Source organism: Phytobacter cepae (assembly GCF_054165735.1).
This window is the reverse complement of record NZ_CM135107.1, coordinates 1,839,210-1,954,552: the sequence shown is the minus strand read 5'-3', so window position 1 is coordinate 1,954,552 and position 115,343 is coordinate 1,839,210. Positions and strand designations below refer to the sequence as shown.

105 protein-coding genes, 1 pseudogene, 1 riboswitch and 1 other annotated feature (2 of these 108 cut by a window edge) are annotated in these 115,343 nt (G+C 52.9%); of the genes and pseudogenes, 52 read left to right on the top strand and 54 right to left on the bottom strand.

Annotated features, from left to right (window positions below):
- The 8 genes from ACUY4Q_RS09040 to ACUY4Q_RS09005 all read right to left on the bottom strand — a co-directional run.
- Positions 1–29, bottom strand: partial view of a decarboxylating cobalt-precorrin-6B (C(15))-methyltransferase gene (locus ACUY4Q_RS09040; RefSeq protein WP_458046699.1) — the start only. 541 nt of this gene lie to the left of the window's left edge; only the first 29 of its 570 coding nucleotides appear in the window; the start codon lies at positions 27–29; its stop codon lies beyond the left edge, outside the window.
- Complete coding sequence (cbiE, locus tag ACUY4Q_RS09035) at positions 19–624, bottom strand: precorrin-6y C5,15-methyltransferase (decarboxylating) subunit CbiE (RefSeq protein WP_458046698.1); 606 nt, start codon at positions 622–624, stop codon at positions 19–21. The genes ACUY4Q_RS09040 and cbiE overlap by 11 nt, the downstream gene beginning before the upstream one ends.
- Entirely contained in the window at positions 618–1,757 is a 1,140-nt protein-coding gene (gene cbiD, locus ACUY4Q_RS09030) for a cobalt-precorrin-5B (C(1))-methyltransferase CbiD (protein WP_458046697.1), read from the bottom strand. The genes cbiE and cbiD overlap by 7 nt, the downstream gene beginning before the upstream one ends.
- Positions 1,757–2,386 (bottom strand): cobalt-precorrin-8 methylmutase, encoded by a 630-nt coding sequence (locus ACUY4Q_RS09025; protein WP_458047300.1) that lies wholly within the window; start codon positions 2,384–2,386, stop codon positions 1,757–1,759. Before ACUY4Q_RS09025 ends, cbiD begins: the two co-directional genes overlap by 1 nt.
- Before the next feature lie 5 nt (positions 2,387–2,391).
- The gene (cbiB, locus tag ACUY4Q_RS09020; protein ID WP_458046696.1) at positions 2,392–3,357 is read right to left on the bottom strand and encodes an adenosylcobinamide-phosphate synthase CbiB; all 966 of its coding nucleotides are present in this window, start codon (positions 3,355–3,357) and stop codon (positions 2,392–2,394) included.
- On the bottom strand, positions 3,354–4,733 hold the full coding sequence (locus ACUY4Q_RS09015; RefSeq protein WP_458046695.1) for a cobyrinic acid a,c-diamide synthase CobB: 1,380 nt from the start codon (positions 4,731–4,733) through the stop codon (positions 3,354–3,356). Before ACUY4Q_RS09015 ends, cbiB begins: the two co-directional genes overlap by 4 nt.
- 101 nt (positions 4,734–4,834) lie before the next feature.
- A riboswitch (cobalamin riboswitch) is annotated at positions 4,835–5,013 on the bottom strand.
- Between the two features lie 226 nt (positions 5,014–5,239).
- The gene (pocR, locus tag ACUY4Q_RS09010) at positions 5,240–6,151 is read right to left on the bottom strand and encodes a transcriptional regulator PocR (protein WP_458046694.1); all 912 of its coding nucleotides are present in this window, start codon (positions 6,149–6,151) and stop codon (positions 5,240–5,242) included.
- Between the two features lie 220 nt (positions 6,152–6,371).
- Positions 6,372–7,181, bottom strand: a complete 810-nt coding sequence (locus ACUY4Q_RS09005) for an MIP/aquaporin family protein (RefSeq protein WP_458046693.1) — start codon at positions 7,179–7,181, stop codon at positions 6,372–6,374.
- Between the two features lie 524 nt (positions 7,182–7,705).
- Here ACUY4Q_RS09005 and pduA point away from each other — a divergent pair.
- From pduA to ACUY4Q_RS08895, 22 genes are read left to right on the top strand one after another with little or no spacing between them, the layout of a single operon-like run.
- Complete coding sequence (gene pduA, locus ACUY4Q_RS09000; protein ID WP_041851904.1) at positions 7,706–7,990, top strand: propanediol utilization microcompartment protein PduA; 285 nt, start codon at positions 7,706–7,708, stop codon at positions 7,988–7,990.
- On the top strand, positions 7,987–8,799 hold the full coding sequence (pduB, locus tag ACUY4Q_RS08995) for a propanediol utilization microcompartment protein PduB (protein WP_458046692.1): 813 nt from the start codon (positions 7,987–7,989) through the stop codon (positions 8,797–8,799). The genes pduA and pduB overlap by 4 nt, the downstream gene beginning before the upstream one ends.
- A gap of 18 nt (positions 8,800–8,817) precedes the next feature.
- Complete coding sequence (gene pduC / locus ACUY4Q_RS08990) at positions 8,818–10,482, top strand: propanediol dehydratase large subunit PduC (protein WP_458046691.1); 1,665 nt, start codon at positions 8,818–8,820, stop codon at positions 10,480–10,482.
- Between the two features lie 10 nt (positions 10,483–10,492).
- Positions 10,493–11,164: a propanediol dehydratase medium subunit PduD gene (pduD, locus tag ACUY4Q_RS08985; protein WP_458046690.1), complete on the top strand. Its 672-nt coding sequence runs from the start codon at positions 10,493–10,495 to the stop codon at positions 11,162–11,164.
- A gap of 12 nt (positions 11,165–11,176) precedes the next feature.
- Positions 11,177–11,704, top strand: coding sequence for a propanediol dehydratase small subunit PduE (gene pduE, locus ACUY4Q_RS08980; protein ID WP_458046689.1), 528 nt, complete (start codon positions 11,177–11,179; stop codon positions 11,702–11,704).
- 15 nt (positions 11,705–11,719) lie between these two features.
- Entirely contained in the window at positions 11,720–13,552 is a 1,833-nt protein-coding gene (locus ACUY4Q_RS08975; protein ID WP_458046688.1) for a diol dehydratase reactivase subunit alpha, read from the top strand.
- Positions 13,542–13,880, top strand: coding sequence for a glycerol dehydratase reactivase beta/small subunit family protein (locus tag ACUY4Q_RS08970; protein WP_458046687.1), 339 nt, complete (start codon positions 13,542–13,544; stop codon positions 13,878–13,880). Before ACUY4Q_RS08975 ends, ACUY4Q_RS08970 begins: the two co-directional genes overlap by 11 nt.
- Before the next feature lie 32 nt (positions 13,881–13,912).
- Positions 13,913–14,188, top strand: a complete 276-nt coding sequence (gene pduJ, locus ACUY4Q_RS08965; protein WP_458046686.1) for a propanediol utilization microcompartment protein PduJ — start codon at positions 13,913–13,915, stop codon at positions 14,186–14,188.
- Between the two features lie 22 nt (positions 14,189–14,210).
- Positions 14,211–14,711 (top strand): BMC domain-containing protein, encoded by a 501-nt coding sequence (locus ACUY4Q_RS08960; protein ID WP_458046685.1) that lies wholly within the window; start codon positions 14,211–14,213, stop codon positions 14,709–14,711.
- Between the two features lie 2 nt (positions 14,712–14,713).
- On the top strand, positions 14,714–15,346 hold the full coding sequence (locus tag ACUY4Q_RS08955) for a phosphate propanoyltransferase (RefSeq protein WP_458046684.1): 633 nt from the start codon (positions 14,714–14,716) through the stop codon (positions 15,344–15,346).
- Complete coding sequence (gene pduM, locus ACUY4Q_RS08950) at positions 15,343–15,834, top strand: PduM family microcompartment protein (protein ID WP_458046683.1); 492 nt, start codon at positions 15,343–15,345, stop codon at positions 15,832–15,834. The genes ACUY4Q_RS08955 and pduM overlap by 4 nt, the downstream gene beginning before the upstream one ends.
- A 3-nt stretch (positions 15,835–15,837) precedes the next feature.
- Positions 15,838–16,113 (top strand): EutN/CcmL family microcompartment protein, encoded by a 276-nt coding sequence (locus ACUY4Q_RS08945; protein ID WP_458046682.1) that lies wholly within the window; start codon positions 15,838–15,840, stop codon positions 16,111–16,113.
- Positions 16,114–16,122: 9 nt separating this feature from the next.
- Positions 16,123–17,130, top strand: a complete 1,008-nt coding sequence (gene pduO, locus ACUY4Q_RS08940; RefSeq protein WP_458047299.1) for a two-domain cob(I)yrinic acid a,c-diamide adenosyltransferase PduO — start codon at positions 16,123–16,125, stop codon at positions 17,128–17,130.
- Positions 17,127–18,518 carry a CoA-acylating propionaldehyde dehydrogenase PduP gene (gene pduP / locus ACUY4Q_RS08935; protein ID WP_458046681.1) on the top strand — a complete coding sequence of 464 codons (1,392 nt, stop codon included), beginning with the start codon at positions 17,127–17,129 and terminating at the stop codon, positions 18,516–18,518. Before pduO ends, pduP begins: the two co-directional genes overlap by 4 nt.
- Positions 18,519–18,529: 11 nt before the next feature.
- On the top strand, positions 18,530–19,642 hold the full coding sequence (locus tag ACUY4Q_RS08930) for a 1-propanol dehydrogenase PduQ (protein ID WP_458046680.1): 1,113 nt from the start codon (positions 18,530–18,532) through the stop codon (positions 19,640–19,642).
- An 11-nt stretch (positions 19,643–19,653) separates the two neighbouring features.
- A complete protein-coding gene (locus ACUY4Q_RS08925; RefSeq protein ID WP_458047298.1) occupies positions 19,654–21,009 on the top strand; it encodes a 4Fe-4S dicluster domain-containing protein in 1,356 nt (451 codons plus the stop codon).
- A gap of 2 nt (positions 21,010–21,011) precedes the next feature.
- Positions 21,012–21,566: a propanediol utilization microcompartment protein PduT gene (pduT, locus tag ACUY4Q_RS08920; protein ID WP_458046679.1), complete on the top strand. Its 555-nt coding sequence runs from the start codon at positions 21,012–21,014 to the stop codon at positions 21,564–21,566.
- On the top strand, positions 21,566–21,916 hold the full coding sequence (pduU, locus tag ACUY4Q_RS08915; protein WP_458046678.1) for a propanediol utilization microcompartment protein PduU: 351 nt from the start codon (positions 21,566–21,568) through the stop codon (positions 21,914–21,916). Before pduT ends, pduU begins: the two co-directional genes overlap by 1 nt.
- Positions 21,917–21,920: 4 nt before the next feature.
- The gene (pduV, locus tag ACUY4Q_RS08910) at positions 21,921–22,373 is read left to right on the top strand and encodes a propanediol utilization protein PduV (RefSeq protein ID WP_458046677.1); all 453 of its coding nucleotides are present in this window, start codon (positions 21,921–21,923) and stop codon (positions 22,371–22,373) included.
- Positions 22,358–23,566, top strand: a complete 1,209-nt coding sequence (locus ACUY4Q_RS08905; RefSeq protein ID WP_458046676.1) for an acetate/propionate family kinase — start codon at positions 22,358–22,360, stop codon at positions 23,564–23,566. The genes pduV and ACUY4Q_RS08905 overlap by 16 nt, the downstream gene beginning before the upstream one ends.
- Positions 23,563–24,306: a uroporphyrinogen-III C-methyltransferase gene (gene cobA / locus ACUY4Q_RS08900; protein ID WP_458046675.1), complete on the top strand. Its 744-nt coding sequence runs from the start codon at positions 23,563–23,565 to the stop codon at positions 24,304–24,306. Before ACUY4Q_RS08905 ends, cobA begins: the two co-directional genes overlap by 4 nt.
- Before the next feature lie 39 nt (positions 24,307–24,345).
- On the top strand, positions 24,346–25,212 hold the full coding sequence (locus ACUY4Q_RS08895) for an L-threonine kinase (protein WP_458046674.1): 867 nt from the start codon (positions 24,346–24,348) through the stop codon (positions 25,210–25,212).
- A gap of 38 nt (positions 25,213–25,250) precedes the next feature.
- Here ACUY4Q_RS08895 and ACUY4Q_RS08890 read toward each other — a convergent pair whose 3' ends face one another.
- The 4 genes from ACUY4Q_RS08890 to dacD form a co-directional block, all read right to left on the bottom strand.
- Complete coding sequence (locus tag ACUY4Q_RS08890) at positions 25,251–25,586, bottom strand: DUF496 family protein (RefSeq protein WP_458046673.1); 336 nt, start codon at positions 25,584–25,586, stop codon at positions 25,251–25,253.
- Between the two features lie 167 nt (positions 25,587–25,753).
- Positions 25,754–26,812 (bottom strand): FUSC family protein, encoded by a 1,059-nt coding sequence (locus tag ACUY4Q_RS08885; RefSeq protein ID WP_458046672.1) that lies wholly within the window; start codon positions 26,810–26,812, stop codon positions 25,754–25,756.
- Between the two features lie 133 nt (positions 26,813–26,945).
- Entirely contained in the window at positions 26,946–27,416 is a 471-nt protein-coding gene (gene sbmC / locus ACUY4Q_RS08880; protein WP_458046671.1) for a DNA gyrase inhibitor SbmC, read from the bottom strand.
- 120 nt (positions 27,417–27,536) lie between these two features.
- Positions 27,537–28,706, bottom strand: coding sequence for a serine-type D-Ala-D-Ala carboxypeptidase DacD (dacD, locus tag ACUY4Q_RS08875; RefSeq protein WP_458047297.1), 1,170 nt, complete (start codon positions 28,704–28,706; stop codon positions 27,537–27,539).
- Between the two features lie 201 nt (positions 28,707–28,907).
- Between dacD and sbcB the strand changes: the two genes are divergently transcribed.
- Positions 28,908–30,332, top strand: coding sequence for an exodeoxyribonuclease I (gene sbcB / locus ACUY4Q_RS08870; RefSeq protein ID WP_458046670.1), 1,425 nt, complete (start codon positions 28,908–28,910; stop codon positions 30,330–30,332).
- Between the two features lie 52 nt (positions 30,333–30,384).
- Here the strand turns inward: sbcB and ACUY4Q_RS08865 are convergent, their stop codons facing one another.
- Together ACUY4Q_RS08865 and ACUY4Q_RS08860 are read right to left on the bottom strand one after the other, a co-directional pair.
- Positions 30,385–31,746, bottom strand: a complete 1,362-nt coding sequence (locus ACUY4Q_RS08865) for an APC family permease (RefSeq protein ID WP_458046669.1) — start codon at positions 31,744–31,746, stop codon at positions 30,385–30,387.
- Between the two features lie 396 nt (positions 31,747–32,142).
- A complete protein-coding gene (locus ACUY4Q_RS08860; RefSeq protein WP_458046668.1) occupies positions 32,143–32,967 on the bottom strand; it encodes an SDR family oxidoreductase in 825 nt (274 codons plus the stop codon).
- 176 nt (positions 32,968–33,143) lie between these two features.
- On the opposite strand from ACUY4Q_RS08860, the gene hisL reads away from it, so the two are divergent.
- The 10 genes from hisL to ACUY4Q_RS08810 all read left to right on the top strand — a co-directional run bounded on the left by hisL (position 33,144) and on the right by ACUY4Q_RS08810 (position 41,585).
- The gene (gene hisL, locus ACUY4Q_RS08855; RefSeq protein WP_437431529.1) at positions 33,144–33,194 is read left to right on the top strand and encodes a his operon leader peptide; all 51 of its coding nucleotides are present in this window, start codon (positions 33,144–33,146) and stop codon (positions 33,192–33,194) included.
- Positions 33,170–33,293 (top strand) — a sequence feature (His leader region). (Overlaps the previous gene by 25 nt.)
- A gap of 35 nt (positions 33,294–33,328) precedes the next feature.
- Complete coding sequence (hisG, locus tag ACUY4Q_RS08850; RefSeq protein WP_458046667.1) at positions 33,329–34,228, top strand: ATP phosphoribosyltransferase; 900 nt, start codon at positions 33,329–33,331, stop codon at positions 34,226–34,228.
- Positions 34,229–34,319: 91 nt separating this feature from the next.
- Complete coding sequence (gene hisD, locus ACUY4Q_RS08845; RefSeq protein ID WP_458046666.1) at positions 34,320–35,624, top strand: histidinol dehydrogenase; 1,305 nt, start codon at positions 34,320–34,322, stop codon at positions 35,622–35,624.
- Complete coding sequence (gene hisC / locus ACUY4Q_RS08840; protein WP_458046665.1) at positions 35,621–36,682, top strand: histidinol-phosphate transaminase; 1,062 nt, start codon at positions 35,621–35,623, stop codon at positions 36,680–36,682. The genes hisD and hisC overlap by 4 nt, the downstream gene beginning before the upstream one ends.
- Positions 36,679–37,746, top strand: coding sequence for a bifunctional histidinol-phosphatase/imidazoleglycerol-phosphate dehydratase HisB (hisB, locus tag ACUY4Q_RS08835; RefSeq protein ID WP_458046664.1), 1,068 nt, complete (start codon positions 36,679–36,681; stop codon positions 37,744–37,746). The genes hisC and hisB overlap by 4 nt, the downstream gene beginning before the upstream one ends.
- Positions 37,746–38,336 carry an imidazole glycerol phosphate synthase subunit HisH gene (gene hisH / locus ACUY4Q_RS08830; RefSeq protein ID WP_458046663.1) on the top strand — a complete coding sequence of 197 codons (591 nt, stop codon included), beginning with the start codon at positions 37,746–37,748 and terminating at the stop codon, positions 38,334–38,336. Before hisB ends, hisH begins: the two co-directional genes overlap by 1 nt.
- The gene (gene hisA / locus ACUY4Q_RS08825; RefSeq protein ID WP_458046662.1) at positions 38,336–39,073 is read left to right on the top strand and encodes a 1-(5-phosphoribosyl)-5-[(5-phosphoribosylamino)methylideneamino]imidazole-4-carboxamide isomerase; all 738 of its coding nucleotides are present in this window, start codon (positions 38,336–38,338) and stop codon (positions 39,071–39,073) included. Before hisH ends, hisA begins: the two co-directional genes overlap by 1 nt.
- On the top strand, positions 39,055–39,831 hold the full coding sequence (hisF, locus tag ACUY4Q_RS08820) for an imidazole glycerol phosphate synthase subunit HisF (protein ID WP_458046661.1): 777 nt from the start codon (positions 39,055–39,057) through the stop codon (positions 39,829–39,831). Before hisA ends, hisF begins: the two co-directional genes overlap by 19 nt.
- On the top strand, positions 39,825–40,436 hold the full coding sequence (gene hisIE, locus ACUY4Q_RS08815) for a bifunctional phosphoribosyl-AMP cyclohydrolase/phosphoribosyl-ATP diphosphatase HisIE (protein WP_458046660.1): 612 nt from the start codon (positions 39,825–39,827) through the stop codon (positions 40,434–40,436). Before hisF ends, hisIE begins: the two co-directional genes overlap by 7 nt.
- A 144-nt stretch (positions 40,437–40,580) precedes the next feature.
- The gene (locus ACUY4Q_RS08810) at positions 40,581–41,585 is read left to right on the top strand and encodes an NAD-dependent epimerase (protein ID WP_458046659.1); all 1,005 of its coding nucleotides are present in this window, start codon (positions 40,581–40,583) and stop codon (positions 41,583–41,585) included.
- A gap of 44 nt (positions 41,586–41,629) precedes the next feature.
- On the opposite strand, the gene ugd is transcribed toward ACUY4Q_RS08810, so the two are convergent.
- The 34 genes from ugd to ACUY4Q_RS08640 all read right to left on the bottom strand — a co-directional run bounded on the left by ugd (position 41,630) and on the right by ACUY4Q_RS08640 (position 82,575).
- Positions 41,630–42,796 (bottom strand): UDP-glucose 6-dehydrogenase, encoded by a 1,167-nt coding sequence (gene ugd / locus ACUY4Q_RS08805; protein ID WP_458046658.1) that lies wholly within the window; start codon positions 42,794–42,796, stop codon positions 41,630–41,632.
- 263 nt (positions 42,797–43,059) lie between these two features.
- Complete coding sequence (gnd, locus tag ACUY4Q_RS08800; RefSeq protein WP_458046657.1) at positions 43,060–44,466, bottom strand: NADP-dependent phosphogluconate dehydrogenase; 1,407 nt, start codon at positions 44,464–44,466, stop codon at positions 43,060–43,062.
- A gap of 114 nt (positions 44,467–44,580) precedes the next feature.
- On the bottom strand, positions 44,581–45,567 hold the full coding sequence (locus ACUY4Q_RS08795; RefSeq protein ID WP_458046656.1) for a glycosyltransferase family 2 protein: 987 nt from the start codon (positions 45,565–45,567) through the stop codon (positions 44,581–44,583).
- 8 nt (positions 45,568–45,575) lie between these two features.
- A complete protein-coding gene (locus ACUY4Q_RS08790) occupies positions 45,576–45,953 on the bottom strand; it encodes a GtrA family protein (RefSeq protein ID WP_458046655.1) in 378 nt (125 codons plus the stop codon).
- Positions 45,954–45,958: 5 nt separating this feature from the next.
- The gene (locus ACUY4Q_RS08785; RefSeq protein ID WP_458046654.1) at positions 45,959–47,740 is read right to left on the bottom strand and encodes a DUF7657 domain-containing protein; all 1,782 of its coding nucleotides are present in this window, start codon (positions 47,738–47,740) and stop codon (positions 45,959–45,961) included.
- 65 nt (positions 47,741–47,805) lie between these two features.
- The gene (locus ACUY4Q_RS08780) at positions 47,806–51,729 is read right to left on the bottom strand and encodes a glycosyltransferase (protein ID WP_458047296.1); all 3,924 of its coding nucleotides are present in this window, start codon (positions 51,727–51,729) and stop codon (positions 47,806–47,808) included.
- On the bottom strand, positions 51,719–53,065 hold the full coding sequence (locus ACUY4Q_RS08775) for an ABC transporter ATP-binding protein (RefSeq protein WP_458046653.1): 1,347 nt from the start codon (positions 53,063–53,065) through the stop codon (positions 51,719–51,721). The genes ACUY4Q_RS08780 and ACUY4Q_RS08775 overlap by 11 nt, the downstream gene beginning before the upstream one ends.
- Positions 53,055–53,807: an ABC transporter permease gene (locus ACUY4Q_RS08770; RefSeq protein WP_458047295.1), complete on the bottom strand. Its 753-nt coding sequence runs from the start codon at positions 53,805–53,807 to the stop codon at positions 53,055–53,057. Before ACUY4Q_RS08770 ends, ACUY4Q_RS08775 begins: the two co-directional genes overlap by 11 nt.
- A gap of 115 nt (positions 53,808–53,922) precedes the next feature.
- Positions 53,923–54,861: a glycosyltransferase family 2 protein gene (locus ACUY4Q_RS08765; RefSeq protein WP_458046652.1), complete on the bottom strand. Its 939-nt coding sequence runs from the start codon at positions 54,859–54,861 to the stop codon at positions 53,923–53,925.
- A gap of 4 nt (positions 54,862–54,865) precedes the next feature.
- The gene (rfbC, locus tag ACUY4Q_RS08760; protein ID WP_312297348.1) at positions 54,866–55,414 is read right to left on the bottom strand and encodes a dTDP-4-dehydrorhamnose 3,5-epimerase; all 549 of its coding nucleotides are present in this window, start codon (positions 55,412–55,414) and stop codon (positions 54,866–54,868) included.
- A gap of 15 nt (positions 55,415–55,429) precedes the next feature.
- Positions 55,430–56,320, bottom strand: coding sequence for a dTDP-4-dehydrorhamnose reductase (gene rfbD, locus ACUY4Q_RS08755; protein WP_312154783.1), 891 nt, complete (start codon positions 56,318–56,320; stop codon positions 55,430–55,432).
- Between the two features lie 27 nt (positions 56,321–56,347).
- Positions 56,348–57,214, bottom strand: a complete 867-nt coding sequence (gene rfbA, locus ACUY4Q_RS08750; RefSeq protein ID WP_312154780.1) for a glucose-1-phosphate thymidylyltransferase RfbA — start codon at positions 57,212–57,214, stop codon at positions 56,348–56,350.
- 15 nt (positions 57,215–57,229) lie between these two features.
- On the bottom strand, positions 57,230–58,318 hold the full coding sequence (gene rfbB, locus ACUY4Q_RS08745) for a dTDP-glucose 4,6-dehydratase (RefSeq protein ID WP_458046651.1): 1,089 nt from the start codon (positions 58,316–58,318) through the stop codon (positions 57,230–57,232).
- Between the two features lie 413 nt (positions 58,319–58,731).
- Positions 58,732–59,625, bottom strand: a complete 894-nt coding sequence (galF, locus tag ACUY4Q_RS08740) for a UTP--glucose-1-phosphate uridylyltransferase GalF (protein WP_458046650.1) — start codon at positions 59,623–59,625, stop codon at positions 58,732–58,734.
- 177 nt (positions 59,626–59,802) lie between these two features.
- Complete coding sequence (gene wcaM, locus ACUY4Q_RS08735; protein ID WP_458046649.1) at positions 59,803–61,218, bottom strand: colanic acid biosynthesis protein WcaM; 1,416 nt, start codon at positions 61,216–61,218, stop codon at positions 59,803–59,805.
- A 12-nt stretch (positions 61,219–61,230) separates the two neighbouring features.
- On the bottom strand, positions 61,231–62,451 hold the full coding sequence (gene wcaL / locus ACUY4Q_RS08730) for a colanic acid biosynthesis glycosyltransferase WcaL (RefSeq protein WP_458046648.1): 1,221 nt from the start codon (positions 62,449–62,451) through the stop codon (positions 61,231–61,233).
- A complete protein-coding gene (wcaK, locus tag ACUY4Q_RS08725) occupies positions 62,448–63,725 on the bottom strand; it encodes a colanic acid biosynthesis pyruvyl transferase WcaK (RefSeq protein WP_458046647.1) in 1,278 nt (425 codons plus the stop codon). Before wcaK ends, wcaL begins: the two co-directional genes overlap by 4 nt.
- Positions 63,726–63,809: 84 nt before the next feature.
- Complete coding sequence (gene wzxC / locus ACUY4Q_RS08720) at positions 63,810–65,288, bottom strand: colanic acid undecaprenyl disphosphate flippase WzxC (RefSeq protein ID WP_458046646.1); 1,479 nt, start codon at positions 65,286–65,288, stop codon at positions 63,810–63,812.
- Between the two features lie 62 nt (positions 65,289–65,350).
- Positions 65,351–66,745 carry an undecaprenyl-phosphate glucose phosphotransferase gene (gene wcaJ, locus ACUY4Q_RS08715; RefSeq protein WP_458046645.1) on the bottom strand — a complete coding sequence of 465 codons (1,395 nt, stop codon included), beginning with the start codon at positions 66,743–66,745 and terminating at the stop codon, positions 65,351–65,353.
- Positions 66,746–66,831: 86 nt separating this feature from the next.
- Positions 66,832–68,202: a colanic acid biosynthesis phosphomannomutase CpsG gene (gene cpsG, locus ACUY4Q_RS08710; RefSeq protein ID WP_458047294.1), complete on the bottom strand. Its 1,371-nt coding sequence runs from the start codon at positions 68,200–68,202 to the stop codon at positions 66,832–66,834.
- A gap of 119 nt (positions 68,203–68,321) precedes the next feature.
- Positions 68,322–69,758 carry a mannose-1-phosphate guanyltransferase gene (gene cpsB, locus ACUY4Q_RS08705; RefSeq protein ID WP_458046644.1) on the bottom strand — a complete coding sequence of 479 codons (1,437 nt, stop codon included), beginning with the start codon at positions 69,756–69,758 and terminating at the stop codon, positions 68,322–68,324.
- Complete coding sequence (gene wcaI / locus ACUY4Q_RS08700; RefSeq protein ID WP_458046643.1) at positions 69,755–71,059, bottom strand: colanic acid biosynthesis fucosyltransferase WcaI; 1,305 nt, start codon at positions 71,057–71,059, stop codon at positions 69,755–69,757. The genes cpsB and wcaI overlap by 4 nt, the downstream gene beginning before the upstream one ends.
- Positions 71,056–71,529 carry a GDP-mannose mannosyl hydrolase gene (locus ACUY4Q_RS08695; RefSeq protein WP_458046642.1) on the bottom strand — a complete coding sequence of 158 codons (474 nt, stop codon included), beginning with the start codon at positions 71,527–71,529 and terminating at the stop codon, positions 71,056–71,058. The genes wcaI and ACUY4Q_RS08695 overlap by 4 nt, the downstream gene beginning before the upstream one ends.
- Before the next feature lie 2 nt (positions 71,530–71,531).
- Entirely contained in the window at positions 71,532–72,497 is a 966-nt protein-coding gene (fcl, locus tag ACUY4Q_RS08690; RefSeq protein WP_458046641.1) for a GDP-L-fucose synthase, read from the bottom strand.
- 2 nt (positions 72,498–72,499) lie between these two features.
- Positions 72,500–73,621, bottom strand: coding sequence for a GDP-mannose 4,6-dehydratase (gene gmd / locus ACUY4Q_RS08685; RefSeq protein WP_458046640.1), 1,122 nt, complete (start codon positions 73,619–73,621; stop codon positions 72,500–72,502).
- A 27-nt stretch (positions 73,622–73,648) separates the two neighbouring features.
- Positions 73,649–74,197, bottom strand: coding sequence for a colanic acid biosynthesis acetyltransferase WcaF (gene wcaF / locus ACUY4Q_RS08680; protein WP_458046639.1), 549 nt, complete (start codon positions 74,195–74,197; stop codon positions 73,649–73,651).
- Between the two features lie 35 nt (positions 74,198–74,232).
- Positions 74,233–74,979, bottom strand: a complete 747-nt coding sequence (gene wcaE, locus ACUY4Q_RS08675) for a colanic acid biosynthesis glycosyltransferase WcaE (RefSeq protein WP_458046638.1) — start codon at positions 74,977–74,979, stop codon at positions 74,233–74,235.
- Positions 74,980–74,992: 13 nt separating this feature from the next.
- Positions 74,993–76,213 carry a colanic acid polymerase WcaD gene (wcaD, locus tag ACUY4Q_RS08670; RefSeq protein WP_458046637.1) on the bottom strand — a complete coding sequence of 407 codons (1,221 nt, stop codon included), beginning with the start codon at positions 76,211–76,213 and terminating at the stop codon, positions 74,993–74,995.
- Entirely contained in the window at positions 76,188–77,405 is a 1,218-nt protein-coding gene (gene wcaC / locus ACUY4Q_RS08665) for a colanic acid biosynthesis glycosyltransferase WcaC (RefSeq protein WP_458046636.1), read from the bottom strand. Before wcaC ends, wcaD begins: the two co-directional genes overlap by 26 nt.
- Positions 77,402–77,893, bottom strand: a complete 492-nt coding sequence (wcaB, locus tag ACUY4Q_RS08660) for a colanic acid biosynthesis acetyltransferase WcaB (protein WP_458047293.1) — start codon at positions 77,891–77,893, stop codon at positions 77,402–77,404. Before wcaB ends, wcaC begins: the two co-directional genes overlap by 4 nt.
- The gene (wcaA, locus tag ACUY4Q_RS08655; protein ID WP_458046635.1) at positions 77,893–78,735 is read right to left on the bottom strand and encodes a colanic acid biosynthesis glycosyltransferase WcaA; all 843 of its coding nucleotides are present in this window, start codon (positions 78,733–78,735) and stop codon (positions 77,893–77,895) included. The genes wcaB and wcaA overlap by 1 nt, the downstream gene beginning before the upstream one ends.
- 85 nt (positions 78,736–78,820) lie before the next feature.
- A complete protein-coding gene (gene wzc, locus ACUY4Q_RS08650; protein WP_458046634.1) occupies positions 78,821–80,983 on the bottom strand; it encodes a tyrosine-protein kinase Wzc in 2,163 nt (720 codons plus the stop codon).
- A 2-nt stretch (positions 80,984–80,985) separates the two neighbouring features.
- Positions 80,986–81,429, bottom strand: a complete 444-nt coding sequence (gene wzb / locus ACUY4Q_RS08645; protein ID WP_458046633.1) for a low molecular weight protein-tyrosine-phosphatase Wzb — start codon at positions 81,427–81,429, stop codon at positions 80,986–80,988.
- 6 nt (positions 81,430–81,435) lie between these two features.
- Complete coding sequence (locus ACUY4Q_RS08640) at positions 81,436–82,575, bottom strand: polysaccharide export protein (protein WP_458046632.1); 1,140 nt, start codon at positions 82,573–82,575, stop codon at positions 81,436–81,438.
- A gap of 695 nt (positions 82,576–83,270) precedes the next feature.
- Here ACUY4Q_RS08640 and ACUY4Q_RS08635 point away from each other — a divergent pair.
- Positions 83,271–84,854, top strand: a complete 1,584-nt coding sequence (locus tag ACUY4Q_RS08635; RefSeq protein ID WP_458046631.1) for a TerC family protein — start codon at positions 83,271–83,273, stop codon at positions 84,852–84,854.
- A gap of 109 nt (positions 84,855–84,963) precedes the next feature.
- Here the strand turns inward: ACUY4Q_RS08635 and asmA are convergent, their stop codons facing one another.
- From asmA to udk, 3 genes are all read right to left on the bottom strand, one after another.
- Positions 84,964–86,817: an outer membrane assembly protein AsmA gene (asmA, locus tag ACUY4Q_RS08630; RefSeq protein WP_458046630.1), complete on the bottom strand. Its 1,854-nt coding sequence runs from the start codon at positions 86,815–86,817 to the stop codon at positions 84,964–84,966.
- Positions 86,818–86,842: 25 nt separating this feature from the next.
- Entirely contained in the window at positions 86,843–87,424 is a 582-nt protein-coding gene (gene dcd / locus ACUY4Q_RS08625; RefSeq protein ID WP_458046629.1) for a dCTP deaminase, read from the bottom strand.
- 81 nt (positions 87,425–87,505) lie between these two features.
- Positions 87,506–88,147 carry a uridine kinase gene (gene udk / locus ACUY4Q_RS08620; protein WP_458046628.1) on the bottom strand — a complete coding sequence of 214 codons (642 nt, stop codon included), beginning with the start codon at positions 88,145–88,147 and terminating at the stop codon, positions 87,506–87,508.
- 354 nt (positions 88,148–88,501) lie between these two features.
- Here udk and ACUY4Q_RS08615 point away from each other — a divergent pair, with 354 nt between their 5' ends.
- Positions 88,502–91,831: a diguanylate cyclase gene (locus tag ACUY4Q_RS08615; RefSeq protein ID WP_458046627.1), complete on the top strand. Its 3,330-nt coding sequence runs from the start codon at positions 88,502–88,504 to the stop codon at positions 91,829–91,831.
- On the opposite strand, the gene alkA is transcribed toward ACUY4Q_RS08615, so the two are convergent.
- Positions 91,824–92,669, bottom strand: coding sequence for a DNA-3-methyladenine glycosylase 2 (gene alkA, locus ACUY4Q_RS08610; protein ID WP_458046626.1), 846 nt, complete (start codon positions 92,667–92,669; stop codon positions 91,824–91,826). The two genes, ACUY4Q_RS08615 and alkA, sit on opposite strands and share 8 nt — an antisense overlap.
- A gap of 133 nt (positions 92,670–92,802) precedes the next feature.
- On the opposite strand from alkA, the gene yegD reads away from it, so the two are divergent.
- The 3 genes from yegD to ACUY4Q_RS08595 all read left to right on the top strand — a co-directional run bounded on the left by yegD (position 92,803) and on the right by ACUY4Q_RS08595 (position 96,998).
- Positions 92,803–94,155: a molecular chaperone gene (gene yegD / locus ACUY4Q_RS08605; protein ID WP_458046625.1), complete on the top strand. Its 1,353-nt coding sequence runs from the start codon at positions 92,803–92,805 to the stop codon at positions 94,153–94,155.
- 322 nt (positions 94,156–94,477) lie between these two features.
- Entirely contained in the window at positions 94,478–95,593 is a 1,116-nt protein-coding gene (locus ACUY4Q_RS08600) for a fimbrial protein (protein WP_458046624.1), read from the top strand.
- A 295-nt stretch (positions 95,594–95,888) separates the two neighbouring features.
- Entirely contained in the window at positions 95,889–96,998 is a 1,110-nt protein-coding gene (locus tag ACUY4Q_RS08595) for a fimbrial protein (protein WP_458046623.1), read from the top strand.
- 50 nt (positions 96,999–97,048) lie between these two features.
- On the opposite strand, the gene ACUY4Q_RS08590 is transcribed toward ACUY4Q_RS08595, so the two are convergent.
- Positions 97,049–97,162: a type I toxin-antitoxin system Ibs family toxin gene (locus tag ACUY4Q_RS08590; protein WP_458046622.1), complete on the bottom strand. Its 114-nt coding sequence runs from the start codon at positions 97,160–97,162 to the stop codon at positions 97,049–97,051.
- Positions 97,163–97,279: 117 nt separating this feature from the next.
- Here ACUY4Q_RS08590 and ACUY4Q_RS08585 point away from each other — a divergent pair.
- A pseudogene (locus tag ACUY4Q_RS08585) lies at positions 97,280–98,164 on the top strand (IS3 family transposase); the annotation flags it as partial.
- Positions 98,165–98,200: 36 nt separating this feature from the next.
- Here ACUY4Q_RS08585 and arsH read toward each other — a convergent pair.
- A complete protein-coding gene (arsH, locus tag ACUY4Q_RS08580) occupies positions 98,201–98,899 on the bottom strand; it encodes an arsenical resistance protein ArsH (RefSeq protein ID WP_458046621.1) in 699 nt (232 codons plus the stop codon).
- Between the two features lie 87 nt (positions 98,900–98,986).
- Between arsH and ACUY4Q_RS08575 the strand changes: the two genes are divergently transcribed.
- The 13 genes from ACUY4Q_RS08575 to trhP all read left to right on the top strand — a co-directional run.
- On the top strand, positions 98,987–99,307 hold the full coding sequence (locus ACUY4Q_RS08575) for a transcriptional regulator (protein WP_458046620.1): 321 nt from the start codon (positions 98,987–98,989) through the stop codon (positions 99,305–99,307).
- A 43-nt stretch (positions 99,308–99,350) separates the two neighbouring features.
- Positions 99,351–100,640, top strand: coding sequence for an arsenic transporter (locus ACUY4Q_RS08570; protein ID WP_458046619.1), 1,290 nt, complete (start codon positions 99,351–99,353; stop codon positions 100,638–100,640).
- 13 nt (positions 100,641–100,653) lie between these two features.
- On the top strand, positions 100,654–101,085 hold the full coding sequence (gene arsC, locus ACUY4Q_RS08565) for a glutaredoxin-dependent arsenate reductase (RefSeq protein ID WP_458046618.1): 432 nt from the start codon (positions 100,654–100,656) through the stop codon (positions 101,083–101,085).
- A gap of 299 nt (positions 101,086–101,384) precedes the next feature.
- Entirely contained in the window at positions 101,385–102,629 is a 1,245-nt protein-coding gene (locus ACUY4Q_RS08560) for an MdtA/MuxA family multidrug efflux RND transporter periplasmic adaptor subunit (RefSeq protein WP_458046617.1), read from the top strand.
- The gene (locus ACUY4Q_RS08555; protein ID WP_458046616.1) at positions 102,629–105,751 is read left to right on the top strand and encodes an MdtB/MuxB family multidrug efflux RND transporter permease subunit; all 3,123 of its coding nucleotides are present in this window, start codon (positions 102,629–102,631) and stop codon (positions 105,749–105,751) included. The genes ACUY4Q_RS08560 and ACUY4Q_RS08555 overlap by 1 nt, the downstream gene beginning before the upstream one ends.
- Complete coding sequence (gene mdtC, locus ACUY4Q_RS08550) at positions 105,752–108,829, top strand: multidrug efflux RND transporter permease subunit MdtC (RefSeq protein ID WP_458046615.1); 3,078 nt, start codon at positions 105,752–105,754, stop codon at positions 108,827–108,829. It begins immediately after the preceding gene.
- Positions 108,826–110,241, top strand: a complete 1,416-nt coding sequence (locus tag ACUY4Q_RS08545; RefSeq protein WP_458046614.1) for an MFS transporter — start codon at positions 108,826–108,828, stop codon at positions 110,239–110,241. Before mdtC ends, ACUY4Q_RS08545 begins: the two co-directional genes overlap by 4 nt.
- Positions 110,238–111,692 (top strand): envelope stress sensor histidine kinase BaeS, encoded by a 1,455-nt coding sequence (baeS, locus tag ACUY4Q_RS08540; RefSeq protein WP_458046613.1) that lies wholly within the window; start codon positions 110,238–110,240, stop codon positions 111,690–111,692. Before ACUY4Q_RS08545 ends, baeS begins: the two co-directional genes overlap by 4 nt.
- Positions 111,689–112,411, top strand: a complete 723-nt coding sequence (gene baeR, locus ACUY4Q_RS08535; RefSeq protein ID WP_458046612.1) for an envelope stress response regulator BaeR — start codon at positions 111,689–111,691, stop codon at positions 112,409–112,411. Before baeS ends, baeR begins: the two co-directional genes overlap by 4 nt.
- An 80-nt stretch (positions 112,412–112,491) precedes the next feature.
- Complete coding sequence (locus ACUY4Q_RS08530; protein ID WP_458046611.1) at positions 112,492–113,871, top strand: HEAT repeat domain-containing protein; 1,380 nt, start codon at positions 112,492–112,494, stop codon at positions 113,869–113,871.
- 122 nt (positions 113,872–113,993) lie between these two features.
- A complete protein-coding gene (locus ACUY4Q_RS08525) occupies positions 113,994–114,260 on the top strand; it encodes a type II toxin-antitoxin system TacA family antitoxin (RefSeq protein ID WP_458046610.1) in 267 nt (88 codons plus the stop codon).
- Positions 114,248–114,739 carry a GNAT family N-acetyltransferase gene (locus ACUY4Q_RS08520; RefSeq protein ID WP_458046609.1) on the top strand — a complete coding sequence of 164 codons (492 nt, stop codon included), beginning with the start codon at positions 114,248–114,250 and terminating at the stop codon, positions 114,737–114,739. The genes ACUY4Q_RS08525 and ACUY4Q_RS08520 overlap by 13 nt, the downstream gene beginning before the upstream one ends.
- Positions 114,740–114,925: 186 nt before the next feature.
- Positions 114,926–115,343 carry the start of a prephenate-dependent tRNA uridine(34) hydroxylase TrhP gene (trhP, locus tag ACUY4Q_RS08515; protein WP_458046608.1) on the top strand. 944 nt of this gene lie beyond the right edge of the window, so only the first 418 of its 1,362 coding nucleotides appear in the window; the start codon lies at positions 114,926–114,928; the stop codon falls past the right edge of the window.

Sequence of the window (115,343 nt, the reverse complement as noted above, 5' to 3'; positions counted from 1 at the left end):
TCACCGCGTAAAAAAAGTTCATCTTTCATTGAGGATCACCACGACGTTCATTGCATACTGAGCACTGACTTCATGGGCTTTGAGCCAGTGAATACGTTCGTTTTCCATTGCCAGGTTTTCACCGACCACTATCCAGCGGTTCCCGGCACCACGGGCCACCAGCGCGGCGGCGATTTCTCGCGGCCCGCAGTGGGCATCCGTGACCATTGCCGTTTTTGGGGAATGAACCAGCGCATCGAAATCGACCGCTCTCCCGTGGGAACTGGTGAGCCAGATATCGTTCATATCGATGCCGGTTTTCGAACAGAGGTACTGCACGGCGCTAATGCCTGGAATGATGCGCACCTTTTCGATACCAAACTCCGCCACCAGCCGTTTGCCAATGCCATAAAAAAGCGGGTCGCCTGAAGCCAGTACCACCACCCGCCGGTTTTGCTGGGCGGCTATCCAGCACATCAGACCGGGAATGTCCGCGTCGAGCGCATGAAGCTCACCCGCGAAATCCGGGAACTGGGCAAGGTGCCGTTTGCCGCCCACCAGCACGTCGGCGTGAGACACAGCCTCCAGCGCCATCGGCGTCATCAATGCCAGTGAGGCTGGCCCCATTCCGACTACCGTCAGCATCTAAGATCCTCCACAATCGCCTCAAACGGACGGCTGGCCCCGAGGATCTGGTTATCAAACGAGAACATGATGGCATCGCACTGCGGGGGATTTTTAGTGAAGCGCAGGTTGAGCATGACGCGCTGGCAGATACGCTGGGCCAGATGGTGATAAAGGTGGCTAAACCCAGCGGCGTCGATGTGTTCCATTGCCGCTTCGGTGGTATCGCACTCGCTCACCTGCAATAAGAGTTCATGTGGTGCGCCCAGCAGCGCCAGGTGCGCGACCAGCGTTTCCATGCGTGCATCGGCAATATGGCTATGCGTGTGGAAGATGCCGGCGGCGATTTTCACCAGTTTCCCAGGGTGGCCGATGAGCACAATTTGTTTGTAGCCCATGCGCACCGCCTCTTCGATCATAAAACCGACGAAGTTGCTCATGGTGACGACGATGTCGCCCGGTAAACCCATCTGCTCGCGGACAAAACGCTCGCCGTGATTACCCGGCACCAGTACCACGCGCTCCAGCCCGGCTGCACGTTTGATTTCCATTTCCAGCGACAACGAGCGCTTCCAGCTCTCTTCAGACATCGGCGTAACAATACCGGTGGTGCCAATAATCGATATCCCACCAAGGATACCGAGTCGGCTGTTATAGGTTTTTTTCGCCCGCTCGTCCCCTTCCGGGGCGAAGATTTCCACCTCTGCACCGCGCGATGGACCGATGACTTCACGGACCGCGGCTTCGATGGTCTGGCGCGGCGTACGGTTAATGGCGGCACTGCCGACAGGCAAGCCAATGCCTTTGCGGGTCACCGTTCCCACACCTTCGCCGCCAGAGAGCACAATCTCTCCACTGTCGTTCAGGCTGACGCGGGCAAAAATCAGCATGCCGTGAGTAGCGTCGACGTCGTCACCACCGTCTTTACGAATAGCGGCAATGGCCTGCTGGCCTTCAATGTGGGGAGATTCCACGTTCAGGCGCAGGGTGACGCCCGACGGGGTGACAATCGACACCTGATGGATGATGTGCTGACGCAGCACCATCAGTGCGGCAACTTTTGCCGCTGCGGTCGCACAGGAACCGGTGGTATACCCTTTACGCAGCGCTTTGCCGTTGTGCCACACCGGGGCGTCGAAAGCCTCTTCGCCCATCACGCCTCCCGCATGTGATAAAGGAACGCGTTAATGATCGCCGCCGCAACGTTGCTACCGCCTTTGCGACCGAGTGCGGCAATCCCCGGCAGGCCGCTTTCTACCAATGCATCCTTTGATTCAGCCGCGCCGACAAAACCGACCGGTACACCGACCACGCCGCGCACCTGGACATTTTTTTCCAGTAAGCGGAACAGCGCGGTGGGAGCATTGCCAAAGACAAAGACCTTCTCGCCTTCATCAGTGAGCGCCAGGTCTACGGCTGCCATCGAACGTGTGATGCTGTTTTCTTTCGCGGCCCGCACAACGCGCGGATCACTGATGTAGCACTTCACTTCTCCGCCAAACTTCGCCAGCAGCGTTTTGTTGATTCCCGACAGCGCCATGGTGGTATCGGTGTAGAGGGTACAGCCGCTGCGCAGCGCGCTGCCGAGGGTTGCCAGCGCATCGGGAGAGAACCACAGGATATCAAGCCAGTCGAAATCGGCAGTGGTATGAATGACACGTTTGATGATGGCTTCGTGCAGCGGGCTGGCGAAACGGTAGTCAGGCCGTGTCTCGCGAATAATGTCGCCAATGATGACAAAGCTCTTGTCCTCAATGGCCTGAGGTTGTTGTAAATAATCCATCGTTTTCATAAGAGTGCTGCTCCTGCCAGCGTAACCTGCATAAGCGCAAACAAGCCCAGCGCCAGAGTGGACGCCACCCACATCAACCGGATTGTGTGCGAAATATCCTCAACGGTGATGGCGCGAGTATCATCGCCAATCCAGGGCTTATCTACGCGCTCACCAAAATAGTCATTTGGGCCACCCAAACGCACACCCAGCGCGCCGGCCACGGTTCCTTCCGGCCATGCGCAGTTGGGACTGCTGTGGTTGCGGCGATCGCGCCAGCCTACGCGCAGCGCATCTCTGGCGTTTAGTCTGCAGAACACCGCAGCGAAGCTCAGTAACAACCAACTCAGACGCGCAGGAATAAAGTTGGCAACGTCATCGAGACGCGCGCTGACCATCCCGATGGCACGGTATTTTTCATGTTTATAGCCGACCATCGAATCCAGGGTGTTAACGGCTTTGTATGCCATCGCCAGCGGCGCACCGCCGATTAACAAGAAGAACAAGGGGGCAATAACGCCATCTACCGTGTTTTCGGCGACGGTTTCGACCACCGCACGGGCGATCTGTGGCGGTTGCAGTTGTGTGGTATCGCGACCCACAATCCACGAGAGTTTTTCCCGACTTTCACTCAGGGTGCCGTGGCGTAGCGCCCGCTCCACTTCACGCGCCGCGTCGTCCAGGCAACGGGCCGCCAGCAGGGTATAAATCATCCATACTTCAACGCACCAGCCGAACCAGGGGTGAACCCAGTTAGCAAGGGTTAACACTCCCCATGCCGTAGCCCAGGTGACACCCACCACCACCAGCCACATCACCCCGCCCCCCATGCACAGGGCACTCCCGGAATGAAAAACCCGGCGAATGGCGGCTTGCGTGAGGTTGATTAAAGCGCCAATCCAGCGCACCGGATGCGGCCAGTGAGGCGGGTCACCCAACCAGCGGTCCAGTAGCCATGCCACGCACCAGGCCAGGATAGTCATGCCACACCCCTTGCGGCCTGGATCCAGCGGTTAAGCATCTGCGGGCGCTGGGCAAAATGAATATGCAGGTAACTGGCGTAAGTGTTGCCCACCTGCCATCCGCCCTGCCATTGCGACAAGATTTTGTTATCCCGTGTCTTCTGGCAATCCATCACGGCGTTCAGTTCAGAGGTAAAGTCGGAGTAATGGAACTCATGCCCGCGTAGCGTTTCGCCTGCATCCGCAAGCAGCGTTGGCTGGCGTGCGGTGGCTTCGCAGTAGCCAAAGCGGGTCAGCCGTTTGCCCATCTCGCTGTGACCCGGGATCACCCCGGCAAAGGCATGCACATGACCGTCGGTGTCGCGCAAGGTAGACCCCAGATACATAAGGCCACCGCATTCTGCGTAGATCGCCACACCACGATGATGTGCCGCGCGAATGGCTTCCAGCATAGGGATGTTAGCCGCAAGCGCACGGGCGTGGAGCTCCGGGTAACCGCCGCCAAGCCACAGCATCTGGCATGCCGGCAGTTCGGTGTCGTGAAGCGGGCTGAAGCGGATGATTTTTACACCTGCCCTTTCCAGCAGCTGCAGGTTATCCGGGTAGTAAAAATTGAAGGCTTCATCATCGGCCAGGGCCAGGGTTAACCCCGCGCCCGCGTCTGTAGCAGGCAGCGGAGGCCACTTCCCTTCGGGTAATGCAGCAAGCTTGCTGAGGGAAAGGAGTTTGTCGATATCCAGCGTTTGTTCGATCCGCGCGGCAAAGTCATGCCAGGGTTGAGCGTCGATAAGGGATTCACGCGCGGTGACCAGTCCGAGGTGACGCTCAGGCAGTTTCACGCCTGGCGTGACGGGCACATACCCCAGCGCCGGAATACCGCAGTAATGTTCAATCGCATGTTTGAGAAGCTGATAGTGGTTATCGCTGTTGACGCGATTAACGATGACGCCAGCAATGTTCAGTTCGGGATCGAATTGCTGGAATCCCATCACGGTTGCCGCAATGGAGGTGGAGACCGCTTTGCCATCTACCAGCAGAATAACCGGTACGCCAAGCTGCCTGGCAAGGGCGGCACTGCTGCAATAATTCGGATCGGTGCCGAAGCCATCATAAAGGCCCATCACGCCTTCAATTACCGCCACATCGGCGTATGGCATCTGCTGATTAAACAGGGCATTAAGCGTGGCTTCCGGCAGCATAAAGCTGTCCAGGTTACGAGAGGAGACGCCCGTAATGGCAGTGTGCCAGGCGGTATCGAGGTAATCCGGGCCGACTTTAAAAGGCTGCACCCGCATACCTTGCTGCTGTAACACATGCAGCAGACCGAGCGTGACGGTGGTTTTCCCACAGCCACTTCCGGTACCGGCAAGAATAAAGGCACAATGCCCGTCAGACATACCTTAAAACCCTATTCAGGGTGGAAAGGCTGAGTCAGGATGCGCGTGGTCCCAGTGCGATGACTGTACGCTTCTCTGCAACCGACTTCCCACCGAAGTTGTTGTGTGTCACCTGTCAGGTCGGTCTTCTGGCTTAGCGTCATCCTCACCCGTCCTTCCCGACCGTTGGTCAGTGGCGTTTACGGGGTTGTCAGCATCACAGCAGCGGGGGCTGCGGGGGATTCACACCCCCTTCCCTGCCACAAAATTTTTGTGGCGAACCTGATGGCTTCATGGGAGACCTTTCACCCAAGACCATGACCTCTGGTTGGGCTAAACAGTCATTTTCCCTGACTGCAATCTATCGCATCAGGGAAATAAAAACTGGTTCAGTTTATCCGCCTGCAGACAATAATTTGTTGCGCTATAACAATTTATTGCCAGGCATTACTGCTGAGATGTTATCAGAACAGCCATTAAGACGAATAAACTGTATTCCCGAACAACAAAATATTGTTCTCGAAAATTTAATCACCGTCATAATTTGCATTATTTTGCAGGCGAAAAACTTGTGGCGTGACCTGATATGTCTGACGGAAAACTTTGCAAAAATAGCTGGTTTGAGAAAATCCTAAATTGCGCGCAATACTGGCTATACTCCAGTCGCTATGGCACAGCATTTCTTTTGCACTGGCCATTCGCTGACGGTTTACCCACGCGTTAAAACCAATACCCTGATATTTTTTAAACAATTTACTGAAGTAGTAAGGACTAAGGTAAACATGCGCTGCCACGTCTTCAAGGCGAAGTTCGTCAGAGAGATGTGCATCAATATAGCGCAATGCCTTCTTCATTTTGCTGTCATGTGGCCCCTGAATGCGACTGGTTTTGCTTTGCTCCTGCGACTGCTGCTGATCTTTGATAACAACAAAATTGAGCTGTTTTTTCAGGCAGTTTTCAACGATAAGTTTCAGCAAATCGGCGGAGGCGATAACTCTGGAATAATCCATTTCAGGCACGTTGAGAAACTCATCCATCAGTTTCTGATCGGCCTGCCAGCGATCGTCAATATTCAAAATATTAATTAAATCAACGCTTTCACCTTCACGCAAACGTACCTGCCCGCAGAGTACAAAACCAACCAGGTGTCCGGCGATGACCAGGGGGATAGAAAAGTCTGTTAACCCAGCGTGGCAACGATAGATGCAGGGCTGGTTTGATTTCGATGCTTCAAAACCGCCGCAGCGGTCGCTCATGCGACAGCGGGCGCTATGCTGGGCGTTCTGCCGCATCATCTGGCAAAAAGGGGTAAAATTAAAAAGCTCGGAAATTTCTTCGCCGTGGATATTAACGACAACAACGGCCAGACCGGTGGCTTGTGCAAAATCCTGGGCGATTTTATTAATGAGTTCCGAGTTGAGGGCACTCGCAGAAATCATGATAAAACCTCTCAGTTAATTTTAATTTATTGTTATAAAAAACCGATTCGTTTACATATCATTAAACTTGCAGCTTAATTGCTGGCAAGATGAGGAGTAAACTTTTGCAAGATAACAAAAGTCTCCCATCTCTGGGAGACGATTTCGTGCTTTCGTGAAAGCAGATCACGAAATACTTTTCGCGTTACCGCGTCTTTCAGTCGCTTATTCCGATAATTTCTTAATTTTCGCTCTCATCAAGCTTACATGTATTACAGGGGAGATTTTTACCGATCAGGTATCGATAGCAGGCAGCACCTATACACCCGCCAATAATCGGTGCAAATATAGGCACCAGAAAATAAGGGATGTTGCGACCTCCCGTGAATGCTATTTCATCCCAGCCAGCAAAAAAGAGAAACAGCTTTGGACCAAAATCGCGAGCCGGGTTCATCGCAAACCCGGTTAAAGGCCCTATTGAAGCCCCAATGACCGCAACAAGTATGCCAATAAGCAGCGGGGCCAGAGGCCCACGAGGGACGCCATTACCGTCATCCGTCAATGCCATAATCATGCATAAAAAAATTGAAGTGATGACAATTTCAACCAATGCGGCTTGCCAGACACTGATGGCAGCTGCGGGGTAGGTGGTGAACAACCCAGCCAGTTGCAAACTTTCCGCGCTACCTCTGACCAGATGGTGGGCTGTTTCAAACTCAATAAACAGATTATGGTAGAGCAGATAGGCCATCGCCGCTCCGCCAAAAGCGCCCGCAATTTGCACAACAATGTAGGGAACGACTTTCCTTACGGGGAAACAAGCAAACAGCCATAGTGCCAGGGTAACCGCCGGATTCAGATGCGCACCTGAAACCCCCGCCGTCAGATAAACAGCCAGCGATATACCCAGCCCCCAGATAATACAGATTTCCCACCAACCCAGCGTGACGCCGGCAACCTTCATTGCGCACAAGCAGCCAATGCCAAAAAACATGAAAAGCCCTGTGCCTAAAAACTCGGCGATGCATTGCGCCTTAAGTGAATCATTCATTTGTCACCTTCCAGGTAGAATCACGATCTCACCAGCACGCCTGTAGCTGGCAGCAGAGTACAACGCCGCACACTATAAAAACGCCCGGATAAAAAGTGTTGGCAACCTCGCGAGTTAAGTACCAAAAAAATCGCCTCTTAATAACACTATATTGCGATCTAAATAAACGAAAATTGAAGGCTAACCCTTTATTCACGGTGCATTCTGGCGTATTGCAAATAACAAATAATTGCTTTTATTGATGTGCGGATTTATAGCCCTGCTCACAAATCACTCTCGCGTGCGCAATTAGCACAACACATTAAACCTGTCACGAATAAAAATACAAAACTGATATTTAAATAGCAATAATTTACCATACCATAAAATAATTTAAATCATTAAAATCAATAGATTAGATAAAAATAATGCAATTATTTTGCCTGATTAAGCCAGGAAGTTTTGAATGTAATTCCAAGAGAGCCATTCTTTTTCCTCGCGAATTTGTATATTCGAAAAATCAGGGCAACCTTATCGAGGTCATTATGCAACAAGAAGCATTAGGAATGGTGGAAACCAAAGGTTTGACGGCCGCTATTGAAGCAGCCGATGCGATGGTTAAATCCGCCAATGTCATGTTAGTGGGCTACGAAAAAATAGGTTCTGGCCTGGTAACAGTGATTGTTCGCGGTGACGTTGGCGCCGTGAAAGCAGCGACGGATGCAGGTGCTGCCGCAGCCGCGCAGGTGGGTGAAGTGAAAGCCGTACACGTCATCCCGCGTCCGCACACTGATGTTGAAAAAATCTTACCCAAGGGAATTAGCCAATGAGTAGCAATGACCTGGTCGAACAGATCATGGCGAAGGTGATTGCCAAAGTATCCTCACCGGCATCACCGGCCTCCCCCCCTGTAACCCATCCCACACGAGAGACAGCTATGGCTGAAAAAAGCTGCAGTTTAACGGAATTTGTCGGCACAGCGATCGGCGACACGGTTGGTCTGGTTATCGCCAATGTCGACAGCGCACTTCTTGATGCAATGAAGCTTGAAAAACGTTATCGCTCAATTGGCATTCTTGGGGCACGCACCGGTGCGGGCCCGCACATCATGGCGGCGGATGAAGCCGTCAAAGCCACCAACACGGAAGTGATCAGTATTGAATTACCCCGTGACACCAAAGGCGGTGCGGGCCACGGCTCACTGATTCTGCTTGGTGGCAATGACGTCTCCGACGTTAAGCGCGCCATTGAAGTGGCACTCAAAGAATTGGATCGCACCTTTGGCGATGTGTACGCCAACGAAGCGGGCCATATCGAGTTGCAATACACCGCCCGCGCAAGCTATGCGCTGGAAAAAGCCTTTGGCGCCCCCGTGGGGCGTGCCTGCGGCGTGATTGTCGGCGCACCAGCCTCGGTTGGGGTTCTGATGGCTGATACCGCACTGAAATCAGCGAATGTCGAAGTGGTCGCCTATAGCTCGCCGGCCAATGGCACCAGCTTCAGTAACGAAGCCATTCTGGTCATCTCCGGGGATTCCGGAGCCGTTCGCCAGTCCGTCATTTCTGCCCGTGAAATCGGGAAAACCGTGCTGGGCACCCTGGGCGCTGAACCGAAAAACGACCGCCCGTCCTACATCTGATAACAGAGAGGCTGTTTCATGAGATCGAAAAGATTTGAAGCGCTGGCGAAACGCCCTGTTAACCAGGACGGTTTTGTGAAGGAGTGGATTGAAGAAGGCTTTATCGCAATGGAAAGCCCGAACGATCCTAAGCCCTCAATTCGCATCGTCGACGGCGTGGTCACTGAATTAGACGGTAAACCCGTCAGTCAGTTTGACCTGATTGACCACTTTATTGCCCGCTACGGCATTAACCTGCAGCGCGCAGAAGAAGTCATGAAAATGGATTCCGTAAAGCTCGCCAATATGCTTTGCGATCCCAATGTAAAACGCAGCGACATCGTACCGCTGACCACCGCCATGACACCCGCGAAGATTGTGGAAGTGGTTTCGCACATGAACGTGGTCGAGATGATGATGTCCATGCAAAAAATGCGTGCACGTCGTACCCCTTCTCAACAGGCGCACGTCACTAACGTCAAAGACAATCCGGTACAAATCGCCGCCGACGCGGCCGAGGGAGCTTATCGCGGATTTGACGAGCAGGAAACGACCGTTGCCGTCGCACGCTATGCCCCCTTCAACGCTATCGCCCTGCTGGTGGGCTCTCAGGTTGGACGCCCAGGGGTACTGACCCAGTGTTCACTGGAAGAAGCGACCGAATTGAAACTCGGTATGCTTGGCCACACCTGTTATGCAGAAACCATTTCGGTTTATGGTACCGAACCTGTCTTCACCGATGGTGACGATACCCCGTGGTCGAAGGGTTTTCTCGCCTCTTCATACGCCTCTCGCGGCCTGAAAATGCGTTTTACTTCCGGCTCGGGTTCAGAAGTACAGATGGGTTATGCCGAAGGCAAATCCATGCTTTATCTCGAAGCTCGCTGCATTTACATCACGAAAGCTGCGGGGGTTCAGGGGCTGCAAAATGGTTCCGTCAGCTGCGTCGGCGTTCCTTCCGCTGTGCCGTCAGGGATCCGCGCCATTCTGGCAGAAAACCTGATTTGTGCCGCGCTGGACCTGGAATGTGCGTCCAGTAACGACCAGACCTTTACCCACTCGGATATGCGCCGTACGGCTCGTCTTCTGATGCAGTTCCTGCCGGGTACTGACTTTATCTCCTCCGGTTACTCCGCTGTACCGAACTACGACAACATGTTCGCCGGTTCAAACGAAGACGCCGAAGACTTTGATGATTACAACGTCCTGCAACGTGACCTGAAAGTCGACGGTGGGCTGCGTCCGGTGCGTGAAGAAGACGTTATCGCCATCCGTAACAAAGCCGCCCGTGCGCTGCAAGCTGTCTTTGCCGGGATGGGGCTGCCACCGATCACGGATGAAGAAGTCGAAGCTGCAACCTATGCCCACGGCTCGAAAGATATGCCGGAACGCAACATTGTCGAAGACATTAAGTTTGCGCAGGAAATCATCACCAAAAACCGTAACGGTCTGGAAGTAGTGAAAGCCCTGGCTGACGGTGGATATCAGGATGTTGCACAGGACATGCTCAACATTCAGAAAGCGAAGCTGACCGGCGACTACCTCCATACCTCCGCCATTATCGTTGGCGAGGGTCTGGTGCTCTCCGCAGTTAACGACGTGAATGATTATGCCGGTCCGGCAACGGGCTATCGCCTGCAAGGTGAACGCTGGGAAGAGATCAAGAACATCCCGGGCGCACTCGATCCGAACGAAATGGGCTAAGGGGTGAAAGATGGAAATTAATGAAAAATTGCTGCGCCAGATCATCGAAGGCGTGCTGTCGGAAATGCAAACCAGCGACAAGCCCGTCTCGTTTAATGCCACCTCAGCAAGCCCGGCAAAACCTGCCACAAGCGCCGAGGATGGTTTTTTGACCGAAATCGGTGAAGCGAAGCCAGGCACCTTGCAGGACGAAGTGATTATTGCTGTCGGCCCGGCATTTGGGCTTTCGCAAACGGTGAATATCGTCGGTCTGTCGCACAAAAGCATTCTGCGCGAAGTCATTGCAGGTATTGAAGAAGAAGGTGTTAAGGCACGCGTCATTCGCTGCTTTAAATCTTCTGATGTGGCGTTCGTAGCCGTTGAAGGCAACCGCCTGAGCGGCTCTGGTATCTCTGTTGGCATTCAGTCCAAAGGCACAACGGTCATTCATCAGCAGGGGCTGCCTCCACTCTCTAACCTTGAGCTCTTCCCGCAGGCACCGCTGCTGACGCTGGAAACGTACCGCCAGATTGGCAAAAACGCGGCGCGTTACGCCAAGCGTGAGTCTCCGCAACCCGTCCCAACCCTTAATGACCAGATGGCACGGCCGAAGTATCAGGCCAAGTCAGCCATTCTGCACATTAAAGAAACCAAATACGTCGTGACGGGTAAAAACCCGCAAGAGCTGCGCGTTGCGCTTTAAAAGGATAACACCATGAATGCTGATGCAATTGAATCAATGGTTCGTGATGTGCTTAGCCGAATGAACAGTCTGCAAGAGGCAGCCCCTTCTGCAGCAGTGGCAATGCCCGTAAACGGAGCCGCACATCAGGCTAAAGTTAGCGATTACCCACTGGCGAATAAGCACCCTGAGTGGGTCAAAACCTCGACCAATAAAACGCTGGATGAACTGACACTCGAAAACGTACTGAGCGGGAAAATCACTGCTCAGGATATGCGTATCACCCCGGAAACGCTGCGTATCCAGGCCTCTATTGCCAAGGATGCCGGTCGCGATCGCCTGGCGATGAATTTTGAGCGCGCGGCGGAACTGACGGCGGTGCCCGATGACCGCATCCTCGAAATTTATAATGCCCTGCGTCCTTATCGTTCATCGAAGCAAGAGTTACTGGAAATCGCTGAAGATCTGGAAAGCCGTTACAAAGCCAAAATCTGTGCCGCGTTCGTTCGTGAAGCCGCAGCGCTGTATGTCGAGCGTAAAAAGCTCAAAGGCGACGATTAACTACAGGGATGACTTATGCGTTATATAGCTGGCATTGATATCGGAAACTCATCAACCGAAGTGGCGCTTGCCGTGATGGATGATGCGGGTGCGCTCAACATTATAAGTAGCTCACTGGCAGAGACCACTGGCGTTAAGGGCACATTACGTAATGTGTTTGGCATCAAAGAGGCGCTCAACAGGGTAGTTGAGGGCGTCGGCATCTCTGTCAGCGATATTTCGCTTATTCGCATCAACGAAGCAACGCCGGTGATTGGGGACGTGGCGATGGAAACCATTACGGAAACCATCATCACGGAGTCCACCATGATTGGCCATAACCCGAAGACACCAGGCGGGCTTGGTCTGGGGGTGGGCATCACGATCACGCCGGCTGAGCTGCTCACGCACCCGGCGGAACAGCCTTATATTCTGGTGGTTTCCGCCGATTTTAGCTTTACCGACGTGGCGCAGATGATTAACGCTGCTACCCAGGTCGGCTACCAGATCAATGGGGTTATCCTGCAACGTGACGATGGCGTGCTGGTCAATAATCGCCTCGACAGGCAGGTGCCTATTGTTGATGAAGTCTTATATATAGAACGCATTCCGCTGGGCATGCTGGCCGCTATTGAAGTCGCCATGCCAGGCAAAGTCATTGAAAGTCTCTCCAACCCCTATGGCATCGCCACCGTCTTTTCGCTTAGTGCAGAAGAGACGCGCAACATCGTGCCTGTTGCACGCGCACTGATTGGCAACCGCTCCGCCGTGGTCGTAAAGACGCCGTCAGGTGATGTGAAAGCGCGCGCCATTCCAGCAGGCAACATTGAGCTAATCGCTAACGGCAGAACCCTGCGCGTAGACGTTGCCGCTGGCGCTGACGCCATCATGAAAGCGGTAAATGAGTGCCCAGCTCTCGATAATGTCACCGGCGAACCCGGCACCAATATTGGTGGCATGCTCGAACACGTGCGCCAGACCATGGCAGAGCTGACCAACAAACCCAGCAGTGATGTCTTTATTCAGGACTTGCTGGCCGTGGATACCGCCGTGCCCGTCAATGTGACCGGAGGGCTGGCCGGTGAGTTTTCGCTTGAGCAGGCGGTGGGCATCGCCTCGATGGTGAAGTCAGATCGTTTGCAGATGGCCATGATCGCGCGCGAGATCGAACAACAGTTGCATGTGGATGTCCAGGTCGGCGGCGCGGAGGCTGAAGCTGCCATTTTTGGCGCACTCACCACGCCCGGCACCACCAGACCGCTGGCAATCCTTGATTTAGGGGCAGGCTCAACCGATGCCTCAATCATAAACCCGCAGGGGCAGATTACCGCTACCCATCTGGCGGGGGCAGGCGATATGGTCACCATGATCATCGCCCGCGAACTGGGCCTTGACGATCGTTATCTGGCCGAAGAGATCAAAAAGTACCCGCTGGCGAAGGTCGAAAGCCTGTTCCATTTGCGTCATGAAGATGGCAGCGTGCAGTTCTTCCCTACCCCTCTGCCCCCGGCAGTGTTTGCCCGCGTTTGCGTCGTCAAACCGGATGAACTGGTACCGCTACCCGGCGAACTTGTGCTGGAAAAAGTCCGTTCGATTCGCCGCAGTGCGAAAGAGCGCGTCTTCGTCACCAACGCCCTGCGCGCATTACGCCAGGTCAGCCCCACCGGTAATATTCGCGATATCCCGTTCGTTGTACTGGTGGGCGGCTCCTCGCTCGATTTCGAAGTGCCCCAACTGGTGACCGATGCTCTGGCCCATTATCGGCTGGTCGCCGGGCGGGGCAATATTCGTGGCGTTGAAGGCCCGCGTAACGCAGTGGCCACCGGCCTCATCCTCTCATGGCAGAAGGCGTTCGCCCATGGACATTAATCAGGATAGCCCGGTGATTGTCATTACTGCCCTTACCGACTGCCAACCGCTGTGGCAGGAGGTCTTGTGGGGGATTGAAGAAGAAGGCATTCCCTGGCGCTGGCAACAGTGCTCTGGTGCGGACGTTGTGGCCCATGCCTGGCAGGCGGCCAATCAGTCCGCCTTGTTGGTTGGAGTGGCCTGCGACAGTGAAAAACTGGTGATTCACTACCGAAATTTACCCGCCTCAGCACCGCTTTTTTCGCTGATGCATCATGAAGACTGCCAGTCCCGGCGAGCCGCGGGTAACAACGCCGCCAGACTGGTTAAAGGGATACCGTTCAGGTAACCACATTTATTCATAAACAGAGGAACCGCAGTATGAACAACGCATTGGGACTGGTTGAAACAAAGGGTCTGGTGGGTGCAATTGAGGCCGCCGACGCCATGGTGAAATCCGCCAACGTGCAGTTAATCGGATACGAAAAAATTGGTTCTGGACTGATCACCGTCATGGTTCGCGGAGATGTGGGAGCAGTAAAAGCAGCGGTGGATGCCGGTGCCGCCGCAGCCAGCGCAGTGGGTGAAGTGAAATCGTGCCATGTGATCCCACGTCCACATAGCGATGTCGAAGCCATTTTACCTAAATCAGTCTGACAGCCAGCCAGAGGAGCACAGCGTGAAGCAGTCACTGGGATTACTCGAAGTTAGCGGTCTGGCACTGGCCATCAGTTGCGCGGATGTTATGGCGAAAGCCGCTTCCATCACGCTGATTGGTATGGAAAAAACCAATGGTTCCGGCTGGACCGTCATTAAAGTTGCCGGTGATGTGGCGTCCGTACAGTCGGCCATCATCACCGGCGCACATTTTGCCGAGTCGCGTGACGGACTGGTGGCGCAGAAAGTGATTGCTCGTCCTGCCGACGGTCTTCTGGGGCCGGTGCCAAAAGCGATAGTCACCGTTCGTGAACCGTCAGACACACATAAAGAACCTGCAGTAGCAGCAGAAGAGACCGCCATGCATGAGGCACCCTTAGCTCACGAATCGACAGTCTCTGCTCATGCTGACGTGACGGAAAGTCATCTGGTCACCTGCAATCTTTGTCTGGATCCGGTCTGCCCGCGCCAAAAGGGGGAGCCACGCACGCTGTGCATTCATAGCGGACTGCGAGGGGAATAACTATGGATAAGCAAGTCGTTGAAAATGCTGTCACTCAGGTGTTGGATGAGATGCGCGCGCGTCCGATCCCACTGGGTATATCTAACCGACACATCCATTTGTCACAAACGGATTTCGACCGCCTGTTTCCAGGGCAATCCGTCACGATTAAAAAACCGTTGCTGCAACCAGGCTATTTTGCCGCTGAACAGACGGTAACGTTAGTGGGTCCGAAAGGCCAATTGAAAAATGTACGTCTGCTTGGACCGTTACGCGGTGCCAGCCAGGTTGAAATTTCACGGACGGATGCGCGCGCGCTTGGCGTGGCGGCCCAACTACGTATGTCCGGCAATCTGGCTGGCACCTCGGGGATCAAAGTCGTTAGCCCCTATGCCGAAATTGAGCTGCCGAATGGGGTGATTGTGGCGCAGCGACATATTCATATGTCCCCCCTGGATGCTCTGATATTGCGGGTGTCGCACGGTGATAACGTGCGTGTCGCCATAGAAGGGACAGGGCGTCGGGTTATTTTCGACGATGTCGCTATCCGCGTTTCGCCAGGACTCCTGCTTGAAATGCATATTGATACTGATGAAGCCAATGCCTCGGGTGCCGATGAACCCGGTGCCTTCGCCCGTCTGGTGCTACGCGCATGAACAGCGAACAGATGCAGCACATCGTCGAGCTGATCGCTGCGCGTCTGCTTGCCCGCGTCAACCATGTCATCACCTTAAGCCAGCAGGAGTTACGGCACGCCTCTGCGATGGCTCATTTTCTCACCCATGACGCACTGCTTGTGCAGCAAACGGACCTCTGTTTTTTACGTCAACTGGCGGATGGCGATCAGGACAATACTGCCGTCGCCCATCTGTTCGAAGCACTGAGTCTGGGGATGCAGGTGACACTCAGCATTAACAGCAGATTTCTGCCCTTTCTGCCCCTTTTCAGTCTGGCGAAGCTGCCTCTGACCCTGCGTGATGAAAACGGAAATAGCATCACCTGTTGCAAAACTAAGGTACTGAGCTACCGGGATATTGTCGGTTTGAAAGGGGGCTGGCTGGTGACCTCACGTAAAACCATTATCACTGCACTGGCACGTGAGGCGCTGACAGCGCAGCACATCCGGCTCGTGAAGCAGGAGTAAATCATGCATCTCGCAAAGGTAACGGGTTCCGTCGTTTCGACGCAAAAATCAGTGTCGCTGGTCGGCAAAAAATTGCTGCTCGTGCGTCGGATCTCTGCCGACGGCGAACTGCCTCCCCATCCCACACAAGGCGATGAGGTGGCCGTCGACTCGGTGGGCGCAGGTATTGGTGAACTGGTGCTTTTAAGCAGCGGTTCCAGTGCACGGCATGTGTTTTCTGGCCCTAATGAAGCCATTGATCTGGCCATTGTGGGCATTGTTGACACCTTGTCACGGTAAGGAGAAATGATGGCTATTTACACCCGTACTGGGGATGCCGGCACCACTGCCCTTTTCAGCGGCCAGCGCGTGAGCAAAACCCATCCACGCGTGGAAACCTACGGTACCCTGGACGAACTGAATTCAGCCTTAAGTCTGTGCGCCTGCGCTTCACGTTCAACCGAGAGTCGCACGCTTCTGGAAGCGATTGAGCTACAGATTTTCTGGTTCAGCGCGGAGCTTGCCAGTGAAAGCGAGACGCCCTCCCCTAAGCAGCGCTATATCAGCACGGAAGAGATAGAAGCGCTGGAACTGGCTATCGACCAGGCCATGTCAAGGGTCGATAGCGTACACAGCTTTATTCTCCCCGGCCGATGTGAAGCAGCTGCCAGGCTGCACTTTGCCCGTACGCTTGCCCGCAGAGCTGAAAGACGGCTGGTGGAGTTGAATGAACAGATGAATGTCCGCCAGGTATTGATGCGTTACATCAACCGCCTGTCCGACTGCCTGTTTGCCCTCGCGCGTCTTGAAGATCATCTTGCCCATCAGGAAAAGGTGATTCATGAGGTGGCAGTTCGCTACCGTGCCGCCACGCAAAGTCTGCACATAAATAATGCCCCCCAGGGCCTTTCGTTTCATGAATTACATCAACTGGCAAAAGCCGCACTGACGCGGGCCAGCGAGATTGGTGTCCCGGTGGTGGTTAGCGTCGTCGATGCGCAAGGAATTGTCATGCTCACCTGGCGTATGCCCGACGCGCTGTTAGTTAGCAGCGATCTGGCGCCAAAAAAAGCCTGGACTGCCGTCGCCATGAAGTCGGCAACACATGAACTCTCTGATGCAGTGCAACCTGGATCCGCGCTGTATGGATTAGAAGCCCACATGGAAGGCAAAGTCGTCACCTTCGGAGGCGGATTTCCGCTCTGGCGCGACGGCAACATAATTGGTGGTCTTGGCATCAGCGGAGGTTCCGTTGAACAGGACATGGATATTGCTCAGACCGCACTTGCGGCGATAAACATGGGAAAAAAACAATGAATTCGTCAGATCTTGAAACCCTCATTCGCACTATTCTGAGCGAACAACTTGCACCGGTTGAAGAGAACAAAGAGAGTGCCGTCCACGGTGTGTTCGCGACGCCTGCTGAAGCCATTGATGCCGCTCACCACGCTTTTTTGCGTTACCAGCAATGTCCGTTAAAGACCCGCAGCGCCATCATCAGCGGCATTCGTGAGGAACTGGCATCGCACCTGGCGTCGCTTGCTGAAGAAAGCGCCATTGAAACTGGCATGGGTAATAAAGAAGATAAATTCCTCAAAAATAAAGCGGCGTTGGAAAACACCCCTGGCATTGAGGACCTCACGACGACCGCATTGACCGGCGACGGAGGCATGGTCCTGTTTGAGTATTCCCCCTTTGGCGTGATTGGTTCGGTGGCCCCCAGCACCAACCCGACCGAAACCATTATCAACAACAGCATCAGCATGCTGGCGGCAGGCAATACCGTCTATTTCAGCCCGCATCCAGGCGCCAAAAAAGTGTCGCTCAAGCTGATTCGTATGCTGGAGGATATTGCTTTTCGCAATACGGGTATTCGTAACCTGGTAGTAACGGTTGCTGAACCGACGTTTGAAGCAACACAACAGATGATGACGCACCCCAAAATTGCCCTGCTGGCCATCACTGGTGGGCCTGGCATTGTGTTGATGGGGCTCAAAAGCGGTAAAAAAGTCGTGGGCGCAGGCGCTGGTAACCCACCTTGCATTGTCGATGAAACCGCCGAACTGGTGAAAGCAGCAGAAGACATCATCAACGGTGCCTCTTTTGATTACAACCTCCCCTGCATTGCAGAAAAGAGCCTGATTGTCGTCGACTGCGTTGCTGACCGCCTCATACAGCATATGCAAGCCTTTGGCGCACTGTGCGTCACCGGTAGCGACATCGATAAGCTGCGTGCTGCCTGCATCATCGACGGCGTGGCGAATAAAAAACTGGTTGGCAAAAGTCCATCGACCATCCTGCAAGCGGCCGGGCTGAGCGTACCGCCTAAAGCGCCGCGTCTGCTCATCGCCGAAGTGGCGGCAGACGATCCGCTGGTGACCGCTGAGCAACTGATGCCAGTGCTACCGGTGGTGCGAGTGAATGACTTCGAAGCCGCTCTGGCACTGGCGCTGGTTGTCGAAGAAGGCCTACACCACACGGCGGTCATGCATTCACAAAACGTTTCCCGTCTGAATCTGGCTGCCCGCAGCCTGCAAACCTCCATTTTCGTGAAAAACGGTCCGTCCTACGCAGGCATCGGCGTTGGTGGCGAAGGCTTTACCACCTTTACCATTGCGACGCCGACGGGGGAAGGCACGACCTCGGCAAAAACCTTTGCCCGTTCTCGTCGTTGTGTGCTGACAAACGGTTTTTCGATTCGCTAACCGGAGTTGATATGAACAGATTTTCGCTACAAACGCGACTCTACAGCGGCGTGGGCAGCCTCAGCGTGCTGAAGCGCTTTCACGAAAAGCACATTTGGGTCATATGCGACGGTTTTCTGGCCCATTCGCCATTGATCGATATGTTAAAGCAGGCGATTCCGGCTGATAACCGCATCAGCATCTTTAGCGATATCACGCCAGACCCTACGATAGCCACGGTTGTCGAAGGTATTGCGCAAATGCAGTCGCTCAAGCCGAATGTGGTTGTTGGGTTTGGTGGCGGTTCTGCTTTAGATGCCGCCAAAGCGATTGTCTGGTTCAGTAAACAACTGGGGATCGACATCGAAACCTGCGTTGCTATTCCTACCACCAGCGGCACCGGGTCTGAGGTCACCAGCGCATGCGTGATCAGCGATCCGCAAAAAGGGATTAAATATCCTCTTTTCGACAATGCGCTCTACCCGGATATCGCTATTCTCGACCCGGAACTGGTAGTGAGCGTACCGCCTGCGATTACGGCAAACACCGGGCTTGATGTGCTGACCCATGCACTTGAAGCTTATGTGTCGCCCAAAGCCAGCGATTTTACCGATGCTCTGGCAGAAAAAGCAGCTCAACTGGTATTTCAGTATTTGCCGGTAGCAGTCAGTAACGGCGAGTGTCTGGCGACGCGCGGCAAGATGCACAACGCCGCCACTCTGGCGGGCATGGCATTTAGCCAGTCCGGCTTAGGAATTAACCATGCCATTGCCCACCAGCTTGGTGGGCAGTTTCATCTTCCGCATGGCCTCGCGAATGCCCTGCTGCTGACCGCCGTTATTCAGTTTAATGCCAAAGACAAACGCGCAGCGCGACGCTATGCGCGGCTGGCAAAAGCCTGTCACTTTTGCCCGTCGACGGCTAATGAACAAGTGGCAGTCAATGCGCTTGTTCGCCAGATTGAGCAACTGAAAAAGCAGTGTCACGTTCCGTCGTTTTCAAGTGCGCTAAAAACGACAGCGCAATGTTTCCGTGAGCGTATTCCGGTCATGGTGGAAGCCGCGCTGGCAGACGTCACTATCAAGACAACACCACGCCCTGCTGATGCCAGCGAAATCCGTCATCTGCTGGAGGAAATGCTGTGAGTGAAGTCGCCATCTTATCCCCTTCGTGGGGAGTCGTTAGTCCCGCCTCTGCGGAGGAGATTCGTGAGAGCGTCCTCGCCGCTGGCGTCGTCGGTGCAGGCGGCGCCGGTTTCCCGACACATGTGAAACTGCAGGCGCAGGTGGAGATTTTCCTTATCAACGCCGCCGAATGCGAACCCATGCTGAAAGTTGATCAGCAACTGATGCCACAGCAGGCGGAGCGTCTGGTGCGGGGTGTGTTGTACGGCATGCGCGCGACCGGCGCAACGCAGGGCATTATTGCGCTGAAAGAGAAATATCACGCCGCTATCGATGCACTCACACCAATCTTGCCGCCGCAAATACGCCTGCATATTTTGCCGGATGTCTATCCGGCGGGTGATGAAGTGATCACCATCTGGCTCGCCACCGGCCGACGCGTACCGCCCGCGGCATTACCCACAAGTGTAGGGGTTGTGGTGAACAACGTGCAGACGGTACTGAACATCGCCCGCGCTGTGGAACAGCACTATCCCGTCACCCGCCGTACGCTCACTATCAACGGTGCAGTTCGGCAACCGTTGACGGTCACCGTACCGTTAGGCATATCGCTGCGGGAAGTGCTTGCGCTTGCGGGCGGGGCGACAGTCGACGATCCCGGCTTCATCAACGGCGGTCCGATGATGGGGGGACTTATCGCCTCTCTGGACACGCCCGTGACCAAAACCACTGGTGGATTGCTGGTCCTGCCTAAATCACACCCCTTGATTGCGCGTAGAATGCAGGACGACAAAACGGTACTGACCATTGCCCGTACCGTTTGTGAGCACTGTCGGTTATGCACCGATCTCTGCCCACGCCACATTATTGGTCACGAACTCTCGCCTCATCTGTTGGTGAGAGCGGTCAATTATCAGAATGTCGCCACGCCTTTAACCCTGCTGAGCGCCCTGACCTGCTCTGAATGCAATGTCTGTGAGAGCGTCGCCTGCCCGGTGGGCATATCCCCCATGCGCGTTAACCGCCTGCTCAAAGCCGAACTGCGCGCCAGCGGTGCACGCTACGAAGGCCCGCTGCGCGAGGCCGATGAAATGGCCCGCTACCGCCTGATTCCGGTGAAACGGCTGATAACCAAACTCGGATTAAACGACTGGTATCAGAACGCCCCACTGAAAGTACTTGATGTCGAGCCGTCTCAGGTGGTGCTCCCGCTGCGTCAGCATATAGGTGCTACCGCGGTGCCCTCAGTGAAACAAGGCGAGCGTGTCACCCGGGGGCAGTGTATTGCCGATGTCCCGCAAGGCGCACTCGGTGTGCCGCTGCATGCCAGCATCGACGGCGTGATTTCGTCGGTGACAGATCATGCCATTACCGTTGTACGAGGATAAACATGTCACAAGCCATTGGAATACTTGAACTGACCAGCATTGCAAAGGGCATGGAGCTTGGCGATGTCATGCTGAAAAGCGCCAACGTCTCGCTACTGGTCAGTAAAACGCTCTGCCCTGGCAAATTCCTGCTGATGATTGGCGGAGATGTCGGTGCCGTGCAACAAGCCATAGCCGCTGGCGACAGCAAGGCAGGTGAAATGCTGGTCGACAGCATTGTGCTGCCCAATATACATGCGGCGGTCTTGCCCGCCATTAGCGGGCTGAATGCCGTCGAGAACCGCCAGGCCGTGGGTGTGGTGGAGACCTGGAGTGTGGCCGCCTGCGTCTACGCGGCAGACCGCGCGGTGAAAGCCGCAAACGTCACCCTGGTGCGGGTGCATATGGCGTTCGGCATCGGTGGCAAATGCTACATGGTTGTCGCGGGCGATATATCTGACGTTGAAAATGCAGTCACCGTGGCCAGTGAGAGTGCCGGAGAGAAAGGACTCTTAGTTTATCGCTCCGTTATTCCTCGCCCGCATGAAGCCATGTGGCGACAGATTGTGGAGGGGTGATGGAAACGCAACACACAACAGAACGCATGATTCAGGAATACGTGCCGGGGAAACAGGTCACGCTGGCCCACCTTATCGCTAACCCCGGTAAAGAGCTCTACAAAAAGCTCGGGCTGAGCGAGACGGCGTCAGCGATCGGGATTCTGACCATTACGCCAAGTGAAGCCTCGATTATTGCCTGCGACATCGCCACCAAATCGGGCGCGGTTGAGATTGGCTTTATCGACCGTTTTACCGGCGCGGTGGTCCTTACCGGGGATGTCTCTTCAGTGGAATATGCCCTACGCCAGGTCACGCGCTCACTGGGAGAAATGCTGCATTTTACCACCTGCCAGGTTACCCGGACCTGATGCCATGAAACGAATGATGTTAATTGGCCCAAGCCAGTGCGGTAAAACCTCCCTCACCCAGCGGTTGCGGGGAGAGGCCGTTCGTTACCAGAAAACTCAGGCCATTGTCTGGTCTCCGGAAACAATTGATACACCGGGTGAATACCTCGAAAACCGCTGCCTTTACAGCGCCCTGCTTACCAGCGCCTGCGAGGCGGATGTGATTGCGCTGGTGCTGAATGCCGACGCGCAGTGGTGTCCGTTTTCGCCCGGCTTCACCCTACCGATGAATCGTCCAACTATTGGGATCGTCACTAAAGCGGATCTGGCAGAGGACGAGCACATTGCGAGAGCAGGCCAATGGCTGACGCAGTCTGGCGCTCAACATATTTTCATCACCAGTGCGCAAACCGGCCAGGGCATTGCGGCGGTGATTGCCTATCTTCAACCCCAGGAGTCTTCATGTCCCGCACCATAATGGCGGTTAACGCCGGGAGTTCTTCTCTGAAATTTCAATTGCTCACCATGCCCGCAGGCACGTTATTGTGCCAGGGTTTGATCGAGCGTATTGGCCTGTCCGATGCCATTTTTACCCTGAGACAAGGTGAAAGAAAGTGGCAGGAGACCCTTGAGATTCCAGGCCATAAAGAAGCCGCCACCCTGTTACTGGAAAAATTGATCTCACATCAGATCATTCCGTCACTCACCGCAATCGATGGTGTTGGTCATCGTGTTGCGCACGGTGGCGAAACCTTTAAAGATTCGACATTAATTACCGATGAGGCACTGGCAGAAATTGAGCGCCTCGCCGAACTGGCACCGTTACACAATCCGGTCAATGCGGTCGGGATCCGCATCTTCAGGCAGGCATTACCTCATGCGCCTGCGGTGGCGGTCTTTGATACCGCTTTCCACCAGACGCTGGACAAAAGTGCTTTTATCTATCCTTTACCCTGGCGTTATTACGCAGAGCTGGGCATCCGCCGTTACGGTTTTCATGGTACGAGCCACAAATATGTTAGCCAGCTCATGGCAGAGAAACTGGGCGTGCCGTTGAGCGCGCTGCGCGTTGTCACCTGCCATTTAGGCAATGGTAGTAGCCTGTGCGCCATCAAAGGTGGACGTTCCATTAATACTTCGATGGGCTTTACGCCGCAATCCGGGGTGATGATGGGCACCCGTAGCGGGGATATCGACCCCTCCATTTTGCCGTGGGTCGCACAACGTGAAGGGAAGGATCCGCAGCAACTGAATACGCTTCTTAACAATGAGTCTGGTTTACTGGGCGTTTCAGGTGTCTCCAATGATTTCCGCGATGTGGAAAAAGCCGCCGGTGAAGGAAACGAACGCGCAGCACTGGCATTGACGCTCTTCGCGGAACGTATTCGGGCGACCATTGGCACTTACATAATGCAACTGGGTGGGCTGGACGTGCTTCTGTTCACCGGGGGGATCGGAGAAAATTCAGCGCGAGCACGAGAGGCGATTTGTCGCGATCTTCACTTCCTGGGGCTGGAGGTAGACGCTGAGAAAAACAGCCGTAATGCAACCTTTATTCAGACGGAGAAATCGGTGGTGAAAGTGGCGGTGATCAACACCAATGAGGAGTTGATGATAGCCCGTGATGTCCTGCGAATTGCCCTGCCTGAGTATGCGGAGGCAGCAGCATGACCGGTAAAGTCTGGCTGGTCGGTGCAGGCCCCGGCGACCCGGGGTTAATGACGGTGAAGGGACTGAACTGCCTGCGAAACGCGCAAGCGGTGGTCTTTGACAGACTCGTCAACCCGCTGTTACTGAAAGAAGCACCCACGGGCTGCGAGTTTCACGATGTGGGTAAGGAAGCCAATTGCCACCCCATTCCGCAGCCGCAAATCAATCAAATTCTGATTGATTGCGCCCGCCGTGGACTCAGAGTCGTCCGGCTTAAAGGTGGCGATCCTTTTGTTTTTGGGCGCGGTAGTGAAGAAGCACTGGCGCTACGCGAACAGGGGCTTGCGGTAGAGGTGGTTCCCGGTATTACCTCAGCAATTGGCGGTCTGGCAGCTGCCGGGATTCCTGTCACTCATCGCCACTGCGCGTCGAGTTTTCATGTGGTCACCGGGCATTTACAGGAGGGTAAAGCGCCTCAGGACTGGCATGCACTGGCGCGTTTGTCAGGCACGCTGGTCATCCTCATGGGGATGGCACAAATACGCTCCATCTGCTCTGCACTGGTTGAAGCAGGCAAATCACCCGAGACACCATCAGCAGTAGTAATGCGCGCCAGTACCCCTGAGCAGCAGGTTGTGACAGCGCCATTGTCGCAACTCGCTGAGCAAAGTGAAGCGGCGGGCTTTCACGCCCCGGCGCTGATCGTCGTTGGGGAGGTAGTGTCGTTACGAGAAATCCTGGCCTTTAGCGGATCCGCGTGACACTATCCGGTCGGTGTTGCTTTTGATGAGAGGTTGAGCGTGGCGCTGGCACTGTGTCCCGCATCCTGCGGTGAAATTATTCAGGGTTGGATTCAGGGAAGCGAGAAGCTGGTCTCCTGCCCTGTTGACTGGTACAGCGAGGTCGAAATCACCACCGGTTCACCACTTCCGGGCGAGCGCCCGCTGGTCCGGGCCATGGTGAATCTGGTATTAAAACACTGGCAGATCTCCTCTCATTATGGCCAGGAGATTCGCATTGATTGCTGCTCGACTATCCCGATTGCTAAGGGAATGGCGAGCAGTACAGCCGATATCGCGGCGACGGCGGTTGCCACCTCACGCCACTTCGGTTATTCCCTTGATGAGAACACGCTTGCCAGGCTGTGCGTGATGCTTGAGCCCACGGACAGCACGGTTTTCCGCAATCTGACCCTTTTTGATCACAACACTGCACGTACCCGTATCGCCTGCGAGGGCCTTCCGGCCATGGACATTCTGCTGCTGGAAAGCCCGCTGACCCTGCGAACCGAGGATTACCATCGCCTTGCGCGCGGGCAAATGCTGAGAGCGAATGCCCATGAACTGGATATGGCCTGGCAACAGGTGCAACAGGCCTGTGCACACAATTCGCCCACGCTACTCGCTCGCGCCGCCACACGCAGTGCGGTAGCCAGCCAAAACCTGCTGCCCAAACCTGCGTTCAGTGAACTGTTGGCATTGGTTGAAGCCTGCGATCTTTACGGATTAAATGTTGCCCACAGCGGCAGTGTCGTTGGACTGTTTCTCGACCGGCACAAACATGACGTCGAGCAAGTGAGCTGGCATCTGGATAAACCTGAATTAGTTGTGCACTGGCCGAAGCGGCATCTGTTACGGATGGTGGAAGGCGGTGTGAAGGAGGGATGAAGAAAACGGTGAGAGAGGCTCCCTCACCGTGGTCAGTCTTATTCTGCTTTCAGCTCAATTGGCTTTTGTTCGCCCATTGATTTCAGTTTCTTGGAAATCTCGCGACGTTCTTTGGAGATTTCAGCATTTTTAATGATGTAGTCATCCACGCGATCTTCGTAATCGCTTTTCATGCTGGCGATGATGCCCTGAATGGCCTCAACGCTCATACCTGGTTTGATGTAGTCGCTCAGGTTGTCCAGCAGCAGAACACGCTTCTGGTTGTCACGGATCTTTTTCTCAACGTCCTGGATTTCACGCTGCAGTTTATTCTTACGACGGAACAGACGAACAAACTCCAGAACGTCCTGGAATGAAGGCTTAGTTGTTTCCATTTTGACACCCCTGATAATGTGAGATTCGGATTCGTTAAAGCAACCGCTATAGGGTAGACCTTACTTTTAGCCGTTGCTGATGACAATGGTTTTATCCTTTTCCCTATCATAACCTCAAATCGGGCTGAATCGAAACAACCGGCCCGTTTTTCAGGATTAGATGAAGTTTATTTGCGCAATGCCCGGCAAATCAGATGCGACATTAACTCCAGCTGGCGAGCCAGTTCCATACTCAACCACACATAGCCATGGATGGAGTTCTCTACCAGGGCATCGCCCTGATGTTCACGCAACAGTTCACGCAGCTCCGCAACAATCTCATTGAGTTTTTCCGTGTTGGCGAGAATGGGTTGCGGGTTCCCCTCGTATAATGCATGGGCAATAGTGAGCAGGGTCTGCTGGGTCATCAGTTGGGTTTCACGCAGCGTGTGCGCATTGAGCATCACAAAGTGGCTGGATCGCGAAGCCCAGTGGGCATTGATTTGCAGCTCAAGCATACACACCATATTGCGGCTCACTGTCTGAATCGCTTCAAAAATTGCTTTCTGAATATGCGTTTCTTTGCTCGCCGGCGTAATCAATCCACGCATTTTTACCACGTCATTGAGGATTTTTTGTAGGTGCTTTTCCAGACGCGGGCGCTCGACCAGGTTGACGGAGAATCCCGCCTGGTAAACCCGATTGAATGCCGTGACATAGTTCGCCATCTGGATGCGCCAGTGCAAAAAAGCCCGCTGGGGCCAGATGCCGGTGAACAACATGGCGAGAAGCGAGCCAAAAATGACATCCCCGCTTCGCCAGAGCGCGGTTTCCATGTCTCCTGCAGGCGCACCGACCACCACCGAAAGGGTAATGCCAATAAGCAGGGCCTGATACGGCTTTTTTCCGAGTGCCAGCCAGCCACACAAGAACATGGCGCCAGCGCACCACAGCAGCATAAAGGGAAGAGAGAGAAGCTCAAGCTTCAGGGCCACCAGACCCAGTGCAGAACCGCAGATGGTGCCGCCGATACGGTCAAAGGCACGAGGTACAACATTCCCCCAGAAGGAAATCGGCCCCATTACCACCACCAGGGTGATTAAGGGCCAGGTCCCTTCCGGAATATTCAGCAAACGCACCAGCAAAAAGGTCAGGACAAAGGCCAGCGCAATACGTACCCCGTGAACCACGCGGTAGTGGCGATAAAGCCTGATTTCAAAAGGACTGAGTGATTTATCGGGGCGCACACCCGCTCTCCAGTCAAAAAGACGAAGGCGCAATTGTAGCGATTTTTCTGCGGCTAAGGTCACTGTTTACAACAAAAAAGGGTAACAGATGAAAACGGCCCCATCGGTTACCCTTATGATGACTGAAAAATTGTCAGGTTTTCGGCTCTACGGGGATATACATATCGATTTCCCAATAGCCCTCTTCCTCCGCACTGTTGAGATAAAGCTCGAAGCAAGGACGAAGCGCGATCTGATAGTGTTCGTCTCCCATCAGTTCGTCAAAAAACAGATCCCAGGCTTTTTCAAATTCGAGGTTATAGACTCTGGCGCGCGCAACGGCATATTCTCCGCCCGGCAGTTCGGTCTTCATCACCCCTTCACTGTTTTCCGGGATCACAAAATCGTCGGGGACGGAGACCACTATGTCGCAGCGTAACTTTTCCGCTGGCACCTCGTCCGGGTTATCGTAATAAGCACATATCCAGTCCAGTGGCTGAATTTGCTTACTCCTCACCCACATGTTCAGCTGTTCGAAACCTTGCTTAACGGTGGCATCCCAGGGCCCCACCAGATGAAACCCGGCGATAGTGCGCTTCTCAATCTGCCTGACGTGGTATTCCATGCAACCTCCTCATTTATGCTGTATTTTTATACAGCATAGTTAAGTACCGGGTGCGCAACATTAGCGACGAGTCAAATTTGTGAGCAGCCTCGCGTGCCCGCCAGCCTGCCCAACTTTATGTCACGCTTTATGATGAAAGTAGTCGCTCAGGCGAGAGAACATGCCGCCTTTACCGACATTCTCCAGAGTGACCAGCGGCCAGTGTGCGATGACTTTATCCCGGTCATACAACTGGATTTCTCCGACCCGCTGATGTGCCGCAAGAGGCGCTTCCAGGTTTTTATTATCCATCACATAGCGCGCTTTTATGTTAGGCAGCTCCGCTTTAGGCAACGTTAGCCAGAAATCTTCGTCGGTGCCGACATCCATGTGCTCTTTGTCGCCGTACCAGATACGCTCGCTGCCTACCTTTTTACCCTTGTGCAGAATTTGTACCGTATCGAAATTATCCTGACCCCAATGCAATAACTTTCTGGCCTGATCTTCACGTCCCTTGGGGCTTTCCGCTCCCATGATCACGGCAATCAGTCGACGCTGCCCGTCGACGCTGGAGGCGATGAGGTTGAATCCCGCCCCCGAGGTATGGCCGGTTTTCAGGCCATCAACGTTCAGAGATTTATCCCACAACAAGCCGTTACGGTTTTGCTGCGTGATGCCGTTCCAGGTGAGACTTTTCTCGCTGTACATATGATAAAACGCCGGTTCGCCATGAATAATGGCACGCGACAATACCGCCAGATCGTAGGCGGAACTATGCTGACCGGGTGCATCCAGACCATGTACGGTTTCAAAATGCGTATCCTGAAGGTTCAGCTTTTTGACATAGTCGTTCATCATGGCCACAAACTGCGGTTGTCCACCGGCCACATGGTCAGCCAGCGCAACACAGGCGTCATTGCCGGAATCAACAATCAGTCCGCGACTCAGATCGCGTACCGTTACCCTGTCGCCGGGTTTGATAAACATCAATGATGACCCCTCAAAGACGGGATTTCCTCTCGCCCAGGCGTCCTTTCCGACAGTGACAACGTCGTCGGCGCTGATACGGTGGCTATCGATTGCACGATCGACCACATAGCCGGTCATTAATTTCGTGAGACTGGCCGGGTTACGCTGCTGATGTTCATTGCCTGCGGTTAAGATCTGTCCGGTGGTGAAGTCCATCAATACCCAGGCTCCCGCCTGTATCGCAGGAGGTTGCGGAGCCCGTGGCATGTCTTCGGCAAACGCCAGATGAACGGTAGCTGACAGAAGTGAAAAGGCAAAAAACAAACGGCGTTTCAATGAAATATCCTCGTTAACATCAAATTCGTCGTTCTTTTTACGCAACTTCGCGTGTCGTTACCTGAACAAATTGAAAAAAAATGTGACCGGAGTCAAATTCCCATCCCTGCTTTTCAGCACAAATGCCGTCTCTGATGGGCTTTTTCTTCGGCAGAAAGAGCCTGATGGTTTACCATGTTGGGGTTAATAACGAACAGGATAAGCTCAGTGTCAGATTCCACCGCAGCGCCGACATTTCTCTTCCACGACTACGAAACTTTTGGCACCCATCCGGCGCTGGACCGACCCGCGCAGTTTGCCGCCATTCGTACCGACGTCGACTTCAATATCATTGGCGAGCCGGAAGTCTTCTTCTGTAAACCTGCCGATGATTATCTGCCGCAACCAGGCGCAGTATTGATAACGGGGATCACCCCACAGCAGGCCAAAGCCAAAGGGGTTAACGAAGCCGAGTTTGCGAAGCGTATTCATGCTCTTTTTACCGTCCCTGACACCTGCGTACTGGGTTACAACAACGTCCGCTTTGATGATGAAGTGACGCGCAATATCTTTTATCGAAACTTTTACGACCCCTACGCCTGGAGCTGGCAGAACAATAATTCACGTTGGGATTTGCTCGATGTCATGCGCGCCTGTTATGCGCTCCGCCCGGAAGGCATCAACTGGCCGGAGAATGACGATGGCCTGCCCAGCTTCAGGCTCGAACATCTCACCAAAGCTAACGGTATTGAGCACAGCAATGCCCATGATGCGATGGCTGACGTCTACGCCACCATCGCGATGGCGAAGCTGGTGAAAACGCATCAGCCGCGACTGTTTGATTACCTGCTCAGCCACCGGAGCAAACAGAAGCTGGCAACGCTGATTGACGTGCCGCAAATGGCTCCGTTAGTGCATGTTTCAGCCATGTTCGGCGCCGATCGCAGCAATACCAGTTGGGTCGCTCCGCTTGCCTGGCATCCGGAAAACCGTAATGCGGTGATCATGGTTGATTTGGCGGGAGACATGACGCCTCTGCTGGAACTGAATGCCGATGCGCTTCGGGAACGGCTCTATACGGCAAAAGCCGCGCTTGAGGGGAAATCCCCTGTTCCGGTGAAACTGGTGCACATCAATAAATGCCCGGTGCTGGCGCAGGCAAAAACGCTACGTCCTGAAGACGCTGAACGGCTGGGGGTCGACCGCAAACGCTGCCTTGATAATCTGAAAATCCTGCGCGAAAACCCGCAGGTGCGGGAAAAAGTGGTCGCCATCTTTGCGGAAGCAGAACCCTTTGTGCCTTCAGATAACGTTGACGCACAGCTCTATAATGGCTTCTTCAGCGACGCGGATCGTGCAGCTATGCGCATCGTACTGGAGACGGAACCGCGCAACCTGCCCGCACTCGACATCACCTTTGCCGATAAGCGCATCGAGAGATTACTCTTCAACTACCGGGCGCGTAATTTCCCCGGCACGCTGGATGAAATTGAACAGCAGCGCTGGATGGAACACCGTCGCGAGGTGTTTACGCCGGCATTCTTACAGGCCTATGCTGACGAATTACAGATGCTGTTTGCACAACATGCGGAAGATAAAGAGAAAGTGGCACTGCTGAATGCACTGTGGCAGTACGCCCAGGAGAGTGTATAAGGATAAAAAAAACCGGAGGCCATGGCCTCCGGTTCTTCATTTTACGCCGCGATTACTGCGGAATGTCTTCGTACTGCGGAACCGGGTTACGGAAGCTTTTGGTGACGCAAGCCAGATAGACCAGGCCAATAGCACCCCAGATAAGCCCCAGAATCATTGAGCTCTGCTCCAGGTTCACCCACAGTGCGCCAACCGTCAGGGCGCCACACATCGGCAGCACCAGATACTGGAAGTGATCTTTCAGCGTCTTGTTACGCTTCTCACGGATCCAGAACTGAGAAATCACCGACAGGTTAACAAAGGTAAAGGCCACCAGCGCACCAAAGTTAATCAGCGCAGTCGCAGTCACCAAATCAAAGTTAATCGCCAGCAGCGCAATCGCGCCCACCAGCAGAACGTTCCATGCCGGGGTACGCCATTTCGGGTGTACATAACCGAAGAAACGGGTCGGGAACACACCATCACGGCCCATCACATACATCAGACGGGAAACGCCTGCATGGGCAGCCATACCGGATGCCAGTACGGTGATGGTAGAGAAGACCAGCACGCCGAACTGGAAGGTTTTACCCGCCACGTAAAGCATGATTTCCGGCTGTGATGCATCCGGATCTTTAAAGCGAGAGATATCCGGGAAGTACAGTTGCAGGAAATAAGAGGCCACGATGAACACTAGACCACCAATCAGCGCAGTCAGGAAAATCGCTTTCGGAATCACGCGCTCGGCGTCTTTCGTCTCTTCAGAAAGAGAAGAGATGCCATCAAAGCCGAGGAACGAGAAGCACAGGATGGTCGCACCGGTAATCATCGGCACCACATGCGCACCTTCAGACCAGAACGGACGTGAGCTGGTCAGCGTGCCCGCGCCTTCGCCGTGCGCCACACCGTAGACAATCAGACCGACGATAACCGCAACGATACCCATCTGCAGAATAACAATCAGGGTGTTGAAGTTGGCAACGGACTTAATGCTGCGCAGGTTGGAGATGGTCATAAAGGCCACCAGCGCAACCACGAAGATCCACGAAGGTACGCTTGGCACCAGCGCTTCAAAGTAGATTTTTGCCAACAGAATGTTGATCATCGGCATGAACAGATAGTCCAGCAGCGATGACCAGCCCACCATAAAGCCAACGGCAGGGCTGATGGATTTTTGGGCATAGGTATACGCCGAGCCAGCGGATGGGAAGCGGCGGACCAGCTTACCGTAGCTCAACGCAGTAAAGAGGATGGCAACCAGCGCAAAGGCATATGCCGTTGCTACGTGACCATCAGTCAAACCAGAGACAATGCCGAACGTATCGAACAGCGTCATCGGCTGCATATAGGCAAGACCCATCATGACAACCGGAATCAACGTAAGTGACTTACGCAATTCCACGCGAGAGGTTTTTGGAGTAACGTTATGCGACATGGGAATCCTCCTGAACGGTGGACACCATTGCAAATACAAAAAATTGCCCCATTTTTTTCTGTTTCCTCAGCGACAACAACTGTCGGTTTTTAAGTAAATATCTATCCGGTACGAAGCCCGGCCTCTTGGTATGAATGATGTTTCAAGAATGCAAAAAAATAACCGACGTGTTTACGTCGGCTATTCCTTTTTTGCGGGGCATATTTTGCACCAAACTGAGGCGCGATGACAAGCCTGTGAGAGGCCGCTCACACACTATTTTCTTTCAATCGCTTGATTTTTAACACCTGCAGCCCTTTTAGTGCCTGCGGTGAACAAAAAAATAGCATTTTTTGTTCAAATTTAATTACCCCAACCGTAGGCGGGGTCATCACCCCATTTACGCTCGGCGAAGCGCTACTCCATAGGCATCGTCATCGGGTCGGAATAGACATACTCAAATCCCAGGTCGTGACAGATTCGATTGCCATCAACAATCTTTCCTTTACTCGCTTCTGCCGACGCAAGAAACTGCGGCTCAGCCAGCCCAAGCTGCCGCGCCATCTGCGGATAGAACACCTCGCGTGCGGGATGCTGTGGCGCACAAATATTGTAGATGTGCCCTCCTTTCGGCAACTGCAGGAGTAGCGTGATCGCGGAGATGACATCATCCAGGTGCACAAGATTGACCCCCTGCTGCCCGTCTGGCGCTGTTTTACCGGCAAAGAAGCGTCCAGGGTGCCGCCCTGGCCCCACCAGCCCGGCAAGGCGCAAAATGTCGACGGAGGTACCGGGCAGGTTATGCAGCCAGTCTTCAAGCTCCTTGAGTACACGACCACTTGCCGTGACCGGCTCACGCGCGGATGTCTCTTTCACCGTGCCGCTCGCGTCACCATAAACCGACGTGGAGCTGGTAAAAATGATGCGCGGAATGCGATACGCCAGCGCGCTATCGACAATTTCCTGTATCGCCTGCAAATAAAACTCATCACCCGGGCCACTGCGTCGTGCCGGCAGCGTCACCACCAGCGCATCGGCCTGCATTAACGCATCCAGATCGTCCGCCTCACATATCAGCTGCGGCTCCAGCTTTAACATGTAGCTTTCAATGCCGCTCATGCGGGCCGCTTCCACCCCATCCTGGGTGGTTTTGCTACCGACAACCTGCCAGCCTCGCGCGTTGAGTGACAGCGCAAGTGGCATGCCAAGCCATCCTAATCCGACAATTGCGACCTTTTTCATTCGTCTCTCCCGACTTTTCGCTGAATCCTGTTTAAGGCTACGCCAGCGCAGTGAAAGTGACAATTCCCGGCCTGAATATGAAATGATTTAATGATGAAAAAAAGCCCTTGCCTTCGCAGGCAAAAGTGGTTTAGGTTAAACGACATCAATGTGAATAAGCATTCAACGAGATTTTTATGACAAGCGTTCAAATTAAACTTCACCATCATCACCATCATCCTGACTAGTCTTTCAGGCGATGTGTGCTGGAAGACGTTTAAATCTTCCAGTGGTGCATGAACGCAGAAAAAAGCCCCCGGAAGATCATCTTCCGGGGGCTTTTTTTTTGAACCAAATTCAGCAGGATAACGAGGACAACAGAATGTTAGACAACAGCCGTTTACGCATAGCTATTCAGAAATCGGGTCGCCTGAGCGAAGATTCACGCGAATTACTCGCCCGTTGTGGCATCAAAATCAACCTGCACACCCAGCGTCTGATTGCCATGGCCGAAAATATGCCGATTGATATTCTGCGCGTGCGTGACGACGACATCCCGGGTCTGGTGATGGACGGCGTGGTTGATCTGGGCATTATCGGTGAAAACGTGCTGGAAGAAGAGTTGTTGACCCGCCGTGCGCAAGGCGAAGACCCGCGTTATTTCACCCTGCGCCGTCTCGATTTCGGCGGCTGCCGTCTCTCGCTTGCTACCAGTGTCGATGAAGAGTGGAACGGCCCCGGCGCACTCGACGGTAAACGCATTGCCACCTCTTATCCGCACCTGTTAAAACGCTACCTTGACCAGAAGGGTGTCTCCTTTAAGTCATGTCTGCTGAACGGCTCTGTTGAAGTCGCCCCGCGTGCCGGCCTGGCTGACGCCATCTGCGACCTTGTCTCGACTGGCGCTACCCTCGAAGCTAACGGCCTGCGCGAAGTCGAAGTGATCTATCGCTCTAAAGCCTGCCTGATCCAGCGCGATGGTGAGATGGAAGAGACCAAGCAGCAGTTGGTCAACAAACTGCTGACCCGTATTCAGGGTGTCATTCAGGCCCGTGAATCGAAATATATCATGATGCACGCGCCAACCGAGCGCCTGGATGAAGTGATTGCCCTGCTGCCGGGTGCTGAGCGCCCTACCATTCTTCCTCTCGCCGGTGACCAGCAGCGCGTTGCCATGCATATGGTGAGCAGCGAAACCCTGTTCTGGGAAACCATGGAAAAACTCAAAGCACTGGGCGCCAGCTCTATTCTGGTCCTGCCGATTGAGAAGATGATGGAATAAGACGTGCCTTGCTGCCCGGTAGAGGTAACACCGGGCAGACGGTTGTTAACGTGAGTGGGCCAACAGGCACGTGCAATAAAGGAAAACGATTATGAGCTTCAATACCCTCATCGACTGGAACAGCTGCAGCGCAGAGCAGCAACGAGAACTGCTGATGCGCCCGGCGATTTCAGCCTCCGAAAGCATTACCCGCACGGTGGTTGAGATCCTGAATAACGTCCGTGCCAACGGTGACGATGCCCTGCGCGAATACAGCGCGAAATTCGATAACACCGAGGTCACTGCCCTGAAAGTGACAGAGCAAGAAATTGCCGATGCCAGTGCACGCCTCGGCGATGACATCAAACAGGCCATGGCTGTGGCCGTGAAGAATATCGATACCTTTCACGTCGCGCAAAAATTGCAGACGGTTGATGTCGAAACGCTGCCAGGCGTTCGCTGCCAGCAGGTCACCCGCCCTATCGCTTCCGTGGGTCTTTATATCCCGGGCGGATCGGCGCCGCTGTTTTCCACTGTGCTGATGCTGGCAACGCCGGCGCGCATCGCGGGCTGTAAAAAAGTCGTGCTTTGCTCTCCGCCACCGATTGCCGATGAGATTTTGTATGCCGCCCAACTTTGCGGGGTACAGGAGGTGTTTAAAGTCGGGGGCGCGCAAGCGATTGCGGCTCTGGCCTTTGGCACCGAATCCGTGCCGAAAGTCGACAAAATCTTTGGCCCAGGCAATGCCTTTGTGACCGAAGCCAAACGCCAGGTGAGTCAGCGCCTGGACGGTGCCGCCATTGATATGCCTGCCGGCCCCTCTGAAGTGTTGGTGATTGCCGACAGCGGCGCCACCCCGGATTTCGTCGCCTCCGACCTGCTTTCTCAGGCCGAACACGGCCCGGACTCTCAGGTCATTCTGTTGACTCCGGATGCGGACATGGCAAGCGCCGTCGCCGAGGCCGTCGAACGCCAACTGGCTGACCTGCCTCGCGCTGAAACCGCGCGTAAAGCCCTCTCCGCCAGCCGCCTGATTGTGGCAAAAGATCTGGCGCAGTGCGTGGAGATTTCCAACCAGTACGGCCCGGAGCACCTGATCATTCAGACCCGCAGTGCACGCGACCTGATAGATGATATCACCAGCGCCGGTTCGGTCTTTTTGGGCGACTGGTCACCGGAATCTGCTGGCGATTACGCCTCCGGCACCAACCATGTGCTGCCGACCTACGGTTATACCGCGACCTGCTCCAGCCTTGGGCTGGCCGATTTCCAGAAACGCATGACCGTACAGGAACTGTCTCGCGAAGGATTTGCTTCCCTCGCCTCTACCATTGAAACGCTGGCAGCGGCTGAACTGCTGACCGCCCACAAAAACGCCGTCACCCTGCGTGTAAACGCCCTTAAGGAGCAAGCATGAGTATTGAGGAACTGGCTCGCGCCAACGTTCGTGCCCTGACCCCCTACATGTCAGCTCGCCGCCTGGGCGGTAAAGGGGATGTCTGGCTGAACGCTAATGAATTCCCGACGGCGGTGAATTTCGACCTCTCCCAGCAGACGCTGAACCGCTACCCGGAGGGTCAGCCTAAGGCGGTGATCGAGAATTATGCGCAGTATGCCGGGCTGACGCCGGAGCAAGTGCTGGTCTGTCGTGGTGCAGATGAAGGTATCGAACTGTTGATTCGTGCATTTTGCGAACCGGGTAAAGATGCGATTCTGTTCTGCCCCCCAACCTATGGCATGTACAGCGTCAGCGCTGAAACCTTTGGCGTCGAGTACCGCACGGCGCTGACACGCGATGACTGGCAGCTCGATCTGGAGAGTATCTCCAGCCAGCTTGATAACGTGAAACTGGTCTACATTTGCAGCCCCAATAACCCGACCGGGCAGATTATTAATCCGCAGGATATTCGTGATGTGCTGGAGATGACCCGCGGCAAAGCGCTGGTGGTAGCCGATGAAGCCTATATCGAGTTCTGCCCGCAAGCCACGCTGACCGGTTGGCTTAGTGAGTACCCGCACCTCGTCATTCTGCGCACGCTGTCCAAAGCATTTGCCCTGGCTGGCCTGCGCTGTGGCTTCACCCTGGCCAATGCCGATGTGATTGCCATGCTGATGAAAGTGATTGCCCCTTACCCGCTCTCCACACCGGTCGCCGACATTGCCGCCCAGGCGTTGAGCCCTGAAGGGCTGGAGGCCATGCGCCAGCGCGTCGCACAAATCGTTGAAGAACGTGAATTTCTGGTCAGCGCTCTGCGTGACATCACTTGTGTAGAGGCGGTATTCAACTCCGACACCAACTATATTCTGGTCCGCTTTGTTGCTTCCAGCGCAGTCTTTAAATCTCTCTGGGATCAGGGCATTATCCTGCGTGACCAAAACAAACAACCCACCTTGAGTGGCTGCCTGCGTATTACCATTGGCACCCGCGAAGAGAGCCAGCGCGTCATTGACGCTTTACGTGCGGAGTCCGTATGAGCCAGAAGTACCTTTTTATTGACCGTGATGGAACCCTGATTTCTGAGCCACCGAGCGATTACCAGGTCGATCGTTTCGACAAACTGGCGTTTGAACCCGACGCCATTACCGCACTGCTCAACTTGCAAAAAGCCGGTTTCAAGCTGGTGATGATAACTAATCAGGACGGCCTGGGCACCAGCAGTTTCCCGCAGGCAGAGTTTGACGGCCCCCACAACCTGATGATGCAGATTTTCACCTCTCAGGGCGTGGTTTTTGAAGAGGTACTGATTTGCCCGCACCTCCCCGCCGACAACTGCGATTGCCGCAAACCTAAAGTGCAACTGGTCGAACGCTGGCTGGTTGAGCAGATGCTGGACAAAGAGAACAGCTATGTGATTGGTGACCGGCAGACTGATATTGAGCTCGCCGAGAACATGGGTATCACCGGTCTGCGTTATCACCGCGAAACCCTCAACTGGGCGACGATTACCGAGCAACTCACCAAACGCGATCGCTATGCTCAGGTCCTGCGCAACACCAAAGAGACGCAGATTGACGTGCAGGTATGGCTTGACAGAGAAGGCGGTAGCAAAATCAAAACCGGTGTCGGTTTCTTTGATCATATGCTGGATCAGATTGCTACTCACGGCGGTTTCCGTATGGCCATCACGGTGAACGGCGATCTTTACATCGACGATCATCACACCGTTGAAGATACCGGTCTGGCGCTGGGTGAAGCGCTGAAAAAAGCGTTGGGTGACAAGCGCGGCATCAACCGTTTCGGTTTTGTTCTGCCGATGGATGAGTGCCTTGCACGCTGCGCGTTGGATATCTCCGGTCGCCCGCATCTGGAGTATAAAGCCGAATTCTCCTATCAGCGGGTGGGCGATTTGAGCACCGAGATGGTTGAGCACTTCTTCAGTTCCCTCTCCTATACCATGGGCGCGACGCTGCACCTGAAAACCAAAGGCAAAAACGATCACCACCGCGTGGAGAGCCTGTTTAAAGCCTTCGGCCGCACGCTGCGCCAGGCGATCCGTGTGGAAGGCGACACCCTTCCCTCGTCAAAAGGAGTGCTGTGATGAACGTGGTCATCCTGGATACCGGTTGCGCTAACCTGAACTCGGTAAAATCCGCCGTGTCTCGTCACGGCTATGAGCCACTGGTCAGTCGCGATCCCGATGTGGTGCTGCGTGCCGACAAACTGTTCCTGCCGGGCGTGGGCACGGCGCAGGCGGCTATGGATCAACTGCGCGAGCGCGAACTCATCGAGCTGGTAAAAGCCTGTACCCAGCCGGTGCTGGGCATCTGCCTGGGTATGCAACTGCTGGGGCGTTTTAGCGAAGAGAATCACGGCGTCGATCTGCTGAATATCATTGAGGAAGACGTGCCGAAGATGGTTGACGTCGGCCTGCCGCTGCCGCACATGGGCTGGAACCGCGTCTACCCGAAAGCCGGTAATCGTCTGTTTCAGGGTATTGAAGACGGTGAGTATTTCTACTTCGTGCACAGCTATGCCATGCCGGTTAATCCGCACACCATCGCACAGTGCCATTACGGCGCCCCCTTTACCGCCGCCGTGCAAAAAGACAACTTCTACGGCGTGCAATTCCACCCGGAACGCTCAGGCCGTGCTGGCGCACTGCTGCTGAAAAACTTCCTGGAGATGTGATGATTATTCCTGCTTTAGATTTGATTGACGGTACGGTAGTCCGTTTGCACCAGGGCGATTACGGGCAGCAACGCGATTACGGCACCGATCCGCTACCGCGTTTGCAGGATTACGCAGCGCAGGGCGCCCAGGTACTGCATCTGGTGGATTTAACGGGCGCAAAAGATCCGGCGCGTCGCCAGATCCCTTTGTTAAAAACTCTGGTTGCGGGCGTGAACGTGCCGGTGCAGGTGGGTGGCGGTGTGCGCACCGAAGAGGACGTGGCGGCTCTGCTCGAGGCCGGTGTGGCACGGGTGGTGGTTGGCTCAACGGCGGTAAAATCGCCCGACGTCGTCAAAGGCTGGTTTGAACGTTTTGGTGCCGAGGCGCTGGTACTGGCGCTCGACGTACGCATTGATGCTAAGGGCAAGAAACAGGTTGCGGTCAGCGGCTGGCAGGAAGATTCCGGCGTTTCGCTGGAAGCGCTGGTTGAAACCTATCTGCCGGTGGGCCTGAAGCATGTACTCTGCACGGACATTTCCCGCGACGGTACGCTGGCCGGTTCCAACGTGTCGCTGTATGAAGAAGTGTGCGCGCGCTATCCGCAAGTGGCTTTTCAGTCCTCGGGCGGGATTGGCGATATTAATGACGTAGCTGCGCTGCGCGAAACAGGCGTACAGGGTGTGATCGTCGGTCGCGCGCTGCTGGAAGGTAAATTCACTGTAACGGAGGCCATCCAATGCTGGCAAAACGGATAATTCCTTGTCTTGATGTACGTGATGGTCAGGTCGTAAAAGGCGTGCAGTTCCGTAATCATGAAATTATTGGTGACATCGTCCCACTGGCAAAGCGTTATGCCGAAGAGGGTGCAGACGAACTGGTGTTTTACGATATCACCGCCTCCAGCGATGGCCGAGTGGTCGATAAAAGCTGGGTGTCACGCGTAGCAGAAGTGATCGATATTCCCTTCTGTGTCGCAGGGGGTATTAAAACCGCTGAGGATGCGGCCAAAATTCTCTCCTTTGGCGCGGATAAAATCTCCATTAACTCGCCGGCACTGGCCGACCCGGAACTGATCACCCGCCTCGCGGATCGATTCGGCGTACAGTGCATCGTTGTAGGTATTGATACCTGGTTTGACGAGGCTACCGGCAAATATCATGTCAATCAGTATACCGGTGACGAAAGCCGTACCCGGGTGACCCAGTGGGAAACGCTGGATTGGGTGCAGGAAGTGCAAAAGCGCGGCGCCGGCGAAATCGTGCTGAATATGATGAACCAGGACGGCGTACGCAATGGCTACGATCTTGAACAGCTGAAGAAAGTACGCGAGGTCTGCCATGTACCGTTGATCGCCTCCGGCGGCGCGGGCACCATGGAACATTTCCTTGAAGCGTTCCGGGATGCAGACGTGGATGGCGCACTGGCCGCCTCCGTGTTCCATAAACAAATTATTAATATCAGCGAATTAAAAATCTACCTGGCAAGTCAGGGTGTGGAGATAAGGGTATGTTAACTGAGCTTCAACTCAGCCAACTGGACTGGGAAAAGACCGACGGGCTGCTGCCTGCCGTGGTGCAGCACGCAGTGTCTGGCGAAGTGTTGATGCTGGGCTATATGGATAAAGCCGCGCTGGCGAAAACGCAGGAAACCGGCAAGGTGACCTTCTTTTCGCGTACCAAAGGTCGTCTGTGGACCAAGGGCGAAAGCTCTGGTCATTTTCTGAATGTCGTTCGTATCGCCCCGGATTGCGACAATGACACCTTATTGGTATTGGCAAACCCTATCGGGCCTACCTGCCACACCGGCACCTCAAGCTGCTTTGGTGACACCAACCATCAGTGGCTTTTCCTTTATCAGCTTGAGCAGTTACTGGCTGAGCGTAAAACCGCCGATCCGGAAAGCTCCTACACCGCGAAGCTGTACGCCAGTGGTACCAAGCGTATTGCGCAAAAGGTCGGTGAAGAAGGCGTAGAAACCGCGCTCGCCGCGACGGTGAATGACCGTTTTGAACTGACCAATGAAGCCTCTGATTTGGTCTACCATCTGCTGGTGCTGTTGCAGGATCAGGATCTTGACCTGACTGCGGTGATTGAAAACCTGCGTAACCGCCACAAATAAATCCTGCGGGGAGCCTCGCGCTCCCCCTTCCCTTCACCAATAAACAGTTATCTTTCTTCGCCTCAGAAGGTATGATCGCGCCACTGGTTCAGCGTTTGCGGTAATACGCTGCATGTTTAGTACTCTCTAATATTGAGGTTGAAGATGAAATTTCTGGTCACCGGCGCGGCTGGCTTTATTGGTTTTCATGTCAGCGAGCGTCTCTTGCAGGCGGGCCATCAGGTCGTAGGGATAGATAACCTTAATGATTATTATGATGTCAGCCTGAAACAGGCGCGTCTTGAACTGCTGACATCTGAGAATTTCAGCTTTAAAAAACTCGATCTGGCCGATCGTGAAGGTATGGCGCAACTGTTCGCTAACGAGAAATTCGATCGCGTTATTCATCTCGCTGCGCAGGCCGGTGTCCGCTACTCGCTGGAAAATCCCCTTGCCTACGCCGATGCCAATCTGATTGGCCATTTAAACGTACTTGAAGGCTGTCGCCACAACCGCGTGGGTCATCTGCTGTACGCCTCGTCCAGTTCCGTTTATGGCCTGAACCGCAAAATGCCGTTCTCCACCGATGATTCCGTTGACCATCCGGTGTCGCTCTACGCCGCCACGAAAAAGGCTAACGAGCTGATGTCTCACACCTACTCACACCTGTACGGTTTGCCGACGACCGGTCTGCGTTTCTTCACCGTCTACGGTCCGTGGGGACGCCCGGATATGGCGCTGTTTAAGTTCACCAAAGCCATGCTCGAAGGCAAGAGCATTGATGTTTACAACTACGGCAAAATGAAGCGCGATTTTACCTATATCGATGATATCGCCGAAGCCATTATTCGTTTGCAGGATGTCATTCCTCAGGCGGATGCTAACTGGACCGTAGAAGAAGGCACACCGGCTACCAGCTCCGCGCCGTACCGTGTTTATAACATCGGTAATAGCTCTCCCGTTGAGCTGATGGATTACATCACTGCACTGGAAGAGGCCGTCGGCATCGAAGCACAGAAAAACATGATGCCTATCCAGCCAGGTGATGTGCTGGAAACCAGCGCGGACACGAAAGCACTGTACAGCGTGATTGGCTTTAAACCGCAAACCTCGGTGAAACAGGGTGTGAAAAACTTTGTTGACTGGTATCGCGCCTTTTACCACGTATAAAAAAACGGCCCCGCGGGGCCGTTTTCGTTTGTGCTGTCAGAGGATTAGTCGTTACCGAACAGATCCCGGGTGTAGACTTTCTCTGCTACGTCAGAAAGTTCAGGTGCCATGCGGTTAGAGATAATCACATCGGCCTCCTGCTTAAATGCGTCCAGGTCACGCACCACACGGGAGTTGAAGAAATCATCTTCCTTCATTACCGGTTCATAAACGATAACCTGCACGCCTTTGGCTTTAATGCGCTTCATAATCCCCTGAATGGAGGAGGCGCGGAAGTTATCTGAACCGCTCTTCATGATCAGACGATAGACGCCCACCACTTTAGGTTTACGCGCCAGGATAGAGTCGGCGATGAAATCTTTACGCGTGCGGTTTGCATCCACAATCGCACCAATGATGTTATTCGGCACCGACTCATAGTTCGCCAGCAACTGTTTGGTATCCTTCGGCAGGCAGTAACCACCATAACCAAACGACGGGTTGTTGTAGTGGTTACCAATACGTGGATCCAGGCATACCCCTTCGATAATCTCACGCGAGTTCAGCCCCAGACTCTCCGCATAGCTGTCCAGCTCGTTAAAGTAAGCCACACGCAGTGCAAGATAGGTATTGGCAAACAATTTGATTGCTTCGGCTTCGGTGGAACCCGTAAACAGCACATCGATATTTTGTTTGATGGCGCCTTCCTGCAACAAGGCGGCAAAACGCTCAGCACGCGCGGAGCGTTCACCGATGACGATACGCGATGGATGCAAGTTGTCATAGAGCGCTTTGCCTTCGCGCAAAAACTCAGGCGAGAAGATGATGTTCTCAATGCCCAACTCTTCTTTGATGGACTGCGTGAAGCCAACCGGAATCGTGGATTTGATGATCATCACCGCGTTTGGGTTGATCTCGTGAACATCACGGATAACAGATTCCACACTGGAGGTGTTGAAGTAGTTATTCTTGGGATCGTAATCCGTCGGGGTTGCGATGATGACGTAATCAGCATCGCGGTAGGCATCGTGCTTATCCGTGGTCGCACGGAAATTGAGCGGCTTATTCTGTAAATACTCCTGGATTTCCTTATCAACGATGGGGGAAATCTTCTGATTCAGCATGTCCACCTTAGCCTGCACGATATCCAGCGCGACGACCTCGTGGTTCTGCGCAATCAAAATACCGTTCGATAAGCCAACGTAACCTGTTCCGGAGATGGTTATTTTCATTCGATAAGCTACTTATGTCAGTGTATAGAGCCGAAGATGGTAGTGTTTGCCATCACTTAAAATCAATAACTGTTGGGGTTTTTACCTCTTCCGTTGAGGCACTGTCAAGGCGGCGTCTTGCTGCCTAAACAGAGTTTGGGTAGTCCGCTATTTTCGCGCGTGACGCGTTATGGGGGGAAATGCGTTGAACCATGCGGCTTTTAATGAAAAAAAAGCCCGGTTAGGTGCACCGGGCTTTGCTTGATAGAGCAAACAATATCAGATTAATCCAGCCATTCCGTGTGGAATACGCCATCTTTATCAGTACGCTTGTAGGTATGCGCGCCGAAGTAGTCACGCTGCGCCTGAATCAGGTTTGCAGGCAGGACGGCTGCACGATAACTGTCATAATAAGCGACTGCGGCGCCAAAGGTTGGAACCGGAATACCGTTTTGCACCGCGTAAGCCACAACATCACGCAGCGCCTGCTGATATTCATCAGCAATCTGTTTGAAATACGGCGCCAACAACAGGTTAGCGATAGCCGGAGTTTGCGCATAAGCGTCGGTGATTTTCTGCAGGAACTGTGCACGGATGATGCAACCTGCACGGAAAATCTTCGCAATTTCGCCGTAGTTCAGATCCCAGTTGTTTTCGTCAGACGCAGCGCGCAGCTGAGAGAAGCCCTGTGCGTAGGAGACAATTTTACCGAGGTACAGCGCACGGCGCACTTTCTCAATGAATTCTGCTTTATCACTTGCAGGTTTTGCCTGCGGGCCGGTCAGAACTTTGGATGCCGCGACACGTTGCTCTTTCAGAGAAGAGATGTAACGGGCAAAGACGGATTCAGTGATCAGTGACAGCGGCTCGCCGAGATCCAGGGAGCTCTGGCTGGTCCATTTACCGGTACCTTTGTTTGCCGCTTCGTCCAGAATGACATCAACCAGGTATTTACCCTCTTCGTCTTTCTTGGTGAAGATGTCTTTGGTGATGTCGATCAGGTAGCTGCTCAGCTCGCCTTTATTCCACTCGCTGAAGGTGTCAGCCAGCTCTTCGTTTGACAGGTTCAGGCCGCCTTTCAGCAGAGAGTAGGCTTCTGCAATCAGCTGCATATCGCCGTATTCGATGCCGTTGTGAACCATCTTCACATAATGGCCCGCACCGTCAGCACCGATATAGGTCACACAAGGTTCGCCATCTTCAGCTACCGCCGCGATCTTCGTCAAAATCGGCGCCACCAGCTCATAGGCTTCTTTCTGACCACCCGGCATGATGGATGGACCTTTCAGCGCGCCCTCTTCACCACCGGATACACCGGTGCCGATGAAGTTAAAACCTTCGGCAGACAGTTCACGGTTACGACGGATAGTATCGTGATAGAAGGTGTTGCCGCCATCAATGATGATGTCACCCTTATCAAGATACGGTTTCAGAGAATCGATGGCAGCATCGGTGCCGGCGCCTGCTTTCACCATCAACAGGATGCGGCGTGGCGTCTCTAAGGATTCAACAAATTCCTGCACGGTATAGAAAGGAACGAGCTTCTTGCCTGGGTTTTCGGCAATCACTTCTTCGGTTTTGTCGCGGGAACGGTTAAATACAGAAACGGTATAGCCACGGCTTTCAATGTTAAGCGCCAGATTGCGCCCCATCACTGCCATACCAACAACGCCGATTTGTTGCTTAGACATGCAAAACTCCTGTCAGGTGTGGTTACCCAGCCGGGAACGAGTCCGGCGGGTTTAAAAGAGCAAGTAATCGATATGTTAACTCAGTACACAAGAAAAGGTATAGCAGCAGATGCGCTACAGGTTGTGGTGTTCATCATCTTCATCGCGCAGCAAACGTGTGATCGCAACGGTAGGCTGATTCTCAATGTCTGCCTGGATAAAGGAGAGCAGGAATTGAACACCTAAAATAATAGGCAGTGCCGCAAGCATGACAGTTCCGCTCGTTGCCGGGAGATTTGTGGCTATTGAATGATACCAGGCCGAAGCACCGTAAATGACCCCAAAGATGAACAACAGCGTTCCTAACAGTAATTCGATTGAGGCTATTGAAAAACCGCGCAAAAAGTAGTTATAAAAAATTCGCTTGCCAAGGTTTTTAATGTTGCCTTTCAGAAAAGGCATCATGATTTTTTTAATATTCAGGTTTGAAACTTCATCACCATACACGGCATCCATTGGAATATCCTGGACTTTCGCGCTGACAACATTAAGACGAAACAGCAGATCGGACTCGAAGAAATAGCGTTTACTGATTTTATCTAAAGGTAATTTCTTTAATGCAATGGCAGATATCGCAGTGTAACCGTTAGTCGGATCAAAGGTCTTATAATAACCCGACGAGAATTTGGTCATGAAGGAGAGAACCGCATTGCCAAAAAGACGGACTTTAGGCATGGGTTTCAGACCTTCGATATCGTGGAAACGGTTGCCCTTGGTATAATCGGCTTCTCCGCGAAGGATAGGTCTGACAAAGAGTTTGATTAGAGCCGGATCCATTTGCCCGTCGCCGTCAACCTTCACAAAGACATCGGCACCTTCTGCCAGACCAACCTTGTAACCATGAAGCACTGCACCACCTACCCCCTGGTTTTCTTCATTGAAGAGCACGCGAACACGTTTATCAGAGCAATTGTTAAGAATGAATTCACCAGAATTATCAGGGCATTTATCATCGACGGCATAGATCATGGAAACTTCGTCTCCAATATCTGCAATGACTTTTAATATATGGTCCTTAACTTTATAACAGGGGATTACGACCGCTATTTTAAAATCATTCACTATGGTTGTCATTTTTTATAAACCCAAATTTTTGCGATAAGAAAACTAACGAAAAACAAAAGAATCTCAACAAAAACCTTTGTCATTGCCATGAGTTTTACAGATGAAGCCGTTATCAAATAATGTTCAAACAGATAGATTAACGCTGTACTTAACACTGTCATTCCGGCCCAGTACACCACAAATTTCAGAAAGACGTACTTATCCATTTTACGCTGAAAAGTGAATCGACCATTAATATAATATCCCAGGCATGCGGCCGAGCCTCGGGATATGATATTTGCCAGTGCAACGCTTACCCCTAACCATGTCAGGCCTGTAAACAGTGCGGTATCAAGGCCAAACTGAACGACACCACAAATAAAGAAAGATAATATTTTATTCATCAGTATTATTTCTTAATGGTGACGTTTTTACAGGGCGTATCAATACCTGCAGTAAAGCAACGTTGTGGAACAGATATCACATCAGTAGCGCTCAGCTCAATCACATCACTGTCTGGAATAAGATGGATATGCGCATAACGGTTGAACACTGTATTCATTTCCGTTTTATCAATTTCAGGAAATTTTTTGTACCAGAAAGGAAGCTGCGGCGTAGTCAGGACATGGTTACCGGCAGGATAGCCTAAGCCATTGATAATTGAGCCAGCTACGGCAGCAATGACCACGCCATACTCCTTCGCCTGATTGTCATAAACAGCTGTCGCTGGGGTCTCATAATGCTTATGGAAGATGAATTTTGCATCCTGCAAAGGGTTGAACGCAAAGAATACGCCCAGAGCATAAATGGCAGTAACCGCAGAGAGGCCTAATGTCTCCTTTTGGCGGAATCGTAAGACCAGGCCCAGCACCAGTGCACCGATGAGCAGCGTGATAAGTTCCACTCTCGCCGGGCCGACGCCGCCTTTAATCACAACAAACACGCCGGCATAAAGCACGGTAAAAAGTGCAATGCGTTGCAGACTGAGTTTTAAGGCATTCCTGACGAGGGCGAACACCGCGAGCATATTAAATGCCAGACCTAAACCCAGCATCAAACGCACGGCAGGCACTTTGTCCAATACCAGAAACTTACCAACGCTCGCCGGAATCGGCAGCTGGGTCCAGAGCAACATAATCAGTATGCTCAGCCCCGGCACTAACCATTTATCCGTCAGACGCAGGGAAAACGACAAACGGGTTTTGCCATAATCGGTGAAAAATAGCACCAGTATCGGCAGCAGTGTCGCCCAGGTTGAGATTTGACAAATATTGCTGATCTCTTTCCAGGCCAGTAAATCATAGTGCCTGTCGAACCACATCGACGGGAAGAGTAATGATTCAAGCATCGCCAGTGAGATGATGCTGCCGCCGTTTTCACTCCTTACACCAGGGTAAACGGTATTTTTCATCAACTGGATGTAATCATAAAAATAGAGATACACCACTGCCATGGCCGCGATCCCTGCTATCGCCGCGACGAGGATATCCCGCGTTCTTATCGTGCGTAAATCAATGACATTCCAAATCCACACCACGGCAACCAACGCGAGTGCATAGGTGAAAGGCGGGTATAAATTGCCCAACTGCCAGCAAACTAAAAACCAGAAAAGTGCAATCCCGTATACAGGTGAGGATTTTATTTTATACAGTGAATACAAAACCCACGGGAAGAAAGCGAATGTTGCTGCATTAACCGTCCACCAGAACTGCACACTGCCGGTGAAGTAAAAGGCGATACTGATCAGGAATGCAGAGGGTTCATCAACACCCGTTATTTTTATAATCTTCTGAAAACCAATCAAGAAAAATGCAAACAACGAGAAATAATAGAATGAATAAGCATAGGCGGGGGGTAAAACAAAATATCCCCACTGTGTGGGTTTAAATATCATTCCCCAGTCGAAAATCGGCAGTCCGTAGTTAATACGGAGATCTTCTTTATAAATTGAAGAGGTATTGATTCTTTCAAACCCGTTATTCACTAAGGCCTGGGTCAGTGGGGTTTGTACCACCCATTCGTCTGATCGAATACTGCGCGCTTTCCCAAAATCAGGATGCGCATCAACACCTATTCCATCAAGGGCAAGACTGTAGGAAGAAGGAGACCACGCATTAGAGACATAAATAATGCCTAACAATAAACAAACCAGCAGATAGAACCGCGAGTTATTTATATTCAAAAATTTCATCAGCGCACCAAAAGATCTTGTTAAGAGTCTGGATAGCAGAGGTTATCTGCTATCCAAGACAGTATTTACGGTTTCTTAATAGCAAATAAACCGTCACTCAGTACCAATGAAAGATTAACATTGTAAGCGGGATCCTTTGGCAGGATGTCACCATAAAGAGCTTCCATCGAAGCGATTTCTTGTTTGAAACGCTCGATTTTCTCTGGCGCCAAATCACTCCCTCGGGTGGCAGACTCATGGTGATAGAGTTCTGCAAACGGCGTCCACAAGTTGTGATACCCAGCCTGATGAACGCGAATGCAGAAATCGACATCGTTAAACGCTACAGCAAAATCTTTTTCATTTAAGCCGCCAACCTGCTCATAGATTTCTTTACGGATGACCAGACATGCAGCGGTCACCGCCATGAAATTTTGCACCAGATTCGCACGTCCAAAATAGCCTGGGTCATTGCGGTGAATACCCAGATGGGCATGCCCTGCTATGCCACCGAGTCCGAGAATAACCCCTGCATGCTGAACGGTATCATTGGGATAAAGCAGTTTCGCACCGACCGCACCAATCTCAGGACGCAACGCCTGACTCACCATTTCATCCAGCCAGTCAGGGGTGATAATTTCAATATCGTTGTTCATCAGGCAAAGTACTTCGCCCTTCGCTTCCCGCGCGGCTACATTATTCAGGCGCGAGAAGTTGAAATTACCGTCATCGCGAATAACGGTGATGTTATCCTGCGCGTTGAGTTCTGCGAAATAATCGAGTGATTCTTGTTCATCACTACCATTATCAATCAGGACGATTTCATAATGCGGGTAGGTGGTTTTTTCGCGGATACTATCAATGCATTGCTTAACCAGCGCCTTTGCATTACGCGTAGGAATTATAATGCTGACCAACGGCCTGTTTTCCGGCAATTCATACTTAACCCGTAGCATCAACATGCCGGGTTTCGCTTCCATGACCTGCGCCGGGATGTTATTGCGCTGGAGATACTCTTCAACAGCTCTGATACCCGCGAGGAAGGCATAAGGTTTTTGATCCCCACCAGATGCCGTACTGCCAGGAATAATTCGCCAGTGGTAAAGAATTTCCGGAATATGAACGATTTGATTTTCGCTGACGTGATCGAGACATCTCAGCACGAGGTCATAATCCTGACTTCCTTCCAGACCTTCACGGAAGCCACCAATTCTATCAATGATCTCTTTTCTGAAGACGCCCAAATGAGAGAACATATTCTGGGAGAGGAAAAGATCGCGGTTCCAGTCTGCTTTAAAGTAAGGATCGCAGCGCACGCCATCCGCAGAAATTTTATCTTCATCAGAATAAATCAGTTGCACACCCGGATGCGCATTGATGGTTTCCACTACCCGATGCAGTGCATGAGGCGGCAATAAGTCATCCTGATCCATCAACGCAATGAAATCCCCCGTCGCCAGCGCGATGGCAGAATTACTTGCGTTAGAGATATGGCCATTTTTCTCGCGGAACACGACTTTAATACGCTTATCACGAGAAACGAACTCATGAAGCGCCTTGATAGTCTCTTGCGCCGTAGACGCATCATCAGCAATGCACAGTTCCCAGTTCGGGTAAACCTGATTGATCAGTGAATCAACGGCTTCGCGTAAATATTGTACCGGTGCATTGTAGCAAGGCATCACGATACTGATTAATGGCTGTGACGCAAATCCAGACTGCTGTGACGCAAACAGGGCCAGCTTTTCTGAATCAATTTTCTCACATTCGCTAATCCATTGCTGATAACCAAATGGCTGTGGTGCGTCAGGCGTTACCACCGGATTCATTTCACGCTGCACTCTACTGGTGAATGCTTTAAATCCGTAAACACGATAGCGCTGGTATAACCACGTGCATAATGGCTTATAGCCACCGAGCTGATTTTTTTTATTACTGATGAGATGGTTGGCTTTAACCGCATTGGTTTTAAGCCAGGCAGCTTTAGTTCGCCCCCGACGGTGCAATGCGCGCGCTACACGTTTTGAAAAACGAAGCGGTTTGGTCACCTTCCAGCTAATAGAATTCACGATGAGCGCTTTTTCAGCCTGCAGCCCTGCAATAGCAGCATGCAAAGAGGTTATTTCATCTCCTTGCGACACAAACTGACTCAGCTGGGTATCAATAAGATTTTGTTGTGTGTCTATCTGATTTTTCAGATTGTCAATTTGACTCTGCTGGATATCAATTTGACTTGTTTGGATATCAATCTGATTCTGCTGAAAATCAATTTGATTGGTTAAGTTTGTCACATGAACATGAGTAGCCTGGAGTTCATTATGCAACACGGCTTTGTCATGCTTAAGCTGACTAATATTCGCCCGATAATGAATCGTTGAATTCACGGCCACCTCAAGCAAAGACTGGAATTCACCGCCGCCTGCCTGCTCGGAAAATTGCGCTTCTTCCTCTGCCCATTTTTCAAACACTGTTGAATCAAGCTCGGGCCAGATATGCTGCAGAATCTGAGACGCCAACGTGAAGAACGTTGCTGCATCGACCTGCGATGAATTCTCAAACGATTTAATACGGAATAATGAATGGAAAACACCGCGCCAGGCAATAAAGCCGAGCTCGCTCTTTTTACCGTCATCCCATTCTTTATCGAATACCGTATAGTTACCCTGCTCATCTTTGATGATATTGAAAGGCAATGCGTCAAAGTAGTTGTTAGAAATAAGCGTCGACGTAGCAGGAATAGCTCCATCAGGTGTAGCGGAGATTATGGCAAGCCATTTTTTGAAAATATTCGCAACGTCGTCAATGGTCCAGTCACGTGTATTGACGATCTGCACAATTTCGCGCCACAGGCTTTCACCATGTAAAAAACTTTCCTGCGAGGCGATCTGGGTATCACTGACTGAGAGGTTTTTTGCCAGCACACCAATTTGATTATCAGAGTTCAGAGCAAAGAGTGTCTCTTTGTTATTGCCCTCAGAGCGCGCGTCGGAATAATGCCATGCAAGAATGTTGTGATCGTATAAATCAGCGTCAGTCTCAGCCCCCGCAACGATAAGAAAAGAGTTACAGAGCTCCGGCGCAAGATTGTTTTGCCAGACAACATGGTTAAACTGTTCAAGTGAAAAATGGTAATCGGGCACGCCTTGCACATCTGCAGCCACCGATTCAACGGCCAGTGATGACAGTTCAGCAGAATAGTTCTGTACACCTAACGGTGAAACGACCGTTACCGGTAATTTATACTCCGGCAGTGGAATAAACTCATCCTGCTGAATAAAGCCAGCCTCAGTAATTAACGCTTTCAGCTCTTGTCGTGCGTAGGTTCTTACCGATTCAGTCGTGTAGGCATCATTAATCCCTACCATAGGTATGGCGAGGTGATCTTCATTAGCCCCGGCGAGGTATTTTGCACCGACTTTATTTTCAATCGCGACAAAAAGCTGCCCTGCTGCACCTAACCGTGCCCGGCAGCTTTGCAGTAATTTATGGTTGCCGTTTTCACCCAGGAACATGTTGGCGTATTCAAGTACGCCAATAAGCAGAACGGCATCGAACTCACCAAGATCCGGCAGATCATCACTTGGGCAACACACGATCGTGACGTTTTCCATGTCGGAGCAGCGCTTACTCGCAATACGCGCCCGGCGGATGCTTCCTTCGACAGAAAGTACTGTTGCACCTGCTTCAGCCAGAAAACGTGTCACCGCGCCGCAACCACAGCCAATCTCAAGGACGCGTTTCCCTTTAAACCAGTTTTTGAAAGGTTGTAATAGGTTTGAGCGACGGGAAGACAAATGATACAGCGATGGCCAGTCTTTGATAAAAGGTTTTAGTTCTTCAGAAAATACGCTGTGATCGTGCGTCTGATCCAATACAGAAATAAGATAGTTTTCCTCTTCATCACCATCGCTATACATGAAAGGCGCGACAACATCCTTGGTCCAGACGTTGATGTCTTCGTTAAACACGAAGGAGGAATTCGTTAGTATATTTTTCATATCATTTTGCATCACAGCTAATCTTCGCCCCTAAATCTACCAGGCCAATGAAATCGGTTGTCGGTTCGATAGTAATATGTATTGAATCATAACGGCGATCGTGAGGAACTACATTCCCACTCGCATCACAGCTGGCAATACCCACGGAGACAAAATAATCCCCTTGGTATAGCTGGACAGGCATAACGACTTCAATATCCATTTCTTGCCCGGCTCGGGCAAAATCAATAACCGGAACATCTTGAATTTCAGTATTGGTGTTATAAATCGTCACGCCATCTTTTGTTTTAACTGCGAAGCCAAAAATAGGTCGAATGATATCTTGAGAGTATTTAACACGGAATTTGAAGGTGATGTCGGCGTTACTTTTCAAGATAACGGGGTACAACGATGAGCCTTGAGAGATAACGAAGTCGACTATCTCAGCGCATTTATCACCCCAGCGATATTCTGATGGGTTATAATTAATGCGGTTTTCGTAGGCTAATCCATCCTGCCATTCAACGCGCTCTGTTGGACTATTCAAAACGTCATCAGTGAGTTCGCTGGCATTCGTGTCTTTAGCATTATTTGCTTTACTGTTTTTACCAAACAGAAGATCCAAATACTGGTTAACAACCACCTTCGGTTTATCTTCAGTCAACAACAGACCTTCGTTTAGCAAAATAGCACGGTCACAATGTGTGACGATTTGTTCCGTTGCATGAGAAACGAAGAGGATGGATGTCCCGTTTTCCTTCAATTTCTTAAGTCGGTTAAAGCACTTCGCCTGGAATTTTGCATCGCCAACCGCGAGGGCTTCATCAACGATCAAAATCTCAGGATCAAGCTGTGCCTGAATAGCAAACGCCAGGCGAACCAGCATACCACTGGAATAAGAACGTACCGCGGAATCGATAAAATGGCCGATATCAGCAAAGGAGAGAATATCATCAAGCTTATTATCGACCTGTTCTTTACTGAGCCCCAATAGCGATGCATTTAGATAAACGTTCTCACGGCCTGTAAATTCATTATTGAATCCGGCGCCCAACTCAAGCAAAGCCGCCACTCTGCCGTTAATCTCAACGGCACCCGTGGTGGGTGTCAGGGTACCGGCAATAATTTGTAACAGCGTCGATTTCCCCGACCCGTTTTTGCCGACGACCCCCAATGTTTCACCTCGAGGCAAAACAAAGTTTATATCCTGAAGAGCCCAAAACTCGTTGTAATGAAGGCGTTCAACACGTTCTGAGTGCTCAACTTTTTTATCAAAAAGAATTTGTTTGAGCCGCTGTACAGGCTTGTTATACACCTGATAACACTTACTAATATTGTTTACGACAATGGCATTGGTATCAGATGACATCTGCAAATCCTTTTCTGGTTTTCTGGAACCAGATATAACTCAACCACATGCACACCAGCGAAGCTGCTGTGTAAATAAGAAGCCCTTTGAAATCAGGCAATCCGCCCCAAATGATCACTTTCCTTGACTCCTCAATGATAAAAGTCAATGGGTTGATCATTACGACGTGTTGGAATTCTACCGGGAGCGCAGAAAGAGGATAAAATACAGGCGACAAAAATAATAATAGCGTAGTGATGATACCGATTAACTGCCCAATATCACGCATATACACGCCTAATGCAGACAGGAACCATGAGGCAGACACGGTGAATATTACCATTGGTAAAAATACCAAAGGGGCAAATACCACTGTCCAGTGAGGTATACCATTAAAAATTGTGAAGGCAATAAGCAGTACGACAAAACTGATGATGGTGTGGAAGAGTACCGACAATAAGGTAACCACGGGAAGAACTTCTAATGGGAATATGACTTTCTTAACATAATTGGCATGTTGCAAAATCAAACCCGGCGCGCGCATGAGATTTTCAGCCAGGAAACCATGGATGATCATGCCAACAAACAGAATTAACGCAAACTGCGTTTTGGGTTCGTCTGCAGCGCCGTGTCCCCACCGAGCCTTAAAAACCACTGAAAAAACAAAAGTATATACAGTTAACATAAAGACCGGGTTTATCAAGGACCAAAATATCCCTACAAATGAACCTTTATATCGACTGATGATATCTCTTTTACTCATTTCAAAAATGATATTCTTATTCTTGTATAAACAGCTGATAAGAGACCATAGTGATGAGCTATGATTTTCAAGTTGAACCACTATCTTTACCTCACTGCAATTCTCGCCGGAGAACCTAGATTTTTTTAAATGCTACGGCAATGAAAAACGCCAGCGTCCCAAAACCAGTTTGGCGATATAATTTAATCTCAAGAAATTTCATGATACGTTCAAAAAAAGTTGCAGACCGGGCGCGAATAAAAGTCTCGAGAATAAGGCGATTTTCATCCGTAAGCGGTAAGCGCATCACATTTAACGCATCGAGATTGCACTGGATCCATTTTTGAAAATGCCCATCAAATAAACCATTGATTCTGCGGAATCTGGCACGCCAACCAAGATTGGAACCAATGATATTACTTGTATGCTGCCGATACTTTATCGTTGGGCTTTCATCATAAATGACATCACCACCACAGCCAGAAATCACAATATAAATCCACCAGTCATGCGAAATGATTTTATAGTCATGAGGCGTGAGGCAGATTAATTTTCTGGCCGGCGCATTGAACATCATCGTATTACCACCAGCAATACTTTGAATAAGTGCATTTTTAAAGGAAGGCGCTTTTTCAAATAACGGTGAATAACCAATACATTCGTTGAATTCATTGATCAACATCGTACGGCCACAGTGCAACGCTGGCCGACCTTCGTTGTCAGCTTTTAGCGCGTTCAATTTGTTCAGGCTATGTTCAAGCTTGGTGGTTAACCATTCATCATCTTGATCGCTAAAAGCATAATAATCAAAACCGTCCCCACTCACCTCTAATAGAGAGAGAAAATTCCAGGCAAACCCTTTGCCTGGTCCTTTCACAATGTGGAAGCGTTCCTGACCTAACGTTCTCTGGTACTCCTCAAGGATGGCAAGGGTGTCATCGGTAGAGCCATCGTCAGACGCAAAAATTTCCCAATTGCTATACGTTTGAGCAACGATAGATTCGAGCTGTTGGCGAAGGAATTTTTCGCCGTTGTAAGTGCAAATTAGTACAGCAATCTTTTTATTAGCAATCATATTCTTAGCGATAAAGGTCAGCTGTTGAGAGAGTCAACCCTTGCTCGTCTTTAGCCGAAAGCACAATGTCGTCAATATTCGGCCAATCAATGGCAATCTCAGGATCGTTCCAGATAATGCTACGTTCAGATTGCGGCGCATAAAAATTCGTGGCTTTATATAAAAATTGAGCTTTATCGCTCAATGTCAGAAAACCATGAGCAAAGCCTTCTGGAATCCATAATTGGCGTTTATTTTCTGCGCTTAGCACCACGCCCACCCAGCGACCAAAAGTCGCGGAGCTTTCGCGAATATCAACAGCGACATCAAAGACCTCGCCTTCTACACAACGCACCAGTTTGCCCTGGGCATGCGGAGCAAGTTGATAATGCAATCCACGCAGTACACCTTTTTGAGATTGAGAGTGGTTGTCCTGCACGAACTCAACTTTACGCCCTACCGTTTCTTCAAAGATCTTTTGGTTAAAACTTTCAAAGAAAAACCCACGAGCATCACCAAAAACTTTTGGTTCAAAAATAAAGACTTCAGGAATTTCAGTATTAATAATATTCATTATTTCTTCTCTGCTTTATTTTCCAAGCACTTCAGTAACGACACGTTGTACACCCACTTTCCAGTCGGGCAACGTCACTGCGAACGCATTCTGGAATTTCAGGTTCGACAGACGGGAATTGTGCGGACGTTTAGCCGGGGTCGGATAGGAAGAGGTATCAACACCGTTGACTTCCTTAATGGCTAACGTTTCACCCAGCTCAGTGGCAACTGAAAACACATACTGCGCATAGTCGTACCAGGTCGTTTCACCGCCAGCAACCAGATGATAGGTGCCGTGCAGGGATTTATTATCACGCTCGGTACGGATCGCTGTCGCCGTGCAATCAGCCAGTAGCTCTGCACCCGTTGGGGCGCCATACTGATCGTTGATAATGGACAAACTCTCTTTGTCTTTTGCCAGGCGAAGCATGGTTTTGGCAAAATTTGCGCCGCGTGTGGCGTAAACCCAGCTTGTGCGGAAAATGAAGTGGCGTGGGTTATGTCTGGCAATGGCCAGTTCACCCGCCAGTTTCGTTTCACCGTAGACATTCAGTGGCGCAGGCTGTTCATCTTCCTGACGGTAATGTTCACCGCCGCCGTTAAAGACATAGTCGGTAGAATAATGGATCAGCAGTGCACCCAGCCGGGCCGTTTCTTTTGCAATCACCTCAACACTGTCTGCATTGAGTAGTTGTGAAAGTTCTCTTTCGCTTTCTGCTTTATCCACGGCTGTATGCGCGGCAGCATTGACGACCACGTCAGGTTTTACAGTACGAATGGTCTGCGCTATTCCTTCCGGGTCAGTCAGATCGCCACACAGTGTTTTGTCGAAAAAATCGACCGCCACAAGCTCACCTAATGTAGAAAGGGAGCGTTGCAGCTCCCATCCCACTTGCCCGTTTTTACCAATTAATAAAATCTTCATTATTTCACGACCGTTGCAATGGCGGGGTTATTCGCTAATCAGATTTGCCAGATAACGGCCATAATCCGTTTTCGACAGAATCTTAATCTGCTCAGCAACCTGTTCTCTGCTCAACCACCCTTTGTGGAAGGCGATCTCTTCCAGACAGGCCACTTTCATGCCCTGGCGTTTTTCGATGGTATGAATGAACTGCGAGGCTTCGACTAAACTGTCGTGCGTACCGGTATCGAGCCAGGCGAATCCGCGACCCAGCAGTTCAACCTGCAATTCGCCGCGTTCGAGATACATCTGGTTCAGCGTGGTGATCTCCAGCTCGCCGCGGGCAGACGGTTTAACCTGCTTTGCCATTTCCACCACATTTTTGTCGTAGAAGTAGAGGCCGGTCACCGCCCAGTTGGATTTCGGTTTCAGCGGTTTCTCTTCAATGGACAAGGCTTTGTAGTTAGCATCAAATTCCACGACACCAAAACGTTCCGGGTCCTGAACCTGGTAGCCGAAGACCATGGCACCCTGGGTTAACTGCGCCGCAGCATCCAGTTTTTTGCCAAAGCTCTGACCAAAATAGATATTGTCACCCAACACCAGCGCACAGGGTTCATTATTGATGAACTCTTCCCCGATGATAAAGGCCTGGGCAAGGCCATCCGGCGAAGGCTGAACTTCATAGCTTAAGCGGATGCCAAACTGAGAACCATCACCCAAAAGACGTTTGAACGCCGGCATGTCCTCAGGTGTGGTGATAATTAAAATGTCACGAATACCTGCTAACATCAGGACAGAGACGGGGTAGAAAATCATCGGTTTGTCGTAAACAGGAAGAAGCTGTTTAGACACGCCTTGAGTAATAGGGTAAAGGCGGGTACCTGAGCCACCCGCTAAGACGATGCCTTTCATTATTATTTCCTTTAATTAGTCCGTAAGACCTAAACGTTCACCCGCGTAGGAGCCATCCATTACACGTTTCCACCATGCCTGGTTATTCAGATACCAGTGAACGGTTTTACGAATGCCGGATTCAAACGTCTCTTCCGGCACCCAGCCGAGGTCTTCTTTTATTTTATTTGCATCAATGGCATAGCGCAGGTCATGGCCAGGTCGGTCGGTCACATAGGTAATCAACTGATCGAAATGGCTGATGCCTTCGGGCTTGTTCTCGATAACGTCATCCAGAATGGCGCAGATGGTTTTTACAACATCGATATTTTTACGTTCGTTATGGCCACCGATGTTGTAGGTTTCACCTGCAGTGCCGCTGGTGACCACTTTGTACAGCGCGCGTGCATGATCTTCGACAAATAACCAGTCGCGGATTTGCTCACCGTTTCCGTAAACCGGTAACGGCTTCCCTGCCAGCGCATTAAGAATAATGAGCGGGATCAGTTTTTCAGGGAAATGATAAGGTCCGTAATTGTTTGAGCAGTTGGTGACGATCGTCGGCAGACCGTAGGTGCGACGCCAGGCGCGAACTAAATGGTCGCTGGACGCTTTGGAAGAAGAGTATGGGCTGCTGGGGGAGTAAGGCGTCGTTTCAGTAAACAGCGGTAAAGGTTCACCGGCAGGAACGTCATCAGGATGCGGCAGGTCGCCGTAGACTTCGTCCGTGGAGATATGGTGGAAGCGAAACGCAGCTTTACGGGTTTCGTCCAGTTGTGACCAGTATTTACGCGCGGCTTCGAGCAGCACATAGGTACCGACAATGTTGGTCTCAATAAACGCGGCCGGGCCAGTAATCGAGCGATCGACATGGCTCTCAGCGGCTAAATGCATCACCGCATCCGGTTGGTGAGTGGCGAAAATACGTGCCATGGCTTCGCCATCGCAGATATCAGCATGTTCGAAGACATAGCGTGCGTTGTCTTCGATTTCAGCTAATGATTCGAGATTACCTGCATAGGTTAATTTATCAACGTTAACCACGGCATCTTGCGTGTTATTAATAATGTGACGAACGACAGCAGATCCAATAAATCCTGCCCCACCGGTAACCAATATTTTCACGAGACTCTTCCACTTTGCTTTACTAGTTTTAGCTACATCACTGGATCAGTCAGACTGAGCCGCTGGCAGCGCAAGTTTCGGACATGCTACCGCCCCAGGCTCATAAGCTACCAGTGCACTGTGTGTAACTACCGACAATTTAGAGAAAAAAATATGGCTGATATTGCGAACGTTTATCGTTATCAGGCACAAAATGTTAAAAAGGCTATTTTCTGCTTAAATGGTTGCGGAAACAAGAAAAATCTCAATCCTTCAAGTAAGAAAAATCTCGCGCCAACCCATTTTTATTCGTTGATTTAACAGCAAAAATTAAAAAAAAACAGTGAGAATGTTCTGAAGCCAATCGCACCTCATGACCACCCACCACTGTTTTTTTTATAAGTTGGTTATTTCGTGAGAAATTTTATCCTCACTTACTGAGTCAAAAGTTTTTTAATGCTCTCGCGAAACTTCTGACCTTCCTTCAGGTTACGCAGGCCGTAGCTAACAAAAGCCTGCATATAGCCCATTTTTTTACCGCAGTCGAAACTCTCACCGGTCATCAGTGAAGCATCGACAGATTGCTTACTCGCCAGTTTCGCAATGGCATCAGTAAGCTGAATACGCCCCCAGGCACCCGGCTCGGTCTGCTCCAGTTCTGCCCAGATATCCGCAGACAGGACATAACGCCCTACCGCCATCAGATCGGAGTCGAGCGTTTGCGGCTGATCCGGCTTCTCAATGAACTGCACAATGCGGCTCACTTTGCCTTCGCTATCGAGCGGCTCTTTGGTCTGGATAACCGAGTATTCAGAGAGATCGCCGCTCATCCGTTTAGCCAGCACCTGGCTACGGCCGGTTTCGTTAAAGCGGGCCACCATCGAAGCGAGATTGTAACGCAGCGGATCGGCGGACGCTGAATCCAGCACGATGTCCGGCAGGACAACCACAAAAGGATTATCGCCAACGATCGGTCGGGCGCAAAGGATAGAGTGCCCCAGGCCTAAAGGCTGCGCCTGGCGCACGTTCATGATGGTCACGCCCGGCGGGCAAATAGATTGCACTTCGGCGAGTAACTGACGCTTAACACGCTGTTCGAGCAGCGCCTCAAGTTCATAGGAGGTGTCAAAATGGTTTTCAACAGCATTCTTTGATGAATGTGTGACGAGAACGATCTCTTTGATCCCTGCAGCCACAATTTCGTCAACAATATACTGAATCATGGGTTTGTCGACGATCGGCAGCATCTCTTTGGGGATCGCTTTGGTGGCGGGTAGCAAATGCATCCCCAATCCGGCTACCGGAATAACTGCTTTCAAATTAATCATTATTTCTTCCACCTATAAATGATTGATAAATTATAGACCTTCAACTTTTTTTCGCCAGTAAGTCCATGACGCATGTCGGCGAAAGATGTTACGCCGATTGTCGAAAAATTGCTGTAGATGTAATCCCAACCCCAGGTTTAAGTCACCAGGATTCTTCGCAATTCCGTTGACGCCCGTTCACGACCGCCGGGCGGGTAAACGGAAATTCAGGTTTTCCACATTTATAGTCTGATGATCGACACGGTCTATATCGACTGAATTTTCACCTTTCTCATTCACCGCCTTTATATTTGCCAACGACAGTAGCGTATCCTGCTTCGCCATAAAGCGACCACGCACATCTTTGCGTAAATCAAAATTAAGTTTGAGCGCAGGACCGATTTTCGCCTCCTGCATAACGTTGATATTTCTCAGAAAGAGATGCTGCGGTTTGTTGTGCAACTCCAGGCTGGCACGCCGTAAATTTAAGTTAGTAATAGCGACAAACGAGGTCGCATTGCCCGACGAAATTTGAATTCCGCGTAATTTATACTCACTTTCGCGGTTATCGAGTTGGATATCGTTAAGCTTGAAGTTTTGTGGGATGGACAAATAATCGCCTTTTATGACGCCGTAACCGATTAACATCCCGGCACTGTTTTCCATGTTCACGTCATCGATAACAAAATTATCACAACCATAAATAGCCACCGTTGCGTTATCAATCCCGGCTTTTTTGCTGTAATCCGGCGTAATATTTTTGGCTTTAATGTTACGAATAATAAAATGCTTACCGTTCTCAACATGGACAAGTTGTCGACAATGGCTGCCCGTAATATTGGCAACGACAAAATTTTTCACCGCCTGATCTTCAGGATAGGCATTGTCATAAGTGCTTCCTGCCAGACCGATACCGATGCCCCAGTTGATTTTGCCGTTGGTACAGTCGATATGGTCAATCACATGATCGGATATCAGGATATCGTGATCGTTAATGGCCACGTTCCATTCAATGGCATCGCCCTGCAAATAGCTGAACCGACTATTGGTGATGCGCGCGCCCGCAACCTGATTATGAAAACCCTGACGCAGAATGGCGTAGTTGGCTTTGGTGACGGTGATGTTATCAATGGTGAGATTGCGCATCACTTCGGGCTTCTTGCCCCCGATGTAGATCTGCGTAACCGGGCCATAGCCGCTCATACTCACCCCCTGGATTACGCAGTCGGAGCCCCGCACATCGAGCGTAAGGTTATACAGGCTGCCGCCCTTTTCACCGATCACTTTACTGCCATCCTGCAGCACGAAGCGTCCCCTGCCATTACTTTTTATTGTCCCGCGGACCAACAGGGTTTTACCCGGCGGAATAAATACGCCGGTGTTCATGTTTTCACACACTAACCCGGCGGGGATTTCCACGGTTTGCGCTTCCGTAAATCCCTGCTTTAACGCCGCAGGCCAGTCGGTGGTCTGATAACGGCGAATGTCTACCGAAGTGCCGTTTGTAGCCGCGCGTACCAGCGGGGAATGGAGTAACGGCAGCGCTGCCAGAGCGCTACCCGTGGCGAGGAATTTTCGTCGTGTAATGACAGCGTGAGCTTTTTTTTCAGACATACAACCTCTTCTTCAAAGCGCCTGGAGCAAGGTGGCAAGATTCTGATTGATGCGTTGCTGGTTAAAATCGGCTTCCACCTTTTCACGGGCGAGCGAGACAACAGGCGCAAGATCCTGGCTCAACATGCCGGAAAACGCAGCCAGCCGCTCGGCCAGGGCTACCGCATCATTTTCTGGCACCAACCAGCCTGACCTGTCGGCCTCAACCAGCTCAGGAATACCGCTATGAACGGTAGAAACGACCGGGATCCCCACGGCCATTGCTTCCATTAATGCCACCGGTATACCTTCCATATCACCGTCCGTTCCGGTCACCGAAGGCAGCAAGAAAACGTCGGCATCGTCAAGAATGGCTTTCACTTCATGACTGGGCTTAAAGCCCGGCATCTCAATCACATCTTCAAGCTGAAATTGTTCGATTAAGGTGCGCAGACGCCGTTCCCAGGGGCCGATCCCCAGAATGCGATACCGAAACGACACGCCCTGTGCTTTGAGCAATCGGCAGGCTTCGATGGCAACGTGCAGCCCTTTTTTCTCCGTCAGGCGGGCAACGGAGACAATTTGCAGCGGCGTACCCGGTGTTTTCACCGGGCGCAGGGTAAAGCGTTGGATATCGACTCCCATACGGGAGATAGCGATTTTTTCTGCCGGGCAGCCCATCGCCATCAGCCGGGATGCCCAGAGTTCACTGATCGGCAGCATCAAATCACCGCGCCGAAAAAGCTGCTGGTACTCCGGGGTATAGTGGTTCAGCACGTCCCGATGTGAGACATCAATCCCATGAAACACGGTGGCAATTTTGCCCTGCAACATACCCAGTTCACGCAATTTTGCTGCGGTTACCCCGGCCGGGCCAAAGTGCGCAATAAACACATCCGCATTGAAAACGCGTGGCGTCAGGCCACAGATAGCGGCCAGGATGAGATTCCGCGCTTCGTCACCGTAACGAGACATATTGAGCGCTTTCCAGGTACTCGCCCGCCCTGCACCACGTAAAATAGCCCGCCCACGGTAGCGCAGCTTCGCCAGTTTCCCCTCGGGCTCGTCGAGCAGCCAGTGGGTTTTCTCCGCCAGGCGGTATTCCGTCCAGGCGGCATGGGTGTTACTCAGGTCACCTTTATGCAAGGCGACGATTTCCACCTCATAACCCATGTTGATAAAAGCAACAATCTGGTTAAGAACGAACGTCTCGGAGGCGAGCGGAAATTTCAGCAGGAAGAAGCTGACTTTCATTTCGCCTCCCGAATACGATCGAGGACGGATTTCACCATTAACGCGCCTTTCTCCCGTTCCGCACTCACTGCCCCCGCCAGTCGCTGATTGAGCGCAGGCAGTTGCCCCAGCGTATCGGCCGCCATCGCGGCAAGGGAGCCATCCAGCAGGTGACGAATATCCACTGCCATCTCGGGCATGCCCAATTGCTTCATGATCCCCGCGGACTTGTGCTCATAGTTAATGGCAATAGCCGGGGTGCCAAAGTTCATCGAGATAATGGCGGAGTGCAGGCGCGTCCCGACCGTTAAATCGCATGCAGCCAGGATTTTACCCATTTCGAGATCGTTCAGCTCGTCCATCACCACGTGGTAACGCGCGGGGTCGCTGATATGCTTACGCAGGTTAAGCGCCACCATACGGTCATCTTTGTTGTAGCTGTCGATGCCGGTACAGGTAGAAAGCGCAATCACCTGCCAGCCTGCGTCAATCACACGATTCACCACCTCGGCAAAGGCTTTTTCATAGGCCTCCTGGGTGGTGCCCAGACGTTTATCAAACGGGGCGAGCTCACGTAAGGTAATGGCGACCGTTTTCTGCTGACTGGCCATATCGAGCCAGTGGCGAACCGCGTAGCTGGGAACAAAGTTTTCATCATCCTCAACCAGCCAGGCGGTGTCGACACCCTGCTCCACTTTCTCAGTGGTGATGTCGCTCTGCTTCATTAAGTCGAGGCTAACGCTTTCGCGCAGGATTAGGGCATCGCAATGACCAAAAGCATAGTTAGCGAGTTGATTGAACTGAGGATCCTGGAACGGCCCCACGCTATGGCCAATCATATAGAGCGGTTTTTTTGCCATAAAGGTACAGAGCGCATGTTCAAACTGCGGCGCACCATAGAGGTCGACAAAGAACGACCCGCCGACCTGTACGATGGCATCATAGTTGGCGAGCAGACGAACAAAATCGGTGAATCCCTGGGCAATAGCGATGTTGCGCAGTTTGCCGCTGTCGGTCACGCGTGAGAGCAGAACCTGATGCTGATAGCGACGACGGAGGATCTTCTTCACCCTGCCTACCAGCCCGGCGGCCGTGTTATGCGCTTTCATCTGGCTGTAAAGCGGATCGCCCATCACCGGGCGGTTCAAAAGCCAGGAGGAACTGACCGGATAGCGGCTCATCACGTCCACTTCAGCCTGGGGTTCAATGCGGGTAATCGCATCCAGTAACCCGCGCAGAATGGCGCTATCGCCACGGTTTCCGCAGGTGTGATTACCAAGAATTAATAGTTTCATACTGACCTCTTAAGGGGTTCTTTGTTCAACAGGTGCGGCCTGATGCCCTCACCCCGGCCCTCTCCCACTGGGAGAGGGGGAAAATTAACCTGCCCGCAGTAACGTTTTCATTCTCTCGTTGCGGCAAAACTGGCGTTTCATCTCTACCACCAGCGCATTGCGCGACAGCACAATCATCAGCGCATAAGCCAGTGCGCCTGCGCCAACCTGAAGCGCAAGTATGCCAGGCGTAGCGAGATGCCCCGCCAGCGCAAGACCCAGGCCATAGCTCACGGCAAGCGTCGGTAAAGAGAGATAGAACGGCAGCCACAGGCTGAGGATGTACTGGCGGTAGCTTGAGCCGAGCACCGGTTTTATCATCACGAAGTAGCTCAGAATGGTGTTGATAATCTGTACCAGCAGGAAGCCCAGCGTAACGCCAATGGCCCCCGCCAGATGACCGCCAATGATGATGGCGGGAATAAACAAGAAGGTTTTAAAGACGTTGAATTTAAAGCTGATATCCACTCGCGCTTTCGCCATCAGCAGCGAACCAATCGGATTTCCCACCGCCCGCAGCAGCCCAACGATGCACAGCAATTGCAAAATGGGAATGATGCTGTTCCATTTCTCGCCAAACACCAGCGGCACAAAATTATTGGAAACCACCAGCAGCCCCAACAGAATCGGGAAGTTGATGATGCCGACCACGGAGAGCAGCTTGTAGAAGTTAAGCCGTAGCTTTTCAGTGTCATCCTGAATTTTGGCAAATGCCGGGAACAATACGCGGGTAATGATCGGGTTGAGCTTCATTGGCGGGACCACGGCCACGTTGTAGGCCAGGTTATAGCCCCCTGCAACGCTTGCGCCCAGGATACGCGCCAGTACCAGCGTGGAGAGGTTGGTGTTCACGTAATTGATGATGCTGTCCGCGGTCAGCCAGGCGCCAAATTTCAGGTTAGCGCTGACCGAACGCAGTGAAAAATGCAGCCCCGGACGGTAAATTTTGCGGCCGAACCAGCCAAAGAGCAGTGTTCGCACCGCCGTGTTAACCAGATACCCCAAAATGGCGGTTAACGCCAACGGCCAGTAGAAGGCGCTTACCACGGTGAACGTAAAGCCTGCCAACACCGACAGGGTCTCGATGCTGCCGATTTTGTTAAACTCCAGCTCCTTTTGCATCAGCGCACGAAACTGCTGACCATGGGGGATCACCACGAACGCCAGCGACAGCGTTTTTATCAGCGGCGCCAGATCCGGGTTATTCAGGAGATCGGCAATCAGGTCGCTCAGGGTAAACATAGCCACGCAGACCACCAGTCCCAGCCCCACGTTCAGCCAGTAAAGGGTGGTCAGCTCCAGGTGGCTTATCTCTTTGCGCTGAATAATGGAGTTGGCGATGCCAAAATCCGACAGGGTATCGGCCAGCGCAATGATAACCAGCGAGACGGTCAGCAAACCGAACTGATGGTTATCAATGATGCGCGCCAGCACCGTCATCTGTACCAGTCCCAGGCCGATGATGGTCAGCGTCGCCATCGCTGACCATTTTGCCCCGCTGATGGTTTTTTCTCTCAGGCTCATGATTTTTCCCTTTAACCTGCCTCATAGGACGTTATGGGTGCGTTGCCCTACGGGGCGGGTTATTAATACGCTGCTTTATTAACAAAGCCCTTGAAAATAGTCAGAAAAACAATCTTGATATCGAACCACAAACTCCATTCGCGGATGTATTCCAGGTCGAACTCAATGCGTTTTTCCATTTTTTCCAGCGTGTCGGTCTCGCCGCGCCAGCCATTGATTTGCGCCCAACCGGTAATGCCGGGTTTCACTTTGTGGCGCAGCATGTAACCTTCGATCAACTGGCGGTACTGTTCATTGTGCGCAACCGCATGCGGGCGGGGACCGACTATCGACATTCCCCCCGTCAGCACATTGATAAACTGCGGCAGTTCATCAAGGGAGGTGCGGCGCAAGAAGCTCCCCACTTTGGTCACTCGTGGGTCGTTCTGCGTGGCCTGCGTCACCACCTTGTCATTCTCCATCACCTTCATAGAGCGGAATTTCCACACCATGATCGGTTTACCGTCCATGCCATAGCGTTTCTGGCGGAAGATCACCGGGCCCGCCGAGGTCATTTTCACCGCCAGCGAGATCCCCAACAGCACCGGAGAGATAAGCATTAAAATGAGAGAGGCAAGCACGATATCTTCCACGCGTTTGAGCACCCGGTTGATACCGGACAGCGGCGTGTCATACAGGGGAACGACCGGCACGCCATTCACTTCCTCAATACGTGAATGGAGAATGTTGAAGGTGAACACGTCCGGAATAAGGATGACGGAACAGGTGGTATCGGCCAGATCGCGCACCAGCTTCTTGATGCAGGCGGCATCGTTCATCGACATGGCGATATAAATGTTATGGATCTTACCAGCCCGGGCATCTTCGACCAGTTGTTCGAAGTTACCCACCCAGTCGCGCCCTACGCCACCGGCTTTGGCATCATGATAGACACCCACCACTTCGTACCCCAGCCAGGGCTCATTGCGGAAACTGTCGAGCAGAGCCTGACCGGCAGGCAGGTCGCCCACCACCGCCACCCGGCGGGTGTTGTAGCCATGGTTACGCAGCCAGCCCGCGGCAAAACGGATAACTCCACGGCAGATAATCAGTCCTGAACTGCTGAGCAGGTACCAGGCAAAATAGAGGGCAAAGGTGTTATTGAGTTCGCTGCGAAAAGCCACCAGACCGGCACTGAAAACAAAACTGAGCGTCCAGTTCTGCAACAATAAAACCAGTTCGGTCATAAAACGAACGCCACGCCATGAGCGATAAAAATCGGTCATGCCGCCGATCATCTGGAACACGACCAGCGTAATCAGGGCCATCAGCAGATGCTGATAAAAGAACGGCAACGTATTGAGCCTACAGACCACATATAGCCCACCGAACATGATGGTGATGTCTGAAAATCGCTGCACGATTGAGATTAACGATGCATTCGTTCTGGCCCGGTCGCGCTTTTTTAGATTTGTCATCGTTTTACCTGTTCATAAGTTCTGCCCCTCACGTCCTGCCCTCTCGGCAAAAAAGAGAGGGACAGGGTTAGGGGGAGAAACATGGATTACTGATTCAACAGCGCCAGAATGTCCTGTGTTCGTGCCTCCATCAGCGCGGCATTGCCCCGTGACTCGACGTTGAGGCGCACCACGGGTTCGGTGTTGGAGGAGCGCAAATTGAACCGCCAGTCCGGGAAGGTCATGCTGATCCCATCGGTGCGGTCAACGCTGAGGGCGCTGGCGCTAAAGTGCTGTTCGACCCGGGAGATCGCTTCAGCAGGCCTGACCAGGGTGCTATTGATCTCACCGCTCGCCGGGAAGGCCAGCATCCGGTCCTGCACCAGCTCGGCGAGGGTTTTGCCCTGCAGGCAAAGCAGCTCGGCCACCAGCAGCCAGGGGATCATGCCGCTGTCGCAGTAGGCAAAATCGCGGAAGTAGTGGTGAGCACTCATCTCGCCACCGTAAATGGCATCTTCCTGGCGCATACGTTCTTTAATAAAGGCATGACCGGTTTTCGACATCACCGGTTCACCGCCCGCTGCCGTCACCACATCGACCGTGTTCCAGGAAAGGCGCGGGTCATGGATAATTTTCGCCCCAGGGTTCTTCTCCAGGAACGCCTGTGCCAGCAGCCCCACAATGTAGTAACCCTCAATGAACTGGCCGCCACCGTCGAAGAAGAAGCAACGATCAAAGTCGCCGTCGAAGGCAATACCCATGTCCGCACGGTGCTCAATCACCGCATTGCGGGTGTCGTCGCGGCACTCGGGCAGTAACGGGTTAGGAATACCGTTAGGGAAGTTACCGTCCGGCGTGTTATGCACTTTGATGAACGTGACCGGAATATTGCGCGCTCTGAAGCGTTCCTCCAGCGCATCAATTACCGGACCCGCAGCGCCGTTGCCGGAATTAATGACCAGCCGCAGCGGGGTGAAATTCGACAGGTCGACATAGGTCAACAAGTGGTCGATGTAGGCGTCGCGCAGATCGATTTTTTCGTAGCTGCCGCGCTTATCGGGATCGACGGGCGGGAAGTCATTAGCCTCCGCCAGGCGTTGCACGTCACGAAGGCCCGTGTCGCCACTGATGGGACGTGCCCCTTTGCGTACCAACTTCATACCGTTGTAATCCATTGGATTATGGCTTGCCGTGACTTCGATGCCCCCATCAACGCCGAGGTGGAAGGTAGCAAAGTAAATCTCTTCGGTGCCGGAAAGGCCGATATCCAGCACATCCACACCCGCATCCTGCAGCCCTTTTGCCAGCGCCAGTTTTAAGGTTTCGCTGGTCAAACGGACGTCGCCGCCGAGAACGATAGTCTTCGGCTTTAAATATTCGCCGTACGCACGACCAATGCGCCACGCAATATCTTCATTGAGTTCTGAACCCAGCTTGCCGCGAATATCGTAAGCTTTAAAACAGGTTAATTTTTCCATCATTACCTCGTTTTCAGGCAACAGTTCGCCCTCTCCGCTGCGGAGAAATTTTATTAAGTGTTATTTCTGCTCTTTCGTCTGCCGGTTACGCCCTGCGTTATCCGGCAGCCAGGATAGAGCTAAATGCGTCCGTATCGGTCTTCGAAGCGAACAATATCGTCCTCTTCAAGGTACGAACCGGAGCGTACCTCAATCAGATCGAGCGGGATTTTTCCTGGGTTCTCCAGGCAGTGACGCGCGCCGAGCGGAATATAGATGGATTCGTTTTCACCCAGCAGCTTCACGTCATCGTCAATGGTGACCTTGGCGGTACCCGCCACCACTACCCAGTGTTCGGCCCGGTGATGATGCATCTGCACCGACAGCCCCTCACCCGGTTTCACGGTGATGCGTTTTACCTGGTAGCGGTCACCCGCATCGATGGAGTCATATTTCCCCCACGGGCGGTAGACTTCACGGTGAATGTGGTGCTCATGGCGACCATCCGCTTTGATCTGCTCCACCACCTTCTTCACGTCCTGAACGTGATTACGGTCGGCAATCAGCACGGCATCTTTGGTCTGCACCACCACCAAATCTTTCACGCCGACGGTGGTGACCAGACCAGACTCGGCATAGACGAAGCTGTTTTCCGTTTCATGACTGATGACGTCGCCGTGATGCACGTTTCCCTCGGGCGTGTGCGCGCTGATTTCCCAGAGCGAGGACCAGGAGCCGACATCGCTCCAGCCTGCGTCCATCGGCACCACCACGGCATCCGCCGTTTTCTCCATCACCGCATAGTCGATGGACTCATCCGGGCAGGCCAGGAACGGCTCTTCTGCCACGCGAATGAAGTCCAGATCCGGGTCGGTGACGTTCATCGCTTTCTCGCAGGCGCTATAGATATCCGGGCGGTACTTCTTCAGCTCTTCCAGATAGCGGCCAGCGCGGAACAGGAACATGCCGCTGTTCCAGTAATACTCCCCGCTGGCGACATAGGCCTGCGCGGTCTCCAGATTCGGTTTTTCAACGAACTGCGCCACATCAAAGGCGACAGCGTCTTCCTGGCCCTGCGCCACGTTGCCGCGTCGGATGTAGCCATAACCGGTCTCGGGCATATCCGGCACGATGCCAAAGGTCACCAGTTTGCCCTTCTCCGCCCAGGGAATGGCCTGGCGCACCGAGGTGCGGAACGCTTCTTCATCGGCGATAACGTGGTCAGCGGCTAGCACCAGCATCAGCGGATCAGCTTTCGGGTTATGCCGTTTTACCGCCATTGCCGCCAGGGCGATGGCCGGTGCGGTGTTGCGTCCGGCGGGTTCGAGAATAATGTTCTCGGTCAGCTTATTAAGCTGGCGCAGCTGTTCCGCAACGATAAACCGGTGCTGTTCATTACAAATGACCACCGGGCTTTCGCACTCCACCCCATCGAGACGACAGACGGTGGTTTGCAGCATGGTCAGTTCGCCCTTCAGGCACAGAAACTGTTTTGGGTAGAGCACGCGGGAGAGCGGCCACAGACGGCTGCCAGAGCCTCCGGCCATCACGACCGGGTACAATTGTGTTTGACTCATGATTTATCCCCATTCCCTTCGTAATTCAGCGTTTCGCCCTGCGAAGACGCAGCATGTGCCTGAGCGGCCACGGGATCACGACGGGAGATATCAGTCATAAACTGGGTTAATACGCTCTCTTTTTCGAGCGCGCTTTCGGCATATTCACGTGCCACCGTGTTGGTATGCGGCATCAGCAGCGCCTGTTCGATCCCGGCCGTCAACGCAGTAACAGACTCGGGTTCCACACACACCGCAATGCCTGGAAAGGTCTGGCAGAGCTCGCCAAGTTCGGTGCTGGCTTCAGCGGTGATCACCGCATTACCGCCCACCGCCAGAATATTGGTCAGTTTGGAGGGCAGCACCGCATCGGCAGCACCGCGCTTTTGAATCACCAGATGGCAATCGGCCATCTTCAACAGGGCAGGCAGCGCTTCATAAGGTTGTAACGGGAAAAATTTCACGTTATCAAGCTTCTGATCCTGCGCCAGTTTTTCCAGTCGGGCTTTGCCACCGCCCTGCCCAACGATCACAAACAGCCATGGCTGTTCACGCAGGGCGTCGGCTGCCGCGATCACGTTTTCCAGCCCCTGCTTCTCACCAATGTTGCCGGAATAAAGAATGATTTTTTTGTCATCCGGCAGCGCCAGCTGGCGCTTTAACGCCACGACGTTTGCCGCCTCCACCTGCCGAAAACGGGCCACTTCGGACCAGTTCGGGAAGAAGATAATTCGCTCAGGGCTCACCCCTTTCTCCCGCGCTTTGTTCATCATGGAGCGGGAAATGGTCGAGACATTGTCGACATTGAGCAGGTTACTGCGCTCAAAAGCACTGGCCAGCTTTGCCACCCTGCCGCCTTTGCCTTTACCGGCCATGCCCAGGCCAAGCATGGCATCGACTTCATAATCCTGAACGTGCACCAGCGTGCGTGCGCCGGTAAGCTTTGCCAGCAGGCGCATACCCGGCGTGCAAAATAGCGTCGGCACGACGCCGATGATGCGATCCGGCTTCCAGCGACGTTGCGCCATCAGCGGGAAAAAGCTGCTGACGGCAAAGCTTGTCAGATGGATAAGACGCTTAAGGGTTGACGGCTGCCGGGGAACATAGAGCGGGCAACGCCAGACGCGAGCCGCCCCGTTTTCCTGGCGATAGCGCCAGTTAGCGTACGGCTTTGCGACCTTCCATTCCGGGTAATACGGCGGTGCCGTGATCACACGCACCTCATGGCCCTGCTCCGCCATCCACTCCACCATTTCGCCGGTATATTTACCGATTCCGGTTAACTCCGGCGAATAGTTGATCCCGTAAACGAGGATTTTCATAGACCCGGTACTCCCCGCGCTTCCTGGAAGTAGGCGCGGCTGTTGTCATGGACCAGTGGGTCGGCAGTTAATACGTCCGGCGTCAGCCAACGGTAGTCATCATGCTGATCCGGCGGCAACACCAGCGCCTCCTCATCCACTCGCAGACGAAAACCCAGCACGATGTAATGGGTGCTGAAGTCGCTACCGGAAAAGTTGTCGTCATAGAAATGCTGCCAGACGCCGTAAAACTCACCGGCCGACATCGGTAAACGCAGGCCCAGTTCGGCAAGGGTCAGGCGCTCAAATGCAACGGCCAGCGGCTCATCTTTTTGCACCCGACCGCCAGGCACAAACCAGTAACCCTGTGCCGGACGATTCGTGCGCTTTCCGAGCAGATACTCGCCGTTGGCGTTCTCAACGATGAGATCGATGGAGATGAGCGGGGTGGAACGCACCACCGTGGCAAAATCTTCCGGACGTAGAAACATGCTTACCCCCTGAACCGCTGCTGATTTTCAAGGAACCACTGGTAGGTGCTTGCCAGCCCCTGCTCCAGTGAAATCTCGTGATACCAGCCGAGCGCATGCAGACGTTGCACATCCAGCAGTTTGCGCGGGGTGCCGTCAGGTTTGGTGGCGTCAAAGACCACACGCCCTTTGTAACCCACCACCTGGGCGAGAGTCTGCGCCAGCTCACGAATGGTGCAATCCACCCCGGTACCGACGTTAATGTGCGACAGCATAGGCTGAGTGTTTTCCTGCCAGACGCTGGCGTCCAGTTCCATCACGTGAATGCTGGCGGCGGCCATGTCGTCCACATGAAGAAACTCGCGCATCGGCGTACCGCTGCCCCACACCACCACGTCCGGCGCATTGCTGATTGCGGCTTCATGGAAGCGGCGCAGCAAGGCCGGGATCACATGGGAATTGCTCGGGTGGAAATTGTCATTCGGCCCGTACAGGTTGGTCGGCATCACCGAGCGATAGTCACGGCCATGCTGGCGATTGTAGGATTCACACAGCTTGATACCGGCGATTTTGGCAATCGCATACGGCTCATTAGTGGCTTCCAGCGTTCCCTGAAGCAGCTCGCTTTCAGCAATCGGCTGCTGCGCCAGCTTCGGATAGATACAGGATGAGCCGAGAAAGAGCAGCTTATTCACGTTGTGCGTGTGCGCCGCGTGAATGATGTTGCTCTCGATCATCATGTTCTCGTAAATAAAATCCGCCGGGAACGTGTTGTTAGCGACAATACCGCCCACTTTCGCCGCTGCCAGGTAGACCTGGTCAATACGTTCGCTGGCAAAGAAGGCGTTTACCGCAGCCGGGTCGAGAAGATCGAGCGCGTCACGGCTGCGTAGCACCAGCTCCACATCCTCACGCTGCTCGAGCTGGCGAACAATGGCCGACCCGACCATGCCGCGGTGACCCGCGACAAAGATACGTTTTTTCGTCATGCTCAGGACTCCAGCGCGATGGCAACCTCATAACCATGGGCTCGCAGCAACGAGTGTTTTTTCGCCGCTTCGAGATCGTGGGCCACCATCTCGGAGACCATTTCCTGCAGGGTCGTTTCCGGTTTCCAGCCCAGCTTCTCGTGTGCTTTCGTCGGGTCACCCAGCAGGGTTTCCACTTCTGCAGGACGGAAGTAACGCGGATCAACGGCGACAATCACATCACCCGGTTTCACGCCCGGTGCGTCATGACCGGTGACGGAGGCCACAATGCCCTTCTCTTCCACGCCGTTGCCTTCAAAGCGCAGTTTGATACCCAGCTGTGCGGCGGCCATTTCGACGAACTGGCGCACGGAGTACTGCACGCCGGTGGCGATCACGAAATCTTCTGGTTTTTCCTGTTGCAGCATCATCCACTGCATTTTTACGTAGTCTTTGGCATGGCCCCAGTCACGCAGGGAATCCATGTTGCCGAGGTACAGGCAGGACTCCAGTCCCTGAGCAATGTTAGCAATCGCACGGGTGATTTTGCGGGTAACAAAGGTCTCACCACGGCGCGGAGATTCGTGGTTGAAAAGAATGCCGTTACAGGCGTACATGCCATAGGATTCGCGGTAGTTTACGGTTATCCAGTAGGCGTAGAGTTTCGCTACAGCGTACGGGGAACGCGGGTAGAATGGCGTCGTCTCTTTCTGCGGGGTCTCCTGCACCAGGCCATACAGTTCAGAGGTGGAGGCCTGATAGAAACGGGTTTTCTTTTCAAGGCCGAGGAAGCGAATCGCCTCCAGCAGACGCAATGTGCCCATACCGTCTACGTCAGCGGTGTATTCCGGGGATTCAAAGGAGACCGCAACGTGGCTCATGGCACCGAGGTTGTACACTTCATCCGGCTGCACTTCCTGCAGGATGCGCGTCAGGTTGGAGGAGTCGGTCAGGTCACCGTAGTGCAGATGAAACTTTGGATTGCTGGTATGCGGATCCTGGTAAATATGATCCACACGTTCGGTATTGAACGATGAGGCACGACGTTTAATACCGTGAACTTCGTAACCCTTCTCAAGAAGCAGTTCCGCCAGATAAGAGCCATCTTGCCCGGTTACGCCGGTGATGAGAGCGACTTTAGACATAGTATATTCCTCTGTACTTATCAGAAATTATTCAGTTTCAACGCGTTCGCGTATCACCACTGCGGGATTGCCCCGGCAAATCATATTTGCCGCAAGCGACTTAAAAACACTGCTGCGCGCACCCACGACCGTTCCGTCGCCAATGCGTACGCCGGGAGCAACAAATACATCCGTTGCCAGCCAGCATTTATCGCCAATCACAATCGGCTGCGCGTAGATATCAAAATGCGCGCTCATATAATCGTGACTACCGGTACACAAATAACATTTCTGCGAAATCACTGAGTTAGCACCAATGGTAATATCGCCAAGGCTATATAACACCGCGTCATCACCCACCCAGCTATAATCGCCAAGGGTTAATTTCCACGGATAGGTAATTTTGACTGACGGGCGAATGACTACGTTTTTTCCGATTTTTGCACCAAATAAACGAAGTAAAAATGCCCGCCAGCGATACATAATTTGTGGAGACCAGGCAAATAATGTCGCCTGTACCGCCCACCACAATTGAACCTTAATGGCATTACCGCCCCGAAAGCCTTTCGGCACGGAGAATCCTTGTAATTCTTGCATAGGTAACCCTTATATCAGTGCACGCTATTTTTTAATTATGCTTTGTTATATAAGGCTTTCGCTTTACCGGTTGTACGCAGCCGTAAGAGATAGGACAATTGGGCCCAAAAACCCGGCACGCGTAATATCTTTCGTTGCACATCACGGGCATCCCGACATAATTCCAGATTATTCGAGGTTGACACGCCACCCATAGAAAATTCCGATATTAAGCCTGACAAACGTTTAAAGGGAAAACCAGCTTTAAACATCCTGGCGGCCAGTGCGTAATCAGAGGAGACTTTGTATTGTAAATCGTAGGGGTAGGTTTTCAGACCACTTACCGGGAAGAATATGGCCTGATGACTGGCAGGCAAACTGTGGTAAATATACCAACCGTGTTTTGCGCCACGACGTATTTTGGTACCGTCGCCAAAATCTAACAATGCGTCGGCAATGTACATGGCATTGTTATTGGCTTCTGCAAGCTGGCGCACCACCTGAACACTGTCTTCATGCAAAATATCACCGGAATTGAGGAACAGGGCGAAGCGGCCATTGGCCATATCAATCCCTTTGTTCATCGCATCATAGATGCCTTTATCTTTTTCACTTACATAACGTAACTGATACTGCCCGTTGAGATTTTCGAGGAACTCAGCGGTGCCATCCTGAGATCCGCCATCGACCACAATCCACTCAAAACTGATGTCCTGTGCCTGCGCCAGATGCGCCAGCGACGCCCAGGTTTTCACAATGCCTTCGTAATTTCGAAATGCAACGGTAATAATACTAAGCAGCATGTGACACACCTCATCAGGAATTCGTAATATTCAGCGCTTTGCGCAGAATAAACGGACAGACAATTAAAAAAGCGTATTCTGGACTAAAGATCGAACCGGTAAAAAACAACGATATCGGAGTAAAGAGATAAAGCTGAACACGATAATTCTGATTATCACCAAATGCGTTCAACATCATCTTTACAACTTTGAACAGATACCACGCGGTTAATATTACAGCGAACCACGAAAAATAAATAATTAACAGATACAGGCCATTGTCTATGGTTTTACCGACGTCTGCACCGTTAAAGATTCCGAATGATGCAACATATTCGTAAAGTGAGCCGAATCTTACGACGCCGTCGACATTGGTCAGAGAATACCCCACCATCACAAGCGGACCGATGATACGATAATAAGAGGATGAGCCTTCCGTTCCTAGATCACCGAGACGTTCCGCAATATAAGGAAAGGCGAACACAACCCCGACTACAAATACGGCCAGTGAAATAATGGCCAGAGGTAATTTCTTGCGGATGGCGTCTTTGTTCAGATACTGGAAAGCCCACTCCAGCAAATAGAACAGGATAAATGTCATTACCCCTGAAAACGATCCGGAAAGAACTATCCCTGCCAAAATCATAGCATCTGTCTTCGGCGTTTTGATACCAAACTGTTTGATGCTGAGCCAAATTGAGATTAACGCCAGAGCGAAGAATGCCGGTTCGAAATAAAGCGCAGTGGTTCGCTTACCGCCAAATTTGATAAAATTCAGCACATAGCTGTTACTGTAAATCAGATATTTCGAAATTGTCTCCATCAAACTGCTGCCGCCGCTGAGGATAATTTGCGCCATTTCTGCCGCCGCCAGCATCACCACCAGCCCAACCACCAGCCAGAAGAAGCGTAGAATCTTCCGATGGTTATGGGGTGAGATGGTCTTAAAGCGAATACTCCAGACCATGCCAATAATGATGACGATGTAAACAAACAGCATGGTCGACGTGACGTACTTACCGGCATTCAGAGACTGGCCAAACAGATAGTTGAATATCGTCAGCGCGGCCCCTGCCCCCAATGCGATCATCAGCTTCTTGAGGTTAATCTTGTCGACATACAGCAGCAGCAACAGCGGTAAAAAGGTGACGATGGTTATCGGAAAGCTTTCGCCAAGCTGGAGAAGTTTGACGTTCACCAGCAGGTAAATCAGCGGCAGCAGCAGATAACTACAGATTCTGATAGAACGAGACATATTCCTCCAGCATCTGTTTCCCACTGTAAGCGACCCGACTGCGGGCGCTGAAAGCCTCAAGCGTTGTGGCAAAGACCGCCTCGGCAATATCCGCTTTGTGCTTTTGCACCAGCGGGAGCACCTCATCTTCAGCAAAGGTTTTGCCGCCAGACTTAACCAGCACTTCGCGAGCGGCATCGCTATGGGTGGCGATAACCGGCACGCCAATGGACAACGCTTCACACAGGATAAGCGGGTAGTTATCGACGCGGGAGGTAAAGAGCAGCGCGTCCATCTGATTCAATTCGCTCATTAATTTGCGCTTGTCGGTCAGAAACCCGTGGTTAACCACGTTAGGCCCTTCGAACGGTGAAAACTTGCCGAAGGTGTGCAGCTCAACCTTTTCACCCAGAGCCATCACATCGCGCACCAGTTTCTGATTGGTTTTCCCGTCATAGCGCAGATCGTGCGCCACCACGGCAATTTTCGGTCGACCCCAGGTCACCGTCACGGGCGACAGATCGGCCAGAATCGCTTCCGTGGCGACGTCGATGCCGTTATTAATGATCTTGCAACGACCGGCACCGTAGAGGCTGTTAAAGGCGTCCGCCACGTGCTGGCTTGGAGAGATAAACTGGCAACCGAGTGCCATCATTTCATTAAACAGATGGCGTTTTTCGCCCACCAGCTGATGCGCGCGGTCAACCTTGACCGGCGGGTAATTCGCCAGCGTCGGACATTTTTTACAGCCCTGCTTCCAGCCTTCGCAGCCGTCGGTAAAGGCGCAGCGCCCGGTCACGCTCCAGTGATCGTGCAACGTCCACACAAACGTCACGTCCGGTTTATGCGCGTTCAGCTTCTGGCAGAACGCCACCACGTCGGCCAGGTTCAGCCAGTAGCTGTGCATCACGTGAAAATGCAGTACCACCGGGCCTGGCGTTCGGCTGACGGTACGGTAGAGGTTATTCAGGTTGCCAAAAACGTCGCGATTGAACAGACGAAACAGCGCCAGGTTGGCCATTGAGGTCAGGCGTGGTGTCTGCTTGATGACGTTAGGGTAATCATTATGGCTGACGCTTTTCTTGCCCCCTTTGCCATAACCGTAAACAAAGCGGGAGCGCATGCCTTGTTGCAACGCACGTTGGTGCAGATCCAGCGCCACACCCGCCGCGCCGCCTTCTGCGAGGCGTACGTTAAACTGTAAAATATTCATGCTCTCACCTTCACGCGTGCTTTTTCACCTACCACCAGCGCGTTATCCGGCACATTGTCCAGCACCACGCTGCCTGCGCCGATAACCACGTTGTTACCGATGGTGATATCTCCCAGCAGCACGACGTTGGCGCCTAACTCAACGCCATTGCCAATCACCGGGCAGGCCAGACTTTTTGCCCCACGGTTGCCTATAGTGACGCTGTGACGAATGGTGAAATCATCCCCTGCCACCACGTGTTTATTAATCACCACCGCATAACCATGGTGAATGGTAAAACGTCGCCCGATGGTGGCTGCTGCCTGAATCTCGTAACCAAACAGGCATTCGGTAATAAAGCGGTAGGCCAGCAGCACCGGGGCGGCCCAGAGATTGTTAAGCACATTTTTCTTACGCCATACCGAGCAAAAATGGGCAATACGGTAGGCTGCGACCATGCAGCACGGGCGCAAACTCCATTGATTGGCGCGAAAATCCTCCAGACGCATCATTTCCCCCGCAGGCCATCGGCCAGACGTTTGCCGTTACGCACCGATAACAGGGTGAGTAACGTGCGCCAGTTCATGCGCTTGTTGCGGATCTGGTAGAGCGTGAAGAGCTGATACTTCTTGCTGGCCCGGTCGAATTTGGCTTTGTGTTTGCGGTAAAAATGGAAGTAGCCGGAGAACTTTTTTGGCGACGAGGTGATCTGCATTTCACCATGATTGATGTGCAGGATCTGCGTCGCTTTTTCGATTTTCCACGGCTCGCCATACTGCTCGACCATACGTAAAAAGATGTCGTAATCCTGCGCGGCTTTCAGCTGCGTGTCGAACAGGCACTCTTTAAAACGCCATGACCAGCTAAAGACCTGATTGCCGACAATGTTGCGCTTGTAGAACAATTTGCGGGAAAACGGCGACTTCGGGTACAGCGGCAGACTGGCAGGCTGAGAGTAAACCTCACCCTGGCAGACATAATCGTTGGCATAAAGGAACGCGCGGGTTTTCAACCGATCGCGATCGGCTAAAAAGACGGACAGACGATCGTGCGTCCATTCGTCATCGTCATCGATGCCGGTGATAAATTGCCCCGACGCCTGCATGATGGCCTGATTTCGCACCGCGCACGCGCCAGAATTAAAGGGGTTGCGGGTATAGCGCACACGCGAGTCACCGAGGTCGTTTACAAACTGCTGCAACTGCTCAAAGTTTGCCGAGCAGTCGTCGACAATAATCATTTCCCAGTGGTCATAATCCTGACGCAGCACCGATTTGATGGCGCGAATGGCAAGCTGCTGACGATTCCACGTCGGCATATAGATCGAGATAAATGGACGTTCTGTGGTCATTTTTTTCCCCGATTGGTCTATTTCCCCCTCACCCCGGCCCTCTCCCTCAGGAAGAGGGGGAGAGGGTTAGGGTGAGGGGAAAACGTTACTTACTGTCCGATTTGTATTCGTACTCGTAATACCCGTAATCCTGGTACCCGGTCGCGCGACGGAAGATGGAGTTAAGGATGACGCCTTTGACCTGAATGCCGTTTTGCTCGAAACGGCTCAGACTGGTCTGTACCTCTTTCACCGTGTTCACCGCATAGCGCGCCACCATCAGGGTGGTGCCCGCATGGCGGCCCACGATAGCGGCATCGGTCACGGCGAGGATTGGCGGGGTATCAATCAGCACCAGGTCATAATTTTTGCTCGCCCAGGCCAGTAATTGCGCAAAACGTTCGCTCATCAGCAGTTCGGAAGGGTTCGGCGGCACCTGACCACGCGGCACCAGATCGAAATGCGGAATCGAGGTCTGCTTCGCGCAGCTTTCAATGGCCCCTTTACCGACGAGGATGTCAGACAGGCCGTTGACGTTATCCGTACCCAACAGTTCATGGGAGTAGCCTTTACGCATATCACAGTCGATCATCAATACACGTTTGTTGGCCTGGCTGATTACCGCCGCGAGGTTGGCACAAACGAAGGTCTTACCGATTGACGGGCTGACCCCGGTCATCATCAGCACATTGTTATTGGCCTGCATCATGGCGAAGTGCAGGCTGGTACGCAGACTGCGCACGGCTTCAATCGCGAGATCCGTAGGGTTACCCACTGCCAGCAACTGGCTCTGCTTGTAGCGTTTAACCCCTTTGACGGTTTTGACACTGTCACGCGCTTTCTGCCATTCCGAGAGCGGGATGCTGGCGTAAACGCTGATCCCCTGCTCTTCCAGCACCTGCGGGCTTTCGATACCGCGGTTGAACAACGAACGCAGCAGAACGACCACAACCGACAGAATCAATCCAAGAATGATACTGCCCAGCACAATCAGCGCTTTCTTCGGCTTGAGCACACCCGGTTGGGTAATTGCCGGGTCAACGATACGCACATCGCCGACGGTACTGGCTTCGGTGATTCGCAGCTCCTGCTGTTTGTTGAGCAGCTGCATATAGACCTGCTGACCGGATTCCACATCACGCGTCAGGCGGACAATCTCCTGCTGCGTTTTCGGCATCGCGGTAACGCGGTTATTCAGCTTGGTTTTTTCATCTTCCAGCGCTTTGCGTTTTTCCAGCAGCGTGCGATAGGCCGGGTGCACTTTGGTGTAGAGCTTGGAGATTTCCGCCTCTTTAAAGGTCAGCTCATTGAGCTGCGCATCAATATTGACCATAGAATCCAGTACGGCTTTCGCTTCCTGGGGTAAATCGACGGAGTCTTTTTCCTGACGGTAGGTGTTGAGTTTATTCTCAGCCACATCCAGCTTACCGCGCACTTCCGGCAACTGTTTATCAAGGAAGGCCAGGCTCTTGGCGGCTTCTTCAGATTTACGCTGAATATTCTGCTCAAGGTAATTTTTGGTGATGCTGTTCAGAATGGCGCGAATCTGCTCGCGGTCTTCGCCGGTGTAGCTCAGGCTCAACACGCCGGTATCTTTGCCGTTTTCCGTGACGCTGAGGCTATTTTGCAGGTTGTTGATCATGCCGAGCGTGGAGAACTTGGTGACCGTGAACTCACTGTCCGTTCCTGCCGCAATACTGCTCACCATGATGCTCAGACCGTCTTTTGACAGCGTTTGACCAACTTCACCTTTGGCGCTAAATCCGCCGTCACTGGTGAGCTGGTACTGCTTCGGACCGAGTACGGTCACGGTGAACGTTTGCTCTACCATGCTCTTTGGTACGACAAACTGCGTCACCTTCACGGTCTCATTTTGCCGCCCCATCAGACGGTCCCAGCCCGCGCCAAAAATCGGGAAGGTCTTTTTCGTGACCGCAATGTCCAGATCTAAATCATCAACGGTTTTGCCCAGCACCATGCGTGACTGAATCAGCTGAATTTCAGCGTCAGAGGCAGGGGGTTTATTAGAGAGCGCACTGTTAAGGTTTTGTACCAGTGAGTTGCCGGTGTCCTGCTCGATTTGCACCAGCGCATCCGCACTGTAAATCGGGGTAGCAAACAGGCAGTAGATGATGGCACCGACCGCGAAGAGCGAAGTAATGCCCAGCACCCACCAGCGGGCTTCGACCACCGTGCCAATCAATCGACCAATATCAATTTCATCGTTGCCCACCGCCGGGGCGGCAGAATGGTGTGTTTTTTCGGTCATGGTTATCCCTGCTGAGCGTTAAGCGCCTGCGCCCATTGACGGGCAGACTGGTCGATTAAGGTGTAAACGGCCTCGAAAGCGTCGCGGCTTTTACGGTAGGGGTCGGGAATCTCCCGTTCCCCCTCCCAGTGACCAAACAGCATCACTTTGCCGCGCATTTCGGGCGCGATTTCACACAATGCGGCGATATGCCGCTTTTCCATAACCAGAATCAGGTCGTATTCCCGACACATCTTCCCGGAGATTTGCCGGGCGATATGGCCCTCAAGCGAGAGCCCATTGTCCTGGGCCACGCGCGCGGCCTGCGCGTCAGCCCCTTTACCTGACAGTGCCCCCAATCCTGCAGACGCTACCGTTAATGACGGCTGATATTTTTGCAGCAGCCGCTCCGCCGTCGGGGAACGGCAAATGTTCCCCACACACACCACCAGAATTTTGTTAAACATCGCGTATCACCAGGTATGTACGTCGCGTGCCGTGTCCGTCATATAACGAACGCCATTGATGGTTGGCAGCAACTGATTGATGAGACGATTCCAGCGGGCAACCGGTGCGGTTGTGACGTAAACCACGTCGTAAGGCTGGAGACGGAATTCCGTTGCCATCACCAGAGAGGTGGCGTCGGACATATCAAGCTGGTAAATGTTGGCAATCTTGCCCTTCGCACTGCCCTCGCCTTTCAGCGGACGAATCACGAAGATACCGCTGGCGTTGGAGGTGGTCAGGTCGATACCTTCCGCCTGGCCGAGCGCTTCGGTCAGCGTCATGCCGCTGAAGTCCATTTTGAGGGTGCTCTGTTTTTTCACTTCACCCATCACGAAGACTTTCAGGTCGTCGTTACGCGGCACAAAGAGAATATCGCCGGGGTAAAGCAAACGGTTCTGACTGAGATCGCCGTTTTGCATCAGCGCCTGCAGAGAGATCCGCTCCTCTTTACCGTTATGGGTGAGGACCACGTTGCGCCAGTCGGCGGTATCGGTCAGCCCCCCGGCTGCGTTGATAGCATCCAGCACCGTGAGCGGTACGTTAGTGATTGCCTGCTGGCCTGATTTTTCAACCTGGCCCGAGACATAGGCTTTCTGCGAGCGGAAGGCAGCGATGTTAACGTCCACCTGCGGGTCAGCGATGTACGTCGCTAAGCGGCTGGTAACATCACTGCGGATTTCAGCGAGCGTTTTTCCTGCGACATGGACACGACCAATGTAGGGATAGAACATGCTGCCATCGGGTTGTACCCAGTTACCGGTGTCGCTCGAGCTGCGATATTGACCCGCAGGCGTGGTCAATTCCGGGTGGTCCCAGACGGTAACGCTCAATACGTCACCAGGCCCAACGCGATAATCGTAGTTGGATATTTCCTGATCTAAAGACATATTGGGTTGAGCAACATTTGGGCGTGGGCGTAATTGTTCAACCAGACGCGGAGTCAGTGGATAAACATTCACCATGCGGTCTAAATCAAAATCAGCATCCTGCTGTTTGATCACATCCTTTCCCATCGTAGACATATTGCTACCGGGAAGTACGGTGCAGCCACTCATCAAGGTCATGGACACCAATAAAGGTATCAATTTCGTTTTGGATTTCATCATTGATTAATTATCACTTTTGCAGAGTAATTATCCTGTGTATTTAAATAAGCGCTCAAGCCTTTACGAAATCAGAATGCAGTTAATTACAACTTAAATTAACTGGTATCAATCCTAAAATCCGCTTATTCAACCACATGCTATTGACAGAATAATCCAGACGTTTCGACACGCTGTCAGGCATGCTACCGCCCTTGGCTTCCAGCTACCAATCTACTGTTGAAACAGTAACTTATTGATTCACACCTCTCGAACATCAGTTTATTCACGCATTTTCCTGATTACGGAAGATTCGGCAGGCATAAGAAATAACGCTGATAAAATGCATTTAAAATAACTTTACGGGTATATTTGAATCATGCTGCGAGAATTGTTGCAGCTAAGCGAATTACAGGCAAGATAACATCCTATGGTTAACAGCTTTTTAAGATTAATATTAAGCGCAAATATTCGCGTTTTTAGGAATTTCTCGATATTGACAAACCCTTTACTCACCTATACGAATGCGAAATATCCGAAAATTGATGGATTGGATTTAAATTAATAATCTCACTTTTATTAAGGTGAAATGAAATAATTTATATTCTTCGCTGCGGGCAAATATAAGATAAATCGTAGGCTGCCATTGCAATTTAGGCCAGCTTTATCCATGATCTCATTATGACAATTGTCATATTACATAAGGTGTTAAGCAAAAGATGGAATGGATTGCCGACCCGTCAATCTGGGCAGGTCTGGTCACACTCATCGTGATCGAACTGGTGCTCGGTATTGATAACCTGGTCTTTATCGCGATACTGGCGGAGAAATTACCGCCTGCACAACGCGACCGTGCTCGTGTCACCGGACTTATTCTGGCGATGCTGATGCGTCTGGTGCTCCTCGCCTCCATATCCTGGCTGGTGACGCTGACCAAACCGCTTTTCTCTTTCCGGGATCTCAGTTTCAGTGCCCGTGATTTAATCATGCTGGTAGGGGGCCTGTTCCTGCTTTTTAAAGCCACCGTGGAGCTCAACGAGCGACTGGAAGGGAAAGATAGCGATAACCCCACGCAACGGCGCGGGGCAAAATTCTGGAGTGTGGTCGCGCAAATCGTAGTGCTGGATGCGGTCTTTTCGCTTGATTCCGTCATAACCGCTGTCGGGATGGTCGACCATCTGGCGGTGATGATGGCGGCGGTTATCATTGCGATTTCCCTGATGCTGCTTGCCAGCAAGGCCCTCACCCGTTTTGTAAACAACCACCCGACTATCGTTATCCTCTGCCTGAGCTTCCTGCTGATGATTGGCTTCAGCCTGATTGCCGACGGGTTTGGTTTCCATATTCCGAAAGGCTATCTGTACGCCGCGATTGGCTTCTCAGTCATGATTGAATCGCTCAATCAGCTGGCGAATTTCAACCGTCGCCGCTTCCTGTCGGCCAATCAGACGCTGCGCCAGCGAACAACCGAAACCGTTATGCGTTTGCTGAGTGGTAAAAAAGAGGATGCCGAACTGGACGCCGATGCGGCGTCGCTGCTTGCTGACCACGACGACAGCCAGATTTTCAATCCGCAGGAACGGCGGATGATCGGGCGGGTGCTTAATCTCAACCAGCGCACGGTGAGCAGCATTATGACCTCCCGGCACGATATCGAGCATATCGATCTCAATGCGCCGGAAGCGGAGGTCCGCGCGCTGCTGGACAAGAATCAGCACACCCGTATCGTGGTCACGAGCCAGGATGAAGAAGAGGACCTGCTCGGCGTGGTGCATATTCTCGACCTGCTGGCGCAATCGCTGCGTGGCGAGCCGCTGGATTTGAAAGTGCTGATACGCCAGCCTCTGGTCTTTCCTGAAGGCTTACCCTTGCTGCAGGCGCTTGAACAGTTCCGCAACGCGCGCACTCACTTTGCCTTTGTAGTGGATGAGTTTGGTTCAGTGGAAGGCATTGTGACCCTGAGTGATGTGATGGAAACCATCGCCGGGAATTTGCCAAATGAAGTGGAAGAGATAGACGCCCGCCACGATATTCAGAAAAACAGTGACGGAAGCTGGACGGCAAACGGTCATATGCCGCTGGAAGATCTGGTGCAATTTGTTCCGCTCCCGCTGGATGACAAACGTGAATATCACACCATCGCAGGGCTGCTGATGGAGTATTTGCAGCGGATTCCGAAGCCGGGAGAAGAGGTACAGGTGGGCGATTACTTGCTCAAAACGCTGGAAGTCGAGAGCCATCGTGTGCAGAAAGTGCAGATTATTGCGCTTAATACGGATAACGAACTCGACTACGAAGTGTAAGGGTGCCCTCTTCCGGGAGGGAGGGGGCTCAAAAAATAATACCAACTGGCTATGTCCCCCTCTCCTCTTTGGGGAGAGGGTCGGGGTGAGGGGAAAAATGCGGCGCTGATCAGAGCTTATTCAGCAGCTTTTTCAGATCCTTGCCGTTCTGGCTGTCTTTATTACGATCCGCCCACTCGTTAAGTTTGCGTTTTGCCTCATCCTGCAGATGTTTACGCAAAATTTGATCCACCTGCAGACTGTAGTTGAGAGACTGCCATTGACCGTAGACCGTTAACGGAATAGCGGTATTCTTCAGATACTCCACCAATTTACCGTCACCTTTCCAGCCCTCAAGCACGCGCACCGTGAAACGCGTGTCGACCTGCTCTTTGATGAGATCCAGTTCCCCTTCGCCAGAGAGCGTGAGCAGTGGCGATGCGCCCTGCATGTCTTGCATGGTCATCACGCCGTCGTCAAGGGAGAGCTCAGTGCGGAAGCTGTCCAGCCGGGTAGCATTGTCGTAATTCTGCTGCACTTCAACGTCGCTGCTGCGCGCGACCGCCTGCTGAATCAGCTGCTGGAAGTTAAGTCCCTCCATGCGGCTGTCTTTAATCTCCACATGAGCATCACCCTGCCAGTTATGACGGAAATCATCGGCATCAACACGATTACCCGAGAAATCCCCGGCCATCGACAGTTTACCGGTCAGAGAGATAGGGTAATCAAAGGCGGTGAGAATGGTGCCGATCTCAACGTTATCGAGACGCGGCTGGAACTGCGCCTGGGAACGATCGGTACGCACATCCAGGGTGCCCGGCAGCGAAATATGCCCCTCTCCCAACTTTCCTTCCAGCGTCGGGATAGTGAGCAGCCCGGCCGCGTTGGTAAATTGTCCATCGACGTCGGCAAACTGCATGCCACGCCACTGAATACGTTTGGCTGTAAGAGAGACGTTTGCCGAGAAATCACGCAGGCTGGTGTATTCGGGCGGTACGGTACTGCTGGCGATGACCGGACGCGGCAATCGCGGGGGTAATTTCTGCCCCTGCTGCGCACTGGTGGATTGTGTGGCGGGATTGTCTTTGGCGATGAGCAGATTATCCAGGTTCAGGGTATCAAACTGCAGATCGAGCGCCCACTGGGGTTTTCCGCCAAGCGTCACGCTGCCTTTGCCGCTAAAGGCGCTGTCATTTGCCGTCAGCTGTAAGGCATCAAGGGTAATGCGTTGACTGTCACCCTGCCACTGCCCCGCCAACGACCCCAGGCCATTGATCCCCTGAGGGGGAACGTCCCCGCCCTGAAGCTGCCATTTCAGATCGCTGATGGAGGCGCTGAGATGGCGCGGGTAATCGCTGGCGTCCACCTTCGCTTTCAGGGAGAGCGTTAAATCACGCTGATCGCGATTCACACGGCCGGCGAATTCGACACTCGCCTGGTGCTGCGCATCCTGTTCCATCTGCAGACGAATATCGCGCACGGTCACCTGCTCATCATCTTCATGCTGAACAACCAGTACGCTGTCTGCCACCTGCAGGCGGGCAATGTCCCAGGACCAGCCACGATCTTCCGCCACCTGCGGCAGAGTGTTCTCTTTGGGCGCAACCGGTGCATCTTGCTGCACGGCGGCGCGCGTTTGCGGCGTCAGTTGAATGACGGCGCCCTTGAGCATCACCTGTTTGACCTGCAATTGATGAGAGAGAAGAGGTAACAGCCCCACGTCGAGCCGCATATTGTCGGCTTTAACAACCGGTTGCGCCGCACCCGGCGCGGTTAACGTTATGCGCCCGGACAGGATGCTGAGCTGCGGCCAGACATGCCAACGCAGGGGGCCATCAAGCTGAAGCTGGTAGCCACTGCGCGCTTCAACCTGACGCACCATGTAGGCACGAAAATCGTTGGGATTGACCATTATGACCAACGCCGACAGGCCTGCAACCAGCACGACCAGTAGAATCATCAGCGTGGTTAATACTCTTCTCATGGCAGCCTCAGTGGGGGGAAATCACTCAGTCTTTGTCGATACGACTGGCTACGGCGCCCTGTTGATCGCGATACTTCGCATCCTGGCGACGGTTGTAAGGGCGATCGGCCGGGCCTGACAATGGCTCAAAGCTCAGCGCGCCAATCAGCATGCCGGGACGAAGCGCCAGCGGCAGTTTGCCGGAATTATAGAACTCCAGCACGATACAGCCAGACCAACCCGGATCGATACGGTGAGCGGTGACATGCACCATCAGACCCAGGCGGGCAAGTGAGGAGCGCCCATCGAGCCAGCCGACTAAATCTGAAGGCAGCGTAACGGATTCATAGGTCACCGCCAGCGCCAGTTCACCGGGGTGCAGGAAGAAGGCATCGCCTTCGGGCAGAACGATTTCGTCACTCATGACGCGTTCAAGGGCGGCGCTGACTTCATCTTTCGGCCCGCTCAGATCGATAAAGGCAGCGGTATGCCCGCGGAATGTACGGAATTTATTGCCCAGACGAACGTCCACCGTCGCGCCATTAATGCGCTCTACGGGCGGTCGCGGTTGAATCGACAAACGGCCCTGATCCAGCCAGGCTTCAATATCGCGATCACAAAGACGCATGGCACTTTCTCCTTTCGTGCATTACGCCCCTGATAAAACAGGGGCTAAGCAAATTAACTTAAGGGTACAGCCTAACATGTATTATTCAAAAAACTGGCTGATTTTGGCTTTCAGTATGTCGATGGCAATGCGGTTTTTACCCCCGCGCGGCACAATAATGTCGGCGTACTGCTTGGAGGGTTCAATAAATTGCAGGAACATCGGACGGACGGTTTTCTGATACTGGGCCATCACCGAATCCATGGAACGACCACGCTCGTTCACATCACGCTTAATGCGGCGCATCAGACAAATATCCAGCGGCGTGTCGACAAATATCGAGAAATTCATCTCGTCGCGCAGGCGCGCATCGGTCAACAGCAAAATGCCTTCAAGAATGATCACTTTCTTGGGCTTAATATGAATGGTTTCTGGCGTGCGGGTGTGCTCAACATAGCTGTAGACCGGCAGTTCAATATCCTGACCGCTTTTCAGCATCTGTAGATGCTGGAACAGCAGGCTATGATCCATCGAACTGGGATGGTCATAGTTCGTTTTCACACGCTCTTCCATCGACAGATGGCTTTGATCTTTGTAGTAGCTGTCTTCTGGAATAACGCCGATGTGCTCATCACCGACCTGTTCGCGCAATTCGCGATAAAGCGTACTGGCAATGAGACTTTTACCCGAAGCCGATGCGCCGGCGATACCAACAATGACGCACTGATGTGACTTATCAGTCATAGATTTAGCGACCTGATTAACCTGGATGTAAAGGAAGGAGACGCCGGGGCGTCAAACGCGGCAATTATAGGGATTTCGCCGCCATGATACCAGTCGAATAGGTTACCGGTGTCGCTTAAGCCAAAAGTTAACCCTTTTGCGCACCCCTGATGACTTTTCTAAAATTTTAGCGCTCAAAATAACGGCGCCTGCGGTTTTTTTTTCGCAGACTAAGTAATTAATATCCTTATGATGTCAAATTCTGAGCAGACAGCATAGGAATTGTAAATTGTTTGTACTAGCATAACCCGAATTCATCATTCACTCGTCCGGACCCGGTTCCCGACGGTTCAGGGGTCGGCGGATAAAGCGGTAATGAATAAACAGAATCAGCGAGTTTTGATTACCACTCCATTCCCACTACTACGTCTCGCTAGTCTGGGGCTGCTGTCGTTCATCTTTACTTTATTCTCGCTGGAGCTGACTCGTTTCGGGACCATTCTCGCCCCGCTGTGGTTCCCCACCTCACTGATGATGGTCGCCTTTTATCGTCACGCCGGAAGGATGTGGCCAGGGATTGCGGCGGCCTGCTCACTGGGTAGCCTGCTCGCAACTGGTTTTTTATTCTCATTTGCCAGCATCAACGGCTGGTACACCGTCATTAACCTGGTTGAGGCGGCGACCGGCGCGATTCTGCTACGCAAGTTGTTGCCCTGGTATAATCCGCTACAGAATCTTAACGACTGGGTCAAACTGGCGATTGGCAGTGCGTTAATCCCCCCCCTGATTGGTGGGGCGCTGGTGTGTCTGTTCACCGGCTCCGAGGATATGCTGCGCACCTTCCTGGTCTGGGTACTCTCCGAGTCCATCGGGGCACTGGCGCTGGTGCCTATCGGGCTTTTGTTCAAACCGCACTATTTATTACGCCATCGTAAACCGCAGTTGCTCTTTGAAACGCTGGCGACGCTGGCGGTCACCCTGGCGCTGAGCTGGCTGGCATTGCACTACTTACCCTGGCCCTTTACCGCCGTGATCGTCCTGCTGATGTGGAGCGCCATTCGCCTCCCGCGCATGGAAGCCTTTTTAATTTTCCTTGTCACCGTGATGATGGTGTCGCTCATCATGGCCACTAACCCGTCTGTTATCGTGACGCCGAAAACCGGCGCCATGCTCAACGCCCCCTGGCTGCCGTTTTTAATGATTTTGCTGCCGGCCAACATTATGACCATGGTGATGTACGCGTTTCGCTCGGAGCGCAAACACATCACGGAAAGTGAAGAACGCTTTCGTAATGCCATGGAGTACTCGGCGATTGGTATGGCGCTGGTCGGTACCCAGGGCCAATGGTTACAGGCAAATAAAGCGCTGTGTAACTTCCTCGGCTACAGCCAGGACGAGCTGCGGTTAATGACCTTCCAGCAGCTGACCTGGCCGGAAGATCTCAATAAAGACCTGGAGCAACTGGAGCAGCTGGTTCGCGGCGAAATCAACAGCTACTCCATGGAGAAGCGTTACTACACCCGCAATGGCGATCTGGTCTGGGCCCTGCTCGCCGTCTCCGTGGTTCGCTACGCGGATGGCACCCCGCGCTACTTTATTGCTCAGGTCGAAGATATTAACGATTTGAAACAGACCGAATGGGTCAACAAACGCCTGATGGAACGCATTACCCTGGCAAACGAAGCCGGCGGCATTGGCATCTGGGAGTGGGAACTCGAACCGGACATCATCAGTTGGGACAAACGCATGTTCGAACTGTACGAGATCCCCTCGCACATTAAACCCACCTGGCAGTTATGGTACGACCGCATTATTCCTGAGGACCGGGCCGAGACCGAACGTGTCATCCGCGATTCGCTGGTCGCGCGTATCGCCTTCAAGCTGGAATTTCGCATTAACGTGAAAGAAGGTGTGCGCCATATTCGTACCCTTGCAAACCGGGTACTGAACCGCAACGGCGAAGTTGAGCGCTTACTCGGCGTGAATATGGACATGACCGAGGTGAAGCAACTGAATGAGGCGCTGTTCCAGGAAAAAGAGCGCCTGCATATCACTCTTGATTCCATCGGTGAAGCCGTGCTGTGCACCGACGTCAACCTCAATGTCACCTTTATGAACCCGGTGGCGGAGAAGATGAGCGGCTGGTCGCAGGATAAGGCGTTGGGGCAGCCGCTGTTGACGGTGCTGCGTATCACCTTTGGCGACCACGGTCCTGCCATGGAGAACATCCACAGCGGAGATATGTCCCGCTCGGCGATTGAGCAGGATGTGGTACTGCACTGTCGGACGGGAGGCAGCTACGATATTCATTACAGCGTGACGCCATTAAGCACGCTTGATGGGCAGAATATCGGCTCGGTACTGGTTATTCAGGACGTTACCGAATCGCGCAAAATGCTGCGCCAGCTTAGCTACAGCGCCTCTCACGATGCCTTAACGCATCTCGCTAACCGGGTGAATTTCGAAACCCATCTCAAGCGCTTGCTACAAACCGTACAGGAACTGCATCAACGCCACGCGCTGGTGTTTATCGATCTCGACCGCTTTAAGGCTGTGAACGATACCGCCGGGCACGCAGCGGGCGATGCGCTGCTGCGTGAAATTTCATCCCTGATGCTGAGTATGCTGCGTTCAACCGATGTGCTGGCCCGTCTCGGCGGCGATGAGTTTGGTCTGCTGCTGCCGGACTGTAATGTAGAAAGCGCGCGCTATATATCAGGCCGTATCGTTCAGGCGATTAATGACTACCACTTTATGTGGGAAGGCCGTATGCACCGCATCGGGGCCAGTGCGGGGATCACCATCATTGACGAAACCAACCATCAGGGTTCGGAAGTCATGTCTCAGGCCGATATCGCCTGCTACGCCTCGAAGAATAACGGCCGTGGCATGGTGACGGTATACGAACCGCAGCAAGGGTCCCTGCACCACGGACGCAGCATGATGTCGCTGGAAGAACAGTGGCAGATGATAAAAGACAACCACCTGCTGATGATTGCCCGTGGCGTTGCCTCTCCTCGCGTGCCCGAAGCCTGCAATTTCTGGCTGCTGACGCTGCGCCTGTGGACCAGTGAAGGCGAAGTAATGGAAGAAAATGCCTTCCGTGCCAGCCTCAATGAGCCGGAGCTCATTCGCGCACTCGATCGCCGCGTGTTCCATGAATTCTTCCGTAATCATGCCACAGCCGTCGCGAGTAAAGGGCTGGGCGTCGCCCTCCCCCTCTCCCCGGCCGGGCTATCAAATAGCCAACTGGTTGATGAAATCCTTGATTTACTGGAACACGGCCCACTTCCGGGCCGCCTTCTGCATCTGATGATTCAGGCTGATGTACTGATGCGGGAAGGTAAGGCCATTAACGATAACCTGAAAAAACTGCGCCATGCGGGCTGCCGTATCATCCTGAGCCACATTGGTCATGACCTGGAAATCTTTAATCAGCTGACACCGCATACCGCCGATTACATTTTGCTGGAGCAGGATTTGGTGAATAACGTGCATGGCAACCTGATGGATGAAATGATGGTGACAATCATTCAGGGCCATGCCCAGCGCCTGGGGCTGAAAAGCATCGCCGGGCCGACGAATCAACCGCTGATGATGGATACCCTGTCGGGTATCGGTATCGATCTCATCTTTGGCGACACCATTTCCCAGCCACAGCCGCTGGATATGATGCTCAGCACCAGCTATTTCGCCATCAATTAATGCTGTCGGGTTGCCAGCCGTCGGTGTACCAGATGTGTAAAAGGGCATACGACCGCCAGGGCTGCCAGCGTTCAGCGTAACGGCGGGTTTGTGCAGGCGTCATCCCCGCAAAGCGCTGTTTAATCAGATAATCATCCGCCAGAAACACATCCTTCGCCTGCCAGCCGCGCAGCGCAAAATAATTTGCCGTCCAGCGCCCAATCCCCGGAAAGGTGATCAAGGTTTTGACGCCCTGTTCGACATCAGCAGGAGGGGTGAGGGGAAAGGTCCCGTCCAGGACGGCGCGGGCGAGGAAGATAAGCGCCTCAGCGCGCTTGATGGGCATGCCTAACGCCTTGAGTGCTAACGGATCGGCCACCGCCAGTTGTGCAGGCGTGGGGAACAACACAAACTGCGCATCAAACCGCTCGCCACACAGTGCCACGACACGGGAGGTAAGCTTCGCGGCCATCGCTACGCTGACCAGTTGCCCTAAAATCGCCCGCACGGCTTGCTCAAAAGGGTCCATGCAGCCGGGCAGACGCAGACCAGGCCGGGTGGCGCCTAACTCACCCAGAGCTTCAGTGACCACCTGAGGATTACAGTTCAGGTCAAACAGGTTACTGACGTGCTGCAAACAGCGATCGGCGACGGGTAGCAGGCCGTCGCTCATCGTCACCTGCATGACCCACGTGGCTTCATCCGGTTGGGCAGTGATGATCCCGCGATGCTCACCCAGCGCGAACGAGCGGGTGTAGCTCGTCTCACTGATGATTTCAACGCCTGCGACCGCACGCGCCTGCAAGAAACCTAACATCCACGGCCAGTCATACGGCGGTTGCCAGTGCAGTCTGTACATAGTGACTCCTGTTATATCGACCCATGAGCATATAACGGTTTGTGAATTTCTGCTTTGCTTTGATATTCCAGTTGTTCTGCTTTGCGCATTCCGTTAAAGTCGCCCCCCTTCTTCACCGGCATGGGGATTCAACGTGTTTGTAGGCTTTGATTACGGTACCGCCAACTGTTCAATTGCGGTGATGCAGGACGGTAAACCGTCGCTGCTGAAAATGGAAAACAACAGCACCTTGCTGCCGTCGATGCTGTGCGCGCCGACGCGTGAAGCGGTGAGCGAATGGCTCTATCGTCATCATGAGGTGCCGGCAACAGGTGCGGAAACGCAGGCATTGTTACGCCGTGCCGTCAGCTTTAACCGCGAAGAAGATATTGATGTGCAGGCAGCCAGCGTTCAGTTTGGCCTGAGTTCTCTGCGCCAGTATGTGGAAGATCCGGAAGAAGTATACTTCGTCAAATCACCGAAATCCTTCCTCGGTGCCAGCGGTTTAAAACCTCAGCAAATCGCTCTGTTTGAAGATCTGGTGTGCGCCATGATGCTGCACATCCGCAAGCAGGCGGAATCGCAGTTGCCAGAGGCGATTGATCAGGCGGTCATTGGTCGCCCGATTAACTTCCAGGGCCTTGGCGGCACCGATGCCAACGCTCAGGCGCAGGGTATCCTTGAGCGCGCCGCCAAACGTGCCGGTTTCCGTGACGTGGTGTTCCAGTACGAGCCGGTTGCGGCAGGCCTGGACTTCGAAGCCACCTTACAGGAAGAAAAGCGCGTGCTGGTCGTCGACATCGGCGGCGGCACCACCGACTGTTCCCTGCTGCTGATGGGGCCGAAGTGGCACGATCGCCTCGATCGCGAAAACAGCCTGTTAGGCCACAGCGGTTGCCGTGTGGGCGGTAACGATTTAGACATCGCGCTGGCATTCAAAAACCTGATGCCGCTGCTGGGCATGGGCGGGCAAACGGAAAAAGGCATTGCCCTGCCGGTTCTGCCCTGGTGGAATGCGATTGCCATTAACGACGTTCCGGCCCAAACCGATTTCTACAGTACCGCCAATGGCCGCCAGCTGAACGATATGCTGCGCGATGCCCGTGATACGGACAAAGTGGCTCTGTTGTTGAAAGTCTGGAAGCAGCGTCTGGGTTACCGTCTGGTGCGCAGCGCGGAAGAGAGCAAAATCGCCCTCTCCGGGCAGGCGCAAACGCAGGCACAGCTGCCGTTCATCAGTGAGTCGCTTTCCACGGACATCGATCAGATGGGACTGGAAGCCGCGCTGGATCAGCCCCTGCGTCGCATTCTCGAGCAGGTACAACTGGCCCTCGACAACAGCGAAGCCACACCGGAGGTCATTTACCTCACCGGCGGTAGCGCACGTTCGCCGATCATAAAGAAAGCACTGGCGCAGGCGTTACCAGGCATTCCGATTGCTGGCGGCGATGACTTTGGATCGGTAACGGCCGGTCTGGCCCGCTGGGCGCAGGTGGTATTTCGTTAAGAGTTGTAACTAAGAAACCAGCATAATAAAGGGACCTGTTATGCTGGTTGCGAATGATGAAGCCCATAACGGCTATATTTTATTCATCACTTTCCTCAAAGATATAAAAAATCCCGTTACAGTTTATTTATAATTATCTTATTTTAATGCGATATAACCGTAGCGACTTTTCGGCAGAAACAATTTCTCTTTTATTGCCACGGCTGTGCTATTTTCATGACCATCACTATGTCAATAAATTTAAATTCACTACAACCTAAAATATACACATCACCAAATCACAATCAAACCATCATCTGTTTATTAAACTCAAGGGATTGCTATGAAGATAAAAGGGATTTTGTTTATAATTTACTCATGCCTATTACTTGGCATACCCACCTCCTCATTTGCATCCTGTACTTTTCGTAAAAACACGGGAGATATGACGGCAACTAAATCATTCACCATGCCAATATCAGGAAGCATTTCAGTGCCACCAGATACGCCTGTCGGGCGAGAAATTTATCGGCAACGTATAAACCTGGAAAATCAAAACACTGCATATATTAGCTGTACAACCAGTGGGCAGTATTATTACAATTACAGATACTTGACAATTCCTGTCACTCCGCCGACTTACAGTAGCGTAGTGTACAATACCAATATTTCAGGCATTGGGATTAAATTTTCAACAACTACCTATTCAGCAGGTGATTTCCCCGCTACGGTAGCTTCTTCAAGTTGCACTGCAAGCACATCATGTGGCTGGCTTACAGGATATACTGCCTCTTCGTGGTTCTCTCTTATCAAAACGGCAGCAGTCATCTCTCCGGGCACACTTTCGGCCAGTAGTCTACCATCCGTAGTTTATTCATTTGGGCAAAGTAACAACATGGTCGATATTTATAAGATTAGCCTTTCCGGGAGTCTGCAAATAACCAGCCCCACATGTAACATTACGCCCTCCAGCCAATCAATGACTGTCAATATGGGAAATTACAAAATTGCCACCTTTAGCGGCAAAGGTGCCACTACGGAATGGAAAAATGCCAGTATCCAGTTGATCAACTGCGGCCAGTTTTTCGGTAACAGCGAGGGCGAGAATGGTATGGCAACCTTCAACGGTACTACAGTCACTTTTAATAGTCTGCACAATAATTTACTCTCCGTCACCTTGTATCCACAAAACGGGATCCGCAGCACGACCGATGCGGCCAATGGCATTATGAAAATTGACGATGGAACGTCGGGCGCCACCGGCGTCGGTATTCAACTCTCCTCTAGCGAAAGCACCAGTGGCCTGATAGATTTAACTACCGGCATCACCCAAATCTTACCCAAAGATGGTACGCGTAATATTACCGTCCCGCTCTACGCGCGCTATATCCAGACCGAAAACAGTGTCACCGCCGGCAAAGCCAATGGCCGACTGGAATACGTCATTACTTATCAATAAGGCAAATAAATATAGCGCATATTATAACGTCCAAAACTCCCTCACGGGCAAAGCAATACGGGGCTTTGATCACACCCTAAGCCCTAACAAAAAATTACAATTAATTTCGCCGTAAATATTCACAAAAACACTATAATTAAAGCCAGATTTTGTAGAAACAATTTCATTTCTAGCCCATCCCATGATATTTTCACACCCAACATCACTTCATCCATTAATATATTCATGCAATAAATACATACAAAAATAATATTAATCTGGATTATGTTTCATTAAAAAAGCACAAGGAAGATGTATGAAAAATCATGGACGCTCCTGGCTGCTGCTCGCCGCCTTGTATTGTTTCTTTTCCCCTGCGGCACAGGCAGATTGCGAATTGAACCAGGGCACCGGTTTTATTACCGGGCTCAAGTCCTATACCATTCCACTTTCCGGTATAACGATCTCCGTGCCGCCAGACACGCCCGTAGGAAATGAGATTTACCGTTTCCAGATTAAGTTTGCGAACCAGGGCTGGGTCTATGTTAAATGCACCAGTTCAGGGCAATTTTATGAGAGCTATGACTACCTGACCACGCCATTGCTCCCTTCCGATTACAGCACGGCGGTCTACAAAACCGGTGTGCCGGGGATTGGTGTCAAATTCGTTCGTGGCAACAGTTACAGGGATTTCCCGTTGAAAACAGCTGTAAGTTGCATCGGCAAAACCTGTAACTATCCCAGCTCAGGCTGGGATGCGGACAGCAGAGTGGTGTTGATTAAAACCGCTGACGTGGTCACCGCAGGCACCATAGAAGGCAGCAAGCTTCCCACGGCGTTATACTCAGTTGGGCAAAACGACAGTATGCTTGGTGTTTATGCAGTGTCACTTTCCGGCAGCATGCAAATTACCTCTCCCACCTGTAATATTACCGCCGCCAGCAAGACGATGACGGTCAATATGGGTAAGCACCAGATTACCGCCTTTACCGGCAAAGGGACCGCAACCGAGTGGAAAAATGCCAGTATTCAACTGGCCAACTGCGGGCGGTTTTACGGTAACACCCCAAGCGGCTATAGTGCCGGTACTTTTGACGGTAGCAGCACCTTTGTTCTTAGCGACGATCCCACTAGCAATTTCCTTACTATAACCCTGACCCCACTCAACGGCAGCGAAGATGCCGCGAAAGGGATTATGAAAATTGCTGACCACCCGTTGAAAGCAACCGGTATTGGCATCCAGCTTTCCACCAGCGAAAGCACCAGCGGCCTGGTTAATCTGGCAAGTCCCACCCTCCAGACGTTGCCCAAAGACGGAAGACAGGTGATTACCGTTCCCCTTTATGCCCGCTATATTCAGACCGAAAACAATGCCATTGCCGGGAAAGCCAATGGTCGACTGGAATACACGATTACTTATCAGTGACCATTGATTATATCCGTGCCTCCCGCTCGCCCATTGACTTCGCTTGTTTTTCAACCTAGGTTAAAGGAATAAGGGTAAGGAGGATTTCTCCCCCCTCTGGTGTCTTCGTAAGCTGGGTAGCTAACGACTAAGAGCATCACCAGTATGATGACTAGCCGCATCATAACCCTTTCCTTTTATAAAGCCCCATCGTCAGGTGGGGCTTTCCTGTATTTAGCCCTTTGCTAAACCTCCCGACGGTAGCCCGTTTCTGCACTGCACCCATTAATTACTTTATTTAAAAAGCCGAGAGCCTTGGTTCGGTAAGAGATAAGGTCAAAGTTGTTGATGAACTGAGGCGGTATTATCCATTTGATCTGTTACTCCGGATAGCCAGGATACCCTGGAGCACATTTTATTATCATCTGAAAGCGCTCAAACGCCTTGGGAAATATGATGAAATAAACAATAGAATCAAAGAGATATATTATTCATATCGCGGGCGTTACGGCTACCGCAGAATCACCCTCGCACTCCGGCAGGAAATCGGCGTAATCAATCACAAAGTCGTTCAACGGTTAATGAATGCACTTGCCGTCAAGGCGGTTATCAAAGTTAAGCGGTATAGCTCCTGGCGCGGCGAATGCGGAGAGATAGCAGAGAATCTCCTTAAGCGAAACGTTAAAGCGGCCCAGCCGAATGAGAAATGGGGAACAGACGTCACTGAGTTTGCCGTTAATGGTCGAAAGCTCTACCTCTCACCCGTCATTGATCTCTTTAATAATAAAGTGATTGCTTACAGCATTGCGGAACGGCCAGCCATGCAGTTGGTTGATGACATGCTGATTAAGGCATTCGCCAGACTGGGAATGAACAGCACGCCAGTTCTTCATTTGGATCAAGGCTGGCAATACCGGCATCGGTGGTATCAGTACCAGCTTAAGGAATTTGGTGTCGTGCAACGCATGTCACGTAAAGGGAATTGTCTTGATAATGCCTGCGCTGAATCCTTTTTTGGAACCCTGAAATCCGAATGTTTTCATCCGAATGCATTCAGCAGCATTGATGAGCTGAAGGTCGCTGTTGAGGATTATATCCATTATTACAATACCCGGCGCATCAGCCTTAAATTGAAGGGACTCAGCCCGGTTGAATATCGTCTGAAGGCCTATCCATTACGGATTTAGAGGCGTCACCGCGCTAATCTTCAGCGGACAAAGACCTCATATTTTTTCCTGATTTACGCGTGCTGACAGCGCCTGGTGGCTTTCCTTGCGTTCGCTGTAGCGATCTGCAAGGTATGCCGTATACCCCTTCAGCAGCAGTGTTATTTTGAACAGTTCCTCGGTGACGTCGACTATCCGGTCATACCATGAGGACGGTTTCATGCGCCCGTTTTCATCGAACTCCTGCCAGGCTTTTGCTACAGAAGACTGGTTCGGGATGGTGAACATGCGCATCCAGCGACCCAGAATTCGCATCTGATTTACCGCATTGAATGATTGCGACCCCCCACAGACCTGCATGACGGCCAGCGTTTTTCCCTGAGAAGGACGAACAGCTCCTTCGCTTAACGGTATCCAGTCAATCTGAGCCTTCATGACGGCGCTCATCGCACCGTGGCGCTCTGGTGAACTCCACACCATCCCATCACACCACCTTACCAGTTCACGCAACTCAACGACTTTAGGATGCGTTTGCGGTGCATCGTCTGGCAGTGGGAGGCCCGAGGGATTAAAAGTTTTCACCTCTGCCCCCATCGTGGTAAGCAGACGGCCGGCTTCTTCAGCCGCAAAGCGGCTGTAGGAACGTTCTCTGACTGAACCATAAAGGATCAGAATGCGAGGGGGTTCCTGTAAATGCAGATGCTCAGCGATGTGTCTGTCGAAGCATTCGGCGTTCAGTGCAGGGAATTGTTCCATTTTTTTCTCCTCCGGAGAGAACGGGTGATATATAATTTAATATATATGATTTACCATATATGTATTCTAAAGGCACCGGAGTGAAAAATGCTACAACCTGTTCAGCTTTTTAAGATCCTGTCGGATGAAACACGGCTCGCTATTATCATGCTTCTCCGGGAGTCCGGAGAATTGTGCGTCTGTGATATTTGCGCAGCCACGTCCGAGTCTCAGCCAAAAGTGTCAAGGCACATGGCTATTCTGCGTGATGCTGAGCTGGTTCTTGATCGTCGGGAAGGCAAGTGGATTCACTACCGCCTGTCACCTCACATGCCAGCATGGGCCGCTGAGACGATCACGACATCGTGGCAGTGCCTGCGGGAGGATGTACGTGAATGGCTGGAAAAATCGGCCTGTAACTCCTGCTGAATCTGAAAACACATCCGCATAAACATATGTAATGGAGTCTAAAATGCTTTTGGCCGGGAGTATATTTTTACTGACGCTGATATTGGTCATCTGGCAGCCCCGGGGTCTCAGTATTGGCTGGAGTGCGAGTATCGGTGCGGTGCTGGCCCTGGGATCGGGAGTCATCCACATCAGTGATATAGCTGTTGTCTGGAATATCGTCTGGAACGCCACGGCTGCATTTATTGCCGTGATCATTGTCAGCCTGTTGCTCGATGAATCCGGATTCTTTAAGTGGGCGGCGCTGCACGTTTCCCGCTGGGGAAAAGGGAACGGCCGTCTGCTGTTTACCTGGATTGTGTTGCTTGGTTCAGCGGTGGCGGCACTGTTTGCTAACGATGGTGCGGCGCTGATTTTGACGCCGATAGTGATTGCCATGTTACTGGCACTGGGATTCAGTAAGGGTACGACGCTGGCTTTTGTTATGGCAGCAGGATTTATTGCCGATACCGCCAGCCTGCCGCTGATTGTCTCCAACCTGGTGAACATTGTCTCTGCTGACTTCTTCCACCTTGGTTTTACCGAATATGCTTCAGTCATGGTTCCCGTTGATATTGCGGCCATCACTGTCACGCTGATTATGTTACATCTGTTCTTCCGCAGGGATATCCCGACGAATTATGACATTGCGTTGCTGGAATCCCCCTCCAGTGCCATCAAAGATCCTGCAACATTTAAAGCCGGGTGGGTTGTTCTGGTGTTCCTGCTTGCTGGCTTCTTCATTCTGGAGCCGCTGGGTATCCCTGTCAGTGCGATTGCTGCTGTCGGTGCTGCGGTGTTATTTGCCATTGCCAAAAAAGGCCATGCCATTAATACCGGGAAAGTGTTGCGGGGTGCGCCATGGCAGATTGTTATCTTCTCGCTGGGCATGTACCTGGTGGTTTATGGCCTGCGAAATGCCGGTCTTACGGGATACCTTTCAGACATCCTGAATATGCTGGCTGATAAAGGATTGTGGACTGCGACGCTGGGCACCGGCTTTATGACGGCATTCCTCTCATCGATGATGAACAATATGCCAACGGTACTGATTGGCGCGCTGTCGATTGACGGGAGTACAGCGACGGGCGTTGTTAAACAGGCAATGGTCTATGCCAACATCATTGGTTGCGATCTTGGCCCCAAAATTACCCCTATTGGTAGCCTGGCAACCCTGCTGTGGTTGCATGTGCTTTCACAGAAAAATATGACGATCACCTGGGGATATTACTTCCGGACAGGCATTGTTATGACGATTCCCGTCTTGTTTGTCACTCTGGCTGCGCTTGCGCTGCGGCTCTCTGTCACCCTGTAATGAGATACTGAAAATGAGCAGCATTACTATCTTTCACAACCCGGCCTGCGGCACGTCACGTAACACCCTGGAGATGATCCGCAACAGCGGTAACGAACCGACAATTATTTATTATCTTGATACGCCCCCGACTCATGATGAACTGGTTAAACTTATTTCAGATATGGGAATTACGGTTCGGGCCTTGCTGCGTACGAACGTTGAACCCTATGAGCAACTGGGACTGGAGAATGACAGTTTTACCGATGAGCAACTGCTTGAATTTATGCTCACTTATCCCATCCTGATTAATCGGCCCATCGTGGTTACACCGGTCGGAGCTCGTCTATGTCGCCCCTCAGAAATCGTGCTGGATATTCTTCCGGATACTCAGAAAGGCGCATTCGTAAAAGAGGACGGTGAAAAGGTTATTGATGAGGCAGGCAAGCGAGTGAAACCGCAATAAACGAGAATAGGGACGATTCGGTTGCGGGAAATGATATTTAGCGGTGTCTGAAATAAAAAAGAGTCCATATTTTAATGGACTCTTTCTCTGAAGCCTCGTGTATTTTGTCCAACTTTTGGGGGTCTGTGCTTTCCAACGTTGCCCGCTTTATGAACATCGCTTTGCGAGCCGCCTCGTAATCCACATTCAGAGTCAGACGATTCCAGACAGTACTTCATAATCTCTCCATTTTTCTGACGTCTGCGCTCACTAAACTAGTATTATTCAGGCAAATGTTTCAGGACGAGATACGTATAACGATGAAAGGCAGAAAGACTCCCCGCCTGGTGATAGCGGCAATAGCAGTAGTGATCATGGTAATCGTCGCTGTCTGGTACGGATTTGGCCGTAGCGCAGACACCTCAGCATCCGCTTCCGCCTCGGGGAAGAATCCTCGCGCAGGCGCACCGGCGGGTGGGCGCAAGGGTATGCGCGGCGCCTTGCCTCCCGTGCAGGCCGCAGCCGCCACAAAGGAATCGGTTCCTCGCTATCTTTCTGGCCTGGGCACGGTGACGGCGGCGAATACTGTCACCGTGCGTAGCCGCGTTGACGGTCAACTGCTGGCGATTCATTTCCAGGAGGGTCAACAGGTGAAAGCTGGCGATCTGCTGGCCGAAATCGATCCCAGCCAGTTCAAGGTCGCACTGGCACAGGCGCAGGGGCAACTGGCAAAAGATAAAGCCACGCTCGCTAATGCCCGCCGTGACCTGGCCCGCTATCAGCAACTGGTGAAAACAAACCTGGTCTCTCGTCAGGAAATGGACGCCCAACAGGCGCTGGTCAGTGAAACGGAAGGGACGGTGAAAGCAGATGAAGCCGCCGTTGCCAGCGCACAGCTTCAGCTCGACTGGAGTCGCATCACCGCTCCGATTGATGGGCGAGTCGGTCTAAAACAGGTAGATATCGGTAACCAGATTTCCAGCGGCGACACCACCGGGATTGTGGTGCTGACCCAGACACACCCTATCGATCTGGTCTTCACCCTGCCAGAAAACGACATTGCCACCGTGGTACAGGCGCAAAAATCAGGGCAACCGCTGAATGTTGAAGCCTGGGATCGCACCAACAAACAGAAGCTCAGTACCGGGTCGCTGCTCAGCCTTGATAACCAGATTGATGCCACCACCGGCACCATCAAACTGAAAGCGCGCTTTGCTAACCAGGATGATGCGCTCTTCCCTAACCAGTTCGTCAATGCCCGCATGCTGGTCTCCACCCAGCAGGACGCGGTAGTGATTCCGGCGGCGGCCCTGCAAATGGGTAACGAAGGCAACTTCGTCTGGGTACTGAATGATAAGGACCAGGTCAGCAAGCACACGGTGACGACCGGCATTCAGGACAGCCAGAAAGTGGTGATTTCTGCGGGTCTCTCTGCCGGAGATCGCGTGGTTACCGACGGCATCGATCGCCTGACCGAAGGGGCGAAGGTGGAAGTGGTTGACGCTTCAAGTGCCGATCAGATGCCAGCGAAACGCGAACACCCGGCTAAAGGAGCGCAGTCCTGATGCAGTTGCTACCGCCAGGCAGAACCGGCGGGCCATCGCGCCTGTTTATCATGCGTCCGGTCGCCACCACCCTGATGATGGTGGCGATTTTACTTGCCGGTATCATTGGTTATCGCTTCCTGCCGGTTTCGGCGTTGCCGGAAGTCGATTACCCGACCATTCAGGTTATCACTCTTTATCCCGGCGCCAGCCCGGATGTGGTCACGTCAGCGATTACCGCACCGCTTGAGCGTCAGTTCGGTCAAATGTCGGGCCTGAAACAGATGTCATCGCAAAGCTCCGGCGGTGCATCGGTCGTGACCCTGCAGTTCCAGCTCACCCTGCCGCTGGATGTTGCCGAGCAGGAAGTGCAGGCGGCCATCAACGCCGCCAACAGCTTGTTACCCTCTGACCTGCCCAATCCGCCGGTCTACAGCAAAGTGAACCCCGCCGATCCACCGATCATGACGCTTGCCGTCACCTCCACTGCCCTGCCGATGACGCAGGTTGAGGACATGGTTGAAACGCGGGTGGCACAGAAAATCTCCCAGGTCTCGGGTGTCGGTCTGGTGACCCTTGCCGGGGGGCAACGCCCTGCCGTCCGCGTTAAGCTCAATGCGCAGGCGATTGCCGCTCTGGGGCTGACCAGCGAAACCATTCGCACCGCCATCAGTAATGCGAACGTTAACTCCGCCAAAGGGAGTCTCGATGGCCCGACCCGCGCGGTCACGCTTTCCGCCAACGACCAGATGCAATCGGTGGATGAATATCGCAAGCTGATTGTCGCTTACCAGAACGGTGCGCCCATCCGCCTGGGCGATGTCGCTACCATCGAGCAAGGCGCTGAAAATAGCTGGCTGGGCGCCTGGGCGAATCAACAGCAGGCGATTGTGATGAACGTTCAGCGCCAGCCGGGCGCGAACATTATTGATACGGCTGACGGTATCCGTACCCTGCTGCCAACGCTCACCGAAAGTTTGCCTAAATCGGTGGAGGTAAAAGTCCTCTCCGATCGCACGACCAACATCCGCGCCTCGGTGACCGACACCCAGTTTGAACTGATGCTGGCCATCGCGCTGGTGGTGATGATCATCTACCTGTTCCTGCGCAATATTCCGGCGACCATTATTCCCGGTGTTGCCGTGCCACTGTCGCTTGTCGGCACCTTCGCTGTGATGGTGTTCCTCGATTTTTCGGTCAACAATCTCACGCTGATGGCACTCACCATCGCCACCGGTTTTGTGGTCGACGATGCCATTGTGGTGATCGAAAACATTTCCCGTTATATCGAAAAAGGGGAAAAACCGCTGGCAGCCGCCCTGAAAGGGGCCGGAGAGATCGGCTTTACCATTATTTCACTGACCTTCTCACTGATTGCGGTGCTGATCCCGCTGCTGTTTATGGGGGATATCGTCGGTCGCTTGTTCCGTGAGTTTGCCGTCACCCTGGCGGTAGCCATACTGATTTCTGCAGTCGTCTCTCTGACGCTAACGCCGATGATGTGCGCTCGCATGCTGAGCGCGGAGTCGCTGCGCAAGCAGAACCGCTTTTCTCGTGCCTCAGAACAGTTTATCGATCGGGTAATCGCCGGCTACGGGCGCTTGCTGACCAGAGTACTCAACCACCCGTGGCTGACGCTAAGCGTGGCGCTTGGCACGCTGCTGCTGTCGGTCATGTTATGGGTCTTCATCCCGAAAGGGTTTTTCCCGGTGCAGGATAACGGCATCATTCAGGGAACCTTACAGGCCCCGCAATCCGCCTCGTTTGCCAGCATGGCCCAGCGCCAGCAACAGATCGCCGCAATCATTATGAAAGATCCGGCGGTGCAGAGCCTGACGACCTTTGTCGGTGTCGACGGGACTAACCCGGCACTTAATAGCGCGCGTCTGCAAATCAATCTTAAACCGCTGGCCGATCGCGACGATCGTGTACTCACGGTCATTGAGCGTTTGCAACAGGCCGCCGGACGGGTACCTGGGGCGGCGCTCTACCTGCAACCGACCCAGGATTTGACCATCGATACCACCGTCAGCCGCACCCAGTACCAGTTCACGCTACAGGCTACCACCCTTGATGCCCTCAGCACCTGGGTGCCGCAATTGACAGACAAATTGCAAACCCTGCCGCAGCTTTCCGATGTCAGCAGCGACTGGCAGGACAAAGGGCTGGCAGCGTATGTCAATGTGGACAGAGACAGCGCCAGCCGGCTTGGCATCAGCATGTCCGACGTGGATAACGCGCTCTATAACGCCTTCGGCCAGCGGCTTATCTCCACCATTTATACCCAGGCGAACCAGTACCGCGTGGTGCTGGAGCATGACACCTCGCACACATCCGGCCTGGATGCGCTGGATACCATTCGCCTGACCAGCAGCGAGGGCGGCGTGGTGCCACTCAGCGCCATCGCCAAAGTCGAGCAACGCTTTACGCCGCTGTCGATTAATCACCTCGATCAGTTCCCATCCACCACTATCTCGTTCAACGTGGCCGACGGGTACTCTTTGGGTGAGGCGGTACAGTCGATTCTTGACAGCGAAAAAACGCTGAACCTGCCGACGGATATCACCACCCAGTTCCAGGGCAGCACGCTGGCATTCCAGGCCGCATTAGGCAGTACCGTCTGGCTCATTGTTGCCGCGGTGGTGGCGATGTACATTGTGCTGGGCGTGCTTTATGAGAGCTTTATTCACCCGATCACCATCCTCTCAACCCTGCCGACTGCCGGCGTCGGAGCACTGATGGCGCTGCTGCTGGCAGGCAGCGAACTGGATGTGATTGCGATTATCGGCATCATTTTGCTGATCGGCATCGTCAAGAAAAACGCCATCATGATGATCGACTTCGCCCTTGCCGCCGAGCGTGAACAGGGCATGCCCCCACGTGAGGCCATCTATCAGGCCTGTCTGCTGCGTTTTCGCCCGATCCTGATGACCACCCTGGCGGCGCTGCTGGGTGCGTTGCCGCTGATGCTGAGCACCGGGGTCGGCGCCGAACTGCGTCGCCCACTGGGTATCGGGATGGTGGGCGGTCTGCTGGTGAGCCAGGTGTTGACACTCTTTACCACGCCGGTGATTTACCTGCTCTTTGACCGTCTCGGGCTGTACGTGCGCAGCCGCTTCCCACAGCGTGAAGAGGAGGCGTAGGTGAAGTTTTTCGCTCTCTTCATTTACCGCCCGGTCGCGACGATTTTGATTTCACTCGCGATTACCCTGTGCGGCGTGCTGGGCTTCCGCCTGCTGCCGGTCGCCCCGCTGCCGCAGGTGGATTTCCCGGTGATTATGATCAGCGCCTCTTTACCGGGCGCCTCCCCGGAGACCATGGCGTCCTCCGTTGCCACCCCGCTTGAGCGTTCGCTGGGGCGCATTGCCGGGGTCAGCGAGATGACCTCATCAAGCTCGCTGGGTAGTACCCGCATCATTCTTGAGTTCAATTTTGACCGCGATATTAACGGGGCCGCGCGCGACGTTCAGGCCGCACTGAATGCGGCGCAAAGCCTCCTGCCGAGCGGTATGCCGAGCCGCCCGACCTACCGCAAGGCCAACCCGTCAGATGCGCCGATCATGATCCTGACCCTCACCTCGGATACCTATTCCCAGGGCCAGCTTTATGATTTTGCCTCTACCCAACTGGCGCAGACCATCGCCCAGATTGATGGCGTCGGCGATGTCGATGTGGGCGGCAGTTCGCTGCCTGCGGTGCGCGTGGGGCTAAACCCGCAGGCGCTATTTAATCAGGGCGTCTCACTTGATGCCGTTCGCACCGCCATCAGCGAGGCGAATGTGCGTCGTCCGCAGGGTGCCATTGACGATGGCGACCATCGCTGGCAGGTACAAACCAATGACGCCCTGAAAACGGCCGCCGAATATCAGCCACTGATCGTCCATTACCAAAACGGCGCCGCCGTGCGTTTAAGCGATGTCGCCACCGTCACTGATTCTGTGCAGGACGTGCGTAACGCCGGGATGACAAACGCAAAACCGGCGATTTTGCTGATGATCCGTAAGCTGCCGGAAGCCAATATTATCCAGACGGTCGACAGCATTCGTGCCCGCCTGCCGGAACTCCAGTCCACCATCCCTGCGGCTATTTCCCTGCAAATCGCCCAGGACCGTTCCCCAACGATTCGCGCCTCGCTGGAAGAAGTAGAGCAAACGCTGGTCATCTCCGTGGCACTGGTGATCCTTGTGGTATTCCTGTTCTTACGTTCAGGGCGCGCCACGTTAATTCCGGCGGTCGCCGTACCGGTCTCGTTGATTGGCACCTTCGCCGCCATGTATCTGTGCGGATTCAGTCTTAACAATCTGTCGCTCATGGCCCTGACCATCGCCACCGGCTTTGTGGTGGATGATGCCATCGTGGTGCTGGAGAACATCTCCCGCCACCTTGAAGCGGGCATGAAACCGCTTCAGGCGGCATTGCAGGGTACGCGCGAAGTCGGTTTCACCGTGCTTTCGATGAGCGTTTCTCTGGTGGCGGTCTTCCTGCCGCTGCTGCTGATGGCCGGACTACCGGGGCGTCTGCTGCGTGAGTTTGCGGTGACCCTGTCGGTCGCGATAGGCATCTCGCTGGTGATCTCCCTGACGCTCACGCCGATGATGTGCGGGTGGATGCTCAAACGACAAAAAGCCCACGCACCGACACGTAACAAAGGCATTGGCCGTTTGTTAGTCGGGCTTCAGCAAGCCTATGCCCGCTCGCTGAGATGGGTGCTGAATCATGCCCGTCTGGTGGGCGTGGTACTGATAGGCACCATCGCACTCAATATCTGGTTGTACATTTCCATCCCGAAAACCTTCTTCCCGGAACAGGATACGGGTGTGCTGATGGGCGGCATTCAGGCCGATCAGAGTATCTCTTTCCAGGCGATGCGCACCAAGCTGCAGGACTTTATGAAGATCATCCGTGACGATCCGGCGGTGGATAATGTTACCGGGTTCACCGGCGGCTCGCGGGTGAACAGCGGCATGATGTTTATCACCCTGAAGTCCCGGGATGTGCGTAATGAGACCGCGCAACAGGTGATCGACCGCCTGCGCGGCAAGCTGGCAAAAGAGCCGGGTGCCAGCCTGTTTTTGATGGCGGTGCAGGATATCCGCGTGGGGGGGCGTCAGGCCAATGCCAGCTACCAGTTTGCGCTGCTGTCCGACTCTCTTAGCGCGCTTCGGGAATGGGAACCCAAAATCCGCAAAGCGTTGGCCTCGCTGCCGGAGCTGGCTGACGTCAACTCTGACCAGCAGGATAACGGCGCGGAGATGAATCTGATTTACGATCGCGAGAGCATGTCACGGCTGGGTATCAGCGTTCAGGACGCCAACAGCCTGTTGAATAATGCCTTCGGTCAACGCCAGATCTCCACCATCTACCAGCCGCTTAACCAGTATAAAGTGGTGATGGAAGTCGATCCGCGCTATACCCAGGATATCAGCGCGCTGGACAAGATGTTCGTGATTAATAGTGAAGGCAAGCCGATTCCGCTCTCTTACTTTGCCCGCTGGCAGCCGGCCAATGCGCCACTGTCGGTCAATCATCAGGGGCTGTCGGCCGCCTCGACCATCGCCTTTAACCTGCCGACGGGAGTATCGCTTTCTGAGGCCAGCGATGCCATTAACCGCACCATGACGCAGCTTGGCGTTCCCTCGACGGTTCGCGGCAGTTTTGCCGGAACGGCGCAGGTTTTCCAGCAGACCATGAACTCGCAGGTGATCCTGATTCTGGCCGCTATTGCTACGGTCTACATCGTATTAGGGATCTTGTATGAAAGTTACGTGCATCCGCTGACTATCCTCTCCACCCTCCCCTCGGCAGGCGTAGGGGCGCTGTTAGCCCTTGAGCTGTTTGGTGCGCCCTTTAGTTTGATCGCGCTGATTGGCATTATGTTGTTGATAGGCATCGTAAAGAAAAACGCCATTATGATGGTGGATTTTGCCCTGGAGGCGCAACGCAAAGGCAACCTGAATGCGGAAGAGGCCATTTTCCAGGCCTGTTTGTTGCGTTTCAGACCGATTATGATGACCACCCTGGCCGCGCTCTTTGGGGCCTTGCCGCTGGTGATTTCCGGCGGTGATGGCTCAGAGCTGCGCCAGCCGCTTGGGATAACCATCGTCGGGGGTCTGGTGATGAGCCAGTTGCTCACACTCTATACCACCCCGGTGGTCTATCTGTTCTTCGATCGCCTGCGCCTTCGATTCGCGCGTAAACGCAGAGAGCCCTTAACAGAGTGACAGAACTTCCCCAAAACGTACGCTGGCAGTTATGGATCGTCGCCTTCGGCTTCTTTATGCAGTCGCTGGACACCACCATTGTCAACACCGCCCTCCCCTCCATGGCGAGAAGCCTGGGGGAAAGCCCATTGCATATGCATATGGTGGTGGTCTCCTATGTCCTGACGGTGGCAGTGATGCTCCCGGCCAGCGGCTGGCTGGCCGACAGGGTGGGCGTGCGCAATATCTTCTTCACCGCCATTGTGCTCTTTACCCTCGGTTCGCTGTTTTGCGCCCGGGCCAATACGCTTGACGAGCTGGTGATGGCACGGGTGCTGCAAGGGGTTGGCGGTGCGATGATGGTGCCGGTTGGCAGGCTCACGGTGATGAAGATAGTTCCTCGCGAGCAGTATATGGCGGCGATGACCTTCGTCACGCTTCCCGGCCAGGTCGGCCCCCTGCTCGGCCCGGCGCTCGGCGGTGTGCTGGTGGAGTACGCCTCCTGGCACTGGATTTTCCTTATCAATCTGCCGGTCGGCATCATCGGCGCGGTCGCCACCCTGTGGCTGATGCCGAACTACAAGCTAAAAACCGGGCGTTTCGACATTCTCGGGTTTGTGCTGCTGGCCTGCGGCATGGCCACGCTGACGCTGGCCCTCGACGGGCAAAAGGGGCTGGGCATCTCCCCACTGATGCTGGCGGCGCTGGTGGCGGTCGGTGCCGTTGCGATTCTCTGTTATCTCCTGCACGCCAGGGGCAACAGCGGTGCCCTGTTTAACCTGCGCCTGTTCCGTACCCGGACCTTTTCGCTTGGACTGGTAGGCAGTTTCGCCGGGCGCGTCGGCAGCGGTATGTTGCCCTTCATGACACCGGTGTTTCTGCAAATTGGGATGGGCTTCTCCCCGTTCCATGCCGGACTGATGATGATCCCGATGGTGCTCGGCAGCATGGGCATGAAACGCATTGTGGTGCAGGTCGTTAACCGCTTTGGCTATCGTCGGGTGCTGGTCTGCTCAACGCTCGGGCTGGCGCTGGTGTGCCTGCTGTTTATGGGCACTGCGCTGATGGGCTGGTACTACGTGCTGCCAGTGGTGCTCTTTGCGCAGGGGATGATCAACTCCATGCGTTTCTCTTCGATGAACACCCTGACCTTAAAAGACTTACCCGATGAACTGGCCAGCGGCGGTAACAGCTTGCTGTCAATGGTGATGCAGTTGTCGATGAGTATTGGCGTCACCATTGCCGGTCTGCTGCTGGGCATGTTCGGTCAGGCCCATCTGTCGGCGGACAGCGGCGTCGCGCATCACGTTTTCCTTTACGCCTATCTGTGCATGGCGGTCATTATCGCGTTGCCAGCGTTTATCTTTGCCCGAGTTCCGAATGATGCCAGTAAGAACGTGATCATTGCCCGGCGCAACAGGAGTCACTCATGAAATTATGGCGTCCCGGTATCACCGCTAAGCTCTTTCTGGCGATTTTCGCCACCTGCATCGTGCTGCTGGTGACGATGCACTGGGCGGTGCGCATCAGCTTTGAGCGCGGTTTTATCGACTATATCAAACATGGCAACGAGCAACGTCTGCAACTGCTGAGCGATGCCCTGAGCGAGCAGTATGCCCAACAGGGGAGCTGGCGTTTTTTACGCAACAATGACCGTTTTATTTTCCAGATCCTGCGCTCGTTTGAGCGGGAAAATGAACACAACGAAGACGGTCCTGGACATGCGCCTCCCCCTGGACCACCGGGCCCGCCACCGGAGCCGGGTAATGGCATGCCGCCGCACGGCTGGCGCACGCAGTTTTGGGTGACCGATGCCACGCATCACGTGCTGGTCGGCCCACGGGCCCCGGTACCTTCAGACGGCACGCGTCGCGCCATTTCAGTAAACGGCGAAACGGTCGGCTGGGTGATTGCCTCTCCCGTGGAGCGCCTTACTCGAAATACCGACATCAACTTTGACCGGCAGCAAAGGCGCACCAGTTGGCTGATTGTCGCGCTGGCGACCCTGCTCGCGGCCCTGGCAACCCTGCCGTTGGCGCGGGGGCTACTGGCGCCGGTTAAGCGGCTGGTGGAGGGCACCCATAAGCTCGCGGCGGGCGATTTTACCACCCGGGTGAGCACCGGCAGTGAAGATGAACTGGGAAAACTGGCGCAGGACTTTAACCAGCTCGCCAGTACGCTTGAGCGCAATCAGCAAATGCGCCGCGATTTTATGGCCGATATCTCGCATGAACTGCGCACGCCGCTGGCCGTACTGCGCGGCGAACTGGAAGCCATCCAGGATGGCGTCAGGCAGTTTACCCCGGAATCCGTCGCCTCATTGCAGGCGGAAGTCGGCACGCTGACCAAGCTGGTCAACGACCTCCATCAACTGTCGATGTCCGATGAAGGCGCACTGGCGTATCAGAAATCGTCTGTCGATGTGGTCTCCCTGCTGGAAGTGGCGGCTGGCGCGTTTCGCGAGCGTTTTGCCGCCCGTCAGTTGACCATCAGCATTGCCCTGCCTGAACAGGCCACCGTCTTTGGTGACCCGGACCGGCTGATGCAGCTCTTCAATAACCTGATGGAAAACAGTCTGCGTTATACCGATAGCGGCGGCAATTTACACATCAGTGGGCACATTGAGGGCGAGATGCTGGCGCTGGCCTTTGCCGATACCGCCCCCGGAGTTACCGACGCCCAGTTGACCCGACTCTTTGAGCGTTTTTATCGCACCGAAGGGTCACGCAACCGCGCCAGCGGCGGCTCCGGCCTGGGTCTGGCGATTTGCATGAACATAGTGAGCGCCCACGGCGGAAGCGTCAGTGCGGCACATTCGCCATTTGGCGGGGTTAGCATTACAGTAAAACTGCCGCTGGAACGAGAGATAGCGAGAAGCGTATGAACGAATTACCGATTGATGAAAACACCCCCCGCATCTTGATTGTGGAGGATGAGCCTAAGCTCGGACAGCTTTTGATCGATTACCTGCGGGCGGCAAGCTATGCGCCAACGTTGATCAACCATGGCGACCAGGTGCTCACTTATGTGCGCCAGACCCCACCGGATATGATTCTGCTGGATCTGATGCTGCCCGGTACCGATGGGCTGACCCTGTGTCGTGAAATCCGTCGTTTTTCCAACCTGCCCATCATTATGGTGACGGCGAAAATCGAAGAGATTGACCGTTTGCTGGGGCTGGAAATTGGCGCTGATGACTACATCTGCAAGCCCTACAGCCCACGTGAAGTGGTCGCCAGGGTTAAAACAATTCTGCGGCGCTGCAAACCTCAGCGCGAGCTCCAGGCAATGGATGCTGAAAGCCCGTTGATTGTGGATGAGAGCCGGTTCCAGGCGACCTGGCGCAATCAGCCGCTCGATTTAACCCCTGCGGAGTTCCGTCTGCTGAAAACCCTCTCCAATGAGCCGGGCAAAGTCTTTTCCCGCGAGCAGTTGCTGAACAATTTGTATGATGACTACCGTGTGGTCACCGACCGTACCATTGACAGCCATATCAAAAACTTACGTCGCAAACTCGAAACGCTGGATGAAGAGCAGTCGTTTATTCGTGCCGTCTATGGTGTGGGTTATCGTTGGGAAGCGGACGCCTGCCGTCTGGGATGAGCCGGATTTCAGATACCAGGTTCATGTAAGCCGGGGCGGTTTGTCCCCGGTCTACGATGACAGGAAGCCTATAAGCCACTATGGATATCAAACAACGCCTGAAGCAATGGTTCACCGGGAAAGGAAAGCCCATGTACGATAGCGAAGCACAACTTCATCAGCAGATTCTGGCTTTGCTGGACAAGCCCTGGTATGGCTATGCCAGCCCGGCGGGAGACGGCAAATTCATCATCGACACCCTGCGCGAACTCACCCACCACCACAACGGTTATGTGCGTGAAAAAGCGGTCAAGGCGCTGGCGTTGAAGGAAGACATCACGGCTCTCGGTGAGCTGCTCAGCCGCGTCAATGACTGGGTAGCAACCATTCATCTTATCGCTGTCGATGCGGTAATGGCGCTGCTGACCAGGGCCAACGTGCCGGCATTTATCGCCCATTTACCCACGATACGTCAGCTTGCTGAGCGCAGACGCTATGATCACCGCGATCTCGTTCATGCTATCTCCCGGTTCCTGGTCACCAGTGACTTGCCAGCCGTGCAGCAGGCGCTTAACTCCCCGGTGCGTGAGATTCGAGACGCGGCCCTGCATACCCTTATCGAACAGGGCAAGCTTTACGACGAAGACGCATTGCTGACGGTGCTGCATAACCGGGACAGCACGCTACGCGCTATCGCGGTGGAAGACTGGCTGCAACATCATCGGGCACTTTCAGCCTCGCTGCAGGCGCGTCTGTTGTGCGATCCCTGGGTGCGTATCCGCCGGGCAACGCTGTTTTACCTCGATGAACACCGCCAGTTACCTCCCGAGACGCTGCATCATCGCTTGTTACTGGACAAAAACGCGCTGATTCAACAACGCACCCGCAGGATGCTCGAAGGCAAAACAGAGGCAACCGCACTCTGGCTGGAGGTACTGCACGACAATAATGCCAGTCTCACCCAACGACGCGCGGCGTTGAGTGGCCTGAAAGAGAGCCATTATCCTGATTTGCTGAACCAGGCTGAATGGGCTTATGCAGAGAGTGAACCGGGACTGCGCAAGATCGCACTAAAGATACTGGTGGGACTTCAAGGGGATGACGCTAAACCGCGCGTGCTGGAAACCCTGGCCTCACCCAATCCGACACTGGTATTCGCCGCATGGAATGTGCTGACGCGCGCATCCATTGCGTTAACACTGGATGACATTCAGCCGTTGCTGGAAAACCCGCCAACGCCTTCCCACCGCCTTGTTTATCTGCGTTTACTGACACTGCTAAACAAATGGGACTGGCTGATTCTGCTGCTGCGCTACCACACAATCCTGACAGTGGATGAGCGTGAGGCCCAGCGCCAGACGTGGATAGCCAAATTCAACCTATCAGGCATCTCCCCGACCGCCCGACAGCGTGAAACCCTGACCGCACTGTTGCCCCAGGTACCTGAAATTCACAAAGCCGTTGCCGGGTATCTGCCCTGAGGGCAGGTAGCCGACTCAGTGCCCCACAAAGCGTGTCTTACTGTTAACGGATCGCGTATAGCATTTGCTATACGCAAGGCCTATACTCTTCGTATATCAATTGCTATACACGAGGAGCAGCGATGAAATCTGATGTTCAACTCAATATTCGGGCAAAAGAAGCACAACGGGTGTTAATAGATACCGCTGCGGAAATCCTGCATAAAACGCGTACTGACTTCATTCTGGAAATGGCCTGTCAGGCCGCGGAAAACGTGATTCTTGACCAGCGCATGTTCAACCTCAACGATGAACAATACGCTGAATTTATCGATATGCTGGATGCTCCGGTCACACCGAACCCTGCACTTGAGAAACTGCTGGCGAGAAAACCGCAGTGGGAAAAATAACCGCCCCGACGCCACTCACTTCCACACACGCACTTTCTGAATTCCATTGTGGCGAACCCGTCCTTGACGAATGGATACGCAGTCGCGGGTTAAAAAGCCAGGCATCGGGGGCCGCCAGAACGTTCGTGGTCTGCGAAGAGAATTCATCACAGGTTGTAGGCTTCTATTCCCTTGCGACTGGCAGTGTCAGTCATGCGGTAAGTCCGGGTGGAATACGACGCAACATGCCGGATCCGTTGCCGGTAATAATTATTGCTCGACTGGCAGTTGATGGATGTTGTCATGGTCGCGGTCTGAGTGCCGACTTACTTCATGATGCAATTCTGCGCATCTGTCGGGTAGCCGAAAACATCGGCGTCAGGGCGATTATGGTCCATGCCCTCTCGGAAAAAGCGAAGCAGTTTTATCTGCACCACGGTTTTAGCGTCTCTTTAACGCAGGACAGAACGCTTTTTCTTCGTGTCCCCAACCTCAGTTAAACGCCTTTCCTGGATAACGTTTTGGCGGATAATCACACATCAAATCAGGTACGTTTTCACTTGTGCTAATCGGTGGTTTACTCACTCCGTGCGCAGCGCTACAATTCCCGCCCTAAATTTATGGGATCTCCCCCTACTGCCTCACCTGGTGAGGTGGATCTGACCTGTCATCAGAAAGAGAACATCATGTTTAAACCGGAACTCCTCTCCCCGGCGGGAACGCTAAAAAATATGCGTTACGCTTTCGCTTATGGCGCGGACGCTGTTTATGCGGGCCAGCCTCGTTATTCACTGCGCGTACGTAATAATGAATTCAATCACGAGAATTTGCAGTTGGGCATCAATGAAGCCCACGCGCTCGGTAAAAAATTCTACGTGGTGGTGAATATCGCGCCGCATAACGCCAAGCTAAAAACGTTTATTCGCGATTTGAAACCCGTGGTGGATATGGGGCCGGATGCCTTAATCATGTCAGACCCTGGTCTTATTATGCTGGTGCGTGAAAACTTCCCGGAGATGGACATTCATCTTTCGGTGCAGGCCAACGCGGTGAACTGGGCAACGGTGAAATTCTGGAAACAGATGGGACTGACACGTGTGATTC

Bases quoted from the DNA above. Each gene is read 5' to 3' on its own strand.
- cbiE (WP_458046698.1), bottom strand. From the start codon at position 624: ATGCTGACGGTAGTCGGAATGGGGCCAGCCTCACTGGCATTGATGACG.
- cbiD (WP_458046697.1), bottom strand. From the start codon at position 1,757: ATGGGCGAAGAGGCTTTCGACGCCCCGGTGTGGCACAACGGCAAAGCG.
- ACUY4Q_RS09025 (WP_458047300.1), bottom strand. From the start codon at position 2,386: ATGGATTATTTACAACAACCTCAGGCCATTGAGGACAAGAGCTTTGTC.
- cbiB (WP_458046696.1), bottom strand. From the start codon at position 3,357: ATGACTATCCTGGCCTGGTGCGTGGCATGGCTACTGGACCGCTGGTTG.
- ACUY4Q_RS09015 (WP_458046695.1), bottom strand. From the start codon at position 4,733: ATGTCTGACGGGCATTGTGCCTTTATTCTTGCCGGTACCGGAAGTGGC.
- pocR (WP_458046694.1), bottom strand. From the start codon at position 6,151: ATGATTTCTGCGAGTGCCCTCAACTCGGAACTCATTAATAAAATCGCC.
- ACUY4Q_RS09005 (WP_458046693.1), bottom strand. From the start codon at position 7,181: ATGAATGATTCACTTAAGGCGCAATGCATCGCCGAGTTTTTAGGCACA.
- pduA (WP_041851904.1), top strand. From the start codon at position 7,706: ATGCAACAAGAAGCATTAGGAATGGTGGAAACCAAAGGTTTGACGGCC.
- pduB (WP_458046692.1), top strand. From the start codon at position 7,987: ATGAGTAGCAATGACCTGGTCGAACAGATCATGGCGAAGGTGATTGCC.
- pduC (WP_458046691.1), top strand. From the start codon at position 8,818: ATGAGATCGAAAAGATTTGAAGCGCTGGCGAAACGCCCTGTTAACCAG.
- pduD (WP_458046690.1), top strand. From the start codon at position 10,493: ATGGAAATTAATGAAAAATTGCTGCGCCAGATCATCGAAGGCGTGCTG.
- pduE (WP_458046689.1), top strand. From the start codon at position 11,177: ATGAATGCTGATGCAATTGAATCAATGGTTCGTGATGTGCTTAGCCGA.
- ACUY4Q_RS08975 (WP_458046688.1), top strand. From the start codon at position 11,720: ATGCGTTATATAGCTGGCATTGATATCGGAAACTCATCAACCGAAGTG.
- ACUY4Q_RS08970 (WP_458046687.1), top strand. From the start codon at position 13,542: ATGGACATTAATCAGGATAGCCCGGTGATTGTCATTACTGCCCTTACC.
- pduJ (WP_458046686.1), top strand. From the start codon at position 13,913: ATGAACAACGCATTGGGACTGGTTGAAACAAAGGGTCTGGTGGGTGCA.
- ACUY4Q_RS08955 (WP_458046684.1), top strand. From the start codon at position 14,714: ATGGATAAGCAAGTCGTTGAAAATGCTGTCACTCAGGTGTTGGATGAG.
- pduM (WP_458046683.1), top strand. From the start codon at position 15,343: ATGAACAGCGAACAGATGCAGCACATCGTCGAGCTGATCGCTGCGCGT.
- ACUY4Q_RS08945 (WP_458046682.1), top strand. From the start codon at position 15,838: ATGCATCTCGCAAAGGTAACGGGTTCCGTCGTTTCGACGCAAAAATCA.
- pduO (WP_458047299.1), top strand. From the start codon at position 16,123: ATGGCTATTTACACCCGTACTGGGGATGCCGGCACCACTGCCCTTTTC.
- pduP (WP_458046681.1), top strand. From the start codon at position 17,127: ATGAATTCGTCAGATCTTGAAACCCTCATTCGCACTATTCTGAGCGAA.
- ACUY4Q_RS08930 (WP_458046680.1), top strand. From the start codon at position 18,530: ATGAACAGATTTTCGCTACAAACGCGACTCTACAGCGGCGTGGGCAGC.
- pduT (WP_458046679.1), top strand. From the start codon at position 21,012: ATGTCACAAGCCATTGGAATACTTGAACTGACCAGCATTGCAAAGGGC.
- pduU (WP_458046678.1), top strand. From the start codon at position 21,566: ATGGAAACGCAACACACAACAGAACGCATGATTCAGGAATACGTGCCG.
- pduV (WP_458046677.1), top strand. From the start codon at position 21,921: ATGAAACGAATGATGTTAATTGGCCCAAGCCAGTGCGGTAAAACCTCC.
- ACUY4Q_RS08905 (WP_458046676.1), top strand. From the start codon at position 22,358: ATGTCCCGCACCATAATGGCGGTTAACGCCGGGAGTTCTTCTCTGAAA.
- cobA (WP_458046675.1), top strand. From the start codon at position 23,563: ATGACCGGTAAAGTCTGGCTGGTCGGTGCAGGCCCCGGCGACCCGGGG.
- ACUY4Q_RS08890 (WP_458046673.1), bottom strand. From the start codon at position 25,586: ATGGAAACAACTAAGCCTTCATTCCAGGACGTTCTGGAGTTTGTTCGT.
- sbmC (WP_458046671.1), bottom strand. From the start codon at position 27,416: ATGGAATACCACGTCAGGCAGATTGAGAAGCGCACTATCGCCGGGTTT.
- ACUY4Q_RS08865 (WP_458046669.1), bottom strand. From the start codon at position 31,746: ATGTCGCATAACGTTACTCCAAAAACCTCTCGCGTGGAATTGCGTAAG.
- ACUY4Q_RS08860 (WP_458046668.1), bottom strand. From the start codon at position 32,967: ATGAAAAAGGTCGCAATTGTCGGATTAGGATGGCTTGGCATGCCACTT.
- hisG (WP_458046667.1), top strand. From the start codon at position 33,329: ATGTTAGACAACAGCCGTTTACGCATAGCTATTCAGAAATCGGGTCGC.
- hisD (WP_458046666.1), top strand. From the start codon at position 34,320: ATGAGCTTCAATACCCTCATCGACTGGAACAGCTGCAGCGCAGAGCAG.
- hisC (WP_458046665.1), top strand. From the start codon at position 35,621: ATGAGTATTGAGGAACTGGCTCGCGCCAACGTTCGTGCCCTGACCCCC.
- hisB (WP_458046664.1), top strand. From the start codon at position 36,679: ATGAGCCAGAAGTACCTTTTTATTGACCGTGATGGAACCCTGATTTCT.
- hisH (WP_458046663.1), top strand. From the start codon at position 37,746: ATGAACGTGGTCATCCTGGATACCGGTTGCGCTAACCTGAACTCGGTA.
- hisA (WP_458046662.1), top strand. From the start codon at position 38,336: ATGATTATTCCTGCTTTAGATTTGATTGACGGTACGGTAGTCCGTTTG.
- hisF (WP_458046661.1), top strand. From the start codon at position 39,055: ATGCTGGCAAAACGGATAATTCCTTGTCTTGATGTACGTGATGGTCAG.
- hisIE (WP_458046660.1), top strand. From the start codon at position 39,825: ATGTTAACTGAGCTTCAACTCAGCCAACTGGACTGGGAAAAGACCGAC.
- ACUY4Q_RS08810 (WP_458046659.1), top strand. From the start codon at position 40,581: ATGAAATTTCTGGTCACCGGCGCGGCTGGCTTTATTGGTTTTCATGTC.
- ugd (WP_458046658.1), bottom strand. From the start codon at position 42,796: ATGAAAATAACCATCTCCGGAACAGGTTACGTTGGCTTATCGAACGGT.
- gnd (WP_458046657.1), bottom strand. From the start codon at position 44,466: ATGTCTAAGCAACAAATCGGCGTTGTTGGTATGGCAGTGATGGGGCGC.
- ACUY4Q_RS08790 (WP_458046655.1), bottom strand. From the start codon at position 45,953: ATGAATAAAATATTATCTTTCTTTATTTGTGGTGTCGTTCAGTTTGGC.
- ACUY4Q_RS08785 (WP_458046654.1), bottom strand. From the start codon at position 47,740: ATGAAATTTTTGAATATAAATAACTCGCGGTTCTATCTGCTGGTTTGT.
- ACUY4Q_RS08780 (WP_458047296.1), bottom strand. From the start codon at position 51,729: ATGCAAAATGATATGAAAAATATACTAACGAATTCCTCCTTCGTGTTT.
- ACUY4Q_RS08775 (WP_458046653.1), bottom strand. From the start codon at position 53,065: ATGTCATCTGATACCAATGCCATTGTCGTAAACAATATTAGTAAGTGT.
- ACUY4Q_RS08770 (WP_458047295.1), bottom strand. From the start codon at position 53,807: ATGAGTAAAAGAGATATCATCAGTCGATATAAAGGTTCATTTGTAGGG.
- ACUY4Q_RS08765 (WP_458046652.1), bottom strand. From the start codon at position 54,861: ATGATTGCTAATAAAAAGATTGCTGTACTAATTTGCACTTACAACGGC.
- rfbC (WP_312297348.1), bottom strand. From the start codon at position 55,414: ATGAATATTATTAATACTGAAATTCCTGAAGTCTTTATTTTTGAACCA.
- rfbD (WP_312154783.1), bottom strand. From the start codon at position 56,320: ATGAAGATTTTATTAATTGGTAAAAACGGGCAAGTGGGATGGGAGCTG.
- rfbA (WP_312154780.1), bottom strand. From the start codon at position 57,214: ATGAAAGGCATCGTCTTAGCGGGTGGCTCAGGTACCCGCCTTTACCCT.
- galF (WP_458046650.1), bottom strand. From the start codon at position 59,625: ATGATTAATTTGAAAGCAGTTATTCCGGTAGCCGGATTGGGGATGCAT.
- wcaM (WP_458046649.1), bottom strand. From the start codon at position 61,218: ATGTCTGAAAAAAAAGCTCACGCTGTCATTACACGACGAAAATTCCTC.
- wcaL (WP_458046648.1), bottom strand. From the start codon at position 62,451: ATGAAAGTCAGCTTCTTCCTGCTGAAATTTCCGCTCGCCTCCGAGACG.
- wcaK (WP_458046647.1), bottom strand. From the start codon at position 63,725: ATGAAACTATTAATTCTTGGTAATCACACCTGCGGAAACCGTGGCGAT.
- wzxC (WP_458046646.1), bottom strand. From the start codon at position 65,288: ATGAGCCTGAGAGAAAAAACCATCAGCGGGGCAAAATGGTCAGCGATG.
- wcaJ (WP_458046645.1), bottom strand. From the start codon at position 66,745: ATGACAAATCTAAAAAAGCGCGACCGGGCCAGAACGAATGCATCGTTA.
- cpsG (WP_458047294.1), bottom strand. From the start codon at position 68,202: ATGGAAAAATTAACCTGTTTTAAAGCTTACGATATTCGCGGCAAGCTG.
- cpsB (WP_458046644.1), bottom strand. From the start codon at position 69,758: ATGAGTCAAACACAATTGTACCCGGTCGTGATGGCCGGAGGCTCTGGC.
- wcaI (WP_458046643.1), bottom strand. From the start codon at position 71,059: ATGAAAATCCTCGTTTACGGGATCAACTATTCGCCGGAGTTAACCGGA.
- ACUY4Q_RS08695 (WP_458046642.1), bottom strand. From the start codon at position 71,529: ATGTTTCTACGTCCGGAAGATTTTGCCACGGTGGTGCGTTCCACCCCG.
- fcl (WP_458046641.1), bottom strand. From the start codon at position 72,497: ATGACGAAAAAACGTATCTTTGTCGCGGGTCACCGCGGCATGGTCGGG.
- gmd (WP_458046640.1), bottom strand. From the start codon at position 73,621: ATGTCTAAAGTCGCTCTCATCACCGGCGTAACCGGGCAAGATGGCTCT.
- wcaF (WP_458046639.1), bottom strand. From the start codon at position 74,197: ATGCAAGAATTACAAGGATTCTCCGTGCCGAAAGGCTTTCGGGGCGGT.
- wcaE (WP_458046638.1), bottom strand. From the start codon at position 74,979: ATGCTGCTTAGTATTATTACCGTTGCATTTCGAAATTACGAAGGCATT.
- wcaD (WP_458046637.1), bottom strand. From the start codon at position 76,213: ATGTCTCGTTCTATCAGAATCTGTAGTTATCTGCTGCTGCCGCTGATT.
- wcaC (WP_458046636.1), bottom strand. From the start codon at position 77,405: ATGAATATTTTACAGTTTAACGTACGCCTCGCAGAAGGCGGCGCGGCG.
- wcaB (WP_458047293.1), bottom strand. From the start codon at position 77,893: ATGCGTCTGGAGGATTTTCGCGCCAATCAATGGAGTTTGCGCCCGTGC.
- wcaA (WP_458046635.1), bottom strand. From the start codon at position 78,735: ATGACCACAGAACGTCCATTTATCTCGATCTATATGCCGACGTGGAAT.
- wzc (WP_458046634.1), bottom strand. From the start codon at position 80,983: ATGACCGAAAAAACACACCATTCTGCCGCCCCGGCGGTGGGCAACGAT.
- wzb (WP_458046633.1), bottom strand. From the start codon at position 81,429: ATGTTTAACAAAATTCTGGTGGTGTGTGTGGGGAACATTTGCCGTTCC.
- ACUY4Q_RS08640 (WP_458046632.1), bottom strand. From the start codon at position 82,575: ATGATGAAATCCAAAACGAAATTGATACCTTTATTGGTGTCCATGACC.
- ACUY4Q_RS08635 (WP_458046631.1), top strand. From the start codon at position 83,271: ATGGAATGGATTGCCGACCCGTCAATCTGGGCAGGTCTGGTCACACTC.
- asmA (WP_458046630.1), bottom strand. From the start codon at position 86,817: ATGAGAAGAGTATTAACCACGCTGATGATTCTACTGGTCGTGCTGGTT.
- dcd (WP_458046629.1), bottom strand. From the start codon at position 87,424: ATGCGTCTTTGTGATCGCGATATTGAAGCCTGGCTGGATCAGGGCCGT.
- udk (WP_458046628.1), bottom strand. From the start codon at position 88,147: ATGACTGATAAGTCACATCAGTGCGTCATTGTTGGTATCGCCGGCGCA.
- ACUY4Q_RS08615 (WP_458046627.1), top strand. From the start codon at position 88,502: ATGAATAAACAGAATCAGCGAGTTTTGATTACCACTCCATTCCCACTA.
- alkA (WP_458046626.1), bottom strand. From the start codon at position 92,669: ATGTACAGACTGCACTGGCAACCGCCGTATGACTGGCCGTGGATGTTA.
- ACUY4Q_RS08600 (WP_458046624.1), top strand. From the start codon at position 94,478: ATGAAGATAAAAGGGATTTTGTTTATAATTTACTCATGCCTATTACTT.
- ACUY4Q_RS08595 (WP_458046623.1), top strand. From the start codon at position 95,889: ATGAAAAATCATGGACGCTCCTGGCTGCTGCTCGCCGCCTTGTATTGT.
- ACUY4Q_RS08590 (WP_458046622.1), bottom strand. From the start codon at position 97,162: ATGATGCGGCTAGTCATCATACTGGTGATGCTCTTAGTCGTTAGCTAC.
- arsH (WP_458046621.1), bottom strand. From the start codon at position 98,899: ATGGAACAATTCCCTGCACTGAACGCCGAATGCTTCGACAGACACATC.
- ACUY4Q_RS08575 (WP_458046620.1), top strand. From the start codon at position 98,987: ATGCTACAACCTGTTCAGCTTTTTAAGATCCTGTCGGATGAAACACGG.
- ACUY4Q_RS08570 (WP_458046619.1), top strand. From the start codon at position 99,351: ATGCTTTTGGCCGGGAGTATATTTTTACTGACGCTGATATTGGTCATC.
- arsC (WP_458046618.1), top strand. From the start codon at position 100,654: ATGAGCAGCATTACTATCTTTCACAACCCGGCCTGCGGCACGTCACGT.
- ACUY4Q_RS08560 (WP_458046617.1), top strand. From the start codon at position 101,385: ATGAAAGGCAGAAAGACTCCCCGCCTGGTGATAGCGGCAATAGCAGTA.
- ACUY4Q_RS08555 (WP_458046616.1), top strand. From the start codon at position 102,629: ATGCAGTTGCTACCGCCAGGCAGAACCGGCGGGCCATCGCGCCTGTTT.
- baeS (WP_458046613.1), top strand. From the start codon at position 110,238: ATGAAATTATGGCGTCCCGGTATCACCGCTAAGCTCTTTCTGGCGATT.
- baeR (WP_458046612.1), top strand. From the start codon at position 111,689: ATGAACGAATTACCGATTGATGAAAACACCCCCCGCATCTTGATTGTG.
- ACUY4Q_RS08530 (WP_458046611.1), top strand. From the start codon at position 112,492: ATGGATATCAAACAACGCCTGAAGCAATGGTTCACCGGGAAAGGAAAG.
- ACUY4Q_RS08525 (WP_458046610.1), top strand. From the start codon at position 113,994: ATGAAATCTGATGTTCAACTCAATATTCGGGCAAAAGAAGCACAACGG.